Below are 115,343 nucleotides of genomic sequence, written 5' to 3' on the forward strand. Positions count from 1 at the left end.
TTCACCACCTCACCCATGCTTCACATTCTAGCATTTGCCTATGTGAGGCTGCTTTTGAAGGGAGCAAGCGGCGTTTCCTCCCCCGCCTGAAGGCAGGGGTATCCACGCCGCGACACCGATGAACGTACCCAGGCAGACCGTCAGCAGCGGCAGCCACTTGCGCATTCTGATACCTGCTTTCTTCCGTGCGGGTGCCTCAGCCAGTCCGCGGCGCGAACTCCGGCTGGTCAAGCAGACGCAAACCAACTTCCGTCCGCCTGGCATCGGACAACCTGTGCGCGGGCTCCAGAGCGGCCGCTGAGCAGCGGGGATTCGAACCAGTTCGAATCACTGGCCGGCGGTCGCGGACGAACGTTGACTGTGCCGGTCCTGAACCGCCTCCCGGCGGGGCACCGAGAGTACGGAGGCACCTTTGACGACCTTGCGATCGCGGATCATGGCGATACTCGCCGCGCTCGTCCTCAGCGCAACCGGGAGCGTGTTCCTCGCCGGCCCACCAGCGCAGGCCGCGACCGGGACCTGTTCGGGCTCCAAAGTCGGTGGCTTCGACCTGTACGGGGACGTACCCATAAACGGTTCGACGAGGTACGGGTACGTCGAGATCTACTACAGCGGCGGATACAACTGCGCGCGGACCGTGTCGAGCGCGAACACCTGGGGCGTCAGCAAGGTCATGTCAGTCGAGCTGTGGGTCTGTTCATCCGGCACCAGCAACTGCCGCCTGCTGGAGGCGAACGACAGGGACCACGGCACCTACAGGTACTACGCCGGTCCGGTAACTGCCTACGCCAGCGGAAAGTGCATCTGGGTCATCGGCAACATCTACTACCCGCCGACGGACTCCAACGCCGGTAACAACAGGTCGGGATGGTGTGGCTGACGACCGTGGTGTGGGTCGTGCCGGGCAGGATCACTGCCCGGCACGACCGCGTCAGGGCCGTACGGAAAGGGCGGTCGTTGTCCGGGGCGTCAGCCGGCTGTGCAGGAGCGGATCTGTGGTCGGGCGCTGCTGTTGCCGTTGAACATGGTGGTGAAGCCGAAGGTGTTGCCGCTGCCGTTGGACCGCATGGTCATGACGTTGCCGCTGCTGTCCCAGGTGGCGGTGCCGTTCCAGATGGTCGTGGTCCTCTGCGGTGGGGTGATGGCCACGACCACCGTCCAGGTGCTGGCGCCGCTGACCGTCACCGAGGTGTTGTACCGGTCGCCCCAGACGTTGGTGGTCGTCGCTGTCGCGGTGCAGCTGCCGCCGGGAGGTGGCGGGGTGCCACCACCGGGCGGCGGGTTCGTGCCGTCGGGCGCCACCGCGCGGCCGGTGGACGGCGAGATCATGCCGGGGCAGAGATTGCGGCTGGTGAGGTTGGCCATGATCTGCGGGATGGCGTCGCGGGTGTTCTGGATGCCGTCGTGCATGAGGATGACCTGGCCGGCCTGGAGGCGGCTGGCGTTGGACACGATCTGGCTGACGCTGGCGCCGTTCCAGTCCTGGGAGTCCACGTCCCAGATGACCTGTCGCATGCCGAGCGACGAGGCGACGGACTGGAGGGTGGAGTTGGTCTCCCCGTACGGCGGCCGGAACAGCTGCGGCCGGCTGCCGGTGGCCGATTGGATCGCCGAGCTCGTCTGGGAGAGGTCGGACTGCATCTGAGTCTGGCTCATCGAGGTCATGTGGGCGTGGTTCCAGCTGTGGTTGGCGACCCACATGCCGGCGGCCACCTGAGCCTGCGCCGCCGACCGGTTGTTCTGGATGTTCTGCCCGACGTTGAACATCGTGGCCCGTACGCCGTTGTTGCGCAGCACGGTCAGCAGTGCCCCGGTGCTGCCGGTCGGCCCGTCGTCGAAGGTGAGCCCGACGTACCCGTTGCAGGTGGCGGCGCTCGACGGAGTCGCGGTGGCCGCGATGACGACGCCACACATCGCAACGGCGGTGGCGAGGACGGACAGCGCCGCGCGTAGTCGCCTCGACCGCATGACAGCCCCAGCGGAGACAGTGGTCATCTGGTGCCCTTCCGGACATGGGGGAGTGGGGGAGAGGCCAACCGAACCCCGATTGACGTGGTCACATTGACCCCTATGGATCGGAGTATTGCAGCGAGATTTCCGGGACGTCAACGATTTCCGGAACACTTCCGGAAGCGTGGAGGCAAGGGTCCGGACGCACGTCAGGACGCTCAACCTCAGGCTGGGGAGAGCATCCGGATCGCCTCGCGGGTGGCCGTCACGCCCGGAAACCCGCCGGAACTATCGGCAACGGCGCGGCAGTGATCATGCGGAGCCGGCGGGGAGACGCTGTCCGCTCAGCCGCGCTGTGCGTCGGCGAGCATGTCGAGCGACACCTGCCACAGTCGCTCGGCTGCCGCCGGGTCGAGCGCGTGGTCGGCGACGCCCGCAAGCGGCGCCTCGGGGTTGTAGCGCGGCGCCTCGTTGCAGTCCTCGAAGTACCGGCCGCCGATGCCTTCCAGCTGCGGCCAGGCCGCGAGCAGCACTGAGGTGGCCGCCCCCTGCGGCGGGGTCTTGAAGTCGTACGCCGGAAGCTGCGCCAGGTCCTTCTCGGTGAGGTGGCGCCCCAGGTTGGTGGTGACCGCGCCCGGGTTGGCCGCGTTGACCGTGATGCCGTCGCCGGCCCAGCGCCTGTTCGCCTCGACCGCGAACAGCGCGGTGGCGGTCTTCGACTCGCCGTAGGCGAGGAGACGGTCGTAGGGGCGTGCACGGAAGTTGACGTCGTCGAACACCATCGGTGCCTGCACGTGCGCGATGGAGCTGAGCGACACCACGCGGGCTCGGCCGGCCGCTGCGAGTGCCGGGTGCAGCCCGTTGGTGAGCGCGAAGTGGCCGAGGTGGTTGGTCGCGAACTGCAGCTCCCAGCCCTGCGCCGTCCGCGTCTCGGGGGTCGCCGACACCCCGGCGTTGTTGACCAGAATGTGCAGCGGGCCTTCCCAGGCGCTGACGAAGGCGGCGACCGACCCCTGGTCGGAGAGGTCCAGAGGGGCGACCCGGATCAGATGGCTCCCGGTGGTGGCGCGGATGTCCTCCGCTGTCCGCTCGCCGGACTCCACGCTTCGTACCGCCAAGGTCACCGAGGCTCCCGCGGCCGCGAGCGCCCGGGCCGTTTCGACACCGATGCCCGACGATGCGCCGGTGACGACGGCGTGCTGCCCGGTGAGGTCGACGCCGGCGACGACGTCACCAGCGGTGGATCGGGCGTCGAAAGGCGTGGTGACGCGATCTGCATTCATGATCGACTTCCTCGGATTCCTTGTCGTTTCGTTACGGCCCCAGCGCTCGCCGTGGTCCGAAACCCATCGTGCGCGGCACCCTTCGAAGCGCCCAACACAGGCTTCCTGGCATGGCTACAGTCTGTCCCTGTGACCACGCCCGAGCTGCGGCAACTGCGGTATTTCCTGGTCCTCGCCGAGGAGCTGAGCTTCACCCGGGCCGCCGCCCGCCTGATGATCGCTCAGCAGTCGCTGTCCCAGCAGATCACCGCCCTGGAACGCAGCCTCGGGGTGAGGCTGTTCGCCCGTGACACCCGCGGCACCACCCTGACCGACATCGGCGCCCTGTTCGTCCCCGAGGCCCGCGCCGTGACGGACCGTGCCGAGGAGGCGGTCGCCGTCGTGGAACGGGCCCGGCGGGGAGAGGTTGGCAGCCTCAACCTGGCCTTTCTGACCTCCGTCGCCAACCACCTCCTGCCCCCGGTGGTCAGAGCCGTGCGTGAGCAACTCCCCGACCTTCGCCTGACAACGGAGTCCACCACCATCGCGTCCCTGGTCGAGGGTGTCCTCGGCGGGCGCTACGACGCCGCCTTCACCCGGACCCCGCTCGCCCCCGGCCTGCATTCCAGGACCCTGGCCACCGAGCCCGTGTGCGCCGTGCTGCCCGAGGGCCACCCGCTCGCCGAGCGCGCCGAACTGAAGCTCGCCGACCTGGCGAACGAACCGTGGGTGATGACCCCGCGTAGCTCGTGGGAACCCTGGCACCGCGCGTACGACGACCAGTTCCGCGAAGCGGGCTTCGTCCCGGACATCGTCCAGGAGGAGGCAAACGTGCAGAGCCTGCTCGGTCTGGTCGCCGCTGGAATCGGAGTCACCCGGCTCGCCCGCTCGGCACGCAGCCTTCGTCGCACGGGCGTGGTGTTCGTTCCGCTGACCGGCGCCGTCGCGCGCACCGAGATGGTGTGGCTGTCAGGCAACACCTCACCCGCCCTGCACCGGCTCCTGGACGTGGTCACCGAACTCGCGGCAAAGACCGACCTCACCGAGACCGGCTGAGCCGCCTACTCCCAGTCGACACTGCGGTCTGACCGGTCACCCTCAGCGCAGCGCGTCGTCGCGGAGTACTGCGTGCGCGCCGACGGTCTGGTTCACGATCTGCGTCACCCGTACGTCGACCGCGACGCTGGCCAGCGCGACCGCGTCCGGACGGCTGACGCCGTGCAGCCGTTGCATCAGGGTCAGCATCGAATCCAGCGCCATGAAGGTGGCGTCGTCGAGGGTCGCGCCGACGCCGAGTGTCAGCCAGGCGTCCGCGGTCCGGGCCACCGGGCCGGTGACCGGGAAGTCGTCGCGGACGTCCACGGTCAGCGTCACCTCGTCCATCGGGCACTCGATCGCGGTACCGCCGACCTCGCCGTCGCCCTGAGCGGCGTGCCCGTCCCCGACGGAGAACAGCGCCCCGTCGACCGGGATCGGCAGCAGCAGGGTGGTGCCAGCGGTCAGGTCCTTGCAGTCCAGGTTGCCGCCCCACGGCCGGGGCGGGACCGTCGAGTGCCGCCCCGGCTCGGCCGGCGGCATGCCGAGCACCCCCATGAAGGGACGCAGCGTGACCGTGTGGCCGTGCTGGTTGCGGCCGGTCATCGCCACCGGGTCCAGCGTCCAGTCGTGCACCACCCCGTCGTGCTCGACGCCGTACCGCTCGTTGAAGCCGCTGGGCCAGCCACCCGCCACGGTGGTTCCCCAGGTCGCCGGGACGATCGCGTCGATCCGCACCTCGAGGGTCTGGCCGGCGCGGGCGCCGCGGACCGCGACCGGGCCGATCAGCGCGTGCCCGTGGTCGGGCTGGTGCTGCGGGACCCGCGGCCGGTCCCGGTTGCGCCCGCCGGGGTACGGGCCGGCCGACCACCAGCAGTCCAGGGTGCGGTAGGTGACGGTGTCACCGGCGTCGATGGTCAGCACCGGCGGGAGGTCGGGGGAGAAGTGACCGTGCAGGGTCTCGTCGCCGGGTGTGAGGGTGTGTCGCATCCGGGCAGGCTAGTTGCTGCTGCCGGGGCAGGGTAGATGCTCAATGCCCACGAGCGGTCACCCCGGGCGGGTCAGCTGTCGGCGCTGCCCGGGCGGGCGCGGGCGATGACCTCCTCGGGACTCAGCGGTGCTTTGGGATGGTGAGTGAGGCACAGCGGGGTACGGACCTTGGCGAACGAGAACCCCTCCCCAGCCGCGTAGAATTCGCCGCTGCTCAGCAGGCCGATGTCGGGGAGCCGCCCACCCTTGGCCTCGGCCAGTTGACGGGCCGCGTCGATTTGCGCGGGCGCGTTGAGCAGCCCGAAGAACTGCGTCGTCGCGTTGCCGGAGATCTGGTTGTGCAGGCCCTTGGGCGCCTGGGTGGCGAAAACCAGCCCGAGCCCGTACTTGCGGGCCTGCGAGGCGAGCGCGACCGAGCTGGCCGTACAGGCCGTGTTCCCGGTGGACGGGGCGAGCGTCTGTGCCTCGTCCATGACGAAGAGCCCACCCAGTGGCCGATCGCCCGCGGGGTGCCGCTTGATCCAGGCGAAGAGTGCCATCTGCAACTGATTGACGAAGCTCTGCCGTTCCTGGTCGGAGGCGAGACCGATGAAACTGATCACCGACACCCGCGCCCGCCGTCCCGGCGTCGGCGTTAGTAGCAGCCCCGGGTCGGCCGGCGCACCGACCCCACCGAAGAGCGGGTCGGTGACCATCGCCGCCTTCAGCGTCTCGGCCAGGTCCTGAGCGAGCTTGTCGGCGCGGGCCAGCCGGCTGACCCCGTCGGGCAGATCGGCGAGGAACTCGGTGAAGCCGGACAGGCCCACCATGCCACTCCTGGCGTATGCCTGGAGGGCCTCTGTGAGGACAGCCTTGCCCTGCTGGGCCAGCCTGGTCGACCGGTCGACACCGGCCCGCGGCGCGAGTGCCTCCACGGCGGAGCGAATCGCCTGGTCGAACTCGTCCGGCCAGTCCCGCAGCGAGGTGAAGTCGGGAAGCGGCTGGAAGCTCAGCGGACGGCCGGCAGTGACCCGGGGCGTCCACACCACGACCTCGGTGTGGGCGAGGTAGTCCGCGGCCCGTTCGGCGTCGCCGGGCGTCCAGCCGCTCGGCGGGTCCGGCCACGGGTCGCCGAGTCGGGCCAGGTCGTTGTTGGGGTCGAGCACGATGGCGGAGACGCCCTGGCGGGCGCACTCCTCGACGAGCCGGCGGATGAGCACCGTCTTGCCCGAGCCAGAGCCGGCGAATACGACGGCGTGCCGACGTAGCGACTCCAGGTCCACCGTGAAGGGTTCGCCCTCCTCGACGGTCCGTCCGAGCCCGATCGACCGCCCGTCGACAGCCGCAGCGACGACGTCAGGGGTCTGGTCGGCGGCATCGGCCACGAGGTCGGCCGCGTCAGCGCCGGCAGGCACGAGAGCGGCGCCGGGACTGGTCGAGGGTCCACCGGCCACGTCGGCGGGCGGCACGCCTGCCGGGCCGGCTACGGTGTCGCCGGACGTGGGGTCGGGCCCGGGCAGGACCGCCCGGAACAGGTCGGTGCCGCTAGCGGGGCGACGGGCGACCAGCCACTCCTGCAACGCGGCGGACGGCTCGGCCGCCATCACCCGCAGCGCCGCGAAGACCCGCAGGTCCGCTTCCGTCACCCCGCACCGGACGCCGCCCGCCACGTCGAATGCGGTCAACACCTCGGTCGTACGCTTCCCGCTCGGCCACGCCCCGTTGCGCAGCAGCACCAATCGTCGTTGCGGCAGGTCCCGGTCCAACCCAGCCATGGTGCAGGCGGCCTTGACCCGCGCGGTGACGGCGATCGCGTTGGGGTGCGCGATCGCCCGGAAGCACCAGTGCGCCTCATTCTCGGTCGCTTCGTCGAGTACCTCGATCAGCCGTCCGTGCAGGGCGGGCTTGCGTCCAGGCGGCGGGTCGTACTTGTAGGTGGCGCCGGTCGGGGCCTGTTCGGCGATCCAGGCGGCCAGGCCGGCCGCGAGCAGCGGCGGCATCTGCTCGTCCTCGGTCGTCGGGGTGAGGGCGACCCCCACGTCCGCCGCCGCGATCAGCTCAGCGAACCGCACGTCCAACTCGCCCAGCTGCCGTTCGTCCGCTGTCACGTCGCCGGGCAGGCCGAAAGCGGTGGCCGGAGTCGGTGTGACGTCGGCGCCGTCGATGAGTCGGTCGAGTTCCACAACCTCGTCGCGGTCTCGGCACCATGCGACGTGGCGGTCCACCCGCCGCAGCAGAGCGCGAGGAGTCAGCGTGGGCGCGTCGGCGAAGGCAGCGGGGTCGATGGGCCAGGTGGGGTGGGGCGGTACGAAGTGCGGGTCCGCGAATGCGGCCGACATCCGCTTTGCCACGATCGCCCGGCCGATCTCCGGGGTGGGAATCCGGTCCGGAAGGGTCGCCTGGCGGAACCGGTCGCCGACCGGGGTCGGTGCGCTGCGGGTCAGCAGCTCCCAGGTGTCCGGCAGGCAGGAGACGACGAGCAGCGTCCGGCGGGTCACGTCACGGAGCTTGAGCAGGCCGTCGGCGATCGGGCCGATCATCTTGGCCTGGCCGTCCTCGATCCCGGCGTGCTGGTCGAGCAGCGACGTGCTGGTCTGGGCAAAGAGCGTGTCGAGCTGGTCTACGGCGATGACCGTCGGGTCCAGCGTGAGGGCCATCAGCCGGGAGATGTCCTGCACGATCTGCTGCGGGGTGCGTATCGCGGGGCTCAGCCCCCATGCGGCCCTCATGCCCGGCTCGCCCGGTTCGGAGATCAGGTGGCCGTAACCCACGTCCTGCGCCTCGAAGTCGATGGCGCCGTGCAGGACGAGCGCCCGGGCGGTGTCCTGGCAGTCCCGTCCAACCTCACGATCGCGGGTGCGCAGCGCCCGGATGAACGCGTCCAGATGCTCACGGTTCACCTCGCGGGCGCCGGCGACCGCGTCACGGACGTCGACCGGCAGGCCGAGCTGCGCGGTGAGCCGGCGCAGGAAGGTTCGCAGCTGCGTGCCCCAGCCGATCGCGTCGCGACCCATGCCCTCCACCAGTGCCAGGGCGACGCTCTCCCAAAACGTCTTACCGCTCACCAGTTCGACGAGGAAGAAGTAGCCGCCGCCGTGCTGGATGCGTTCCCGGACCGCGCCGAGCAGGTGTGTCTTGCCGGCGCCCGCGCGGCCTTGCATAGCCACGCCGAGAGGCACGGTCGTGTCGTCGGTGCGCGCCCGCGCCACCCCACGGAGGATCTCCGCGACCACCTTCTCGTGCAGCTCGGGCACGTTGTGGCGGCTGGGCCGCCAGACGTCGTCCGGGGTGACAGCCGGGTTGAGGCTCACCGCCTCCAGGGCGGCCCGCTGCTCCTCAGAGATCACGCCGGGCCGATCGCCAGGGCGTGGTTGTCCTCGTTCCCGATCCGTACGGCCGCGGCCCGGTCGCGTGCGGTCAGCGACTTGGTGTTCGCCACCGGGATGATGCGGACATCCTCGCGGCCGACCATCGCCCGCAGCGTCGCGTCCACGGTCGTCCTGTCGGTGTTGGCGAGGCGGTCCCGGACGTCGGCGAGCCCGACCCAGGCGCCCGGAGCATTGGCCAGGTCCCGGTACGCCGCGCGAACCAGCGTCTCCACGTCCCCGGCTGCCGGGGCGGCGGAGTCAGGCATGGTGGCGGCCGGAGTCGCCCCATCGTTCTGCTTGAAGAAGTCGCCGTGGCTGACCCGGAGCCGATCCAGCGAGCGGTGCAGGTTGGACAGGACAGTGAACATGGACCGGGTGGCGGAGCCGCCCTGCTTCGGCGGCGCGCTGGTGTGCAGCTGGCGTACCACGCGCCAGCCCACGTCGGTCAGCTCGTGGGCGAACGGCCGGTGCGTCCGGTCGGTCTCGACCAGGCCCAGCTTGACGAGCTTCTCATTGTCCTTGCCGGTCAGCGCGAAGCCGGCCAGCTCACGTAGCTCGACATTGGTGAGGCGGCGCGCCTCGGCCATCAGCACCACGAGGGCGTTGACCTGGTTCGGCGTCAGACTCGGAACGTCCGCCGGGCTCGTCATGATGTCTCATCTCCATGGGGGTGCGTGCCATCCGCGCGTCGCCGGGCCAGCAGTCGACGGATCCCGTCGACCACCGCCGGCGCGTCGGACAGCACCTGCTCATTGGTGAATCGAAGCACGTCCAGCCCGAGAAGTTGCAGCTGCACGTCCCTCCGCCGGTCGTTGGCGAAAGCTATTGGCCCCCGATGCTCCGGGCCGTCCACCTCGACCGCAAGACCCTCAGCGGGCCAGAAGAGGTCAAGCCGGTACGCCTCGCCGAGCACATGCCATTCGTACGTCTGGTTCCAGCGCCGGCCCCGCGCCCATGCGTGCGGCGCGAGCGCGCGTTCCAGCGCCTGCTCGGCGGCGCTGTCACCGCGCGGCACGCCGGCAATCGGCGGCCAGGCCAGCAGCATCGACTCCCGTTGGGTGGCTGTCTCGGACGTTCGGCCGGTCGGGACGACCAGGTCGGCGAACCGTGCCGGCACCGTCACGCTCACCGAGCGGATCCGGTCCGCATGGCGCAGGGGTGCGCCGGTCAGCCACACCGTGAAGCCGCTGTGCCGCACCAGCCACTCGGCCGCGGCCACGAGCGTCCGTTCGGCGTCCCGACCCAGATCGGGCAGCGCGACGAGAAGTACGCAACCCTCCCGGTCGTACGCCTCGGCGATCACCCGGGCGAGCCCGGCGGCGCGTACCTCCGCCGGGAAGCGGGACCGACCACCGGGCCGGCGTGGAAAGCGCAGCCCGCGCTCGGCGAGATCCGCGAGGAACGGGCCGAAGTGCCGGGAGCGGGCCGCTGCGCGCGCTGCGAGGGCGCGGACCGCCGCCACGGCGAGCATCCCCTCCCCGTCGAGGCGGTCGGCCGTCGGCAACCAGCGGGGAAACATTGCGAGCGCCACGGAATCCAGCTGGTCGAGCAGAGCATCCACCAGGTCGCCGAGCGAACCCACGACCGCTGGTCGGTAGTGCACGATCGCGGGAGCTGCCGGTGGCAGCGGGTCGAGCGCCACCCGGAGCACTTCCGGGTCGACGTCCGGCAGGTGGCTGACCAACCGCGGTGGCGGGGCGTCCCACCAGGCCGGGATCACCGCGGGGGGTTGCAGCGCCTCGGCGGCCTCGCCGTCGGCGCGGACGGGGTGCGCCATGCCGGCACCATACGTCATGGAAGCGCCCGGCCGGGGCTGGCCCTCGTTGGCAGGTCCACCGCCCACCGGGGTCCGGAGGCTTTCGGTTGGAGAAGATCTCTGTCACTATCCATCGACGTATAGAAACTTTTCGTCGTATGCGCTCGTTCCCGATCATCGTCCTGGAGGATCAGTGCCCACTCGGAGACATCTGCTGGTCACCGCCGCTGCCGCGACGGCGTCGCTGGTTGCGGCGGGGCAGGCCGCCCAGGCCGCGCCGGCCGCCGCCCTGCCTCAGGTCAACATGGAGGCGCTCATCAAGGCCGCGCAGATCGACCCGCGCCGCGCCGACACCGCGATCACCGCGGGCAGCAAGGACAGCGTGCTCCAGGTGGAGCGGGCGTTGCAGGCACGGGGCCTGCTGTCCGCCACCTACGTCGACGGCCACTTCGGCACCAGCACCGTCGCGGCGTACGCCGCGTACCAGCGGTCGCTGGGGTATTCGGGGCTCGACGCCACCGGCCTGCCCGGGCTGACCTCGCTGCGCCTGCTCGGCGACCAGCGGTACACGGTGACCCTCCCGCTCTCGCCGGGCAGCAGGGTGTCCTTCCGCGGGGTCACCGTGAACACGCGCACCAGGGCCATGCTGCTGGAGGCGGAACGGCTGCTCGGTAGGCAGTTGGCCATCACGCAGGGCTCGTACAGCTCCGGCAACACGAGTTCCGCCGGCACGCACGACGGCGGCGGCGCGTTGGACCTCTCAGTGAGCGGCCTGACCACCACCTACCGCACCACGGTGGTCGCACAGTTGCGCCGGGTGGGCTTCGCGGCGTGGCTGCGCACGCCGTCGCAGGGCGACTGGCCGTACCACATCCACGCGATCGCGCTGGCGGACACCGACCAGTCGGCTGCCGCGCAGCACCAGGCCGGGGACTACTACCTGGGTCTCAACGGGCTCGCCAACCGGGCCGCCGACGACGGGCCGGTCGTCACGCCCAAGCTGTCCTGGGAGGAGTACCAGCGAACGACCTGAGCAGTGACGGACGGTGGTGGGCCGGATGGCCGCTCAGCGCAGCCGGCGGATGTCGCCGTACGCCCGGTAGAACCCACCTCGGCCCGACTCGCGGACCTCGGTCACCAGGTAGCGGGCACCGGGCTCGCGGATGCCCTTGGGGAACTGCACCGACCAGTCGCGCCGGTAGCCGTCGGACATGACCTGGACCCGCGTCCGCCCCCGATCGGTCAGGCACTGCACCACCACGCCCACCCCGACGTCGCTGGTCACCTCGACCACTGTCGGTTCCACGGTCCGCGGCGCCTGGCGGGGTGCCGTGACGTCCAGCACGTCCGGCACGTCACCGACCTGGGCCGCCCGGATCGCCGGCTCGCTGGCGTCGATGCAGGCCAGGTGGCCGCCGGTGGTGACGACGTAGAGCCGATCGCCGTGGTACTGCATGGAGTACGCCGAGCCGCAGCCGGTGCCGAGCTTCCACAGCCGGGTGCCCGCCCCGTCGAAGCAGTAGATCGAGGACTGGCTGTCGCCGGCGAACACGAACCGGCCGCCCTCGGCGGTGGCACAGGAGAAGACCGGGGCGTCGCACCGGTAGCTGCGTTCGACCCGGCCGTCCTTGGCCAATTGCACCACCTCGCGGGTGCCCGTCCCGGCGAACACGCTGCCGCGCTCCTGCCACCCGAAGAGCACCGAACCGGTCGTGGTGTGCCAGAGCTCGCGGCCGGTACGCCAGTCGTAGCCGGTCACCCCCTGGGAATGGCCGTGGTAGAGCGCGTCGGTGTCGCAGCGCACCATCCATGCCGAACGGCCCCGCCCGCCTCGGCGCCAAAGGAACTCGTCCTCGTGGTCGATGGCGGCGATCCCACCGTCGGCGTCCGAGACGCCCAGGACGCCGTCGTGGATGTCCAGCCAGTAGATGTCGATCTCGGGGGCGATCGCGTACGCCACCCGGGGCGCCTTGCCGGAGAGGTCGTAGACGTTGCCGTCGTCGCAGCCCGCGTAAACCCAGGCGTCGTCGGCGACGATGCACTTCACCGTTACCTTTCACTAAGCATTTGACAGCGCGTGATCGGCAGCCGTCCGTTGCCGGACGACGTTGACCGGTTGGACCGGTCTAGACGCTTCGCGGCCCACTGCCCTGCCTGCGGGCGCAGGTCTTACGGGTCTTACACAGGCTCCACGTCCTGTTTTTGCGTCGCCCGGCAACTCCAGGTCGACGTGCCGCACGAGTGCGGCGAGATTCCGTGCGGCGTTGACGTCCCGGTCGAGGGACAGGTCACACGCGGTGCAGTCGAACGTGCGCTCGGCCAGCGACAGCTTGGGTTTCACTGTCTGGCAGCCAGAGCAGGTCTTGGAACTGGGGTACCACCGGTCAGCGATGTGTAGCGTGGCGCCGTACCAGCCAGCCTTGTAAGCCAGGTGCCGGCGCAGCGTCGCCGGGGCGGCGTCTGTCAGGGACCGGGCCAGCTTGCGGTTGCGGACCATTCCGGCCACATGCAGGTCCTCGACCACGACGGTGTCGAACTGCTGCGCGAGGCGGGTGGTGAGCTGGTGCCAGGAATCGGCACGGACGGCCTGCGCGGTGCCGTGCAGCCGGGCCACCGTCGCCTGCGCCCGGCACCACCGGTTCGACGGGGTTCGTTTCCGCTTGGCCACCGGGTCGTACGGTCCGACCTTGCGTGCGGCGCGGCGCTGCGCCTTGGCGAGCTTCTTCAACGCGGCTGTGAACGGCGCCGGGTTCGGCACCATCTCGCCGGTGGATAGCACCGCCAGGCGCTTGATCCCGACGTCCACCCCGACGACCCGCCCGGAGCGCGGCGCGTGCGTCGGGCGTCCGACGGTGCGCCGCACGGCGACCTGGAACGAGCAGAACCATCGCCCGGCGGCCTCGGTGACCGTCGCGGACAGGATCTTCGCGGTACCGGCCTGTACCCGCCGGGACAGTTTGCGGGTCGACTCGTGGCTGCGGATACGGCCCAGACGGGGCAGCACCACATGCCGGTTGTCCGGGTCGAGACGGATCGCGCCGGTGGTGAACCGTGCCGAGCGGCGGGCGTGCTTACGCTTGGGCCGGGGCCAACCCATCCGGCGGCCCTTACGGGCGCCGGTGCGCGAGGCGTGCCAGTTACCCAACGCCGCGGACAGGTTCGCCAACCCGGTGTTGTACGCCTCCTTCGAGCACTCATGCCACCACGGCGCGACCCACTGCTTGGCCTCGTTCCAGGTGCGTCGCAGGTCCGGCAATGACCAGCCCTGCCACGGCGTCAGGTCCGCCTCGGCCACGTCGTACGAAACCTCGGCGGCGCGTTGCGCCTTCACCGCGCAGGTCCGACGCAGCATGTGGTTGTACGCGAACCGGGCCGCACCGGTGTTGCGGCGCAGACCGCCCACCTGCGCCTCGGTGGGGTCGAGTGCGAACTTGTACGCCTGCACGGCCCACCCGGCCGGCGGTTCGTACCGCTTCACGACTCGTTCCGGCCTGTTGCCGTGGCAACCGCGCGGCGCGCCCGGTTCGCCGCTGCGCGGCGGCCGTACAACCGGGCGCGAAGGCGGGGCAGGATCTCCGTGACGTCGCGGACCAGGTCGTCATCAACCTCGGCGGGGTCGGCGACCAGAAGCCGGCGTTCCTGCGCAGCCAGCGCAGCCTCGACGTGCTCGGCGCCGAACCGGGCGAACCGATCCTGATGCTCCACCACGATGGTCGCCACGGCCGGGTCACGCAACAGGGCGAGGAACTTCTTGCGGTGCCCGTTCACGGACCCGACCTCGGTCACCACCCGGGAAGTAGTCATGCCTTGGCCTGAAGCCCACGCAGTGACCCGCGCCATCTGACGATCCAGGTCGGCCTTCTGATCAGCCGACGACACCCGGGCGTACACCACCACTACCCCTGCCGGGGCCGGGGCAGTGGGCGACTCCACCAGGATCAACCCGCCGACCCGCCGAGCAGGCACGGGTAGCTTGCCCTCCCGGAACCAGCGATACGCCGTCACCGGGTGGACCCCTTCCCGCTTCGCCCACTCTTTCAAGCTCACAGTCGCATACTCTCGCGCACTCTCAAGCCTACTGTTGGCGACCCCATCGGGGAGCCGGACCTGGCTGCGCACCCGGGCGTCGTGGCCGAGGGTGGTGATCACCCCGTGCTCGTTGCCCACCATGCAGTGCTGCTCGTCGACGAAGATGCCAAACGCGGGGGCGCCTGAGTAGTAGCGCCAGAGCACCGGGGCGGTGCGGGCCGTGGAGCGGGTGCTGACAATCTGCCGCCGGGAGACGCTGCGCTTCTGTCGGACGCCCGGGACGGCCGGCGCGTACCCCTTGCGGACCTTCTCCCCGATCTTCTTCGCCGCGGCCGCCCGCGCGCGGGCGTTGTCTGGAAAGACGCTCGCCTTGGCTTGTCCCTGGTCGCCGATCCGGCCGGCCGCGCTCGGGGGCGCCGCTCAGTCGACGACTGGTGGTGCGGTCCTGGCCGCCTTGGCGAGCGCGGCGGCCGCCCCGGCGTACGGGTTGTAGCTGTAGGTGCGCGCCAGGCCGGCGGGGGTTGTGAAGTACTCGGCGGACACCTTCGCCGGGTCGCTGGCCAGCTCCCCGCGGGCGGGGAGGTCGTTGCCGTCGTCCCAGCCCCACGGCGCGTTGGCCGAGTTTGCCGAGCAGCTGAAGGTGCCGGTGCCACAGTCGCCGGAGGTGTCGCCGGCGAAGGTGCCGAGGCCGGCGAAGAGGCTCGCGTTGGCGCGCTGCGCCCACAGGCCGCCGGCGTCGAAGATGTCGATCAGCCGATACCGCACGTCGCGGTCGTTGCCGTTGCTCGGCGTCTCGGCGACGGTGGACGGGTAGTAGATCAGGCCGTCGCCGTTGATGGCGTACTGCGGGTAGGCCTTCAGACCGTGGCCCTGCGCCTCCTGCGCCGTCACCGGGTGCTGGAACGTGTCGTGCGGGGACGCCTGGAACTGCAGGGTGCCGTCGATGCTCTCACGCCCACTGGTCCAGGTGCTGCCGGCCGGCGTGTACGAGTAGAAGTCGCTGTTTGCGACGGTGACCGCGCCGCGCAGGACGCCGTACGTGGAGCTGTCGCGCTCGATCGCGAACAGCACGCCCTCACCGTCGTTCTCGTGCTCGGTCTCGAAGAACGGGTGGTCCGTCCAGTCCCGAGGGTGGAAGAACAGGTAGGTGATGTACCAGTGGGTGCTGGTCTCCACCACGGAGTAGTACGCGTGCGCGGCGAGTGCCGTCCCGGCCTGGCCGGTCCGGTCCCAGTTGTTGCGCCCGTTCAGGTCACCGTCGAAGTCGACCTTGGCGATGTAGTCGGACTGACCGCCCAGGGCGTGGCTGCCGGTGGCGTCGACGTCCTGGTAATGGATGGGCGCCCAGCGAAGGGCCAGCGCGGCCCGGCTGATAGCGGCGCCGGCGGGCACCGGCGCCGCGAGCTGCGCTGCGACCAGCGCCCCCGCGGCGCCGGCCGCCGTCAGCACCCTCGCCACCCAGGTTCGCCGGGTCCTGCTGCTTCGGTCGCGCATGATGTGCTCCTGCGTCCGGTACGGATAGATCGCTATGGATCATCGGGGTACCGGACGCCCGGAGCGTGTCCGTGCGGCGAAGAGAAAATAGATGATATTCGAAAGATTCAGGGCTTGCGGGCCACCGCGCCGTACGCGTCGATCCCCTCGGCGTCGACGTCGTCCGGGCGCCACAGCGGGATCGGCACCAGGCCGGTCTCCACCATCGTCAGCCCGGAGAAGCAACTGGCGAGCTCCTCCGGGCTGCGCAGGATGTACGGGACGCCGCCGTTCTCCGCCAGCCGCTCGGCGCCGGACACCACCGCCGGGCTGGTGTTGGTGCCGTCCCACAGCACCAGGTGGCTGCCGGACGTGGTGGCGTCCATCGTCCGCCCGACGATCGAGCGCACCACGGCCAGGTCGGGCTCGTAGCCCATCACGCCCATGTACATCACGGCGATGGGCTGGTCGAAGTCCAGCGTCTGCGCCGCCTCGGCGAGGATCTTCTCCGGGTCGTGGTAGTCGGCGTGCACGTAGGTGGTGACGCCCTCGGAGGTCGTGCTGGCCAGCAGCGCCCGGGCGTGCACGAGGACCATCGGGTCGTTGTCGACGTAGACGATCCGCGACTCGGGCGCGATCCCCTGGGCGACCGCGTGGGTGTTCTGCATGGTGGGCAGGCCGGTGCCGATGTCCAGGAACTGCCGGATGCCCGCCTCGGCGGCCAGATAGCGTACGGCCCGCACCAGGAACCCGCGGGACTGCTGTGCCATGACGACGATCTCCGGGTAGACCTCGGCCACGGCGTCGCCGGCCGCCCGGTCGGCCTGGAAGTTGTCCTTGCCGCCCATCCAGTAGTTCCAGATCCGCGCCGCGTGCGGCACCTCGGGCTCAAGCTTCGCTGCGAGTTCGGCATCCGGGCCGGCCATGCCAGGCTCCTATCGAAGGTTCGTCGGACTGCGGACCGCCGCTGCGGTACGACCGGAATCGTAGCCGGGCGTCCACTATCGACGGTGAACGGCCGGACCGGACGGAGCAGACGTCACGGTGCGTCGACGACCTCGCGACCGAGGGGCCAGAACGCGGCCGGGACGAGCTTGAAGTTGGCGATGCCGAACGGGATCCCGATGATCGTGACGCAGAGGGCGATGCCGGCGATGACGTGGGACAGGGCGAGCCACCAGCCCGCCAGCACCACCCACAGGATGTTCGCCAGCCCGGAGGCGACACCCGCGCCCGGCTTGGGCACGAGCGTGCGGCCGAACGGCCACAGCGAGTAGACGGCGAGGCGCAGCGACGCGACGCCGAAGGGGATGGTGATGACCAGGACGAAGCAGATCAGCGCGGCGATGCCGTAGCCGACCGCCAGCACGATGCCACCGCCGAAGATGAGCCACAGCACGTTCAGTACGAAGCGAATCACCCTTCCAGCATGAGCGACGCTCGCCACCGGCCAGTTCGCTGAGGAAGGGATGGAGTGGAGTTCGAGAGCGGGGCAAGATCCGGGATGCCGTAGTGCTCGTCGAGGACCTGCATGGCGGCGCCGGCGGCGATCGCGTCCGCGCCGAGGCTCGACAGGGCCACGTCCGTGCTGAGCCAGTCCCTGCGCCGCGCGTCCGCCCGGACGGCCCGCTCGACCGCGGCGAGGTAGGTGTCCGCGTGCCGCAGGAGATCCGCGCCCGCCAGCACCACGTGGGCGAGGTCGAGGGTCTGGAGCAGGTTGACGACGCCGATCGCCAGGACGCGGGCCGCGCGGGGGATGTCTCCCGCGTCGGCGGCCTGGTTGTGGACGATCTCCAGGCAGCCGTGGCGTCCGCAGACGCAGAGCGGCCCGTCCAGATCGACGACCGTGTGGCCGAACTCTCCGGCGTTGGTGTGTGCGCCACGGTGTGCGGCGCCGCCCAGCCAGAAGCCGCCGCCGATGCCCGACTCGACCATGATGAGGGCCGCGTCGCCGAACGTCCCGCCATGACGCCATGCCTCGGCCGTGATCCCCGCGGCGACGTCCTTGTCGAGATGGACCGGCAGGCCCAGGTACGCCTCGGCGAGCTCGCGCAGCGGTACGTCGTGCCAGTGCCGCAGACCGTGCGCGTCACGGACCAGGCCATGCTGGTGGTCCAGGGGGCCGATCATTCCGAGCCCCACGCCGGTCAGTCGGCCGCGCAGGTCGTTGCCGCTGGAGATGGCGTCGACGCCGGACTTCAGGGTGTGCAGAAGCTGCTCGGGAGTGAAGTCGCCGGGTAGCGGGCTGACCGCCGAGTGGTGCACGGTGCCGGCCAGGTCGACCAGGACCAGTCGCAGCGTGCGTCGGGCGACGTGGGCGCCGATGGCGTACCGGCTGTCGGGGACCAGTTCGTAGACCATCGCGGGTTTGCCGACGGAGGCGCGGCGGACACCGGCGGACCGGATCAGGCCGTCGGCGGTCAGGCGGGCGATGACCTTGGAGACGGCCTGCGGGGTCAGGCCGGTGGCGTTGACGACGGTGGACCGCTCGAACGTCCGCGCGGTACGTCCCACCGCCATGACGAGCGCCTGGTTGTAGCCGCGCAGGAACGTCACGTCGGCTGTGGTGCGGGTCATCTCACCACCCTATTACGCAACGCTGTTGCTAAATTCTCCCCGTGCATGGATTGAGCAGAGGCCGACGCCTGGCCGCGGTCGTCGCCCTGGCCCTCGGTGGCGTCGCGGTCGGCCTGACCGAGTTCGTGGCGATGGGCCTGCTGCCCGAGATCGCGCGCGGCCTGCTGCCCGAGCAGTACGCCCAGTCGTCGTCGGGCGCGGTGGCCCGGGCCGGCTGGATGATCACCGCCTACGCGCTCGGTGTGGTCGTCGGCGCGCCCCTGATCGCCGCCCTGAGCGCGCGCGTACCCCGCAAGAGGCTCGTGCTCGGGCTGCTCGTCCTCTTCGTGGTCGGCACCGTCGCGTCCGCGGTCGCCCCGACGTTCGGCCTGGTGCTGGTGGCGCGGTTCGTCGCGGCGCTGCCGCACGGTGCGTACTTCGGTGCGGCCGGCCTGCTCGCGGCGGCCCTGATGGGTCCGGGCAGGGAGGCCCGCGGCTTCGCCACCGTGCTCAGCGGGCTGACCGCGGCCAACGTGGTGGGCGTACCGCTGATCACCCGGCTCGGTCAGGCGGCCGGCTGGCGCACCGCCTACCTGGTCATCGCCGGGGTCTTCCTGCTCACCCTGCTGGCGGTGCTGGCGGTCGTCCCGGAGGTCGCCGCGGCGGCGGGCGGCTCGCCGGGCGCCGAACTGAGGGCGCTGCGGACCTCGCAGGTCTGGCTGGTCGCGGCGACGGGCGCGGTCGGCTTCGCCGGGTTCTTCGCGGTCGACTCCTACATCGCGCCGGTCACCACCGACGTCGCCGGGCTCTCGGCCGCGACGGTGCCGTGGGCGCTGGTGGCGGTGGGGCTCGGCATGACTGTCGGCAACGCCCTGGGAGGCTGGCTCGCGGACCGGGACCTTCGCCGGAGCATGATCATCGGCTTCGTCGCGATGATCGCGAGCATCGCCGTGTTCAGCCTCGTCGCGTCGACCCGCGCCGGCCTGTTCGTGGGCGCGTTCCTGGTCGGCGCGACCAGTCTCTATCTGGGTCCGGTGCTGCAGGCGCGGCTGATCACCGTCGCCCCGGGTGCCCAGCTGATGGGTGCAGCGGTCAACCAGTCGGCCATGAACATCGCGAACAGCCTGGGCGCTGCCCTGGGCAGCGTCGCCATCGCCGCCGGGCTCGGCTATCTCGCACCCGCCCGGGTGGGCCTGGCCCTGGCGGTCCTCGGGCTGGTCCTGGCCGGCGTCAGCCTCGCCGCCGACCGACGCTCGCGCGAACCAGAACCGGTCGCCGTCGCGCACTGACCCGCCGGGCCGGGACGCGGGCACGGCCGGCCGTGGGGGACGGACGCTGGTCAGTGCTCGCGATAGGTGGCCAGGTCGAAGTCGGCGTAGGCGCCGTCGCGGCCGAGGTCCTGCACCCACAGGCCGAGGAACGCTCCGGTGAAGCCCCACGCGGCCGGCTCCCCGTCGATGATCAGCGCGGCGTGCTCGTCGGACAGGATGGTCGCGTCCAGGTCCACCGGAAGCTGGCGCCAACCCGCGCCAAGGTCGTAGTCGAAACGCACGACAGGCCCGTCGAACGTCGCCCGCAGTCCGACGCGGGCTACGTCGTCGGCGTCGACGGTCAGTTCGGGGTACGGGGTGCGCCGTCCGTTGTCGGAGCTGAGCAGCTCCAGGACGACCCGCCCATCGTCGGCGCGGCTGAGGTAGAGGTGGTGCCAGTTCAGGGTGTTGTAGTAGGCGGTGATTCCGGCGAGCTGGCGGTGGTCGACCGGGTCGAACTCGACCACTGTCTCCAGCGAGCAGCGCGTCGCCCCGACGCGCCGCGCGACCAGACTGGGGCTCTGTCGGCCCACCGGCGACTGCCCGCCATGGATCCGCAGGTACGACGGGCGGGAGCGCAGGTCGAGCCAGTCCGCGCTGGCCGGCCGGCGCAACGTCGACCAGCAGCGGCCCAGCTCCGGGTCGTCGAAATGGTCAGTGGCGGGCTCGGGCGGCCACGGGTGCGCCGGGAGGTCCGGTGCCGCGACCTCCTCCGCTGGCACCCCGCCGGGGATCCGGGGCCAGCCCTGCGACGGCCAGTCGACCCGCTGGATCGCGGTCTCCCGGCCGAGCACGCAGTTGCCCAGGGGTGAGTAGGGGCGGCTGGTCAGGTGCGCCAGGTACCAGCCGCCGTCCGGGGTGCGCACCAGACTGCCGTGGCCGGCCTTCTGCAGGCGCAGGTCGGGTCGGCCGACGGAGGTGAGCAGCGGGCCGTCCGGGTCCACCTCGTAGGGTCCGAACAGCTCCCGTGACCGCGCTACGGTGACCTGGTGTTCCCAGCTGGTGCCACCCTCCGCGGTGATCAGCCAGTACCAGCCGTCGTGGCGGTAGAGGTGCGGACCCTCGGTCATCCCGACCGGGGTTCCGGTGAACAGGAGGCGGGGCCGGCCGACGAGAGCGCGTGCCACCCGGTCGTACTGCTGGATCTCGATGCCGCCGAAGCGGTCCCGGCCGGGTCGCCAGTCCGCGCACATGCTCAACAGCCAGGTGGTGCCGTCGTCGTCGTGGAACAGCGCGGCATCGAAACCGCGCCCGTGCAGCTCCACCGGATCCGACCAGGGTCCGGCGATGTCCGGCGCGGTGACCAGGTAGTTCTGTGGATCCCAGTAACCGCTGGCGAAGCTGGCCACGTCGCTGTAGACGAGGTGGAACTCGCCGTCGTGGTAGGTCAGGTCGGGTGCCCACACCCCGTTGGAGTCCCCGCAACCGCGCAGGTCGAGCAGGCGACGGTCGGTGATGATCCCGCCCAGGGTCCGCCAGTGCACGAGGTCACGCGAATGGTGTACGAGCACGCCTGGGTACCACTCGAACGTCGAGGTGGCCAGGTAGTAGTCGTCGCCGACGCGCAGGATCGACGGGTCCGGGTGGAACCCGGCGAGGACAGGGTTGCGGATCGACCGGGCAGCGGTCGCCGTGGCAGCGGTGTCGGTCGACACGAGGGCTCCTCTGGGCAAGCTTTCGGAAACTTCCGGGTCTACGTACCGGTAGCTGTGGAAGCCCTGACTACGCTAGCCGTTCCATTCGCAATTAAACAGAGACCTTGACCAGTGTGGAAACAACTCGTAGCGTCCCGGCCATCGATTGGTAGTACCGGTGAAGCGCCGAAAGTTCCAGAGATGCCGCTCGAACCGACTCCAGCCAGACGAAGGGCCGACCGTGGGCTCCGACACCCGTCGAAACGTCACCATCGCGATGATCGCGCGGTTGGCCGGCGTCTCCGTGCCCACTGTCTCCCGGGTCATCAACGGCCGCTCCGACGTCGCCCCCCGGACCCGGGAACGGGTCGAGGATCTCCTCACCCTGCACGGCTACCGTCGCCGTTCGCCCGTCAAGGAGACCCCTGCCGCCCTGATCGACCTGGTCTTCAACGACCTGGACAGCCCGTGGGCGGTGGAGATCATCCGCGGGGTGGAGGAGGTCGCGCTGAGCAGCGGCGTCGGCACCGTCGTCTCGGCCATCCACTGGCGCATCTCCTCGGCGAAGCAGTGGCTCGACAACATGCGCGCCCGCTCCACGGACGGGATCATCTTCGTGACCTCGATGGTGAATCCGCCGCTGCAGGCCGAGCTGAGCCGGCTCCGACTCCCGGTGGTCATCATCGACCCCGCCGGCGTGGACCCGCAGGCGGCACCCACCATCGGCGCCACCAACTGGGCGGGCAGCCTGAGCGCCAACCAGTACCTGCTCGGCCTGGGTCACCGCCGCATCGGCTACATCGCCGGTCCACCGCACCTGATGTGCAGCCGGGCCCGGTTGGACGGCTATCGCGCCGCCCTCGGCGCCGCCGGCATCGCTGTCGACGACACCCTGATCCGCCCCGGCAACTTCTATCACCAGGCCGGCTACACAGCCGGTACGCAACTGCTGTCCCTGTCCGACCCGCCCACCGCCATCTTCGCCGCCAGCGACCAGATGGCGCTCGGCGTCTACGAGGCGGTCCGCAAACGCGGCCTACGGGTGCCCGACGACATCAGCGTGGTCGGCTTCGACGACCTGCCGGAGGTCCAGTGGTGCTCGCCGCCGTTGACCACGGTCCGTCAACCGCTGGCCAAGATGGGCATGCTGGCCGCGCGTACCGTGCTGCGGCTCGCCGCCGGCGAGACGATCGAGAGCCCACGCGTCGAACTCGCCACCGACCTCATCGAGCGCGACAGCGCCGCAGCGCCCCGGCGCCGCTGACGCGAAGCGGCCGAACGACGGCTCGTGGCGGTCTGACGACGGGTTCCACCGCGCGTTAGCGTGAAAGAGTGGCGGACCGGTTCCATCTCGCGCAGGTGAATGTCGCGCTCCCCGACGACACCGCCGACAAGAATGCCCTGGACTCGTTCTTCGCGTTGTCAGACCTGGTCAATGAAGCGGCCGACTCCGCGCCTGGCTTCATCTGGCGTCCACAAACACCGCTGCCGAACCCGTGTCTGTTGGGTGTGGACGGCCTACTGGTGACGATGAGTGTTTGGCGAACGGTCGACGACCTCAGACACTTCATCTTTCACGGCGTCCACGCCGGTGCTCTGAGGCGGCGGCGGGAGTGGTTCCGGGACCTGCCTGAGGCGCACATGGCTCTGTGGTGGATTCCCGCAGGAAGGAAGCCCGGCCTCGCCGAGGGTGAGGAGCGGCTGCTCCACGTGCGCGAGCACGGGCCCAGCCCTTACGCGTTCCATCTCGGCAAGACATACCCGCCACCGGTTCGGATGCCTGGCTCGTCCCCGCCGCAGGTCACCTGATGAGCTTTCTCTTCTCAGAGGGCAACATCTATGCGATCCTGGCCCAGTAGGCCTCTTCTGGTAGGAGACCCCATGAGCGAGACCGCGTCGAAGCCGCACCCCAAGCAGCCGCAGACCCTTCTCCTTGAGGTGCAGGCCATAGCCGTTCCCCGTGATCGTGGCTACCTCCAGAACAAGAACGGCAACAACAAGATCTAGTCGGACGTGGTGACGTCCGGTGTCACCTGGGCCAAGCTCCGTCCGAACTCTTGAACGCGGCGTCGGTCATCCGTGCTCTGGAGTTCGACCCAGAAGTCTTCGACAAGCTTCTCGACCATTTTCGATTTCAGTTCGCTGGCGATCTTCGCCGCGCGCATGGCGTGGGTGCATGCTTCATCGACGTCCCCGCCGCGCAATTGTGATGTGGCCAGGTAGATGAGGTTCGAACCGACCTGCCTGCCGTTGCTGTTCTCCAGGCTCAGCTTTGCGGCCTGCTCCAGGTTGGTCCGGTCGTTGAGTTGCCGGAACGAGAAGGCCATCTGATTTGCCAGGTAGGCACTGTCAAGGAACTCCATCCAGGCCGGGTCGTGGTTTCTCTCCGTCTCTTGAGCCACCTCCGCGCGGGAGATGGCGGTGGCCGTCCGCCTGCCGTCGCCGAGGCTCGCGTGTGCGCGGGCCTCCATGGCGTGGGCCCTGGTCATCGCGCCGGGGCTATTTGCCTTGATGGCCGAGTAGGCGGCCGCTTCGGCGAGTTTGACCCCCTCAGTGGCATTGCCGGCCGTCACGGCGAGGTGGCTCATGCAGGACAGGACAATGCTGCCGATGCCGAGACCTGTCTCGCCTCCTTCCTTCGCCAGCTCGAGGCCTTGCAGGAAGTATCTTTGGGCCAGCCCGTAGGCACCACCGTCGTAGGTCTTCCAGCCCAGAAGCATGTAGAGATCGGCGGCACCGGCGAAAAGCCCCTCGCTGATCTCATCGCTCTGAGCCTGCCGCTGAAGCAACGGAACGACGTCATTTGTCAGGTAGGTGACCAGGGCCATTCGTGCGTGCTGTCCGCCGAGTTGGAGATCGCCTTTGGTGAAGGACTCCATCATCGTGCGGAGACCCGCGACCTCAGCCTTGCCCACCTTGGCCCCGGTGGCTTGTCGTTCTTGTCGTTCGGTCTGCAGGAGGTGGAGAAGCCAGTCGCGCTGTGGTCCTGCCGAGGCGGCCACCGAGAAGGGCAGGAGGTACAAGAATGAGCGTCTTTCCATATCAGCCTGCCCCAGTTCCGATGCCACATCCAAGGTGTCAGCAAGATCGCGGAGGACCAAGGATCGAGAGCTGATGTCGAGATCCGGTGCGTCCGTGAAGCCGATTTCGGCCAAAGTGACGGCATGGCCCAGCTTCTGGCTCAACGCCTCGGCGATCAACGCGGGTACGACCCCTCGCGGACGTTTTCCCTGCAACCAGTGGGTGACGGCGGACTTGTCGTACTTCAGTGTCCTGCCCTGGAGGGCACCCAACTCGTTCACGCGTCGAGCGAGACCCGCGTTTGAGCAGCCCGCGCGTTCCATAGTGTCGCGGAGTCTGTCGTTGGACGCAGCACTCACTCGTGTCACCCTTCGTCCACGTCCCGTGTCACGCATCGTGGGGCGTCCATCCAGGTTAGCTCAGGCTCGTCGCCGTCGGTACCTGTCTGGCCCGTTCAACCCCTTGTTCAACAGTTGTACGCGCAGTTCGACCTGCGCCTTCCACGTCAGCCGATTCGCTGCGGCCGAAAGACGTTCATCCTGCGCCCCGGTCAGTAAATCGCGGTCCAATCTGTTGGACCAGCGTGTCGGCCCGTTGGTTCCGTTTCCGACCCGGGCACCGAATGTCTCTCCAGTTCAGCGTCGAAGCGCCGGAACCGAACCTCCCGTGCTGTTGTTGTCCACCGGTCTGACTGCGTAGACATCCCGCCTGTACATGCAACCGATAACGCCTGGCCGGGGACCCGAAATGCAACCGGTCGCCGCGTTTCCGCTCTCGCGGAAACGGGCGCTCCATTGAACGCTTAATGCGTTTACTCCCCCGGGAATGGAGCGCAAGTGACAAACAACGACAGCGACCCGGAGCCCACCCCGGGCGAGCACACGGGCACAACGGGCGGCAAAATCGCGGCGGTGACCGCCGCGTCCGTCGTGGTCGTCCTGCTGGCGCAGGGGTGGTCTCTGGAGGAGTGCGTCAGTCTGGCGGAGCTGCTCGTGCTGCTCCGGAGTCTGGCGAAGGACTGACGGCACGTACGGCAAGACTAGGGCTGGTCACGGACGTCGGCGACGATCGTGACCAGCCCTTCCATGATGAGATCGGCCAGGAGGAACCTGGTCCGAACGTCGTCGCCACTGCGGGCAAGGTCATCAACGGCTACCGGAGTGCGGGACGTCAACAGCCTGATCAGTGGTTGCGCCTCTTCGTGGAACCGCCAGCACAGCCCGTTTGCGCGGACGGTCACTGTCTGGCTCTCGTCGTAGACCCGGAACCGGGACGGTACCCAGACGACCTGCGCACCCACGAGGCTCTCAGCAACCGCGTCCCGGTCGACGCTCGGCAGGCTGAAGCGTTGCCGTGCTGGAGCGAGGGCATCCATCTCGGCGAGGAACGCGTTGATCGAGCCGCTGGCTTCGCTCTCACGGGCAACAAGGTCGGCGATCCGCGCCGAGTGCGTTGCCAGGTCGGCCGAAGAGTATCGGGGCAGTGGCTGGCGCATGAACTCGTTGGAGGTGAGATGGTCCGCCAGCCAATGGAGATAGTCGACCGCCGTCCGTTGAGTGATGCCAACCGTGAGGTGGAGCGACGGGCCCTCGATGGTGCTCACCGCGTGCCAGTGGCCACGGGGAACGTGAAGGACGTCGCCTGCCTTGATGTCAAGCGTGGCGACCTCCCCGCACGGAGGACTCAGGTTCGGGTCGACGTCCCTACGCAAGGGGTAGCGGCGTGCCTCGCCGAACAGGGACCACCGCTTGCTGCCACTGACCTGTAGGACGATCACGTCGTGATCGTCCCAGTGGTGATCGAACCCCGGCTCTTGCGTCCAGGAGGCGTAGGCGTTGACTTTCACATATTCACCCAGCGCGTGCTCGAGGTCCTCGGCAAGGCTCCGCACCGGAGGCCAGATCTCGTCGATGGCGTCGACGACCAGCGACGCCCCGCCCCTGACCCGGCACGCGATCTCCCTCACCGACAGGACCGAGTGGTCCGCCCCGGACGGACCCGGAGTGCTGTAGCTGGCCGGCGGGAGATCTTGACCGTTCTGGGCGAGCCGGAACCGTGGGTACTCCCATCGCCGGTCGGACAACAGACGATTCAGTGCGTCCCAGTCCAACAGCGGGACGAATCTGTCGGTTGAGCCGGTGCAGTGGTACGGCTCCTTGCCCAACTTTTCGGTGAGAAACTGATCCAGGGATAGCGGTGCGAACAAGCTCGCAATGTCGATGTCGTGCATCACATGCACCCCCTATTCACATCTCCCGTCATCGTTCCATAGTGGGCGGTCGGCTAGCCAGCCTCATTTCCCGACCCTCAGGCACCTGTGCGCCGCGGCTCTGTTCCGCCGTTGCGGGGAGCTTCCTGCGCTCATCGTCAGTCCCGTGACCGGCCACATCGACCGGGCTACTTCATCGATGGAGGGCTTTGGCGGTGTCGGGAAGATTGAGGCTGTGCGAGCCGTCGACTGGTTTCCCCGAATACCTCCGCACACCTTGAGATCGTCGAATCGACCATGAGACTCTTGACCGTCGATGACATGCCGCGCGCGGGGCTGACACCCGTCCATGGGCAGCCGGGATCCCTTGGATACCCGGGGGACGGTGACACGAGTGGTGGCACACCGGGAGCCGTCCGTCCACGAGTCTGCCCGCCACCGCGCCGCGTCCGCTGATGCGACCGACCCGTCACAGGCTGGGCGACCCGCTGTCGTTCTCCGTGAAGGAGCCCAGCCATGCCGTACCCGAAAATCCGCGGGCCCCGACCCGCCCGATCCCGTCGCGCGGCCCTCGTGGCGAGCATGCTGCTCGCCGCCGGTGCGCTCGCCGGCATCAACCCTCCGACCGCCAGCGCGGCGGCCGACCCGGTCGCCGTGACCGTGAACGCGCGGGCGGGGTTGGCGACCGTGCCCCGAACCGCACTGGGTGTCAACCACGCCATCTGGGACCAGCACCTGGGCGGTGCCGAGACGTCGGACCTGCTGCGCGACGCCGGCGTGCGGATGATGCGCTACCCCGGCGGTTCGTACGCCGACATCTACCACTGGAAGGACCACACCGCGCCCGGCGGGTACGTGGCACCGGGGACCGACTTCGACACGTTCATGGCCGCGGTCCAGCGGGTCGGCGCCGAGCCGATGATCATCGCCAACTACGGCACCGGCACTCCTGCCGAGGCCGCCGACTGGGTGCGGTACGCCAACGTGACCAAGGGCTACGGCGCGAAGTACTGGACGGTCGGCAACGAGAACTACGGCAACGGCCACTATGGGTCGGCCTGGGAGGCGGACGACCACCCGGACAAGAGCGCGGCGCAGTACGCGAGGCTGGTCGTCGAGTACGCCGACGCGATGAAGGCGGTCGACCCGAGCATCAAGGTCGGCGCGGTGTTGACGATGCCGGGCAACTGGCCGGACGGGATCACCGCCGGTGCCGACCCGGGCCCCTGGAACCAGACGGTGCTCTCCCTCGCCGGCCCGAAGATCGACTTCGTCGACGTGCACTGGTACCCGGGTGGCACGGCCGCGGAGTCGCTGGCCCGGACCAGCCACGTCCCCGACGCGGCGTACCTGCTCCGGCAGCAGCTCACCCGGTACGCCGGCCCGAACGCCGCACGCATCGGCATCAGCTTCACCGAGTTGAACGTCGACGCGGGCCGGACCAGCCAGCCGGCGGCGCTGTTCCTGGCGGACGTCTACAGCGGGCTGCTGGAGAACGGTGTCTTCACTGTGCAGTGGTGGAACGTGCACAACGGCATCGGCACGGTGTCGCAGGTGGCGGGCCAGACCGACTACGGCGACTTCGGGATGCTCTCCAGCGGCGCCTGCACCGAGGACGGCCCGGTGTGCGAGCCGCCGCTGAACACACCGTTCGCGCCCTACCACGCGCTGGCCATGATGAACGTCTTCGCCAGGGCCGGCGACCAGTTCGTCCGCGCCGGCACCGACCAGCCGCTGGTCACCGCGCACGCGGTGCGCCGGGGCAACGGTGACCTGGCGGTGCTGCTGGTCAACAAGGACCCGGACTCCGCGCATCCGGTCACCGTCGACTACGCCGGGTTCACCCCGTCCGCCGCCGCGCCGACGGTCTGGACCCTCACCAACGGCGCGGCCGGCATCGCCACCAGCCAGTCCGGCTCCGCGACCAGCCGGACCCTGCCGCCGTACTCGCTGACCACGCTCGTGCTGCGCCCGGCCGGCGGGACCGCCGGGCGGCCCGCGGCGCCGGGCCAGCCCACGGCCAGCGGCGTCACCGACCGGTCCGCGACGATCTCCTGGCCGGCGGCCGCCCCGGGTGGCAGCCCGATCGCCAAGTACGAGGTGTACCGGCAGAACGGAGCGGTCAGCGAGCAGCTCGGCGAGACCACTGCCACCTCGCTCACGGTCGGGAACCTGGTGGCGGGCAGCAGGTACACCGTCAACGTGCTGACCCGCGACACCGCCGGCCGGGTGTCCTGGTCCTCACCGCCGCTCACCTTCGACACCGGCAGCCCGGCCAGCAGCGCGTGCGGCGTGCGCTTCACCACCAGCGGCGACTGGGGCAACGGCTACATCGGCGACGTCGAGATCATCAACAACGGTACGAGCCCGCTCAACGGCTGGACGCTCACCTGGAAGTGGCCGACAGGTTGGCAGCAGGTGAGCAGCGGCTGGAGCGCCAACTGGGAGCAGGTCGGCGCCGTCGTGCGGGTCACGCCCACCGACGACAACCGGCAGATCGCCGCCGGTGGCAGTGTGAGCGCCGGCTTCGTCGGCGCGTACAGCGGCCCGAACGTGCTGCCCACCGCGTTCACCCTCAACGGCGTCGTCTGCACGAGCGGCTGACACCTCCGCCGCGGTCCGGTCGGCCCGTTCTCCAGGTCGGCCGGACGGGCAGCCGGAGCCAACGGGTCAACGCGCGAAGCGCCCGTCCCCACGCGGGGACGGGCGCTTCGCTGTGCGGGATTCGTCAGCCCACGACCGATCGCAGCGGCACGTTGGCGTCACGTAGGGCGCGCACCAGGTCACTCGCGAACGGGTGCTCGTCCACCTGGAGTCCCTGCGGGTTCGGGATCACCACGTACGCCGAACCGCCCTTCTCGGACGCCTGGGCGTCGGAGGTGAAGCGTTCGACGATCGCCCGGGCGCGCGGCAGGTCGGCCGCCGCGACCTCGATGGTGGTCGGCCGCCAGCCGCCGCCCAGGTCCGCCGTGACCGGCGCGGCGGCGGCGCTGGCCCGCGCCGGGTCGATGCCGGCGGAGCGCCGGGGGTCGGGCGTGCTGGTCGCGCCCGCGCCCGCCGGGTAGAGCAGCGCGTTGGCCACCAGGTGCAGGCCATTCTCGTTGTACGCCCGGAAGAGCGGGTTGAACGCGAACAGCACAGCCCGACCGGCGCCGGTCGGCTCGTCGACCAGAGCCGCCGTCCCCTTCAGCGTGTCGCCAGCGACGGTGTAGCCGTTGGCCCAGAAGGTGTCACCCGCCGGGTAGGTCAGCACGTTGGTCCCGGTGGTGCTCGGGTTGAGAATCGGGTCGCTGTTGTTGAACTCGAAGTCCTCCGCCGGCCGGCCCAGCGCGACCGGGCTCGCCGTGTCGACATCGACCCGCAGGTGTGAGCCGATCACCAGGTAGTCGGCCGGTTTGGGCTTCTCGGTGCTGGAGGTGAGCCCGGCCGAGCGCGCCAACCGGGTGCCCTCGTTGCGCAGCCCGATGTACGTGTGGCCCTGCGCGATCCAGTCGCGCAGGTTGGCCTGCCCGGCGGCGGTCAGACCACCGGTCGGGCTGCTGCCGTCCGGCACCAGCAGCACTGTGCGTCCGGTGAACGCCTCGGTGTTGTCGTTGATGTCGGCCGTGGTCACCGGCGTGAGGTCCAGCCCCCACCGCTTGCCGAGCACATACCGGGCCTCGCCGTGCGAGCCCGACGTGGTGGAGATGCCGGTGCCCTGGAAGAGCCCCACGTCGGGCAGTGCGAGTGCGGTGCCGCTGGGTCGTCCACCGGGGGTGAGGGTCACCCCGAACGACTCGGCGAGCTCGTCGACCGTACGGCTCAGCTTGGTCGCTGCGACGGCGACCCTGCTGGTCTTCAGGTCACGTACGAGTGGGACGCCCCGGCCGAGCAGGGCGAACGTGAACTCCGCTGCCGCGGCCGAGTCCAGCGGGTACGTGTACGAGCCCCAGGGCCACGCCACCCCCGTCCGGCCGCCGGAGATCTTCCGGGCCAGCTGCGCCTTCGGCCGGACATTGTCGCCGGTGTAGATGGTGGACACACCCATCAGCAGCGGGTTGCTCCAGGACGACACGTCGTAGAAGTAGGGGAAGGGGACGTACGGGTCCTCGCCCATGATCGCCTGGATCCAGTGCTTCTGCGGCTGGTCCATCGGGATCCAGTACGCGCCCTTGGGCACTGTCACGTTGGTGGCCGTCCGGCCGCCGAAGACCCGCGCGGTCGGCACCCGGGTGGGCTTCTGCACCTCGTACACCTCGACGTCCATGCGGCGCAGCCGCTCGACGAGCTGGCGGACGTCGGCGAGCTGCCGGTCCGGCAGCAGGAAGTACGAGCGGACCTTGATGTCCGGCACCGGGAACTGGACTTCGTTGGTGGGCTGGACCACCTCGTTGGGCTCCAGCGTGCCCGCCCTGCCCTGGGCGAGCGCGTCGGTCCAGATGTCGAAGTAGTCGGTCAGCACCTCGTGCTTGTTCGCGGCAACCCAACCGAGCGTCGCCCACTGGGTGTTGAACTGCTGCTGCACCCGGTCGGCCACCGCCGAGGCGCTGCCCTTCTCGTACGTCATTCCGGCCGCGCCGAAGCCGGTGGTCGGCACGGTGTCGCCGTAGCCCATGAAGAACATGTCGTAGGTGTCGTAGTTGAAGTAGCACTCGGTGGTGACGGTGTCGTCGCAGGCGCCGTTGTAGCCGAAGCCCGCCTTGTTGGCCTCGCCGATCTGGTTGATCCAGTCCACCGCCTCGCCGGCGATCTCGTGGTGGATCGGGTCCGCGTTGGGCGGGAAGAAGTACTGGCGGCCGCCCATCTCGTGGGCGTCGATGAAGACCTGCGGCGGGTACCGGCGCAGCAGTTCGAGCTTGCCGTCGGTCTCCTGCTGGGTGCGGGCGAACCAGTCCCGGTTCATGTCGAAGCCGAACTCGTTCTGCCGCCGGGTCGCGTCGCGGCCGTCCGGGTTCTGGGTGGGGACGATGACGGTGACCAGGTTGTCGTTGCGCTTCTCGACCGCGCAGGACAGGCCGGCCGCCAGCTCGTACAGCGTCTTGAGCGCGGCGTCGGTGCCGCTCTTCTCGCCGCCGTGCACGTTCGCGGTGACCCAGACGATGGCCGGGCTGTCCTTCGCCGTCCGGGCGGCCGTCCTCGCGCTGGTCCGGCGCGGGTCCCGCAGGTCCCGCACGTCGTCGGCGATCTCGCGCAGCGCGGACGGCCGGACGTTGCGCTCGTTGGACACCACCGCGTACGGCAGCGGCTGACCGAGCACGCTGGTGGCCATCACGCCGGTGACGACCCGGTTGGAGGCGCGGTCCACCGCTCCCAGGTAGGTCCGGACCTCGTCGTTGGTGACGACCCGCTCCTGGCCCGCGCCGAGCGGGAAGCCGAGCACGGCCTCCGGGGCGGGCACGGTGCTCAGACGTGCCGTCGGGTCGGTGCTGCACCGGGAGGACTGTGCCGCGCTCGCGGCGGATGTGCCGCTGAGCAGGGGAATCGTGCCGAGCAGGAGGGTGATCGCGGCGGCGCTGGCCAGCCGCCTCGTGGGGACCGTCCAGGACGGACGCATCGATGGGGCCATGTCTCGTGTTTCCCTTCTCGGGAAAAGCCTCGCAGTGGCCGGAGCCTATGAACCGCCGGCACCCGGGTCAAGGTCGGATCGACTTCGGTGACTTCGTGGGATGCCGGCGGCAATGTTGGCTGGCAGGATGACGGTGTGCGGGCTTCTCGCCTGGAAGGAAGGAGGAGATGGTGCTGGCCTCTCAGGAGACGATCACGCTCTCGGTCTTCCCGGATCTTCCGTCCGCCGATGCTCGGCGCTCGCTCGCGTCCTGGCTGCGGTCCGAGGACCGGCTTCGCGAGAAGGTGACCGCGCCACCCGCCGACCCGTCCGACGACGTGTCGGCGGAGGTGACGGACAGCCTGCTGGTGGCCGTCGACAGCAGCGTCGTCGTGATGGTGCTGGTCCAGGCGGTTGCCGGCTGGCTGACCCACCGCCGCGACGACGTGACTGTGCGGCTCGCCGGTCCGGACGGATGGTCGGCCGAGTTGGACGTGCGTCGGGCTCGTGACATGGACGAGGTGACCGCGCTCATCGAAGCCGCGGTACGCGCGCAGGCGGCTCAGGAGGGTTAGCCTGCCCGCCGCCAACCGAATGATCGGTCGGCGACGGGCCGGAGAACTACGGCAGTCGGGGTACGCCTACCAGGTCGTCAGCCCCAGGCCGATCGTCTTGGTCAACGTGGCGTTGTCGTCGTCGCCGTCCAGCGACCAGATCATCGCGCCGGCCAGGCCGGCCCGCCGGATGTAGAGCGTCTTCTGCAGCACGACCGCCGGGTCGTCGTACGTCCAGAACGTCGTACCGTCGAACAGCCACGCGTGCCCGGAGCGCAGGTCGCGGTGCACGGTGTAGCCGTTGCCGGCCAGGGTCTTGAGCTGCTTGTAGTCCTCGTACCCGGCCTCGAAGGTGGCCGGCGCGGGCCCGGTGGCGGGTTTGAACAGGCCGTTGCCGCCGCCGGTGACGCCGGTCCAGCCCCGACCGTAGTACGGGATGCCGAGGACCAGTTTGTCGCGGGGCGCCCCGCGCGTGAGCCAGCCGTCGATGGCCACCTCGGCGGAGAAGTCCGGGTTGTCCGGAGCTCCGGCCGGCACCCGCAGCGCGGACTGCTGGTTGGTGACCGCGTCCCAGCCGCCGTGGAAGTCGTACCCCTGCACGGTGGCGAAGTCCAGGTACTTGAAGATCTTGCGGCCCTCGTAGCCGGCGTCCATGGTGGCGGGGTTGGCCGGCAGGAAGGCGGTCAGCGCGTAGTGTTCGCGGGTCGTGCGCCCGTACGCGTCGAGCTGCCGGCGGAACTCGGCGAGCAGCTTGGTGAAGTTCTCCCGGTCCTCCGGCCGGATGACGTTGCCCGGCTCACCCGCCCAGTTCGGCCACTCCCAGTCGAGGTCGATGCCGTCGAAGACGCCGGCGGCGGCTCCCGGCCCGCCCGCGGCGCCGTCCCCGCCCGGCAGGTTGCCCTTGAGGTAGAGGTCGATGCAGGAGGTGACGAACGCCTTGCGGGAGGCGTCGGTGCGGGCGGCGTTCGAGAAGTACGTCGACCAGCTCCAGCCACCCAGCGAGATCAGCACCTTCAGGTCGCGGTGCTTGGCCTTCAGTTTGGCCAGTTGGCCGAAGTTGCCGTTGAGCGCCTGACCCGGGGCGTCGGCGACGCCGTCGACGCTCTCCTCGGCCGGGACCGGCCGCTGGTAGTCGGCCCAGGCGTCGCCCTCGCCCGGCCCACCGTCGATATAGCAGCGTCCGTCCTCGCTGACGTTGCCGAAGGCGTAGTTGACGTGGGTGAGGCGGCTCGCGGCGCCGGACGTGTCGAGCTTCTTGACCGGGAAGGCCCGGCCGTAGATGCCCCACTGGGTGAAGTAGCCGACCCGGTGGTAGCCGGCCCGGCGATCCGGTATGTCGGCCGCGCTCGCGGCGCTCGGCGGGGCGGCGGTGACCAGCATGGTTGTCAGGGCGAGGACCGCGGTGAGGCGGCGGTGGCGGAATTGTCGCATCGGCACTCCCACGAGGAATGGAGCGGAATTAGTAAAGAGTCCTATCTGATTGATGAAGTTAAGCCGATCACCGTCGAGGGTCAAGAGCCGTCCGGCCACATGGGGGATGGCGGAGTCGTTACCCGGTGGTAACGATGTTGTGTCATGGACTCAGCCCTGACTCTGATCGGCCTGCCCATCGCCCTCGGCATCATCATGCTCGGCCTGGGTCTCGGACTGACCATTGCGGACTTCCGCCGGGTGGCCCAGCACCCGAGGGCTGCTGTCATCGCGCTGGTGTGCCAGGTGCTGGTGCTGCCGGCGCTCTGCTTCGGCCTGGTAGTCGCCTTCGACCTGGCGCCCGAACTGGCGGTCGGGATGATGCTGCTGGCGGCTTCCCCCGGCGGCACCACGGCCAACCTCTACAGCCACCTCTTCGGCGGGCACGTGGCCCTGAACATCACCCTGACCGCCATCAACTCGGTGCTCGCCGTGTTCACCCTGCCGATCCTGGTCAACCTGTCGGCGGCGTACTTCCTGCCCGACGGCAGGAGCATCGGCCTGCAGTTCGACAAGGTGCTGCAGGTCTTCGCCATCGTGCTCGTCCCGGTCGCGATCGGCATGCTGATCCGGGCGCGGATTCCGCACGTGGCCGAGCGGCTGAACCGTCCGGTGCGGATCCTGTCCGTCGTCGTGCTCGTCGCGGTCATCGCCGGCGCGGTGCTCGGCGAACGCGAGAACATCGCCGACTACTTCGTCTCGGTCGGCCTGGCAGTGCTCGCCTTCAACCTGCTGAGCCTCGCCATCGGGTACGGGGTGCCCCGGCTGGCCGGCGTCGACCGAAGTGCCGCGACCGCGGCCGGATTCGAGATCGGCATCCACAACAGCACCCTGGCCATCACGATCGCGCTCAGCCCGGCGCTGCTCGACAGCACCCAGATGGCGATCCCCGGTGCCGTCTACGGCATCGTCATGTTCTTCACCGCGGCGGCCTTCGGCTACCTGGTGACCCGCGTCGGCACCCGGTCCACTGCCACCGTTCAGCCCTGACCGTGGTGTCGCTGGCCCGGCCGCCGGTGCCGCCGGCCGGGCCGTGTTGGTCAGCCGACCTGGTTGTTGTCCTTGAGCGAGCCCCAGCCGTGCCAGCGGTCGATCTCGATCAGGGCGCTGACCCGAGCGCGCTCCCGCCGTGGGTACGCGTTCCCGGTGTAGTGCTCGGACAACCTGTCGATGTCCGCGAGGCCCTCATCCGGCCGCAGTTCGGCGACGTGCCCGATGATGCTGACGTGCGTGTACCAGCCGGCCTCATCCAGCACGGTCAGCGAGACCCGGGGGTCGTTCCGGACGTGCTCCAGCCGGCGGCGGCTCTCGTCCATGTTCACCAGAATCCGGCCGTCCTCCCACAGGTACCAGGTGGCCGCGGACACCGGCTGACCACCGTTGCGAAGCGTGGTCATGACGGCGGGGTTCGGCTTCTGGAGCATGGTGACCGCGGCCTCGGGAAGCGGTGGCTTGGACATGAAGTCTCCTCTTCGCGTCAGGGTTACCCCTGCACGTTACGCACGTGCCAGCCCGATCGCCGGGGGATGAGGATCGCGGCGGGGTAGCGGTCGCCCGACGGGTGCCGGCTGCAACATGATCGGCAAACTCAAATATTGCTCAACTTCTACACGCGCCCCGCCGCCGCGAGTTGCCACCGGCCTACGGTCAAGGTCACTTCGACCGGGACCCGCGACACCCCCTGTCGCACGACTTGGGAGCATCATGGCACCTACTCCGCCCACGGATGCTGAGCTGAACGTTCTGATCCGTGCCCGGCTCGCCGCCCTCGGCATCGACCTCGACCAACTTCCGCCAGGGACCAGCCCCGACCCGGAGACCGGCTCGCCCGGCCGGGACTCCGTGCTCGCCTCGCTGCGCTCCTTCATGCGGGGCACCGTGGCCACGCTCGCCGCGTACCAGTTGCCCGCTCCCGATGGCACCGAGCCGGACACCGCAAAGGCGCTGTCGCAGCAGCACGTGCCGGTCCTCTACCCCTCCAACAGCACTGAATGGCGGAAGGCATGACGTCCGAACCACTCGACCGTACGGTCGACCGCCGCGCGTTTCTGGCCCGCGCCGCCGCTCTGGCCACCGTCTCAGCCGTGGGCGTCAACGTCGGACTGCCCTCGGTTGCGCTGGCGAGCAGCGGCCTGTCCACCAACGCCAAGCCGGGAGCGGGGGGACGGCCGCTGGACCAGCCGAATGCCTACACCAAGCCCCGGCCGGAGGCGCTCGCCGATCCGTCCGAGCTCACCGTCGCGGAGGCAGCCTGGCTCATCCGCGCCGGCAAACTCACCCCCGAGCACCTGGTCGAGGCGTACCTGGATCGCATCTCCCGGTACGACGGCAGCTACCAGGCGTTCAACCAGGTGCTCGCCGATGCGGCCGTCGCGGCCGCGAGAGATGCCGGACGCAGGCCCCGACACGGTGCGCTGCACGGCATCCCACTGGCCATCAAGGACAATTACTACACGGAAGGCGTCCCCACCACCGCGAACTCGTTCCTGTTCAAGGACTTCGTGCCTCCGTACGACGCGACTGCGGTGGCCCGGTTGAAGGCAAGCGGCGCGATCGTGCTCGGCAAGACTCAGATGGGCCCGCTGGCGACCACCCGTGCCACCACGCCGGCTGGTGTGATCACCACGGTGAACGCCTGGACGCCGACCGACCGCGGCGTCGACCCGGGCGGGTCGTCCACCGGCACCGCCACCGCGGTTGCCGGCCGGATGGCCACCTCGGGCATCGGCACGCAGACCGGCGGCTCGATCACCGCCCCGTCCAACGCGCAGAACCTCACCGGCCTCAAGCCGACCATGGGTCGGGTCTCGGCGGCCGGCATCATTCCGCTCACGTACAGCCGCGACCATCCGGGCCCGTTGGCGCGCGATGCCAAGGACGCCGCGATCATGCTGACCGCGATGGCAGGCGAGGATCCCATGGACCCGCGCAGCCAGGGCCTGCCCCACGTACCCAACCTGATCGACGCGGCGAGCCCGGTCTATCAGGGACGCCGCGTCAAGCTGCGCTGGAAGACCCGGATCGGCGTGCTGCCGGGCTTCGCCAACGGCACCTCGCCCGGTGCGCTGGCCCGTACGGCGTACCTGGCACAGCTCGCCGCGATCCCGGGCGTCACCCTGGTGGACGTGCAGCTGCCCGCCGAGTGGAATCAGCTGACCGGCAGCACCTTCAACAACATCCGGTTGCCCGAGCGAGCCGAGCCGTTCATGCCGTACCTGCGCACAGACCTGCGCGGCTTCGGGGTGTCGGTGACCAGTTGGCTGCAAGGAGCGCTGATGGGTGGCAATGAGTTCATCACCGGTCAGCGGGCCAAGCTGCTGCTGATGGACCGGGTTCTCAACGACCTCTTCGACGGCTGCGACGTCGTGGTGCAGACCGACCCGGTGCCCTTCGACATCCTGGGCCTGCCGGAGATCGCCTTCCCGATCGGGTTCACCACCGCGGGGCGACCGGTCGGCACCATCCTGGGCGGCCTCCCGTACGCCGAGGACCGGCTGTTGTCGGTGGTGGCCGCCTACCAGGCGGTGACGGACTGGCATCTGCGGCGGCCGGCCGACCCGCCCACCGCCGCCGCGCGGGGCGCAGCTCCCGCCGAAGCGCTCCGCCTGACAGCCGAGGAGGTCGCCGAGCTCAGCCAGTGACGTGCGAAGGGCGGGCATTCAATGCCCGCCCTTCGTGGCCACGCCAACGCCAAGGACTGTCCATTGCATCCTTGGTGGAAATGTCATGCCTGAACAAAATTGGTCCTGGTCAGATCCGGCACAGTGGTGAGTCTCAAGATTTCCTCAACTGCCATCCTGAGCATTCCGGACCTCGATCGAAACCTGTTGAATCGAGCTATCCGATTGGCGCGGCCGCCCCTACCGGACCCTTTTCCGTCGTGTACGTACTGCGAAGGGGTATCAGGTGAAACGAAGACTGTCCCGGACAACGGTGTCGGTTGCTTGCGCGCTGGCTCTGGTCGGTACGCCGGTGTTGACGTCGGCGACCACCGCTACCGCCTCGAACCGCGTACCGAAGCCGGAGTCGGTGATCGGCTGGGCGCCGTGTGCCGACTACAAGCTCGCCACCTACGAGCAGATCGCCGAGTACTACCGGGCAATCGACAAGGCCAGCGACCGGATGAAGCTGGTCGAGATCGGCAAGACCAGCGAGGGACGGCCGCAGCTGATGGCGATCGTCTCCTCCGAGAAGAACCTCAAGGACGCGAACCTCAAGCGCTACCGGGAAACCTCGGTGCGGCTCTCTCAGGGCGACTCGCTGTCCGAGTCTCAGGCGCGTGACCTGGCGAAGAACGGCAAGGCCATCGCCTGGGTCGACTTCGGCATCCACTCCACCGAGGTGGCCGGCCACCAGACCGCCCCACAGTTCGCGTTCGACCTGGTGACCAGCGAGACGCCCGAGGCGCGAGCGATCCGGGACAACGTCATCACCCTGTTGGTGCCGAACGTGAACCCGGACGGCGGCACGAAGGTCGCCGAGTGGTACAAGAAGAACCTCGGTGGGCCCTACCAGGATGCCAGCTACCCCGAGCTGTACCAGAAGTACGCCGGGCACGACAACAACCGGGACTGGTACATGTTCAACCTGCAGGAGACGCAGAACGTCGGGCGTCAACTGTTCCACGAATGGATTCCGCAGGTCATGCACAACGTGCACCAGACCGCGGTCTTCCCCGCCCGGATCAGCATCCCGCCGTACGAGGACCCGCTGAACCCGAACATCAACCCCCAGGTGGTCCGGGGTGTCAACCTCGTCGGCGACGCGATGGGGCAGCGGCTGGATCGCGAGGGCAAGGTCGGCGCGCTGGCCCGCCAGTCGTACGACATCTGGTGGAACGGCGGCGCGCGGACCGCGCCGTACTACCACAACCAGATCGGCATCCTGACCGAGACCGCGCACGCCTCGGCGACCCCCAGGGTGTACGACCCGGCGACCTTCCCGAAGACCTTCGCGGACGGCACCTCGACGAGCGAACCGTCGGTCTTCTACCCCAGCCCCTGGAAGGGCGGCGAGTGGCACCTGTCGCAGAGCTGCGACTACATCAAGTCGGCCTCCTGGGCGATGCTGCGGGTGGCCAGCGACGACCGCGAGGGCCTGCTCTACGGCGTGGCGCAGATGGCCCGCGACGGTGCCCGCAATGGTGCCGGCACCACCTACGTGATCCCCGCGGATCAGGCGGACTTCCCGACCGCCACCAAGCTGGTGGACAAGCTGCGCTGGAACAACATCCAGGTCGAGCGTGCGGTGAACTCCTTCACCGTCGGCAAGCGCACATACCCCGCCGGGAGCTACCTCGTGCGGGAGGCCCAGCCGTACCGGGCAGCCGTGTTGGACCTGCTGAACCCGCAGGTCTATCCGGACCGCCGGCTCTACCCGGGTGGCCCGCTGGAGCCGCCGTACGACATCACCGGCTACACCCTGTCGTTCCAGATGGGTGTCGCCGTCGACAAGCTCGGCCAGCCGGTGCAGGCCAGCACTGTCCGGGTCGACTCGCCGAAGGTGCCGGCGGGTGTGGTGGCCGGCGCGCCGAAGTACGCGTACGCCCTCGACCCCCGGGTCAACGACAGCTCCGCCGCCGTGAACTCCCTGCTTGCGGCGGGGGACAAGGTCTTCCGCAGCAGCGCTGAGGTGACCACTCGCAGTGGCAAGCTGCCGGCTGGCACGTTCCTGGTGACGCCCCGTCCGGGCACCGAGGCTCGGGTGACGGCGCTCGCCGCCCAGTACGGTCTCAGCATCGCCGCGGTGGACGCGAAGCCGGCCAAGGTGCGGGAGCTCGTCGCGCCTCGGATCGGACTGTACGACGGCTTCAACAACTACGACGAGGGCTGGACCCGGCTGGCCCTGGACCAGTTCGGCTTCGGTTACCAGAAGCTGACGAACGCGTCGGTCCGGGCCGGCGATCTGCGGGCGAAGTTCGACACGATCGTGCTGCCCGACGCCACGTACAACTCGATGCGCAACGGCCGGGCGGCTGGCTCGCTGCCGCCGGAGTACACCGGCGGGATGACCGACGCTGGCGTGGCCAACCTGAAGGCGTTCGTCGAGGCGGGCGGCACGGTGGTCACCCTCAACAAGGCCGCACAGTTGCCGATCAAGGCGTTCGACGTGCCGGTCAAGGACGTCACCGAGGGGGTGCCGGACACCAGCTACAACATTCCGGGCTCGGTGCTGAACCTCAACGTCGACGCCAGTGACCCGGTCGCCGCCGGGTTCGGATCGACCGCGTCGGCGTTCGTCGCCGACGGGCCGGCGTTCGAGGTCGAGGACGGCGCGCAGGGTGTCACGGTGGCGGCCACCTGGCCGAAGACCAATCTGCTGAAGAGCGGCTTCCTCCTCGGTGAGGACGTTATCGGTGGCAAGGCGGCAGTGGTGACGGCGAAGGTGGGCGACGGGCAGGTGGTGATGATCGGCTTCAAGCCGCAGCACCGGGCTCAGTCGCACGGTACGTACCGGCTGCTGTTCAACGCGATGTACCTGGGAGGTCAGCGCTGACCTGACGCCAGTCGTGGTGGCCGAGCGCGCTCTGCGCTCGGCCACCACGCTCGTATGGTGAATGCGTGATGGCGGTCGCGCTGTGCGTGCGGCCTCGGTTCACGGGCTGGGCGTGGTCGAGGGCGTCGCCGCGCCGATCAGTCCGCCGAAGAAGACCATCATCGTGAGGATGACCATGGGGGCGACGAAGACGTACCCGAGGACCAGGCCGGCGATCGCCATGCCGCGCCCGGACTTCGAGTCGTTGCGGGTGTCGTGCAGGCCGACGTGGCCGAGGATGACGGCGAGCAGGCACGGCACCCCGAACAGGCACCACCCGCCGACCACGCCGAGGATCCCCAACACCAGCGACGCCACGGCAACGCCGGAGGTGGGTGGGCCGTGCACGACGATGTGCGTCGGCGGGTAACCGATCGGCGGGTACGGGCCGGGGCTGGCCGGCGGGGCCGATGCCGGCAACGCGGGCCGGTGCGGGTCATAGCCGGGCTGATAGCTCATGGTCACTCCTGTTTGGGCCGGTAGGTCCGGTCATCGCTGGTCGAGTCGGGCGAGCAGCGCGTTCACCTCGGTGTGCAGCCGGCGCAGCTCCGCGGCCGTCGGCGCCAGCTCGTAGCAGTGGTGGTGCGCGGCGGTCGAGAGCGTGGCCCACGCGTACGCCACCCGCCGGGCGGTTTCCGTGCCCGGCCCGAGCCGTCCGCGCAGCATCAGCTGCTTGGCTCGGCCCTGCCGGCAGGCCGCGACGGTCGGCTTGACCCGCCGCCAGTAGGCGTCGATGCCGCCTTCCAGGGCGAGCCGGATCAGGCAGGCGCAGGCCCGAGGCCACCAGCCGCCGGGAACGGCGACGGCCCCCAGCAGGCCGGAGCCGCGCAGCAACTGGTCGGCCGCCGCCAGGCAGCGCTGCGGCGTCGGCGCGGTCACCGCAGCGCCTCGGCCAGGAAGCGGGCGTCCGCGACCAGGCCCGGCAGGTCCGCCAGGTACGCGCCGTGCACGCCTTCCCGGCACGCCTGGTATGCGTCCACCGCTCGCCGTCCGTGCCGACGGCTCAACTGGCCGAGGACGTCACCGCCCCGATCTGCGTCGTCGAACAGCGCCAACGCGACGATGGTGGTCAGCCGCCGCGACGCGGCCTCGATGGCCGACTCGATGTCGGCGTGTGGCACACCCCGGGCGACCCGTACCCGCCAGACCACCCGGTGGCAGGCCGCCTCCACTGCCGAACGGCACAGCTCCGCCACCACCGGCCCGCGCACCTCGGCGGGGATGTCCCCGTTGCGAGACAGCGCGTTCGCGTCGTCCAGGTAGCGGCTCACCGGATCCGAGCCGGGCCGCAGCGTCACCACCGACCGCTCCGCCCGGTGCACCTCCACGATGCGGGCATCACCGAGGCCGAGCCGGGTGACCGCGTCGGGCAGGCGGGTGTCGTGGGTGAAGACCACCACCTGCCGCTGCTCGGCCAGCTCGGCGAGCACCCGCGCGAGGCCGTCCACCTTCGACGGGTCCATGCTCTGCACCGGGTCGTCGACCACGATGAACCGGAACGGGCTCTCCGGGGCGCAGCTGCGCGGCAGGAAGGTGGCCAGCCCGAGCGCCTGCATCTCACCCTGGCTCATCACGCCCAGCGCGGTGCCGTTGTCGGCGCCGTCGACACTGACCGGAAAGACCACCCGACGCCGGGTGTTCGCGCCTTCGAGCGTCATCGCTCCCAGCTCGACGTTGCTCTCCTGCCGCAGCTGCGCCCAGATCCGCTGGGAGTGTCCGGCGAACGGCGCGACCCGCTCGTTGCGGATCTCCGTACCGGCGTCCTTCAGCCAGCCGCGCGCGGCCTTCAACCGGGCCAGGGTGGCCTCCCGCGCCGGCAACCCGCCGGCGGCGGCCACCCACTCGCGGACCTCGGCCGCGGCCGCCCGCCAGCCGGTGTCGCGCTGCCGCAGAAACGCCTCGGCGTACGCGCGGGCCGCGTCCGCCGCCGCCACCACCGCCGGGTACCGCGCGGCCAGGTGGTCGGCCAGGTCGGCCGGCTTCCCGGGTACGCGCCGTAGCGCGGCCACGGCCTCGCGCAGCGCGCCGACCGGCGCCTCCGACCCGTCACCGTCGGGCACCGCGAGGTCATCGATCAGGTGGTGCGTCTGCCGCAGCAGAGTCGTGAGCCGGGTCGTCGCCGTCTGGGCGGCGACACTGCGCTGCCGGAGGTCGGTCAGCGACTGCGCGGCGGCGGTACGCCACCCGCCGTCGAGGGTGCCGGTGGCGCAGACCGGGCACGACCCGTCGCCCTGGTCCTCGTGATGTTCGAGGGCGAGGCGGAGCAGTTCGGCGCTGCGCAGCGCGGCCCGGGACCGGCCGCCGTCGTACCGCAGGGCCTCGACCGCCGCCTCCCGCAGCTGACCCGCCAGCCGGGTCACCTCGTCGACCGGCGGCGGGGCGAGAGCGGCGAGTTTCCGGCAGAGCAGCACCGCCCCGTCGGTGGTCGGCTCGTCCGGCTCGTCGAGGATCGCCGTCACCGCCGCGAGGTCGACCGCTCCCCGGCCGCGCAGCAGCGCGGCGGTTCGCCGGGCCCGGTCGTCGGTGATCCCGGACAGCGCGTCGGCCAGGGCGGAACGCTGTGCGCGTACCTCCTTGATGGTGGTGTCGTGCGGCCGGGCGGCGCGCAGCAGACGCTGGTCGGCGTCGGTGAGCGCGTCCAGGCCGAGGATCGCGAACAGCGCGTCGAAGAGCTGGCTCTGCGTGCCGGCGGCGAGCTTGCCCAGCTCGGCGGCGGTGAGGAACGGCCGGTACAGCTCCAGCGGGCGGGCCAGACCCAACTCGGTGAGGCCGGTGTGCCGGCCCCGGGCGCTGGTGACGCTCACCTCGGCGTCGGCCAGTTCGGCCCCGACCGGCCAGGCGCGGTGCACCCGGGTCGGCGTGGCCACCCCGTCAACCCGCAGCTCCACGCCGATCCAGCACGGATCCGGGTTGTGCAGGTTTCGCCACCCCGTACGCCAGACGCTCGTCTTGTCGGCCCACCGGGCGCTGTCGCCGGTGAGGGCGAGTTCGACGGCCTCGGCGAAGCTGGACTTGCCGGAACCGTTGCGGCCGACGACCAGGGTGAGGCCCGGACCGGGGTCGATCCGGAGGGTCCGTTCCGGGCCGACGCCCCGGAAGCCCGCGACCGTCACCGACTTCAGCCAGATCCGGTCCGCCGGACCGTCGCCGGTGGGGGAGCGGGGGTCGAGTCGGGTAGGAGTGCCGGCGAGGGCGGCGGTCAGGTCTTCCTCGCTGGTCAGCGCGGCGAGGACCAGCTCGGCTGTCTGGGTCGGTACGTCGTCAGCGGCGGCGAGTCGGTCGAAGATGATCTCGATCAGGGGCGTGGTGGGTTGGGGAGGCTCGGTCATGGTCGTCTCCAGGCGTGTGGTGTCCGCGGGCCGACGACTCGCCGGCCCGCCCGGGTGAGCGGTGGAAGTGGGGAGGCCGCTGGCGGCCCGGCTGGGGTGAGCAGCGGAGTCGGGAGTCGGTCGTGGCCGTCGGACGCTGTAGAGCTGATGTCGCAAACGAATCAGTGGTTCAACGCCGGCCGCTCCGGGCACCCCGCGGAGCGGTCAGAGCGTGGCGTTGGCGTGCCAGTCGCGCAGGAACGCGTCGACCAGGGCGTGCGCCCGAGGACGCAGGTCGAAGGACTCCTTCTGCCGCCGGCGGGCCATGTGCGACAGGCCGTCGGCGGCCTCGTTGAGGGCGTGGCCGCTGTGCCCCTTGACGTGCGCGAACGTCAGGTCCGGGCGGCGGGCCACCTGCTCGGCGAGCCGGACCAGGGTGGGCTGGTCCGACCAGCGGCGCTCCCGCAGGCTGTAGCCGGCGGGCATCGCGCCGGTCTCGCCGGCCTGCCAGCGGTGCAGGTAGCGCAGAGCTGTCAGGTTGTCCAGCAGGACCGTCATGCCCACCGGCGCCTCGTCGTACCCGGTCAGCAGGTAGTCGACCGCGCGCAGCTCGTTGATCAGCACCCGGGAGACGCCGGTCGGGTCAAGCTGGCCGGTACCCCGACCGAGCAGGCCGTAGTGGCCATCGCTGACGACGTACCCGAGGCCGCCGACGCGGCCCTTCCAGCTGGCGTCGGTCGCGGCGACCAGCGGCGCGGACGTCGTAGCCCAGCGGACCACCCGACCGCGACCGCGCTGCGGGTCGTCGCCGGACCAGCGGTGGATGCCGTGGTCGCCGGCCAGCCGCTCGGCGGTGTCGAGCAGCTCGCCGGCGGAGGTCAGCTCGTCGTAGTGGGCGGCGGTGAGGGCCAAGCGAACGGCGTCGCCGATGCACTGGCAGTCGTCGCAGCCGGTGGGACGGGTGAAGGCGCGCAGGGTGAGGGCGCGGTCGTGCAGCGGCGGGGGGAGCAGGGCCAGGGTGCGGAGGAACTCATCCGGACGCACGACGCCTCCTGACGTCTCGGGGGGATTCAGAGGACCTTGATGGAGGCGACCTGGAGTAGCGGAACCGTGGTCTCGCCGCCGATCTGGGTGTCGTAGCTGAACGAACCGAGCACCGTGACGTTCGCGCGGAAGATGTCGTCCTCGACAAGGTTGTCGAGGTCCGACTCGGAGCCGCTGAGCATGGTGTTGGTCTCGTAGTCGTACTCGTCCGGCATCTTGCGGTGGGCGACATCGGCGCGGAACGTGTCGGTGCCGGTGGCGGCGTCGAACTGGGTGACCCGGCCGTAGACGACGTAGGTCTTGCCGAGGTACGCGTCCGGGTTCTTGGCGATGAGCTTCCACTGCCGTGCGCTCAACATCTTGTACGACGGCGGCTTCGGCTTGGGCGGCGGGACCGTCTTCGTCGGGCTGGGGCTGGCGCTGGTAGGGGCCGCGCTGGTCGGGGCGGCAGTGGTGGGAGCGGCCGTCGTGGGCGACACGTTGGTGGGACTGATCGCAGGCGAGCTGCTGGCACCGGCGGTCGCTTCCGGTTCGTCGCTGGCGACCAGGCCGATGACAGCGCCGCCGCAGCAGAGGGCGATGGCCAGGGCGATGCCACCGACAGCCCACGCCCGCACGTGGGACCGCTTCTCGCTGATGGCAGAGCCGAGCTCGCCGACGAGCGTGGTGTCGGCAGTCGTGGCGAACGGTGGACCGACGACCGGCGGCACCGGAGGCGGCGGCAGTTCGGTCGGCTGGTCGGGCGGGTTCGGGGTGGTTGGATCAGTCATGACGGGGCTCCTCGTGTGAACAGGTGGGCTGTGAACAGCCGGGGCGGATCGTTCAGACCCGCCCCGGTGCTGCGGGGGATTGGTCAGCCGAGGGAGACGTCGACGCCACCGGAGAACGGCGAGTCGTGCAGCTCGAGCTTGGCGAGCTTGACGTTCTTCGGGATGTCGAAGACGACGACGCCACTGACCTGGTTGCCGGGGTTGACGTCGTTGAGGAACGTCTCGGCGTTCTTGTTGGCGTAGATGGCGGCGCCGCCGTCGGCGGAGTACTCGGTGCCGTCGGCCGCGTACGCCTTCTGGCTGCTGCCGTCGAACATCTGCGCTTCCTTGCCGATGTTCTTCACGTTGACCGTGACCAGGCAGAACTGGCCCTGCGCCTTCTGGCCGAGCATGTCGCTGCCGACCTTGGCGACGCCGCACTTGGCGGACTTCACCGTGAACTCGAACTTGCCGTCGCGGGCCGCCTCGCCCACCTTCGCGGTCTTCGCCGGGGCGTCCTCGCCCTTGCCGCTGCCGCCCGAGCCGGTGGACTCGTCGGCGGCGCCGGAGCCGCAGCCCAGGGCGATGAGGCCGGTGGCGAGCAGGGCGAGAGTGGTGGTCTTGCGCATCGTTGTCCTCCTGATGTGAACGTTGCGGCGTCAATAAGAGCATCGTCCGAGAGCGGTGTCAACAGACAATTTCGTGCTTGACAGATGTGCGAGACTTTCGACGTGCAGGAGAACCCGACCATCACGGCAGCGGAAATCGCCCGGCTCGCCGGCGTCGGTCGCGCCGCGGTCAGCAACTGGCGCAAACGGCACGCCGACTTTCCCGCCCCGGTGGGCGGGACGACGGCGAGCCCCGAGTTCGACCTGATCCAGGTCGAGCAGTGGCTACGCACCCAGGGCAAGCTCCCCGAGCTCGCCACCGCTGACCGGCTCTGGCGACACCTCGCCGCGGCCAGCGACTCCCCGGCCGCCGGGCTCGCGGCCGTCGGCGCGCTGCTGTTGGCCCGCCAGCGCGGCTCCCGACGCGGCCACCCCGACGCCCAGCTCGCGCCGCTGCTGCCCGACGTCGACGCGCTCGCCGACGAGCTGAGCCCGCAGGGCGCGTTCGACGAGCTGTGGCAGCGCTTCTCCGCACCCGGGCCCGGCCGCCCCTTCGCCACCCCTGACGACCTCGCCGACCTGATGATCGGGCTCGCCGGCGTCGGCGGCGGCTCAGTGCTCGACCCGGCCGCCGGCTCCGGCGCCATCCTGCGCGCGGCCGTCCGCGCCGGCAGCACCTCGGTGTACGGGCAGGAACTCGACGAGGACCTGGCCCGGCTCGCCGGCCTGTGGCTCGCACTGCACGACGTACCCGGAGAGGTTTGCCCCGGTGACTCACTGCGCGCCGACGCCTTCGCCGGCCGCGCCGTCGACGCCGTCGTCTGCCACCCACCGTTCGGCGCCACCAACTGGGGCGACGAGGAACTCGGCCACGACCCCCGCTGGATCGTCGGCACCACACCCCGCACCGAACCGGAGCTGGCCTGGGCGCAGCACGCCCTGGCGCACCTGCGCGTGGGTGGGCACGCCGTGCTGCTGATGCCGCCCACGGTGGCCAGCCGGCGCGCCGGCAAACGGATCCGCGGTGAACTGCTGCGCCGAGGCCACCTGCGCGCCGTCATCGCGCTCCCGCCGGGCGTGGCGGCGCCGCACGGCGTACCGCTGCACCTGTGGGTGCTGCGGCGGGCCGCGGCCGACGCGCCGCCACCGGCGCGGGCGCTGCTGATCGACGCCGCCGGCGGCGACCTGGCGGACACCGCGCCGCGTGTGCTGGCCGCGTGGCGGGCCTTCGCGGCCGCCCCGGACGCCGACGTCGAAGAAGCCGGCTTCGCCCGCGCGGTCCCGGTCATCGAGCTTCTCGACGAGGAGGTCGACCTCACCCCCGCGCGCCGGCAACCGGCCGTCGGGGGCGAGGCTTCAGGAGAGCATCTGGTACGCACCAGAGAACGATTGGCCGCCATCGTCGGCGAGCTGCCGGCGCTGCTGCCGCAGGTCACACCCGCCCCCGACGGGCCAGACGGACTCTTCCTCACGGTGGGGGAGTTGGCAAAGACGGGGGCGCTTCAACTGATCGGCCCGGTCCGCGCCGGCACGTCCACACCCGCATCCGGTGGGCCTCCGGTGCTTACTGTGCCGGACGTGCTCGCCGGGGTGGAGGCGTCCGGGCGGGTCGACGACCGGTTCGGGCAGGAGATCTTCCTCGCTGTGGGGGACGTGGTGGTGCCGATGATCGCGCGGCAGCTCATTCCGCGGGTGGTCACCGCCGACGGGGCGCTTTTGGGGCGCAACCTCTACCTGCTGCGGCCCAACCCGGCGGCGCTGGACCCGTGGTTCCTGGCCGGGCAGTTGCGCACGTCGGCCAACGAAAAGCAGGCGTCGAGTCTCTCGGGAACCATGCGGTTCGACATTCGACGGGCGCAGGTGCGGCGGCTATCGCTCGACGAGCAACGGGCGCACGGGGACGCCTTCCGGCGCCTCGACGCCTTCGAGTCAGCGATCCGACAGGCCGCTTCGCTGGGAGCGGAGCTGGCCCAACTCACGGCCGACGGCCTGGCGCGCGGGTCGATACGACCGGACAGCCCGCGGTGAGGTCAGACTGGTCAGCAACCGCAGGAACCGCCATTCGGCCGGTACCTCGTTGAATGTTCAACGTTGTACGGTCATGCGTCCGTCAGGCGCGGGTCCCGACAGTGCGGATCAGCGGTTCGGACGGGTGTCATCGTGAGGGGGACGAATGACGCTGGGCAGAATCGGCGGCTACGAGTTGGTCCGGCCGCTGGGCTCAGGTGGTATGGGCGACGTGTTCTTCGCGGTGTCGCCGACAGCTGAGCGGGTGGCCGTCAAGGTGATCAAGCAGCACCTGATCGAGGCGCCGACGGTGCGCGAGCGGTTCGCCGCCGAGGTCGACAGCCTCAAGCTGGTCTTCGGCTCCCGGGTAGCCCGCTTGGAGGGTGCCGACCCGTACGCGAACCCGGCCTGGCTGGCGGTGGAGTACGTTCCCGGGGCCACGTTGCGCCAGCACGTCGACGCCCGGGGGCCGCTTCCGCTGCCACTGGCGGCGATGGCGGGCGCGATGCTCGCCGAAGGCCTCGCCAAGGTGCACCAGGTCAAGCTGCTGCACCGCGACCTCAAGCCGCAGAACATCATCCTCGGCCCCGACGGTCCCAAGCTGATCGATTTCGGCCTGGCGGTGCTGATCGAGCGGGACGACTACCTGACCGAGCCGGGCGCCCTGGTCGGCACTCCCGCCTACATGTCGCCTGAGCAGGTCAAGGGTGAGCGGGACCTTACGCCGGCGGTCGACGTCTATGCCCTCGCCGCGACGCTGGTCTTCGCCCTGACCGGGCGTGGGCTCTACCCGCCGACGAACTCCTGGAATCTGCTGCTGCGCATCAGCGAGCCGAGCGACCTTCCTGACCTGTCCGGGGTGCCGGCGGAGCTGGTGCAGTTGCTCGGCGCGATGCTCGCCTTTGATCCCACGGCGCGACCCGGTCTGACCGACGTTCGCGCCCGGTTGCTCGCGGTCGCCACTTCCGCCGGCGGCAAAAGCGTCCACGTCCTGCGCCAGGAAGTCGCCGACCTCACCTACGACGGTGCCACGGAGCTGCTGGTCCCTCCGGACCTGGATGATCCGCGACAGGACCCGGAGGGCACGCCGGTCATCGAGGCGGACACCGTACCGGTGCCGAAGACGACACCCACGAAAGTCGACGCCAAGCGGCCCAACGCGCCAGCCGATGTGACGTGGCTCGTCGACAAGATGCGCCGCCAGTACGCCCGCCGCTCGACCCTGTAGGAAGGCACCACCGATGACCACCACCCAGGCCGCGACCTTCGCCCCGGGCTCCCGCATCGTCGTCCGCGACGAGGAGTGGCTGATCCGCAGCGTCAAGACCGGCACCGCGGACGGCACGATGGTGAAGGCGGTCGGCGTCTCCGAGTTCGTGCAGGACGTCGAGGCGACCTTCTTCACCAAGCTTGAGGACATCACGCCCCTGGTACCCGAGGAGACGGACCTCATCCAGGACACCTCGTCGCGGTTCCGGCAGAGCCGCCTCTTCCTGGAGGCCGTGCTGCGGCGTACTCCGCTGCCGCGTACGGAGCGCGGGTTGGCCCTCGCCGACCGCTTCCTGCTCGACCCGCTGACCTACCAGCAGCGTCCCGTCGAGCTGGCCCTGTCCGGGTTGCGGCCGCGGATCCTGCTCGCCGATGTCGTCGGCCTGGGCAAGACCCTGGAGATCGGGCTGATCCTCGCCGAGCTGATCCGCCGGGGCCGAGGGGAGCGCATCCTGGTGGTCTCTCCCCAGCAGGTCCTCGAACAGTTCCAGCGGGAGCTCTGGACCCGGTTCGCGATCCCGCTGGTCCGGCTCGACTCGACCGGCATCCAGCGCATCCAGCAGGAGATCCCCGCAGGGCGTAACCCGTTCACCTACTTCAAACGGGCCATCATCTCGGTCGACACCCTCAAGGACGCCGGCCAGTTCGGCCATCACCTCGACGCCACCACCTGGGACGCGGTCGTCATCGACGAGTCGCACAATCTCATCAACAAGGGCACCCAGCGCAACGAGCTGGCCCGGCGCCTGGCCGCGAAGACCGACGCGCTGCTGTTGGCCAGCGCCACCCCGCACAACGGCGACAAGGAGTCGTTCGCGCAGCTGATCTCGCTGCTCGACCCGGCGGCGATCGCTAACGAGAAGGACTACCAGGCCAGCGACATCGCGCACCTCTACCTGCGCCGCACGAAGATCAGCCCAGAGGTACGCGACCAGATCGGCGACCGCTGGGCCGACCGCGGCCCGTCCGAGGCCTTGCACTGCACAGCGACGCCCATCGAGGAGCAGATCTTCGACGAACTGACCGATGTGTGGCTGGCCGGCAAGTGGACCGATGAGCCAATCACCGGGCAGCACAGGCTGTTCCCGTACACCTTGTTGAAGTCGTTTCTGTCCTCGCACCGTGCGTTGCACGAGACGGTGACCAACCGGCGCAAGAAGGCCACCGGCACCGAGCGGGCGGCTCTGGACCGGCTCGCGGAGCTGACCTCCGCTATGACCGACAGCGACTCCAGCAAGCTCAAGGGCCTGGTCGACGAGCTGAGGAAGATCGGCGTCGGCAAGAACAGCAGCACCCGGGCCGTGGTCTTCTCCGAGCGGGTGCCGACCATCAAGTGGCTCGCCGAGGTGGTCCCCGGGCTGCTCGGCCTCAAGCCGAACGCGATCCGGGTGCTGCACGGCGGGGTGGCCGACAAGGACGAGCAGACGATCCTGCAGGAGTTCGAGCTGGCCGGCAGTGACGTCCGGTTGCTCTTCACCGGCGACGTCGCCTCCGAGGGTGTGAACCTGCACCAGCAGTGCCACCACCTGATCCACTACGACATCCCGTGGAGCCTGATCCGCATCGAGCAGCGCAACGGCCGCATCGACCGGTACGGGCAGAAGCACCAGCCGCAGTTCCGCGCGCTGATCCTCACCTCGGACCGCGACGACGCGAAGGACGACCGGACGGTCGCCGAGAAGCTCCTCAACCGTGAGGAGACCGCGCACCGCAGCCTCGGCAGCGTCGAGGCCGTGACCGGTCAGTTCGACGCGAAAGCTGAGGAGGACCGGCTGGTCCGCGACCTGCTCGCCGGCAAGTCGGTGGACGAGTCGTACGAGGCCGCCCACGCCGAGGTCGACGTGATGGCTGGCCTCTTCGGGGAGGTCGGCACCGCACCGGTCACAGCGGATATCCCGCGCGCTCAGGTGCCCAAACTCTTCGACTCCACCCAGGATTTCGTCGACGCCGCCCTGTACGAGATCTACGAGGACCGCCCCGAGGACCACATCGACCTACGCCGCGAGGACGAGTTGCTGACCTTCCTCGCCCCCGACGACCTGGTGCACCGGCTCACCGACCTGCCCCGCACCTACCTGCGGGCACACCGGGAGGGCGAGGACCTGCGACTCAAGGTCACCTTCGACCGTCCGCTCGCCCAGCGCAAACTCGACCAGGCCCGGCAGAGCAAGACCCCGATGTGGCCGGACATCGCCTTCCTCAGCGACGTGCACCCGATGGTCGACTGGCTGGTCGACAAGGTCCTGATCCGGCTGGGCCGCCAGCAGGCCCCAGTGCTCACCGCCGACGTGACCGCGCCGACGTTCCTGATCCAGGGCGTCTACGCCAACCGCCTCGGCCAACCCACCGTGGTCCAGTGGATGGCCGTCTCCGACCTCCCCGAGTCGCCAACCATCCGGGCCATGGACGAGGTGCTGCGAGAGGCCAACGTCGGCCCGACGATGGTCAACCGCGCGGAGGCCATCGCCATCGACCCACTGAAGGAGCTGCTGCCGGAGGCCGTCCAAGTGGCCCGGCAGTACCTGGAGGGCAAGCGCGACGAGTGGGCCGAGGCGAACGCCGAGCCGCTGCGGAAGCACCGGGAGCAGCTGAGGACCTTCCAGCAGGCCAGCATCCTCGATGAGCTGCCCGCCGCGCATCGGGAGAAGCGCCGCCAACGCGTCGATGCCACCGTCCAGGAGCAGCACGACCTGCTCGACCGCTTGGAAACCGCTGGCGACCCGCTGCTGCGGGTGCTCGCCGTCCTCGTACCGCCGCAGGAGAGTGCCGCATGAGCTTTGAGTCGCTGACCAACCGTGGCGAGTACCTCTCCGCGCACTACCTCGCCGAGATCCTGCCCACCACCCTCAAGGGCGGCCTGCTCAAGCAGTGGGCCGAGGACGAGAAGTCCGGCCGGATCACGCCACGCGCCGGGCTGCGCGGCATGCGCCGGACCTACTTCGACGCCAAGACCGAGCTGACCGACGTCGACTTCTTCGACCCGGAGCGACTGCGCAAGCAGCACCAGGACGTGCTGCGGGCGCTCGGCTTCGACCCGCAGCCGCAGACCATCACCGTCGAGCGCAACTCCCAGGAGTACGAGGTCAGCGTCGCCCACGCCGAGCTGACCACCGCGCACGGCATCGTCGCGCTGGACTGCGGTTGGGCGGTCGACACCGAGGCAGCACAGGACCCGGACGACGCCGGCCGCCTGCTCGACCCGCTCACCCTGTTGAGCACCGAGACCATCGAGACGGGCGCCAAGCTCGCCTCCCTGCTCTTCGCCGCCGACAGCCCGAAGCCCCGCTACGTGCTGATCCTCAGCGGCGGCGTGATCACCCTCGCCGACCGCACCGTCTGGGGCGAGGGCCGCTACCTGGCCGTCAGCCTCGACACCGCGTACGCCCGCAACGACGACAAGGAACTCGAGGTCGTCGCCGCGCTCTTCGGCGCCGACTCGCTGCGCCCACCCGCTGAGGGCGGCACCGAACCCCTCGCCGACCTGGTCGCCGGCTCCCGCCAACACGCCGTCGGTGTCTCCAGCGAACTCCGCGAAGGTCTGAAGGTCTCCGTCGAACTCATCGCCAATGAGGTCCTCGACCAGATCCGGCGGGCCGGCTACCACCCGCAGCAGGTGATGGACCTCGACGAGCTGGCCAAGGAGTTGGGCCGGGAGTCGCTGCGCTACCTCTACCGCATCCTGTTCCTGCTCTACGCCGAGGCCCGCCCCGAACTGGGTGTGCTGCCGGTCAACGACCCCCAGTACGTCGAGGGCTACAGCCTCGCCCGCCTCGGCGACCTCGTCTCCCGCCGCCTCGCCCCCTCCGCCGAGGACGGCACCCACCTGTACGAGTCACTCGACCTGCTCTTCCGCATGGTCAACGAGGGACACCGGCCGCGCGGCGGCGCTGACGTCGAGGACAAGGCCAGCGAGGGGGAGGGGCTGCGCTTCGAGCCGATGCGCTCGGACCTGTTCCTGCCGGAGAAGACCAAGCTCATCGGCCGGCTCATCGCCGAGCCGGGCAGCGACCCCGACGACGAGGACGCCCCGAAGATCGACACGCGGCTGCGCAACAAGGTCCTCTACGAGGTGCTGCGCCGACTGATGCTCACCAAGGGCGGCAAGAAGCGCCGCGGCGGCTTCATCTCGTACGCCCAGCTCGGCATCAACCAGCTCGGCGCGGTCTACGAGGGCCTGATGTCGTACACCGGGTTCGTCGCCACCGAGCAGCTCTACGAGGTCGCCAAGAACGGCGACCCGAAGGACGGCTCGTGGATGATCCCGGCCTCCAAGGTCGACGAGTACGACGATGGTGTCTTCGTCTATAAGGAGGACGCGTACACCGGAGTCCGCAGCCGGGTCAGCTACCAGCCCGGCCAGTTCGTCTACCGGCTCGCCGGCCGCGACCGGCAGACCAGCGCCTCCTACTACACCCCGCAGTCGCTCACCGAGGTCACCGTCCAACTCGCCCTCAAGTACCGGCTCGACCAGGACGACACGATCACCCCGGCCCGTGAGCTGCTGGACTGGACGATCTGCGAACCGGCGCTCGGCTCTGGCGCGTTCCTCAACGAGGCGATCAACCAGGTCGCCGCCGAATACCTGCGCCGCCGCCAGAAGGAACTGGACGTCACCCTCGACCCGGAGGACTACCACCTCGAACTCCAACGGGTGAAGGCGTACATCGCCCTGCACAACAGCTACGGCGTCGACCTCAACCGCACCGCCGTCGAGCTGGCCGAGGTGTCGCTCTGGCTCAACGTCATGCACGCCGGCCTCCAGGCCCCCTGGTTCGGCCTGCACCTGCAACGCGGCAACTCCCTCATCGGCGCCGGCCGCAAGACCTACGGCCCGAAGCAACTCGCCGACAAGTCGTGGCTCACCACCGCGCCGAAGGAACAGCCCTTCCGGGACGGGCCAATCGACGACGGCACCATCCACCACTTCCTGCTCCCCGCCGACGGGTGGGGCGCGGTCGCGGGGGAGAAGGAGGCCCGAGAGCTGGCGCCGGCCGAGACCGCCAGACTAAAAGCGTGGCGTACGGCGATGAGGCGGACGCCGTCCGCCAAGGGGAAGAACTCCCAGGTCCAGCGCTTGCAGGCCCTCGCTCGGCGGGTCGAGTTCCTGTGGGGGCTGGTGCAGCAGCGGCTCGACATCTCCGAGCGGGAGATCCGCCGCGACATTGCGGTGTGGGGTGCTGACGACCTGCCGCCGGTCACGGAAGCCGTGCCTCGGGAGGAGATTCTTGCCGACCTGACCGCGCCTGGCACGCCGTACTGGCGGCTCAAGACGCTGATGGACGTCTGGTGCGCGCTGTGGTTCTGGCCGCTGGATAAGGTCGGGCTGCTGGATGGCTCGGATCCGGCCTACCCAGCCACGCCCGTCCAGGTCTCGCATATCAAGGACGAGCCGGCGTACGAGGAGCCGGCCGTGTACGAGACCGCGGACATCTTCGGCAACGTGCAGCCGCAGCAGATGAAGCTGCCGACCAAGCCGAGTGGCGGTACTCGGCGGATGACGGTGGCCGAACAGCTCCGCCAGCAGGTGCCGCTGTCCAACCTAGACGACTGGCTTACCTTCGCCGAGGCGCTCATCGGCCGGAGCGACCTGGACGAGACCACCGAGCGCTTTTACGGCCGGACGCTCACGAGTTTGAGTGAGATGAGCGATTTCGAGCGGAAGCTCGACGGTGTTATCGGCGTAGACTCGCCATGGACCCTTTCCGATCGGTTCCCATGGCTTCTTGTGGCTGATCAGATTGCCCGTCAGCAGGGCTTCTTCCATTGGGAGTTGAGCTACGCTCAAGCCTTCGCTAAGGGAGGCTTTGACCTTCAGGTCGGAAATCCTCCCTGGGTCCGGCCTGTTTGGGACAGGGAATCCGTACTCGCCGAGCGCGACCCTTGGTTTAAGCTCGTCGGCAACGAGGTGGATTGGAATAGACGACGTTCCGCGGTAATTTCCTCGTCTGATGGTCGCCGCTTTATTCATCAGGAGCATGCTAGTCATATTGGAGTTCTCTCGTACTTGGGTTCGCGAGGAGCATTTCCATTGCTGGCGGGAACTCAGCCTGATTTGTATCGAGCTTTCATGTGTCAGATTTGGCGCCACTCTAACCTTCGCGGAGTATCCGGATTGCTGCACCCCGACAGTCACTTGGAGGGCGGGCGAGAAGGATCCCTTCGTGAAGCGGCTTATCGGCATCTCCGGTTACATGCCAGTTTTGTGAACGGTGGGAACTGGGCGTTCGCCGCCCCTGTTAGTCGCACACTTCAATTTTCCATGAATATCTACGGAGCGCCAGGGGTGATATCCTTTGTTCATGCGAGTCAACTCTACGGCGTGACGCCGCTGATCGGCTCATTTGGACACGATGGAAATGGGAATCTTCCGGGCGTGAAGTTCCTGGGCAAATGGGATTGCCGCCCGCATCGCAGTCGTTTGCTAGTCGTTGACGAGGCAAGACTTTTTGAGTGGAGGGCCTTGCTGGGCTTGGGGGAAGCGCAGCCTGAGGCCGTGCCCTTGCTTTACCCAATATCCTCCGGTGAGCAGAGGGCAATGGATGCCCTAAGCCGGGTTGAGGTTCGTCTCCGCGACGTCGATTTATGGACGAGTGGTGGATTCCATCAGAAGTCTGCTCGGACGGCTGGGATTTTTCGCGAAGAGCTGTCTAACCCTGGGCGCTGGGCCGAGGTTATCGTACAAGGCCCGCATTTCGGAGTTGCCACGCCGATTGCTAAGCAACCGCCGAATATGGGAAATGCTGACAGAGCTACCGACATTGACTCCCTTTCGGCCGACGCCGTGCCTGCGACGAAGTACGTTCGCGCGTGCGATTCCGAGCGTTTCCGTGCAAGTCAAGATGCTTGGGCTGGTCGACCCTACTCGGATTACTATCGGATGGCATGGCGGAGGCAAATAGCCGATAATGGCGAGAGAAGCCTTTTCGCTGCCATACTCCCGCCGGGTCCGACGCACGTCGACTCGGTGCAAAGCCTTGCATCTTATAGGAATGTCGTGACCGCTCTTAATGCCGGTTTCTGGGCGGCCCTGCCTCTCGATTATCTGCTCAGAATCACCGGTCGGAGAGATCTCCGCGAAGCCGACGCGCGCAAAATGCCTTACGCTGATCCGGCTCATCCCTTGGCGCCCGACCTCCTCATTCGGGCACTCCGCTTGAACTGCATTACGAGCGCCTATGCGGAGCTTTGGGGGGAACTTTTTCCGATCGCTTCGCGTGCCAGCTCGTGGGCGGTCAATTGGCCTGGCCTTGACGATCTTCTTGACGGAGTTAAGCCTGATTGGACGATGCATACCCCTTTGCGATCGGAGAGAGGGCGCCGGTCTGCCTTAGTGGAGATCGATGCTCTTGTTGCGGTCTGGTTGTCCATCGATATTGAAGGACTGTTGGCCTCCTACCGGTCCAGGTATGGAGTGCTGGCGAATTACGAATCCGATACCTGGTTCGATCGCAGCGGCAGAAAGCTGGCGGGAAACTTTAATACTTACGGCCATGGTCAGACCAAGGAGCATTTCGAACAGTTTCTGATTTACTTCGACGATGTCGAGCGGAACTCGGCACCGGATGGGTACGCCGCGCCGTTCTACAAGGCGGATCGGGAGAACGAGTATCGGCAGGCGCATGCCGTGTTCAGTAAGCGGCTTCAGGATGCGATCGACGCGGGCTGGCAGCCGTCGTAGCCCACTACCCCTCTTCCGCCCCAAAGGAGAGCAGATGGCCCCGAGTAATCACCAGAAGCACCAGGCTGGACGGCGCCTAGCGGTGGCTGAGGCCCTGTTGCATGGCCTTTCGGGGAGCCTACACAGTCCGCAGACCTTCGTGACGATCAGCGGAAGGACGGCGATCTACCCGGTGAGCGTGGAGGCGTGGCGGAATCGGTGGTCGTTATTCGAGGATGTGGCCCAGCCCGTGAGCGGAGAAACGGCCTCTTGTCTGCCGCGTGTCGGGAGCGCGTCCGGCGCGTCCGCCGGCTGCGCTCCCGTCTGATGTGCGGCTCAGCGCACAGACTTAGAGGTCCTAACAAAATGATCTAGAGTCTTCCGTCCCTTGTAGATGGTGATCTACGGTGTTCGGCCGTGAGGCGTGGTGAGCAGCCTCCGTGGGTCGTGCCGGACGGGCTGTGGCAGCGCATCGAGCCGTTGCTGCCCAAGCCTGAGCGCAACCCGCGGTATCCAGGGCGTAAGCGGATCCCGGACCGCAAGGTCCTGTGCGGGATCCTGTTCGTGCTGCACACCGGCATCCAGTGGGAGTTCCTGCCCCAGGAACTGGGGTTCGGATCCGGGATGACCTGCTGGCGGCGCTTGCAGGAGTGGAACCGGGCCGGGGTGTGGCAGCGACTGCACGAGCTGCTGCTGGCCGAGCTGCAGGCCGCCGGGAAGTTGGACTGGTCCCGCGCGGTCATCGACTCCTCGCACGTGCGGGCGGCCAGACGTGGCCCAAAAGCGGCCCGAGCCCGGTCGACCGCGCCCGCCCAGGCTCGAAGCACCACGTCCTGACCGAGGGCGCCGGCATCCCCCTGGCCGTGTCGCTGACCGGCGGCAACCGCCACGATGTCACCCAACTGCTCCCGCTGATCGACAAGATCCCACCGGTACGCGGTCGGCGCGGCCGCCCACGCCAGCGCCCCGACGCGTTGTTCGCCGACCGCGCGTACGACCACGACAAGTACCGCAAGGCAGTACGCGGCAAGGGCATCCGCCCACGGATCGCCCGCCGCGGCCAGCCCCACGGCTCCCGACTGGGCACCATCAGATGGGTCGTCGAGCGCACGATCGCCTGGTACCACGGCATGAAGCGCCTACGCATCCGCTGGGAACGCCGCGACGACATCCACGAAGCCTTCCTCACCCTCGCCACCTGCATCATCACGTACCGGCATGTCGTCCGACTTTGTTAGGACCTCTTAGTGACCCGGACGAAGCTGGCCCAGGCGGCGGGGGAGAAGGTGAGGGCCGGTCCCGCTGGGTCCTTGCTGTCACGTACGGCGACAAGGCCGGGCAGGTTGTCCGCGACCTCCACACACGCACCGCCGTTGTCGCCACTGCGGGTGCTCTTGCGCCACAGGGCGCCGGCCAGTTCAGCCATGATGGACCTCTCCAACGATCTTGTTGATCAGTTGCTTCGATTGTTGCTCATCGAGAGCCAGAGACGTAAGGCTCGCCCACACCTTCTCGTAAGCGGCGATCTCCTCGGGCCGGTCGAGGTACAGGGCACCGGTCAGCGACTCGCTGTAGACGACGGATGGCTCCGGGACGACTCGGTTTGTCAGTGGGAAGTCGAGCATCATGAAGGTGCCGGCGAGCGCGCCGTAGTGCGCCCCAACAGATAGCGGCAGGATCCGGATGGAGATGTTCGGTAGGCCTGCGAGGTCGTTCAGATGTCGGAGCTGCTCGGCCATCACCGCCCGGCTGCCGATCTGCTTGATTAGCAACGCCTCGGCGAGCACCGAGCTGAGCTGAGGTGCCTTCGGCAACCGTCGTCGTAGGAGGCCCTGCCGCTGAAGCCGGATGCTAATGAGCTGGTCCAATTCGTCTTCGCTCATGTCGGCGCGGTTCTGAAAGACACCCCTGGCATACGCCTCTGTCTGCAAGAGGCCGGGGATCAGCGACTCGTCATACCCCCGGAGCCTCGATGCGGCGGATTCCAGACCGACGTACAGCTCGAACCAGTCGGGGACGGCGTCACCGTACGAGTGCCACCAGCCCTTGGCCTTGGTCTCGGCGGCCAGGGCGGTGAGCGCGCCGACTAGGTCGGGCGTCGCCCCGTACAGCTCGCACATGGCCTTGACGTCGAGGGCGCGGACCGGGCCGATGCCGGTCTCGATGCGCCACATCTTCTGCCGGCTGCACTGCATCGCCTCGGCCGCGCCGTCCAGCGTCATCCGCGCCTCTGTGCGTAGCTCGCGCAGCGCCCGCCCGAGCTGCCGTCGCGGCACTGTCGATCCCATGTCGTCGGCCATCGGCTCCCGCCCTCTCCACGTTGCATCTTGTTACATCCGGTCGCCATCGGTGAAACGCACGAACGTTCCCCAAGAATCAATCCGATTGGGTGTTGTAGCGCAATGCGATCACGCGTCTGACCATACAAGACACTCCCGATAGTAGCCATGAACGCGCAATTCCCACGCCTGGCTAATCGGCGCACTGTCCGGGGGTGGAATGGTGTGGAGCGAGGTTCAGAGTTCGTGGCGAACAGGGCCAGGCCGTAGCTGAGCATGATGCCAAAGATGACCAGTCCGCCCTCACCCAGGGCATGTCCCTGCTTGGGCGGACACCGATGGAGACCGCCACCGCCAGTTGCGCGGTGAGGACGAGGCAGATGACGATGCTCAACACCCGGCATCCGACCCCGTTGAACGACCACCAGGTCACGGTTCCGAACACCGCCGGGACGGCCATCAGCAGGCTGAGCCCGATCAGCGGCGTAGCGAGCTTCCGCCGCAGCAGGCTGGTGCCTGCCGAGGGTGATGTCTGTCGGCTCAACTGTCGATGACCCTCAGGAAGACCGTGCCGCCGCCGGCGTCGACAGACGTTGCCGTTGTACTGCGACGTCTGTACGTCCTCGGCGAACTGCCCGCTGACCTGTCAGGTGCCGCCAGTCCGCAGGAACGGGCGCAGTTCGGCGCTCAGCGGCGCGTCCCAGTTGGGCGTTGCGGGCTGCCATTCGTACCGTTTGATGGTTGTGGCCAGCGTGTCGGGTCGCAGCACGACCAGCGCCTCGCTGGGGCAGGCTTGGGCAGCCGCTCGCCGATGTAAAAATATCGACAGTTATCCATTCCGAGATGGATGAGGATGGCGGCATGCCTCGATGCCGTGCCCGGTGCAAGGACAACACTCTCTGCAAGAACCCGGTGGGCGTGCCAGGCGCACGGTGCGGCCGACACGTGGGAATGCCGGAGGCGGGGCCGCGACATCCAAAGCAGAGATCGACAAGACGACGGTCACGGGCATCGACCAGCCCAGGTAGGCGGGGCGCTGGCAGGAGCGCTTCACGCGCGGGGAGTGGACGGGGTGGGGAAGCCCAGGAACGCCGCCGACAAGAGCGTGTCGAGAGCGCTGCCGAATTCTGCGTCGGGGTTCTCACCGACGGGTGGGCTGATGTTGTGTCCGACCGCGTGACGGAATACGTGGCCGAGGAGACCTGGAAAAGGCTCTTCAGGCGGCGCCGCCGCAGGAGGTGCAAGCTGTTGGCGCAGACGGCGGGCGCAGTGCTGGCCGGCAAGCAGATGCTGCACGATCTGGTAGGAGCCATAGGGGCCTGGCTGGCCAGGCTCCTTGGCGGTGACAGGGTCGTGCAGTCCTTCGCCCGTCAACTCGCGTCGAACATCCCACTGCCCCCCGACGCCAAGATGGTGGCTACAGCGCGGGGGCTGCAGGTGGCCGGAGTGCTGTTGTGTCTGTTCAACGGTGATGACATCAGGAGATGCCAGTGCTTTATTGATCTTGCTCTTGAGGAAACGAAGGCTCAGGTTAAGAAGATCCTCCTCGCCGCGATGGAGGACTGGGCCGCTCTGGCGCAATTCCCGGCCTCACCCTTGGTGGCCGAGCGAGGCATGTATGGGAGCGCCGGAAGGCCTTGATTGGCGCACCCGGGTGGGGGCGGCTAGCTTGGGTGGACCGTGGCGGGCGGAGCCATCACGAAGCCCTCGACGTACGTCTGGCGGGCAGCCTGTAGGAATTCCAGCCGCTCCTTGCGCGCACGGTCCCAGCCGGCCTCAAGCCCAGGCGGCCAACGATGGCCGCGGTACCGCTTGTCGATGATTTCTGAGAGCGAGCCGACCGCGTCGAGCAGAGCCTGAGCGCGCTGCGCCAGTGAATCAGGTCCGGCTACCTGGACGACGGCGTTGGCGGCGACGAGTTGGTTCCATTCGGCCGTGTACTGCCGGTGCTGGTCTGTTGGCTGCTCACCCTCGGGATGCAGGTTCAGTAGGTCGCTGAGCTCTCGGGCTTGATCAAGGAAGCTGTCCACTCGGGTCAAAAGCACGACGTAGGCCCCGCTACGCGCGTCAGCGAGCTGGCTGATCCGGGCCCGCTCGGCGTCCGCGAGCTCATTGCCGCGAGCCTTTTCGGCTTGAGCACGTTGGGTGTGGGTGCTGAGGTAACCGACGGCGAACGTGGCACCGCCGCCAACGAGCGCGCCCAGTAAGCCGAAGAGGCCCGTCGTGAACTCAGTGGTCACGCAAGGCAGTAAAACATGGAAGATCGCGACTGTCTCCCCCGGAGGCTTGGCAGAGACATCTACGGTGGCATCCATCTCGGCGACCGTCCCGCGGGGCACTGACGCACCGTACTGAGCTGATATCTTCTCGTGTTGTGCCGGCCGAACGCGAGCTGTCCTCGGTGGAGGATCCGCTGACCGAGACACGTCGCGCGTTGGAGGCCGTCCGGGGGTAACCGTTGCGCTATCAGATCCACTTCGAAAAGGAACTGACCACCGAGGCGCTACGCCGATTCCTGGCCGAGGACTACGGCATCTCACCGGACGCGGTCTATGTCGGGCGAATCGAGGATCGGGCGGTCGATGATCCTCGGCCGGTCGCCATGCTCAATCCTCCAGACGAGGACGAGGGATTCGGCTGGGTCCTGACCGGTGACACGGAGCTAGCCGATGCCACCGGTCAGGGGGAGCGAGAGTTGGCGGCCACCCTGGCCCGGACCTTCGGAGTGCGGGCCCTGGTCAACGATGGCAGCATCCACCCCGACCGGTGGCTGCTGGTCAGCACCGACGGCAGCAGCGGTAGGGTCATCACTGACGAGGATGCTGCGGCGGACGGGGACCTGCGGGTCGTGCACGCTCTCGAACCGATCAGCGGAGAGCCGCAGCTCGCTGTCGTACCGCCACCGGACTGGGCCCGCGACTGGTGACCGACTAGCTGCGATGACTCATTTAAGCGGCCCTTCACAGCTGCTGTTCGATGAGTCGGTTTCGGGACCCGTGCGACGGCCCGCTGGCATGCGGACGGCTTGGGCGCCGGGGAACGGGATCAGCAGGACCACTTGGGATCACGCCTGCCATCGACGACAGGGCAAACAGCCCTTGCTGGCTGTCAGATGATGGCTGCGGCCACTTCGGGCAATAGGACGGTCAGATCGATCAATTCGACGCGACCGGCGGGGCCGGCGGTGAAGTCGCGGATTGGAACGTCCAGCGGCCCGAACCGTTCCTCGAAGCCCTGCCGCAGTCTGGGCGACGACCTGTTGAGTCCCCACTCCGCCGTGCCCCTCGCGCCTCTCAGGAAGTGGATTGCCGGCGGTCCGGCGACGTACAGCTGCGGTCGGCGGCCTGACGTATCGAGTGCCAGGTGGACCAAGTCGGCGAAGACGCCGCGCTTGCGCATGGCGTCCGCGCCCTTCCATACCGATACTTTGAACTCGGCGATCCGCCTATCGGTTTCCAGATCATAAGGCCGGCTCAGGTCATTGCCGGCCGCCAGCGACGGCCGGCGGACGACCCGTTCGCCGTCCTCTAAAATCTTTGGCAACACCAGGGTGATCGCCGCAGCGTGGATCACGTCGCTGAGACGGCCGGCGTGCTGGCGTACCAGGAGCGCGGCGCGCAGCAGTTCTGAGCCCATGCCGGCCTCCTCGGCGAGCGAGGACACCGCTCGACGGTCGACTCCGTTGAGTCGCGCTTCCAGGTCGGAGATTCGGCCGGTCAGGTCGGCGGAGCCGAGAAAGGCGAGTAACGTCGCGAAGGCCGCTGCGAGGCCTGGTCGGACCTCGGACGAGACCGACGACAGGTTCGTCCGGGCATGGACATCGCCCTTCGTGCGAAGGCTGGTCGGAAGTTTCAACGCTTGAAGGTGCCGCAGGGCAGTATGTGAGGTGAAGGCGCTTCGGTGCAGACCCGTGACGGCGCCGAACACCTGCTTCACCGGCCAGCGGGCCCCGTCGATCTCGACCCAGTGCTCGTGCAGGTCCTCGCGGACCAGGTCTGCCAGCGCGACCCGGACCGCCTCGGCATTGACCGAGTAGGTCCGGCCGTCGTGCCGGAAGGTGTGAGTCGTCACCCGCGATACCGGCGAATCAGGTCGAGGAAGTTCCGCAGCTTGGCCACGTCGGTCGGCTTGACCGGGTCGGGGTTGAAGTGCATGACGTTGTTGCGGACCCGGCGCAGCCGGTCGAGACGCTTGATGAAGACCTGCCGGTCGAGCGGCCACCCCAACTGCGTCCAGCAGTCCGGATTGTCAAGCACCGCCTGGTACTGCCCGACGGACATCGCGTCGAACGATTTGAATGACAATCCCGCCGACAGGCACGCCTGTTTGACGGCCTCCTCGTCGAAAGTGTTCTGCAGGAGCTGTCGCAACTCCTGATCAATCTCACCGATGAGGAAGAACGGAGTCGCCGTGTCGTCGTACTTGCGCACCACGTCTGCGGCGGTGAGGATTCCGGTGATTTTGCGTTGGTCGTCTCGAACGAATATGAATCCGTCCTGCTGGAGTGTTCCCAGCACGTCGAGCAACCGTACGTCGTAGTCGAAGACCCGGGCAGCCGCGCGCCGATCGATCGCGTCACTGAAGGTGGCATGCCCGTCGCGGTGCTTGGCGGCCGCGATCGACTCCCAGCTCACCGCACCGTGCAGCGTGTACGGGTTGGCGAGCACCGCGATCTGGGAGAAGTCGTCGACCTGCATTGCGGTGATCGCCTCCTCGAAAGAGGCCGTCGGGGATACCCAGGTCAGTGACATATCGTCGGGAAGGAGGTTGCCCAGCGTCAACCCGACGTCAACGCTCTCCTCGTCACTGGCGGAGGATGGCGGCTCGCTGTTGTCGACGCCGGGCTCGACCGCGACCGTGGGTTGGTCGCCCTCGGGCACCATGATCCGGATCGTCTTGTCCAAGCTGACGGTGCGGAAGTCGGGAACGGTGGTCAGCCCGTGGTTGGCCAGGTCGGCGTCGATCTGCACACTCGCGGTGCGGTCGCGGTCCTCAATGCCCCAGTGCTTAATGAACTCGCGGACGGTCAATGTGCGTGGCTGACCCGCTTCGGCGTCCGTCCGTGCCTCCTCGAGCAGCGTGAAACGGCGCCGTACCGCCTCCGCCTCCTCGTGCGGACGCGCGTGATCCGCCCCGACCTCCTCAGCGACATCCTTGAGTAGCTGCACCCGCAGTTGGTGTAGCGTCTGCCCGCTTGGCTGGACCCGCCACACCGCCCATCCGGGCACCGCGACGAGACCTGACTCCTCAGCAGCGGCGCGGGAGGGAGTGGCGAATTCACGGCCGTCAGGAAGGCGAAGCTGTCCGCGGGATGTCACGGTTGCCCGGTACGGGGTCTCGCCAATCCGTTGTTGAAAGGTCAGCTCGGCGCCCGAACTGAGTAGCCCCGCGTCGAGCAGGTCCGAGATCCGGACGCGACGCCCGTTGATAAGAAGCTCTCGACGGCTTTGCCGGTACGAGTCGTTCGACATGTTGTCGCTTTCATCGTTAGGGGTGGGTGAGTCAGGGGTGGCGTGACGGGAGTCGTGGTCCTCGGGATCCTCCGAGGTGTCTGCGTACGACACCAAGATTGGCTCCACGTCAAGGGCGCTACTTGCGAACGTGAGGGCTCGTTCGCTCGCCGAGATCTTGGTGAGTTCGCGGGCACACCACTTCCACCCGAGGAGGGAAAGCTCGTTGGCGGCGCGGCCCAGCACGGTTTCCTCGAAGCCATTCACCAGGTGTACTGCCACCCGGTCGGCATGTTCTTGAACGCGGGGCGCCAGGAACATCAACTTCGCTTTGCGGCCGGAGGCTCGATCAGAGCGGTCATAGCCGGGTGGGGCCGCAGTAAGGTCCCCCTCACGCCATGCGTTGACCATTTCAGCGACGGCCGGGTAATCGGTCACCGCCAACTCACCGTCGCCGTCGAAGCGCCGCTGACTGGTGGTCGCCCCGAAACCGTAGTGGCCGTTCGTCTGCGACGTAGCCCCAGCCGCGAGGATGCTCGTGTTCACTCTTCTGCGGCTGATAGCAGCCGACAATGGCGACTTCGACCGGGCTGTCGTCGGGCACCGCGAGCCGCCGTAGCTGGCCTCTCGTATCCATCGGTCGCGCCGGACGAGCTGCATACCGCCACGCTTCGCTTCCTGCGGTGTCGCCGGTCGCAACGGCTCTGGGCAGTCACAAATCCGCCGGACCCTCAGACTGCGCCAAGGCTCAGGATGGATCCACCGATCCCCGTGCTGGGCGCAGATGACGCCACAGTGACGGCAGATGTGCTCGTCGCCGGTATTCGGGTCCGTCACGGAGGAGTCGCCAATCCCTCGGCCTCAAGTCGTCGCAGCGTAGGTGATGATCGAGGGCGCGGGTGTCGCGAATCTGACGCACATGTGCTCCAGGCTGTTAGGCAGCTCAAGCCGGTAAGGGGTGCAGTAGCATGCGGCGGTGACCCGCTCATGAGGCCTACCCTCGCCGCCGACACCCTGCGTCGGACCCTCACCCAATACCTGACCACCACCTTCGGCTTGACCGAGGACGGCGTACGTCAGGGTTTGGAGGGTTTTCTCTCCCACCCGGAGCAGGGCATTTTCCGCGGCCCGTACCTGCGGATTCGCACTCCGTTCCGCCCGGCGGAGGGCGACTGGCGGGCGCACCTGGATTGGGCGCCGGCTGGCTTCGCCCCTTACCTGCACCAGGCGAACGCATTCGCCCGGTTGTCGACGAAGGGCAGGGCGGCCGAGCCGACCCTGATCACCACCGGCACCGGCTCGGGTAAGACGGAATCGTTCCTGATCCCGGTGCTCGACCACTGCCGGCGGCAGAAGCAGCAGGGCAGGGCTGGCGTCAAGGCGATCCTGCTCTACCCGATGAACGCCCTCGCGACGGACCAGACGCAGCGGATCAACGAGTTGCTCTCCGACCCGGCGCTCAGCCAGGTCACGGCTGGTCTCTACATCGGCGACGTGGCGGCAATCGAGTACGCGCACGTGTTCACCAAGCGGTCGGAGATGCGCCGCACCCCGCCGGACATCCTGATCACCAACTACAAGATGTTGGACCTGTTGCTCCAGCGTGCCGACGACCTGCCGCTGTGGGAGGGCGCCGAGCCGGCGTACGTGGTGCTGGACGAGTTCCACACCTACGACGGCGCGCAGGGCACCGACGTGGCGATGCTGCTGCGCCGTCTCGCCGCCGCGCTCGATCTCGACGAGCCGGACCGGCCGTTGGGGCCGATCTGCCCGGTGGCGACCTCCGCGACGCTCGGTGAGGGCGGCGGCCGGGATGGTCGTACCGCGATCCGTGAGGTCGCCGAGCAGGTCTTCGGCGTCGTCTTCGATGCCGGCTCGCTGGTGGGGGAGGACCGGTACGAGGCCGGCGAGTTCATTGCCAGCCAGGACTTCAACCTGCCGCTACCCACCCCGGAACAGCTCGCCGCGGTGGACGACCGCGACCCCGAGGAGATGATGGCCGAGGTCGCCGAGCTGGTCCTCGGCGAGCGCTGCCTCAATGACCCGGCACGCCTCGGTGACCTGCTCCGTCAGCATCCGTTGACGAAGGCGGTGCTCGACTCGCTCCAGGCGCGGCCGTGCACCCTCGACGAGATCATCGACGTGCTGCCTCGGAAGAACGCCACCGGCTGGGGCAGCGTGATGAAGACCCCGCCCGAGATCACGGCGAAGGCTCTTGCCCGGTTCGTCGGCCTGCTCTCCGTCGCGCAGAACCCGGAGGCTCCCGGCCGTCCGCTCTTGAACATCGAAACCCACCTGTGGGTACGCGCCGTCTCCCGACTGCTGCGCGGCACCTCCCACCAGGCCGCCTTCGGCTGGTACGGCGAAGCGCCGCGCGAGCTGGACCCGTATGCCACCGACGCCGACGTGGTCGTGGCCGACAACCGCTACCCACGGTTACCGGCCATCTACTGCCGGCACTGCGGCCGCTCCGGCTGGATGGCGTTGTCGCCAGAGAAGGACCCGCAGGAGCTGGAGACCGACCCGGACAAGATCTACCGGGCCAGCGTCGGTCGGGACAAGCGTCGGATCCGCGCGCTGATCGCCGCCACCGAGGATGAGGTACGCCAGCGCTCCCGTGGCCTGCTGGTCCTGGAGTACGGCCGTCGGGTGCGCCCCTTCGACGAGCAGCGCGACCGGGAGCCCACCGACGACGCGATCGTCGTGCTCGGCGACGTGCTCGACATCGACGGCGCCGAGAAGGACCGCTGCCCGTCCTGCGAGCTGGACCACGGCATCCGCTTCCTCGGCGCCGGCCTGGCCACCCTCGCCTCGGTGGCGATCACGCAGCTCTTCACCGGTGGCGAGCTTGACGAGGCCGAGAAGAAGACGCTGCTCTTCAACGACTCGGTGCAGGATGCCGCGCACCGGGCCGGTTTCGTCGCGAACCGGTCCTACTCGTTCTCGCTGCGCTCGCTCCTCGCCGGCCGTTTGAGAGCCGGGGAGTCGATCGGGCTCGACGACCTCTTCGTCAGGATGATCGAGGAGGCGGCGAAGCCGGAGATCCTCTCCACCGTGGTGCCGCCAGACCTACACGATCAGCCCGGTGTCGACAGCCTGCTCGCTGGTGAGCACAGCGGCAGCCGGGAGACGTGGGAGCTGATCAGTGAGCGGCTCGTCTTCGCCACCGTGATGGAGACCGGGCTGCGCTCCCGGCAGGGCCGCACCCTGGAATTGACCCGCAGCGTCGCCGTTGAGGTTGCCCTCGACGATCCGGCGCGAGCCGCCGCGATCTGCCGGGACGTCCACCTCACCGGCCCCGGTCACCTGGCCGGAATGGCGCCGGACGACGCCCGCTACCTCGCCTTCCTCCGCGGTCTGCTGGAACGGCTGCGGACCCGGGGTGCGGTGTTCCACGAGTGGCTGGTGCCGTACCTGAAGCGCGGCGGCACCCGGTGGCAGATCTGGGGCGGCCGTCCCGCCGGTATGCCCGCGTTCCCGAAGGGGTTGTCAGCGCCCGCGTTCCTGCTCGCGACGCCGAAGTCCCGCTCGGAGTTCGACGTGATCACCGCGCGCGGCAACTGGTATCAGGACTGGACGTCGCGCTGCCTTGGCCTCGACTCCGGTGACGCCGCCGGCTTCCTCAGCCAGCTGCTGCCAGCCCTCGCCGCAGAAGGCGTGGTCGCCGTTGGCGACACCGAGGACGGCAACAAGGTATACGGGCTGATGCCCGGCCACCTGCGGGTGACCCGACTCGACGACGCCTCCGCAGTGTCTGCCGGGGTCGGCTGCGACACCTGCCACTGGCAGCAGACCGAGCGCCCCGACCGGGTGGCCGACTGGATTGGCCAGCCGTGCCGGCAGTACCGCTGCCGCGGTCAGCTCCAGGCCGTCCACGACGACACCGCTCCCGACGACTACTACCGGCGGCTCTACCTGGACAGCCCGGTGTTCCGGGTGGTCACCGGCGAACACACCGGCATGCTCACCCGTGCCCAGCGGGAGACGGTGGAGAAGCAGTTCCGCGACGGCGAGCGCTACACCGACCCCAATGTGCTCTCCTGCACGCCGACACTGGAGATGGGCATCGACATCGGCGCCCTCTCCGCCGTGGTGCTCGCCTCGCTCCCGCACGGCCCGGCCAACTACGTTCAGCGGGCGGGCCGCGCCGGCCGCAAGAGCGGCAACGCGCTCGTGCTGACTTTGGTCGGGCGATCCGAGCGGGATCGCTACTACCTCACCGATCCCCGCGACATGATCGCCGGCCAGATCGTCCCGCCCGGCTGTTTCCTCTCCGCCGTGGAGATCCTGCGCCGCCAGTACCTCGCCCACCTGATCGACCTGGCCGCCCGCGGCCGTCTGGTCGGAGTGCTGCCGATGCCACGGCGGGCGCACGTACTGTTCGGCCCGACGGGTTGGCTGACGGGCCTCGCCGAGGCCGCGCGTCGCGACGGCGGTCGGCTGGTGGAGGACTTCCTGGCCCTCTTCGGCGACAAGGTTCTGCGGGCCGCCGCCGACCAGCTGCGGGAGTTCGCGGTGGACGGCATCGTCCAGCGGGTCAAGGAAGCCGACGAGGTCTGGGAACTCCGGTTGGCCGACCTGCGTCGACGGATGCAGGAGCTTGCCACCGCCCGGGGCACGTTGGTGCCCAGCGACCCGGACCACGCCCGCGAGATCAAGATGTTGAAGGCCGAGGAGGGCGCGGTCCGCCGCCGCCTGCGAGAGGTCAGCGCGGCTGCCGCCCACGGCACCCTGGTCGAGTTCGGTCTGCTGCCCAACTATGCGCTCATCGACAGCCGGACCGACCTGGAAGCCACCCTGACCTGGGAGGACAAAACCGACGGCGACCGTCGGTTCCACAGCGAACTCCGGGAGTACGCGCGCCCCGCCCGGCAGGCATTGGTCGAGATCGCACCCGGCAACAGCTACTACGTGCGGGGCTACAAACACGAGATCTCCGGGCTGGACGTCGGTCCGGCGGACCGGCCGGCGTACGAGCAGTGGCGGATCTGCGCGCAGTGCGGTTACGTCCGCACCCACCTCGCCAAGGAGGACACCAGCGCCTGCCCGCGATGCGCCGACCCGGGCATCGCCGATCACGGGCGACTGTTCCAGGTCCTCCAACCGACCCGGGTGCTCAGCCGCGACAAGCGCGACGACGCCCGCATCCGCGACGACAGCGACGATCGGGACCGTCGGTTCTACGCCACCACCATCGCCGTCGACGTGGATCCGGCCAAGGTCGATTCGTCCTGGCGGCACGCTCATGACACGTTTGGTGTCGACTACAGCCGGCACGCGATGATCCGGCACTTCAACCTCGGCGCCCAGCGCTACGACCGGGCGGCTGAACTTTTCGCTGGCGAGGAGGTGCGGATCAACCGGTTCCACACCTGCACCTCCTGCGGCGGGACAACGGTTGACGGTGCCCCCGCGGTGAGCCAACAACTCGCTGCCGAGGCCTCCGGGTCGACCGTCGTGAAGGGCGCCGAGCACCACCGGCCCTGGTGCCCCTACCGGCGCTCGCCTGCCGCTGCGGACGCCCACGTCGATCTGATCCTCGCCCACGAGCTGGAAACCGAGGCGTTGCGCATCTTGATCCCGGCCGCGACGGCCGTGGTGCAGGAGCGCATCGCGTCGTTCGCCGCCGCTATCCGCCTCGGCATCGCCGCGCAGTACGGGGGCGACCCGGCTCACCTTCAAGCCGTGTCGGCCACCATGCCGGACGGGCAGAGTGACGGAACCCGCAACTTCGTGGTCGTCTACGACACTCAGCCGCAGGGCACCGGCTATCTGCACCGCCTCGCCAAACCGGAGGAGTTCCGCGCCGTTCTGGAACTCGCGCGGCAGCGGATCGCCGACTGCGTCTGTCGAAACGAAGGCAAAGCGGTGTGTCACCGCTGTCTCCTGCGTCACGCGCGTAACGAGCACTTCGCCCTGATGAGCCGCGACGAGGCGTTGGGCATGCTGGACAAGCTCCTCGACACCTGGGACGTCCAGGAGGGCACCCGCACGGACGAGATCTCGCTGATCCACCAGGTGGAGAGCGAGCTGGAGATGCGCTTCCTCACCAAGCTGCTGGCGCTTGGCGAGACGCCCAACTCAGGCCTGCGGATCGACCGGCGCACCGATCATGACGGTGCCCGCGTCGCCGACCTGCGGTTCGTCCGGGACAACGGCCAGAGCGTCACCCACTGGCAGATGAAACTGCAGAACACCGTTCGAGGCACCCGGCCCGACGTTCACTTCAAGCGCCTCGACGCCCCCTCACCGGAGGTGGCGGTTTATCTGGACGGGTTCAAGTACCACGCCTCATCCCAGTACAACCGGCTCGCCGATGACGCCGAGAAGCGGGCCCGACTGCGCGCCCACGGCTACCTGGTCTTCGCCGCCACCTGGGACGACGTCAAGACCTGGGGGAGCGCGGAGGGGCGGTGGATGCCGTACGGCGGACTGAGCAAGCAGACCGCCAGGGAGAAGTTCCGTGGCCTGCTTCCTGGCGCGGATCCCGCAGAGCTTGAGGAGACGATCTGGGTCAATCCGATCGAACAGCTCATGCGCTACCTCGCCGATCCTGATCTCGACCGTTGGCAGCGGCGGGCGGAGGCCGCTCTGTGGGGCATGCTCAAGCAGGCCCGGGACAACAGCACCACCGACTCCGTAGGCGTCGCGGAAAGGTTGACCGCCGCTCTGCGTGGAAAACCTCTGCCCCCGTCGACCGCGCGGCACATCATGGTCGCCCGATCTCAGGACAACGCAGGCTGTCCAGTGACGATCGTCCTCGACGCGCGCAGCAAGCCGATGCCGACGATGTCAGCTCTCGCCGTCATCGACGATCTGCCTGCCGCAGTCGCAGATGAGGGCCACAAGGACCGCTGGGCCGCGTGGCTTGCCTGGGGCAACGTCATCCAGTTCCTTGGCAATGGTGGCGGCGATGCGGGTCAGCTCGCCGTGTCCACACTTGATGCGTTCGAGCCGGCCTCGATGGCGGTCACCGAGGGCACCGGGCTCGTGCTCGCTCAACGCGCGTTGCCGCTTGACGAGGAGACGGCAACGTGGCTTGGCGTCTCGGCGCAGCCGGCCGCCGCCGAGCCCGAGGCACTCGACACGGAGTCGCCGTGGCGGGACGTCCTGCGCTACCTCGACCCGGCCGAGAACACCCTGGATCAGCTGGTCCAGCAACTCGCGCGGCAGGACCTGCCCGCACCGGTCGTCGGCTACGAGCTGGGCGACCAGGGCTGGCAAGCTGAGCTGGCCTGGCCCGACCGGCGGATCGCGATCGTGCTCACCGGTCCGTCCGACGACCCGGAGACGGAAGACCGCGACCGGGCATACGCGGAAGCGGGCTGGCATGCCCGTACCGCTCGGGAGTGGTCGGTTGACGAGTTGGCCGCAGAGATCAAGGCAACGAGCGGGGGAGAACGTCGATGAGCACCGGAGCAACAACCCTGCGGATGCTGGACCGCGCCGACAAGGAGGTCATGAAGCTCACCCGCGCCGACATCGGAGCGGTCTACGAGTTCATGCACAAGTTCCGGCACAACCCGGAGAACCCGGGGCTCAACCTGAAGGCGCTCAACAGCGACTCCCGGCTGATGTCCGCCCGGGTCAACAAGGACTATCGCGCGTTGTTGCTGCACATCGCCGAGCGCGACTATCTGCTCGTCGCGGTCAAGCACCGCGGTGAGGTGTACGACGACCTCACCCGGTACGCGTACCGCATCAACCGGATCACCGGCGGCATCGAGGTCATCGACATGGCGCCCGTTGGTGACAGCATCATCGGTCGGGTGGTGCCGCCGGATATGGAACCGGAGCCCGCGCAGAAACCGCTCTTCGACACGTACACCGACTCCCAGCTGCTGGATCTCGGCGTATCCGAGCCGCTGCTACCACAGATCCGGGAACTGACAGCCGAGGCCGAGCTGCTGGAACTGCTGGACAGGGCGCCGCAGCTCACCACCGACGTGCTCTTCGCGCTCTTCGACGGCACCCCTTACGACGACGTGCTGCAACAGGTCACGGACCCGGTCCGCGCCGACGAGCCGGTCGACCCCGAGGACTTCGAGGCGGCAGTGGAACGGCCCGCCACGCAGGTGACCTCCGACGACGAGGCGTTGCAGGCGATGCTCGGTGAAGCCTTCGAGCGGTGGCAGATCTTCCTGCACCCCACTCAGCGCAAGCTGGTCGAGCGCCGCTACAACGGCCCGGCACGGGTCGGTGGTGGCCCGGGCACCGGCAAGACGATCGTCGCCCTGCACCGCGTGGCGCACCTCGCCCGGCAGTTGCCAGACGGAGCGGACAAGCCGATCCTGCTCACCACCTTCAACCGGAATCTGGCGGCCGACCTGCGGACCCGGCTCATGGCGTTGGGCGGGCAGGAGCTGGTGTCGCGCGTCGACATTGTCAACATCGACCGGTTGGCCAGCAGGGTGGTGGCAGAAGCCAAGGCAGGTGGCAGCCGCCGGGTGGTGGACGACAATCGAGTCCTTGAGCTGTGGGACGAGTTCCTCATCGAGACCGGCGAGACTGCCTGGGAGGCTGAGTTCCTTGCCGCTGAGTGGACCCAGGTGATCCTCGGTCAGGTGCTCAACTCGCGGACGGACTACTTCAAGGCCCGCCGCCCCAACCGCGGCCGCAGTCTCTCGCGGATCGAGCGGGACCAGATCTGGCAACTGACCGAGCGCTTCACCACGTGGCTGGAGAACCGCGGCGTCTGGACCTGGCGCCAGGTGGCACAACGGGCTGCCCGCATTGAGATGGACCGCACGGCCCAGAACACCGGCGTGGCCGGCGAGTCGTCCGGCGGGTTCTACCGGCCGCGCTACCGCCACGTGGTGGTCGACGAGGCGCAGGACCTCAGCGCCGCCCACTGGAAGATGCTGCGGGCCATGGTCGCGCCGGGCCCGGACGACATGTTCCTCACCGGCGACACCCACCAGCGCATCTACGACAACCACGTCACGTTGAGCAGCCTCGGCGTCAACATTCGCGGTCGGTCGTCCCGGCTCACCCTGAGCTACCGCACGACACGGCAGATCCTCGCCGACGCCCTGCAGATCATGACCGGGGAGGTGTACGACGACCTCGACGGCGGTGAGGAGAACCTGGCTGGCTACCGGTCGTTGCTGCGCGGCGGCCGACCGGTTTTCCGAGGTGCCGGGACGTGGGCGCAGGAGCGGGACCTGATCGTCGAGCAGTTGCGCGACTGGGGCAACGCGACAGATGGCTCGATCGCCATCTGCGTACCGACGAAGGACCTCGCTGCGGACGTCATCAGCCGGCTGGAGTCGGACGGCTTGGCGGTGGTGGAGATCGGCCCGGATGGCCCGAAGCGCCCCGACGGCGTGCACATCGGCACGATGCACCGGTTCAAGGGCCTCGAGTACCAACGCATGATCATCGCTGGGGTCAGTGACGGCCTGGTGCCTCGGCAAATGATCAGCAGGTACCGCGACACCGACCCGAAGCGCTACCAGCGTGAACGTCAGCGCGACCGGTCGCTGCTCTTCGTCGCCGCCACCCGCTCGCGCGACGAGCTTGCGGTGTTCTGGCACGGCACGCCCAGCCCGTTCCTGACCGGGCGGCTCGTGCAGCGACAGCTAGCCTGATTGCCGCTCCTGCTCAGGCGGGGCGGCGTGCGATGCGGGGGAGGTTGTAGGTGCAGGCGGGGGATCGTGTCGGTGATCGGTACGAATTGACGTACCCGGTCGGTCGCGGAGGAATGGGTCAGGTCTGGGCCGGCTTCGACGAGCGGCTCGACCGGCCGGTGGCGATCAAGTTTCTCCGGCAGTTGGAGGTGCCGGAGGACGAGCGTGAGACGGCGGGCAAGCGCTTCCGGCGGGAGGCGAGAGCGACCGCCAGGCTCGACCATCCCGGTGTGCCGGCCGTGCACGACCTGGGTGTGCACGGTGAAGACCTCTTCCTCGTCATGCAGCTCGTGCCGGGGATCGTCCTCGCCGACCACATCGCCGAGCAGGAACAACTGCCTGTCGGCGAGGCGGCCTCCATCGCAGTGCAGGTCTGTTCGGTGCTCATGGCCGCCCACGCAGCGTCCCTCGTGCACCGTGACCTGAAACCCCAGAACCTCATGATCACCCCGTCCGGAGTAGTCAAGGTGCTCGACTTCGGGGTTGCCGCGCTGCTCGGGCCTGCCGAGGCGTCACGCCTCACCGCGAGCGGTCGAACGCTCGGCACCCCCGCCTACATCGCACCCGAGCAAGCCCAGGGTGGTCCGGTAGGGCCGGCGGCCGATCTCTACGCCTTGGGCTGCATCTTTTTTGAGATGCTCGGCGGGAACCCTCCCTATGAGGCGGCGAACGCCCCAGACCTGATGCGCCGTCATATCGATTCGCCAATTCCTATCATCACTGAGTATCGATCGGACGTGCCCGACGACCTGGCGCACCTCATCTACTGCCTTTTAGCAAAGGATCCAGGGGAACGGCCAGCGTCGGCTGGCGAGGTTCGTCAGCTCGTTGCGCCTTTCCTCGACGGCGGCGATTTTCCAGGGTTGGTGGCAGCCCGAACGGACAACAGACTCTCCAGCGCCGCACCGCTCATCGATCCCGTCCCGGTTCCGCCGCAGAGATCCCCGCAGAACCTGGTGGAGCTGCGGGCGCAGGCAAGGGAACTCGCCGAGAACGAGCGTTTCGTGCAGGCCGCCGAGGTGTTGGAGCGTGCCCTCCGCTTGGTGCCGCGAGGTGGTGAGCGGCTCGCCACCGAGATCGTTGCGCTACGAGTAGATCTCGCGAACCTCTTGATGCTCGCGGGCGACTTCCGGCAGGCCCGTCACGGGTTCGAGGCATTGGCCCGAGACCTGGATCAGTCTGACGGGCCGCAGGATCTTGTCGAGGAGTGCCAAAATCAGGCGGTCGCCTGCCAGCTTGAGATGGGCGAGGCCACCGACGCCATCGGTCCGCTCTCAATCCGCTGACTCACCCGGCACAGTCTCTGCCCCTGGGCATGGCGCACACTCCCTCGTTTCACCACGGAACACTGCATCAGCCGCTCCTGCAACTCACACGGATTGCAGCAAAGAAAGTCGATGCACACCGGCGAAATCGCTGCCTGAAACGTTGCGTCTTCCTGTTGCCCATCGCAAGCTGATCCCAGCAACGGCGGCCGGTCGGCTCCCCCGAACGGCCGCCGTGCTTCCCCGAACAACCCTCGCTGAGCAGCCGCGATGCCGTACCGCTGAGTAAAGCTGCGGTGTCAGGGCGGGGTGGGTCTGCCCGCACGGGATGAGCGGGCAGACCCGCCCTGGCCACGAGCAGGAAGGCGGACGGACATGAACGCTCGCAACCAGCGACCAACCCCAGTTGGCGGTGGCGCTACCTACCGCTCCGCCGCGTACACCAGCCTGCTGCCGTGGCAGGTCCGCGAGCGCCGCTTCTCAGCGACCGGGCTCGGGCGTCGCGGTCTGAACCCCGACGACGTCTACGCCTTCCTCGACCGGGTCGCCGTCGACATGGCCGCCGTCTACGCCGCTCTCGCCGAGAGCCGCCTCGAGACTGTCCGGATCAAAAACGCGCTGCGCCGCTGGCAGACCGACCAGGCCCGTGCCCGCAACGAGCGGGACAACACGAGATGAGCCAGCGGTACGTCATCCACCTGCCCGTGGTTGCCAGCGACCTGTCTGCCGCACAACGCCTGGCCCGGGTCATCGGGCGGTGGATGCTGGTGCTGCCGATGGCTGACCCGGGGGAGACCACCGTCTCCGAAGAGGACCAGCAGTTCCTCCGGCACCGGGTCTTCTGCGACCTGCGGCTACCTGGCGGCCGGCGCTGCCTCCTCCGGGACGGCCACGACGGCCCCTGCGCCCGCCGGCTGCGTAGATGACCGTCCCCGAGAGGGCCGGCAGTTCCTCCGCCACCAGTAGTCGGTGCCTGGTGCTCCGCGGCCGTCACGATGGCGACTGCTCGCGCCGCCTGCACCGCTGACACCACCAGATGATCCGTCATCTCAACTGGCCGTTGAGCCGAGTGCAGTCGTGATCATCAGGCCGCTAACGTGCGCAGCACGGGAGGTGACGGGGATGGCCGCTCGGCGTTGGGACGCCTGGTTCGAGGAGGAGCACCTTGTCCTCCGGCGATGGCGGTTGCTGCCGTGGCCGAGGACCTACGTCAGGCGGATACCGCTGGCCGCGATCCTCGATATCGGGTCACTCACCGCGGCCGACCACGCGAAGCGACGCGCGCAACTCACCGTTCAGGACACGTCGGCACCACACCTGACCGAGGTCATCCCGGTCCGGTTCACGTCGGAGCAGTGGGCATTCGCCGGCTGGTTCATGGGGGAACGGCAAGCGGTCCCGATCGAGCCGCCGCAACCCGGCGCGGGGATGTCCTCGGGAGGGGCGACCTCGCCCCACCCGACTGTCGACGTGCCGGCACAGTCGCGGCGACGAGTTCAGCCGCCGGCCGCTCTGCAAGCCCATCTCTCGGCCAAGCCGGCCTCGTTCACGCCGTCGTCCAAACCAGCTACCCCGTCGACAACTCCGGTGATGCGGGCCGGCGATGGCAAGCGGCCGGTGTGGCTGTGGTCCCAGAACGGGAAGATCCAAGCCTCCCTCGTGCCGGTAGCCAACGCCTCGCAACACCGGCTGGGCCCCGCCGATGTCGCCCATCTCCTGCTCGCTGACCCATCCAGGGCTATGCCGGCCATCCGTGCGTTGACCGGCCTAGCCGACAGCCAGCAAGCTCTGGCTCACCTACGGAGCTGGCAGCGGTCAGACCCGGTCGTCGTCAACCTGAGTGCCTCCGACCTCGCGGGGCGGCGGGTCACGGAGGCGCTGCAAAAACCGGGCCGGAGCAACCCGGACGGCAGCGTGCGGACCGTGTCCGGCGGCCTTCCGAGCCTCAACAAGCGCCGCCGGTGAGCCTGAGCCAGGGAGACGCCGGCCGCGCATGGATAGCGGAGCCGGTCCTCGGAAGCGATGCCGGCGTCTCCGTCCTTCCTCAGGCGGTCACCAGCCGACGCCGATGCCGTCGAGCAGGTTTATGAGTTCGTCGTCGCGGGTTACCTCGTAACCACGCTCGCGCAGCTCCGCGACCAGTTCAGCCTCGCGGTCGAGCGGAACCTTCAGGTACTCACCGTCGTGAACCGTGAGCACGACTTCGCCGTACCGGTCCTGCAGGTCCTGCGGCAGCACGTCGAGCGCCCGCGTCGTGACCATTTTGGGCCAGTCCCCGTCAACGATCGCACCGAGCTCCGTGATGTCGAAGGGCTTGTCGTCGGCGTAGTCGTCCTTCGGCTCGCAGTAGTCAGGGCCGGCCGGGTTCCACAGGTGGGTCATCTGCACCTGTCGGGCCTCGCCCCAGGTACGCGCCGAGGCAAGCGCCCTGATCTCCGCGGCCTCCCCGGCGGCGGTAGGGGCGTCGATGAAGGCGAGGCAGTCGTGATTGGTGGCGTGGCCGTAAACCAGGTGCTGGTGGTGCGTTGTCATGGCGCACATCCTGCCTCAGGCGTACGACAACCAAGATCGTCTTACGGCCGGGGCCCTCTCCACCGGTCGGTTGACCGCTAGGCTGGCCCTCCCTGGTCTCCCCACCTGGAGAAACGCCCATGTCCGACAGCGTCTTCGCGCAGTTCACCGCGGACGACGACCAGCTCGAAGTTGGGCTGATCGTGCAGCCGGCGATCAACGCCGCCCTGGTGCACAACCGGGTACCGCTGGTCCGCCACCTCACGCTCGTCAACCGTGGCGCGGTGCCGCTGACCGACGTGACGCTGACGCTGGAGCTGCTTGGCCCCGACGGCGCGTTGACCGAGCCGTGGACGCGTACGTTGGCTGCGCCGTTGCGGCCCGGGGCGAGCACGAGCTGGGACGACTTCCGGGACTTCACGCCCGATCGTGTGCTGCTGTACCGCACCGACGAGGCGTTCCCGGTCGACTACACCCTCCGGGTGCAGGCGCAGGAGCAGACACTGCGGCTGGTTGCGCCGTCACGGGTGTTGGCGCACAACGAGTGGTTCAACAGCGCTGCCCTGTACGACAGCCTGGCGGCCTTCGTGCAGCCGAACACTCGGGCCGTGGAGGCGGTCCTGCGGGCTGCCGCCCAGCTCCTGCTCGCGCGAACCGGCTCGGGTTCTCTGCAGGGTTATCAGGAGGGTTCCGAGCGGGCGGCGCTGATCGCCGGCGCCGTGTACGAGGCGCTGCGTCAACTCGAGATCACCTACCAGACCCTGCCGGCGTCCTTCGAGAACACCGGCCAGAAGGTGCGAACGACAGCGGCGGTTCTAGACGGGCGGCTCGGCAACTGCCTCGACCTGTCCGTCGCGTACGCCGCGTGTCTGGAGGCGGCGGGGCTGCACCCGCTCATCTTCATCAGCGCAGGGCACGCCTTCGGCGGCTTCCTGCTGGAGGAGGAACGGCTGGGCTCGGCGGCGGTGACCGAGACCAACCTGCTGATCTCGATGGTGGACTCGGGCCGGGCCGTGCCGGTCGAGCTGACCCGCATCGGGCCGGGCGCGCAGTCGGCGACCTTCACCGAGGCGGTACGCGTCGGGCTCGGCCACTTCCGCGGCGACGGCGAGCGCATGCAGGGCGTCGTCGACGTCCACCTGGCCCATCGCTCGGGGATCCGCCCGCTGCCGTCGGCCGACGAACTGGTCACCACGCCGCTGGTCACGGAAGCGACCGCCGACGCAGGAGTGTCCCTCGACCTTCCGCCCGGCGTCGCCGCCGCGAAGCTGCGCCAGTTTGCCGACGAGGGCGAGGAGGTGCCGCAGCAGTCCGACGGGTCGCCGGCGCGCGTCCAGCAGTGGAAGAAGTCGCTGCTCGACCTGAGCCTGCGTAACCCCCTGCTCAACCTGCCCAAGCGTGGCCGTGGCCTGGACCTGCACGTGCCGGCGGGTGCGCTGGCCCTGCTCGACGACCTCATCCACGATGGCCGTCAGGTGCAGGTCATCCCGCAGGACGACATCAGCCACGTCCACGAGTTGGCCGGGGCGCGCCGGGCGCAGGACCTCGACGCCGAGATTCTTACCCGGGAGCTGCGTACCGACCGGCGGGTCTACGGCGCGGTCACCGACGCCCGCTACAAGACCGCGATGCGTGCGCTGCAGCGCGAGGCGCGCACGATGGAGCAGGAGACCGGCAGCAACTACCTCTACCTGACCATCGGCACCCTGGTCCACACGAAGACGACCGGGGGAGAGGCGTTCGCGCCGCTGTTCCTCCTCCCGGTGCGCATCGAGGGTGGCAGCGGCCGTCGCCCGTACGCGATGGTCATCGACGGCACCGAGGTCGCCAGCCCGAACCACTGCCTGATCGAGTGGTTGCGGGTCAAGCACAGCGTCCGCATTCCGGAGCTGGAGCGGCCGGTCCTCGACGAACACGGCATCGACATCGCCAAGACCCTGGCCGCGATCAACACCGGCCTGCTCGACAACCGGCTCAACTACCGCATCGACGAGACCGCCAGCCTTCGACTGCTGCAGTTCTCCACCTTCCAGATGTGGCGGGACCTCACCGACCACTGGCCCCGGTTCATGGAGAACCCGGTCGTCCGGCATCTGGTCGAGTCCTCCGGCGCCACGTTCGACGATCCCGCCCGCCCGGAGCACGACGTCGAGATCGCTGTCGACGAGGCCGACCTGCACCTGCCCATCCCCGCCGACGGGTCGCAGATGCAGGCCATCGTGCGCGCCGAGCGGGGCCACTCCTTCGTCCTAGAGGGACCGCCGGGCACCGGTAAGTCCCAGACGATCACCAACATGATCGCCCGGGCGGTCAGCGCGGGCCGGTCGGTGCTGTTCGTCGCCGAGAAGCAGGCCGCGCTGGAGGTGGTGAAGCGCCGCCTCAAGCAGATCGGCCTCGGGCCGTTCGCGCTCGACCTGCACGGGCGCAAGCAGTCCCTCAACGCGATCCGCCAGCAGCTGCGCGACGCGCTCGACCAGTACGACCAGGGCGGCGACGGCACGTGGACGGCCGTCGAGACGGCCTACCGGACGCGGCTCGCCCCGCTGACCGAGTACCCGGCTCAGGTGCACACCACCAACCCCGTCGGGATGTCGCTCTGGTCGGCCTACGAGCAGACCCTGGCGTACGGGGACGGCCCGGTCGCCCCGATTCCGGTGGCCTATCTGCATGCACCCGCCCAGGCACGCGCGCAGGTCGAGACGACCCTGCGGGAGTTCCCGGCGGCCGCACGATCGGCCCGACTCCGGGCCGCGCACCCGTGGGCGCTCAGCGGCTGCCGCACCCTCGACGGGCTGCACGGCGCCGCAGTCACCGAGATCGCCGGTGAACTCGAACGCCTCCGTGCCGACCTCGCCGCCCACCCGCACCTGGTCGAGTTGCTGCGGACGCTGCCCGCCCCGGAAACCGTGAGCGAGCTGCAGGCGGGCGCCTGGCTCGCCGTACGCGGACTGCTGCCGGACCGGCAGACCACCCTGCACGCCAGCGACCGACGGTGGGACGAGGCGGTGGCCCGGCTCCAGGCGGACCTGGCGGCCTTCCGGCAGGGCTTCGCCGGTGAGCTGGCCACCTTCCGGCCGGACGTGTTCGCTCGACCGGAGCTGACCGCCTGGCACGGTGAGGCCCAGGAGGCGGCGAAGAAGCTGCTCGGCAAGCGTAAGCGTCGGCAGGCCATCGTGGATCGGCTGGCGGTGCACCTGGTTGCCGGTGCGACGCTCGACGTCGAGCGGGTGGAGGTTGCCACCGGTCGGCTGGTGGCCGCCCAGGCGCAGGCGGCGGCCCTCTACCAGCATTTTGCGGCGGTGGGCGGGCTGCGGCTGTCGCAGTGGCAGCCCACCGACCCCAACGCGCAGGAGCGGCTGACCGAAGCGATCGAGGCGACCAGGGTCGGCCGGACGCTCCTGGCCCGGCACCCGCAGGCCTGGGAGCTGTTTCACGGCGGGTTCACCGATGTGGACGCGGTGCTCCTCGACCGGTTCGCCTCGCGGTGGCGGGCCTGGCGCGGGGTGTTGCGCTCCGGCGGGTCGGAGCTGACCCTGTGGGCCGCCGGTTCGCACTGGGTCGACGCCTGGCAGCGCGACGGCGTGGCCTGGCTGCACGAGTTGCAGAGCGAGGAACTGTTCCCGCTGCGCCGATGGGCGACCGTCCTGGCCCACGCCGACGTGCTCGCCTCGGCCGGTCTCACCGACTATCGGGACCAGTTGCTGCACGCCGAGGTGCCCGGGCACCTCGCCGAGGAGGTCTACCGGCGGGGCGTCGCGGCGGCGTCGCTCGCCGAGCGGGTACGCGCCGGCGGCCTGCAGTACTTCGACCCGGAGCTGCACGACGACGAGATCAGCCAGTTCGAGGCGGCCGCCGGTGAGCTGCGGTCCGCCCTGCCAGCGCAGCTGCCGTCAGTGCTGGTCCGCCGTCGCCCCTTCAGCCCGACCGACCGGCGCGGCCGCTTCGCCGACTTCGCCGCGGAGCTACGCCGCAAGCGGGGTGGAAGGTCCTTCCGGGAGCTGTTCGAGCTGTACCCGGACGCCGTGCTGGCGCTGACCCCGTGCGTGCTGGTCAGCCCCGCTTCGGCGGCGAATTTCCTGGCACCGGGGAGTCAGCGCTTCGACCTGGTCATCTTCGACGAGGCGTCGCAGATCCGCGTGGCCGAGGCGATCGGCGCGATGGGTCGCGGCACCGCCGTCGTGGTGGTCGGCGACTCCCGGCAGATGCCGCCGAGCAGCATCATGCAGGCCAGCCACACGGCCGACGAGGCCGACGAGGGCAACGGCCCGGTGCCGGAGGACCTGGAAAGCATTCTCAGCGAGGCCGTCGAATCGGGACTGCCGCAACGATGGCTCTCCTGGCACTACCGCAGCCACGACGAGTCACTCATCGCCTTCTCCAACCGCTACTACTACGACAACAAGCTCTCCAGCCTCCCGTCGCCCGGTGCCACCAGCTCTGCCGGCGTCAGCTGGCGGCGCGTCGACGGCCAGTACGACCGGGGCGGCTCCCGCACCAACGAGGTCGAGGCGCGCGCGATCCTCGCGGACATCACCCGAAGGCTGCACGACCCGGCGAACGCCACCCAGTCCATCGGCGTGGTCACCTTCAACATCCAGCAGCGGGACCTCATCCTCAACCTGCTGGAGGAGAGCAGCGATCCGATCATCCGCGAGCACCTCTCCGGAGCGGTCCCGGAGCCGATCTTCGTCAAGAACCTGGAGAACGTGCAGGGCGACGAGCGGGACATCGTCCTGTTCTCCCTGGCCTTCTCCACCAACCCGGAGACCGGCCAGCTTCCGCTGAACTTCGGTCCACTCAGCCAGGCCGGCGGCGAGCGGCGGCTCAACGTGGCCATCACCCGGGCCCGCCGCCAGGTCGTCCTGTACTCCTCCTTCGACCCGTCGGATATCGACCTGTCCCGCACCTCCGCGCTGGGCACCCAGCACCTGCGGGCGTACTGCGAAATGGCCGCCGCCGGTGCAGATCGCCTGGGCGACCTGGCTACCGACCGAGCCGAGCGACGCAGCCGGATCCGCGACGAGGTGGCCGCGGCGCTGCGCGAACGCGGCCACGAGGTCCGGACCTCACACGGCCTTTCCGACTTCACAGTGGATCTCGCCGTACGCAGGCCGGGGGCGCCACGGTGGCAGGTGGCCGTCATGCTCGACGGCCCCGACTGGAGCGCCCGCCCGACGGTGGCCGACCGGGACTCCGCGCCAACGCTCCTCCGGTCGATCATGGGCTGGCCGGAGGTCGTGCGGTTCTGGCTGCCGGCGTGGATCCACGACCGGTCGGCCCTGCTCGACCGGGTCGACGAAGCGGTCACCCGAGCCGAGGTCCCCGCCACCGCCGAACCGACGACGGCGGAGTCCGTCGCGCCGCACGGCGACGTCGAACTGCCGCAGCCGCGCTCCGCGGCGGACGTCGAGCTCTCACCGTCGGACCCCACGCCGGACGCCGAGGTTCCGCAGCCGCTCATCAGGGCGGATGATGACTTCCGCGCCGGCGCGTCGCCGGCACCGGTCACCGCTCTCGCCGCTCCGAGCGTGCCGACCATAGTGCCGGCCACGACAGCGACGGGCACCATCACGATGGGTCCGTTCGTTCCGTACGTCCCGACTGCGCTCGGCGACCAGGCCGACCTGGATCTGCTCGCAACCGACCAGCGGGTGCGCGGTCTGATGCGCAACGCGCTCCGCGAGATCATCGAGGCCGAGGGGCCCATCGAGCAGCACCGGCTCGCCCGCCTTGCCCTCGCCCGGTTCGGCTTCCTCCGAACCAGGGAGGACCGCCGCAACGCCGTGCTGGCGCTGGTCGGCTCCCGCCGGCTGTACACGCACCCGACCGTGAGCCGGTACGCCTGGCCCGATGGGACTGACCCGCAGACGTACCGCGCGTACCGGGTCACCCAGGCGAGCAACGATCGGGCGTTCGAGGAGGTGCCGCCCGAGGAGGTGGCCAATGCCTTCGTGCACGTGCTGCAGGACGTACCGAGCATGGACGAGGAGCGGCTGCTGCGCGCCGGCCTGGAGCGGCTCGGCTACCGTCGGCGCACCGACAAGATCGACAAGCTGCTCCGGTACGGGCTGCACGTCGCCGTGACCAGCGGTCGCCTTCGCTTCGACCAGGAGGGACGCCTGACCCTCGGGTGACGAGCTTCGCCAGGGTGGGGGGTCGCCCGAATGTCGAGGATGTCGCCGTAGCGCGCCTTGGTTATTCGCCCGATGGGGATGAGGCGGGGTCACCCCCCGTCCCGGGAAGCTGTCGAGGTAGCAGTTCGCTCGGCGCCCGAGAGGTGAAGTGTGCCATCGCGGCGCATTGAGGTCAGGGGTTCGTAACTGGCGGTTCGACGGCGATCGGGCCGGAGAGGAGAATCAGGTGGAATACGAGGATTTCATCAACGCAGTGGCCACGCGGGCGAAGGTGTCGACCGATCAGGCGGCGACACTCACCGGCGCCACGTTGCAGACGTTGGCGGATCGGATCAGCGCCGGCCAGGCAGAGGACCTTGCCTACCAGCTTCCCGATGGGCTTGACGATCACTTGCGCAAACCGCCCCCGCACAGAAGGCAGGAACATGCCCAGTCGTTCGGGCTCGATGAGTTCGTGCGGCGGGTGGCGGATCGTCCGGCCGTCGACCGTTCGCTCGCCGCTGCCGGGGTCGGCGCGGTGCTCACCACGCTCCGTGAGGCTGTTTCCCGTGACGAGTTCGAGGACGCGATGGCCCAGCTTCCGAAGGAGTTCCGGCAGGTGATGGAACCGGTGGGTGCCGGTCGCGGGCAGCGCCGCGGGTAGCACGGACGGACGCCGCGCCGCACTCCGACTGGTCCGGAAGGAGAACTGGTGAACTACGCCGAGTTTCTCGAAGCGGTGGGGAAGCGGGCGCGAATGCCGGCGACGGAGGCGGCGGACGTCGTCGGAGCCACGCTGACGACCTTGGCGGAAGGGGTCAGTGGCGGCCAGGCGCGGCACCTGGCCACGCAGCTTCCCGAGGAGTTGCGGGGGTACCTGCACAAGGACGTGGACTTCGCCGAACGGATCGACCTCGTGGAGTTCCTCAATGAGGTGGGGGCCCGCGCGGGAACGGATGGCGACCGGACCGCTGAGGTTGCCCGCGCCGTGTTGACGACCCTGCGCGAGGCGGTGAGCGCGGAAGACCTTGAGAACCTGGAATCCGAGCTGCCGAAGGACTTCCAGCGGCTCTTCCGTCCGGTGGACCGCACCGTCGGGGCCTGAACCGAGGCACATCCTGGCCCGATCCGGGTACGGTGCGCGGGTGGAGGTTGGATTCGCCGCGCCCGTCTCCGGCTCGTGGGCCACACCGGAGAACATGATCCATGTCGCCCGCCGTGCCGAGCAGCTCGGATACCGCTCGCTGTGGACGTTCCAGCGGCTTCTGGTCCCCGCCGACCTCGGGTGGAGCGAGACGTACCACAGCGTCCAGGACCCGCTGACCACGCTGGCGTTCCTGGCGGCCCACACCACGCGGATCCGGCTCGGCGTCGCGGTGCTCAACATGCCGTTCATTCCTCCGGTGCTGCTGGCCAAGCAGACCGCGACCCTCGACATCCTCGCCGGCGGACGACTCGACGTGGGACTGGGCCTCGGCTGGGCGGATGAGGAGTACCAGGCGACGGGGGTGAGCAAGCATCGGCGGGGCCAGCGCGCCGAGGAGTTCCTCGCCGTTCTTCGTACCCTGTGGCAGGACGACGTCGCCGAGCATCGCGGCGAGTTCTACCAGGTCCCGTCGACGCGCCTGGAGCCGAAACCCGTGCAGCGGCCACATCCGCCGATTCTGCTCGGCGGCCAGGCGCCCGCCGCGCTACGTCGGGCCGGCCGCCTCGCCGACGGCTGGGTCAGCGGCAGCCAGGCGGACCTGACCGGCATCGGCGAGGCGGTCGCGACCGTCAGGGCCGCCGCCGCGCAGGCCGGCCGAGATCCCGGCGCACTGCGCTTCGTCTGCCGCGGCGCGGTCCGCGTACGCCCGACGGGCCCGCCCGATCGCGAGCCGCTCACCGGCACGCTCGAGCAGATCCGGTCGGATTTCGGCAGGCTTGCCGAAGCCGGCATCACCGAATTGTTCGTCGACCTCAACTTCGACCCGGAGATCGGCTCACCCCGCGCCGACGCACAGGCGTCGCTGCGCCGGGCCGACGAGGTGCTCGACGCCCTCGCTCCAACCCGCTGACTCCCACTGACCGGCGCTCACCCGGCCGGGTCGGCCGCCGCGTCCGCCGCGGACCACGCCGACCAGCCGGTCACCGCTATCGCGATCACCGGTCCGGCTGGTGGCTGCTGGACGTACTGCGGGTACTTGTCGGCCAGGGCCGCGCGGGCCGCGGCCTCCTCCGTGCGGTCCTCCACCAGCCGGCCGTGCCCGTCCAGCCGGACCCACCACAGCCGCGACCAGTCCTCGTCGTACTCGTCGACCAGCAGGCAGGTGTGCCCCGTCGCCTGGATGTTCTCCAGCCGGCGTAGCCGCCGGTGGCGCTTGGGCTTCTCGTCGACCGCGTGGTAGACGACCTCGTCGAGCAGCACGAAGCACACCGGCACCAGGTGGGGACGCCCATCCGCTGCGACGGTGGCCAGCCGGGCCACCCTGGCCGACCGGACCCGATGCCGGATCTCGTCGGCGGGCACAGGCCCGACGGTAACAGCCGACCCCGGGCGTGATGACTCGTTGTGGTTGCCGGGGTCGTCGAGCCGGTGGGTGTGCCGGCGGCGCACGCGGGTACGCCGTGGCGATCGGACCCGGGGAGGCGTGATGGCGAGCGAGGCGCCCGACTACTTCCAGCCCGAGGCTGGGATGCTGTTGACGCACCTGCTGATCGTGCGGGATGTGGACCGTTCCCGGGACTTCTATCAGCGGGTGCTGGGGGCGACGGTGGTGCGGGAACGCCAGCCGGCGATCCTGCGGTTCCACAACAGCTACATCGTGATCAACAACGAGGGTGGTCCGACCGACGACAAGCCGGATGTGCAGGCGCAGGCGCCGCCGGATTCGCGGACGCTCAGCAGCGCCATGAACATTCGGGTCACCGACGTCCGGGCGGTCTACGAGCAGTGGCGGTCACGGGGTGGGGAGTTCCTGACCGAGCCGAAGGACCATGGCGTCGAGATCCGGTGCTACCTGCGTGATCCGGACGGCTACCTGATCGAGCTCGGCCAGGGCACCGGGATCCTCGCCGAGATGGGCCGGGCAGCCACTGCCTGAGCCTGACGACAGGGGCCGCCGGCACCCCTGGTCGCGGAACCAACCATCGTGATCAGGCCCCTGGTGATCAGGGCGAGACCCGTACCTCTACCGAGCTGATGAACCACCGAAAGTCGGACGTGCTGTCAATGGACACGTCGTTTGTGCCGCTGATGTCGAACGAACGCGTCCCGACGCACACGACGACGGACTGACCCGCCGGCACCGGTCCCGCGCTGAACAGCTGCGCGAAGTAGTGGGCACCACGGGTCAACTTCTCCTGCAGGAAGCTCTCGTCATCGTCGGTCGTCTCGTCGAAGGCCGACATCTCGGCGTACGAGGGCTCGGCCACGTTGGGATGCAGGACGTCGAGCATCAGGAAGTTCCGCTGGCCCGTACTGGAGTTCGACCATCCCCATTCGTCCTCTGTTTCCAGGCGGTGCGTCGCCTCGACACACTGTGCGTCGATGAGGACCTCGACCAGGCCGGTGGTGGGCGGCACGAAGCCGAACGCTATCGAGCTGAACGCGTCGCCGGACGCGTAGTCGAAGTCGCCGGCGTCGCTGTTGTCCATTGTGATCGAGATGCCGACGTCGCCGACCGACGGGTTGAGCGTGTGGATGCGATCAACCACGAAGTTGTCGTTGTGCACAGGGGTGAACCCGAAGTTGAACCCGAAGAACGGCGGCCGGAACACTTCCCACCGGTGCGGGTCCTGGCTGTCGTCAGGTTCGAAGACTCCCCAGGGGAGCGCGCGATCGTGGAACGGAGACAGGCTCAACCACTTGTCGAGGTTGCTCGAGAGGTGGAATCCGGTGCTGATGTTGTCGTCGACCGTGAAGACGTCGGTTAGTGCATTGTGGTAGTCCGTCGCTATCGCGGCAATGGCTTCGCGCCTGACGTCTCGACTTCGCAGGAATGCCTCGGCCTTATGTTTCCGGGCTTTGTTGAGTTTCCCGTAGGGCGACCTCAACCCTTCCGGCGGCTGGAGCAGGTCACGGAACGTCAACCGTTCCTGCTGCATCAGTTGCCTCAAGTCCGCCCAGGTGTCGTCTCCCAGCAGGCGCTGCAGCCGCTGGCTTGCCTGAGCCGACAGCTTCGCGGCTTTGCTGCTGCGCTTTTTGGTGATCGTCTCGGCGCGCCGCTCACGCTCCTGTGCTGCCCCATCCGCCGATCGCTGGGCTTCCACCGGGAACTGGCCAAAATTGCGAATTGTTTTACAGGTACTGGCCACCTGAACCACCCCACTAAAATCTTGTCTACATGCTGCTTCACATCCCTCTGGCTGGCCATACGGGTGCTGCTATGTTTGCAACGCCGCATGTGCCGCCAATTAGCATTAATCGGGCTATTGTCGCCGCCGCGCTCGGCGAGCCGTTTAGCAGAACCAGTGCGGCGATCGACGTGTCCGGCCGACGCGTCCACCGCACCTGGGCGAACATGTTGGCCATGGTGTTACCCAGACGCTTGGCGCGGTTCAACCGGGTCGTCACCAACCGCGTGACCGGTCCCCTGGCCGGGCGGCTGCCCGGCTTCGGCGTCATCATCCACCGCGGCCGCCGCTCCGGTCGGGTGTACCGGACGCCGATCAATATCTTCCGGACGTCCGGCGGTTACGTCGCCGCGCTGACCTACGGGTTCACCGACTGGGCGAGAAACGTACTGGCGCTTCCTACTGGTGCCGGCCAGCACCCATGCGTGCGCGACCCGGCTCAACGTGGATCCATGGGGTTCGGGTGGGGTGTCACGGGCCGGCGGCCAACAGCCGGCTGATCTCTCCGGCCGCCGGATGCTCCGGAGCGATGGTCAGGAAGCGTCGCAGGGTGCGCGCCGCCTCGGCGGACCGGCTGTCGCGCTGCGCCAGCCCGAGCACGAGCAGGCCGTCCGGGGAGTCTGGGGAGCGGGTCAGCACCTCCCGCGCCGACTGCTCCGCGCCGACGTTGTCGCCGGCCCGCAGCAGCGCGAAGGCGAGCCGCAGCCGGATCGCATCGTCGGGGCGGTCCCGCAGGGCCTCCCGGTACATCCGCGCTGCCGCGTCGTAGCGGGCCTGCCCCTCGAGGTCGCGGGCCAGCTGCACGGCGACCGTCACGGGATCGGCCGGTTCCGGGTCCTGGCCCGGCCGGTCCAGGCGACTGGCGGCCACCGTGACCGACGCGACGAGGCTCACCATTCCCACCGACACCGCGCGCCACGCCCGGCGCGCGGCCCGACCGGTGGGCGCCGCCCGCACCGCCGTGGCCCGCGGGGACGGGGTCGGGCGGGAACGCAGCGTGCGCAGGGCCGCGTAGCCGCCGGCCAGCAAGGTCAACGCGGGTACGGCCCAGAGCAGCAGCTCCGCCCGGCGGGTCGGCGGGTCGGTCAGCACCTCCGGGCCGTAGCGCTGGACGAACCAGCGGCGGATCTCGTCGCGGTCCCGCCCCTGGGCCAACTGGTCCGCCACCACCTGCCGCATGGCCGCCGCGATCGGCGACCGGGAGTCCGCCACCGACTCACCCTGGCAGGCCGGGCAGCGTAGACCCACTGCCACGGCGCGTACGGGGTCCTCCCGACCGGTGCCGCCGGTCGACCGGACCAGCCCCGCGCCCGCTGCGGCGATCAGCGCCGTGAGGACGAGTGCCCCAACGGCCGCGCGCCACCTCATCGGGCCAGCAACGGCGCCACCCGCTGCTCAAGCCACTGCCGGGTGACCACACCCGGCTGCCGGTCGACGATCCGGCCGTCCCGGTCCACCACGAACGTCTCCGGCACTGCCCGGACGCCCCAGTCGACCGCCCGGGTGCCCTCCGGGTCTGGCAGCACGGTCAACTTCCGTGCGCCGGTCTCGTCAAGTAGCGCCCGGACCGCCTCGGCGCCGTCCCGGACGTTCAGCCCCACCAGCCGCAGCCCACGGGGCGACCACTGCCGTTCCGTCTCGACCAGTAGCGGCAGCTCGTCCCGGCACGGGCCGCACCAGGAGGCGAACACGTTGACCAGCAGCACGTGGCCACGGGCTTCGGTCAGGTCGAACCGGCCACCATCCAGGGTGGCGCCCGTGAGCGCCGGGGCCGGCGCGGGGGTGACGCCGTTGGCGGCGCCGGCGTCGAGCGGCGCCGACGGTGACCGCAGGCCGAGGGCGGCCACGGTGCCAACGGCGACGATGAGCACCAGCGCCAGCGCCGGGCCAGGTCGCAGCAGGCGGCGGGCGGTCATCACCGGGCCCCGGCGGCGACCGGGTCAGGCGACGCCGCGACGACGTGCGGGCGTCGCGGACGGGCGGTGCGGATCGCCGCCAGGAGTCCCCCCGCGGCCGTCAGCGTGCCGCCGGCCCAGAGCAGCCCGACGAGCGGGTTCACCGCGAGCCGTACGGTCGCGCTGCCGCTGTCCGGGGCGACCGCGATCAGGGTGACGTACGTGTCTCGCAGCAGTCCGGTCTGGATCGCCGGCACCGTGACAGCGGTGTCCCGGGCGGGGTTGTAGCGTAGGGCGGGCCGGATCGTTTGTTCCCCGCCGCCCGCCTCGGTGAGCCGAAGCCGCGCCCGTACGGTCATACCCCCGCTGGCGCCGCTGCGGTCCACGCCGACCAGGCGTACGGACACGTCGCCCACCCGCAGCGTCTCCCCAGTGTGGATGGTTCGCTCCGTGTCGCGGCCGTACGCGGAGGATCCTGCGACACCCACCGCAACCAGGGCGATCCCGGCGTGCGCGACCAGTCCGGCAGCCCTGCCCGGTCTCCGGTTCCGGCCGGAGCGCGGACGCCGGTCGGCCAGCTCTGCGGCCACGCCGGTGAGCACGAACGCCGCCGCTCCGAACGCGGTGAGCGCGGGCAGGCCGGGCCGGCTGAGCAGCCCCACCACGGCGACGGTGGCGAGCGCCACGGCGCCGGGTAGGGCGAGTCGCCGCAGCGCCTGCGTCCGGTCGCGGACCCGCAGGGCCGGCGTCACGCCCATCATCAGCAGTACCGCGATCGCCAGCGGTACCGCCGTCCGCTGGTAGTAGCCGGGTCCGACCGAGGTGCGCACCCCGCCGAGCGGTTCGGAGAGCAGCGGGAAGATCGTGCCGATCAGCACCACCGCCGTGATCGTCACCAGAAGCACGCCGTTGACCAGCACGGCCGTCGTTCGGGACAGCAGCGGTGTGCTCCTGCCGGCCGCGGGTTCGGGGTCGCGCCATCCGGTCAGGACCGTCGACACGACGACCGTCAGCAGCACGAAGCCGAGCAGCATCGGCCCCAACGGTGAGTCGGTGAAGGCGTGCACGCTGGCCACCGCGCCGGACCGGGTAAGGAACGTTCCGAGCAGCACCAGCACGAAGCTCGCGGATGCCAGGGCCAGGTTCCAGCCGGCCCGGCCGGCGGCGCGGCCCAGGGTGGCGTGCAGGAAGGCGGTGGCGGTCAGCCAGGGCAGCAGCGACGCGTTCTCCACCGGGTCCCACGCCCAGTAGCCGCCCCAGCCCAGCACCGCGTACGACCACCAGGCCCCGAGCCCGATGCCGGCGGTCAGCGCCGCCCACGCCGCCAGGGCCCAGGGTCGGGCGGCCCGTACCCAGTTCCGCCCCTGCTGGCCGGCCAGTGGTGCGGCGATCGCGAAGGCGAACGGCACGACCAGGCCGATGTAGCCGGCGTAGAGCAGGGGAGGGTGCACGCCCATCGCCGGGTGCTGCTGCAGCAGCGGGTTCGGCCCCGGGCCGTCGGCGGGTACCGGGTTCACCTCGCGGAACGGGTTCGCGGCGAAGGTGGACAGCGCGAAGAAGAACATGGTCACCGTGCTGACGACCACCATCGCGTAGGCGTGCAGCAGGGGCGGGTGCCGGCGGTGGGCCAGCAGTGCCGCGTACCCGGCGAGGATCAGCAGCCAGAGCAGCAGCGACCCGTCCAGGGCGGACCAGAGGCTCGTCAGCGTGTAGTACAACGGCACCTGGCGTCCGCCGTTCTCCGCCACGAAGCGGACGCTGAAGTCGTGCCGGAGCAGGGCCGCCTCCAGCAGCGCGCAGGCGACGGCGGCGGTTGCCAGGGTCGCGGCGGTCCCGAGGCGGGCCGCTCGGGTGGGCGTGGTGAACAGGGCCGCCCGCAGCCAGAGCAGGGCGGTCAGGGTGGCGCAGAGCACACCGACAGTGAGGCTGGCGGTGCCGAGGTCAGCGAGCATCGACCGACCCTGGCGGGGCGGTGGACGGGCGGTATTCGTTGCCGTGCCGGACCACGACGTGGTCGGAGCGGAACACCCGGTCCGGCGACAGGGTGCCCTCCACGATCGCCCCCTCGCCCTCCCGGAACGTCTCCGGTGGGACGCCGCGCTGCTCGACGGTGATCTCGTGACCGTTCTCGACGAGGCGGAACACCACGAGGTCGCCGGTGCGCCGCAGCGACCCGGGCACCACGTCGCCGCCGAGGCGTACCCGTTGCGAGGTCGCGTCCGGATCGCCGAGCACCTCGCCCGGAGTGCGGTAATAGGTCAGGGTCTCCCGGAGCGCGCTGGTGACCAGCAGCGCGCCGGCGGCGAGGAGCACGGCGACGACGGCGGTCCGGCCCCTGCGGCGACGGATCATCCGACACGGACCGGGACGCGGTCGGGGGGCGTGTCGGGGGTCAGCCGGCGTTCCAGCCGGACCACCCTGTACAGCAGGACGCAGAGCGCGGCGAGCGTCGCGGCGGCGACGGCGAGCAGCAGGGCGACGCCCATCCTGGGGTCGATGGGCGGGCGCTGCGGGGCGAGCACGGTCGCCTGCTGGTGCAGCGACCGCCACCAGACGACGGAGAAGTGCACCACCGGGACGAGCAGGAAGCTGCCCATCCCGACGGCCGCGGCGGGCCGCGCCACCCGGTGGTCGCCGCCGTCTCGCGCGCCGGTCCGCTCTGCCAACGAGCGGCGCAGGGCCAGGTAGCCGGCGTACGCGAGCAGCAGCAGGACGGTGCTGACCAGCCGGGGGTCCCACGCCCACCAGGCACCCCAGACCAGCTTTCCCCACAGTGACCCGGTGGCGATCGCGACGGCGGTCAGGGCCGCGCCGATCTCGGCGCCCGCCCGCGCGAACCGGTCCCAGCGAAGGTCGCCCCCGATCAGGTACGCGCCGCTGGCGGTCAGCACGACGGCGAACGCGGTGTAGGCAACCCAGGCGGCGGGGACGTGGAGGTACATCAGTCGCTGCGCCTGGCCCTGCACCTCGTCGGGGGGTGCCATCCACCCGCCGGCCACCGTCGCCGCCGCGGTGAGCCCGCCGGCGAGCCAGGCCATGGTCCGGCGGCCGGCGGCCGCTCTGCCGGTGTCCGCGACAAGGTCCACGGTGGAAGCTCGCATGATCTCCCTGTCCGCGCCCCCGGGGCGCTTGCGGATCGAGTTGCGGTATCACCATAAATCGGTCCAGTCGCACTTGTCGGGTTATCAGCCGCAAACAGGGATGAACGGGGTTCGGAAGGGCCTAGTGTCGCTCTCGGTGGACACGACAGCAGGGATGACCATGAGCGCCGCCCGACCCGCCGGGCGGCGCCGGCAGCCGCGCCCGCTGCCGGTGTTGACGGCCCTGTGCGGCCTGGCCCTGCTCGCCGGATGCGGGGGTGACCCGCCGTCCGTCCTCAACCCCGCCGGCACGGGCGCCGCCCGGGTCGCCAACCTGTGGTGGCTGCTCTTCTGGATCTCGCTGGCGGTGGTCGCCGAGGTCATGGCGCTGCTGATCTGGGCGCTGGTGTTCCGGCGGGGCAACGTCCGGGTGCGCCACGGGCAGCCGCTGCGCTTCGTCGCGATCGCCGGAGCCGGGCTGCCGTTCGTCATTCTCGTTGCCGTCTACGGGGTGGGGCTGCGGGACCTCGCCGCGCTCGCCGTCGATCCGGACCCCGACGCGCCGACGGTGGAGGTGACCGGCCACAAGTGGTGGTGGGAGGTGCGCTATCCGGGGGCGTCCGGGGCGACCGCGAACGAGATCCACATTCCGGTGGGGGAGCGGGTGAAGGTCCGGCTGCGCACGGACGACGTGCTGCACAGCTTCTGGGTGCCGCAGCTCATGCCGAAGACGGACCTGATCGCCGGTGAGACCCGCGAGACCTGGTTGCGGGCGGAGCGGGCCGGCCGCTACCGCGGCCAGTGCGCCGAGTACTGCGGCACCCAGCACGCCCACATGGCCTTCCTGGTCGTGGCGGAACCCCGCACCGACTTCGACGCGTGGCTGACCCGCCTGAACGCCCCGGCCCGTCAGCCGCGCACCGAGGCCGAGCGCCGCGGCCAGCAGGCGTTCGTGCAGGGCACCTGCGCCGCCTGCCACGCGGTACGGGGCACCGGCGCCCAGGGCCAGGTGGGGCCCGACCTGTCGAACGTGGGCTCCCGATGGAGCCTCGGCGCCGGGGCGGTACCGAATGACGCCGGACACCTCGGCGGCTGGATCGTCAACTCCCAGACGGTCAAGCCCGGCAACGCGATGCCCCCACAGCCGGTCGGCGCGGCCGTGCTGCCCGACCTGATCACGTACCTGCGGTCGCTGGATTAGGTCGGGGAGGGGGAACCATGGCCACGACCAGCGCGCCGCCCGGCGTCAGCCGGGTGGATCTGGCCCGGCTGACGGAACACTGGGCGGAGCCGCGTTCGCTACGCGGCTGGTTCAGCACGGTCGACCACAAGAGGATCGGCCGGCGCTACCTGGTCACCGCCGGGTTCTTCTTCGTCCTCGCCGGACTCAGCGCGCTGGCCATGCGCACCCAGCTCGCCCGACCCGAGGCGGGACTGCTGTCGCCCGAGGAGTACAACCAGCTCTTCACCATGCACGGCACGGCGATGATCTTCCTGTTCGCCACACCGATGCTCTTCGGCTTCGGGAACTACCTCGTACCCCTGATGATCGGCGCACGGGACATGGCGTTCCCGAGACTGAACGCCTTCGGCTACTGGGTCTTCCTGTTCGCCGGCCTGTTCATGTGGGCGAGCCTGCCCTTCGGTGCCGCCCCCAACAACGGCTGGTTCGCGTACGCGCCGCTGAGCTCCGAGCAGCACAACCCCGGCCTGCACATGGACGTCTACGCCCTCGGTCTGCTCTTCCTCGGCATATCCACGACCGCCGCCTCGATCAACTTCATCGTCACCGCGCTCAAGCTGCGCGCACCGGGAATGTCGCTCAATCGGGTACCGCTGTTCGTCTGGGCGATCGTCGCTACCGCGTTCATGGTGATCTTCGCGCTGCCGGCGCTGAACCTCGACAACGCGTTGCTGTTCCTCGACCGCCGGTTCGACACCCACTTCTTCGACCCGTCGGCCGGCGGAAACGTCCTGCTCTGGCAGCACCTGTTCTGGATCTTCGGACACCCCGACGTGTACATCATCGTCATGCCGGGGCTGGGCATCGTTTCGGCGGTGCTACCCGCTTTCACCCGGCGGGGCGTGGTCGGCTACCCGCTGATCGTGCTGTCCATCGTGGCGATCGCGATCATCTCGTTCGGGGTCTGGGTGCACCACATGTTCGCCACCGGGCTGCCGCAACTGTCCTACAGCTTCTTCAGCGCGGCCAGCACGATCATCACCATTCCGTCCGGGCTGCAGATCTTCGCCTGGCTGGCCACCATGCTGCTCGGCCGGCTGGTCATCCGGGTGCCGCTACTGTTCGTCGTCGGCTTCATCGTGACCTTCGTGCTCGGCGGTGTCACCGGCACGATGTTCGCCCTGACCGCGTTCGACCAGCAGGTCACCGACACCTACTTCGTGGTGGCGCATTTCCACTACGTGCTGATCGGCGGCGCGGTCTTCCCGATGCTCGCCGGCATCTACTACTGGCTGCCCAAGATCACCGGGCGGATGTACCACGAAGGGCTGGGGCGCTGGGCGTTCTGGCTGGTCTTCGCGGGCATGCACGTCACCTTCTTCCCCATGCACCTCTACGGTCTGTTCGGGATGCCCCGCCGGGTCTACACCTACGCCAGCGAGCCGGGCTGGGGCGGATGGAACCTGGTCAGCACCATCGGCTCCTACGTGCTCGCTCTCGGACTGCTGCTCGTGCTCGTCGGCGTGGTGCACGCCGTGCGCCGGGGTCGGCCCGCCCCGCCGGACCCCTGGGGCGCCGACACCCTGGAATGGGCCACCACGTCGCCGCCCGAGCCGTACAACTTCCCTGTCCTGCCTCGGGTGCACAGCCTGCACCCGGTGTGGGACGAACGGACCGCCGAGTCGACCGGCGAGGGGGCGACTGCGGACCGCATCCTCAGCGAGGGACGCAACACGCTGCTCACCAGCGAACTGGACGCCCGCGTCGAACGCCCGGTGCCGATGCCGGAGTCAACGCTCAAGCCCCTCGTGCTCGCCGCCGCGTTGCTGGTCCTCTTCGCCGCTCTGCTCGTCGCCTGGTACCCGGTGGCGGCCGTCGCCGCGGTGGTGGTGGCCGCGACGATCGCGGTCTGGCTCTGGCCCGCTGGACCGAGCCGGACGAGCGGGGTGGCGACACCATGACGGATCGGGGCGGGATCATGGCGGCCACCGGCGCCGAGGCGCTGAGCACTGAGCTGCCAGCCGGTCGATCGACCGGCTGGTGGGGCATGGTGATGTTCGTGGCCACCGAGGCCACCCTCTTCGCCTGCCTGCTCGGCAGCTACTTCTACCTCCGCTTCCAGTACGGCCCCCAGTGGCCGCCGGGCGCCATCGGGGCCCCGGAACTGCTCAAGCCGTTGATCATGACTGCCGTGCTGCTGCCCAGCAGTCTGCCGATGGTGTGGGCCGAACGCGGCAGCCGGCACGGGCGGCGGTGGCAGCTGCGGTGCGGCCTGGGCGCCACCATGCTGCTCGGGCTGACCTTCCTGGCCCTGCAGGCCACCGAGTACGCCGAGAAGCTCCGGCACTTCACCCTGACCACCGACGTGTACGGGTCGCTGTTCTACCTGATCACCGGTTTCCACGGGCTGCACGTCCTGGTCGGCCTGACCATGATCGGCTGGCTGCTCGCCGCCGCCCTGAGCGGCGGCACCATCGACGCCCACCGGCGCGAGCGGGTCCGCAACACCGCCATCTACTGGCACTTCGTCGACGCGGTGTGGGCCGCCATCCTGTTCACCATCTACCTCTCCCCACGACTATGACCACCACACCACCCGGGCCACGGGCCCGTCTGACCGGCGGGGTGCTGCTCTGGTACGGCGTCCTCGGCGGTGGCGTCGCGTGGGCCGTACACGTGCTCGCCGCCTGGGGCCTCGACGAACTCGCCTGCGCCGCCGGCTCCGACCGCGTCCTCGCCATGCCGCTCGGGCGGGTCGTCGGGCTCGCGGTGATCGTCCCGGCCCTGGTCACCGCGGGCTCGCTGGCGGTCGCCGCCCTGGCGTGGCGACGCACCGCCCGCGCGCAGGCCACGGGCAGCCAGGACCGGGCGTACGGCCGGTCCCGGATGCTCGCCGTGGTGGGCGTCTGGGCCAACCTGCTGTTCCTGACGATCATCGTGCTCGGCGGGGTCGCCGTGCTGGTGCTGCCGCCATGTCAGCTCTGAGCGTCCAGCAGGCACACGGGCCCGGCCAGAGCCCGCTGGCCGAGAGCCTGCTGGCGATGCTCGTCGTCGTCACGGTCTGCCTGCTGGCAGCCGGCTACGGGCGGGGCGTCCAGGAGCTGTGGTCGCGCCGTGGCGCGGGGCACGTGGTCCCCCGCTGGCGGGTGGCCGCGTTCGGCGCCGCACTGCTGGTGGTGCTCGGCACTGAGCACGGGCCGGCACACGAGATGGCGGAGTCCTCCTTGGCCGGGCACATGGCTCAGCACATGCTGCTCCTGCTGGGGGCCGGGCCGTTGCTCGCGGCCGGCGCGGCGGGGCTGCCGCTGAGCATGGCCGTGCCGCTCCCGCTGCGCCGGCTGCTCGCCCGCTGCCGGGTGGCGCCGCCGATACGCCGGCTGCGCCACCCGGGCACGTACGCCCTGCTGGCCGGTGGCGGGCAGACCGTCGTGCTCTGGTTCTGGCACCTGCCCGGGCCGTACGCGGCCGCGGTCGACCGTCCCGCCGTGCACGCCACCGAGCATCTGTGCTTCCTGGCCACGGCCTGGCTGTTCTGGGCGCCGGTGCTCGGCTCGCCACGGCACCGCGCCCCCGCCCCGGTGACGGTGCTGCTGCTGGCCGGCACCATGCTGCCCGCCTCGGCCCTCGGCGCCGTGCTCACCTTCGCCCCGCAACCGATCTATCCGCGGCGGGTGTTCGGCGCCGACCCGTTGGCCGACCAGCAACTCGCCGGCCTGTTGATGTGGGCGCCGATGGACCTGGCCGTGCTGGTCGTGGCGCTGACCGTGTTCCTGGGCTGGCTGCTGCGGATGGACCGCGACCGGCCCGACGGCCTGCGCGGGGGGCCACCACCCGGAGGGACCCGCCCGATGGCGAGCACAGCTGAAGCGGAAGGGGTGGTGCCATGATGCTGCCCCACCGGCTCTGGGCACTCGGTGCGGCCCTCATGATCCTGCCGATGGTCGCGGTTACCGCCTGCGCCTCGACGGCCCCACCGCCACCACCGGAGTCGCGCAACGGACGGCCCGACCGCGGCGCGGAGCTGATCGCCCAGTACGGCTGCGGTTCGTGCCACACCATCCCCGGCATCAACCGCGCCGACGGCCTGGTCGGCCCGCCCCTGACTCGGTTCGGCGCCCGCTCCTACATCGCCGGTCAACTGCCCAACAACGCCGACAACCTCCGGCGCTGGATCGCCGATCCCCAGGCCGTGGAGCCCGGGACCGCCATGCCGAACCTCGGTATCAGTGCCATTGACGCCCAGGACATCGCCGCCTACCTCTACACACTGGACTGACCGATGCGGCACTCACGAGCCGCGGCCCGGCGGCTCACCCTGCATCCCCGCCGGATGCTCGCGGTCGGACCCGTGCTGGTGCTCGCCGCCGGTCCGGTGGCGCTCGCCCCCGAGCCGACCCCCGGGGCCGCAACCCCGGCCGCGTCCGCGCCGTCGTCCAACCCGGCGGACCGGGGCACCGAGCTCTACCTGCAGCAGTGCGCGAGTTGCCACGGTGAGCAGGGGCGCGGCACGCAGCGGGGCCCGTCGCTGATCGGCGTCGGCCCCGCCTCGGTCGACTTCCAGCTCTCCACCGGCCGGATGCCGCTGTCGCGGGAGGAGCAGCAGGCCCGGCGCGCGGAACCGGTGTTCTCGGCCGACGACATCCGCGCACTGGTGGGCCACGTCGCCAGCTTCGGCGGGGGTGGTCCGCAGATACCCCGGGTCGCCCCGGGCAACCTGACCTCCGGTCAGGAGATCTTCGCCGCCAACTGCGCACCCTGCCACGGGGCCACCGGCGCGGGCACCGCGCTGACCGACGGCTGGACCGCCCCGCCGCTGTACGACGCCACAGCGACGCAGGTCGCCGAGGCGGTCCGGGTCGGCCCCGGGCTGATGCCGGTCTTTCCCAGCCAGGTGCTCGACGACCAGCAGGTCAACGACCTCACCGCGTACGTGCAGCGGCTCCGCGGCGAGCGGCTGGACCGGGGCGGCAACCCCCTCGGTCGGCTCGGCCCGCTGGCCGAGGGACTGGTCACCTGGGTGGCCGTCCTGGGTCTGCTGGTGGCAGCCGCTCGGTGGCTGGGCAGGAGGGCCGGGGAATGAGCGCGCGGCGTCCCTCGGCGAGCGAGCGGGCGGCCAGTCGCCGGATCGTCGTCGCGTTTCTGGTCAGCGCCGCCGGGGCGGTGGGCTTCGCGGTGACGTACACGGTGGGTGGCGACACCCGCTGGGAGGGGGTCTGTCTCGCGGTGGCCTTCGCCGGGCTGGCCGTGGGCCTCGCCATCTGGGGCCGGCGGCTCGTGCCGGTCGACGGGTACGTCGAGGAGCACGAGGGCTTCGCGCCGCCTCCGACCGAGCAGGCGATGACCGCCGCGGTGCTCGCGGCGCCGGACAGCCCGGTGCGGCGGCGAGGCCTGCTCGCCGCGCTCGGGCTCGCGCTGAGCGCGCTCGGCGCCGCCGCGCTGTTCCCGCTGCGCTCCCTGCTGCCCTCCGGTCGGGCCCACCCGCTCAAGGCACGCAGAGACACCCCATGGGGACCCGGCGTGCGGCTGGTCACCGCGGACGGACGGCCACTGCGGCTGCAGGACGTGCCCGCCGGCACCGCGCTCGGGATCTTTCCCGAGGGCCACCTCGACACCGGGGACGGCCCCGCTTTCGCGGTCCGCCTTGCTCCGGAACGCTTCGCCCGCCCGCCCTCCGCCGGTCACCTGAACGGGCTGGTCGTCTACTCGCTGCTCTGCACGCACGCAGGGTGCCCGGTCCGGATCTACCTCAAGGGCACCGGGAAGGTGCTCTGTCCCTGCCATCAGTCCTCCTTCGACCTGCTGGCAGATGCCCGGCCGGTGGCGGGTCCGGCGGCCCGGGCGCTGCCAGGGCTGCCGATCGAGGTCGGACCGGACGGCTTCCTCCGCGCGACCGGTGAATTCACAGCGCCGCCCGGCGCGGGCTTCTGGAGCTCACCATGATCACCGACCGGCTGGCCCGGGCCCTGGACGACCGGCTACGGCTCTCGCCGATCACCCGCCGGGCGCTGGTGAAGGTCTTTCCCGACCACTGGTCGTTCATGCTCGGCGAGATCGCGCTCTACTCGTTCATCGCGCTGATCCTCACCGGCGTCTACCTGACCTTCTTCTTCGACGCCAGCTCCGCCGACCGCGTCTACCGCGGTGCGTACGCCCCGCTGGACGGCGCCACCACCTCCGCGGCGTACGCCTCGACGGTGCGGCTCAGCTGGGACGTCCGGGCCGGCCTGCTGATCCGGCAGACCCACCACTGGGCCGCGCTGGTCTTCGTCGCGGCCATCGTGCTGCACCTGGCGCGGATCTTCTTCACCGGGGCGTTCCGCAAACCCCGTGAGCTCAACTGGCTGATCGGCGTGACCATGCTGACCCTCGCCCTGGCCAACGGCTTCACCGGCTACTCCCTGCCCGACGACCTGCTCTCCGGGCTGGGCCTGCGGATCATCACCTCGGTGGTGGAGTCGATCCCCCTGGTCGGGGCGTGGCTGGTTTCCCTGGCCCTGGGCGGGGAGTTCCCCTCCGACGAGATGATCCCCAGGATGTTCGTCGCCCACGTGCTGCTGGTGCCGGCTGTCCTCGTCGCCCTCGTGTCGCTGCACATGGGCATCCTGGTCCGGCAGAAGCACAGCCAGTTCCCCGGTCCGGGGCGGACCGAGCACAACGTCGTCGGCTCCCGGCTGTGGCCGAGCTACACCCTGCGCACGCTCGCCCTGTTCGCCTGGGTGCTGGCGGTACTGTTCGCCCTCGGCGGCCTGATCCAGATCAACCCGGTCTGGCTCTACGGGCCCTTCGAACCGGCCCAGTCCACCGCGCCTGCCCAGCCCGACTGGTACGTCGCCTGGGGTGATGGGGCGCTGCGGCTGTTCCCGCCGCTGGAGTTCCGCGTCGCCGGGCATCTGGTGCCCGCGCCGTTCTTCCCCGGCGTGGTGCTCGGCGGGTTGACCTTCCTCGTCCTCTACGCGTGGCCGTTCGTCGAACGGCTGCTGACCGGCGATCGCCGGCAGCACCACCTGCTCGACCGGCCCCGCGACCATCCCGTCCGGATGGGCATCGGTGTTGCCGCGCTGACCTTCTACGCGGTACTCACGGTGGCGGCCGGCGACGACATCATCGCCCGCCTGCTGCGGGTGCCGATCTACGACCTGCTGTCGGTGTTCCAGGTGCTGGTGCTCGTCCTGCCGATCCTGGCCGGGGCGCTCGCCTTCCTGACCGCGCGGGCGCTGCACCGCGGCGGCGCAGCCGGCGTCGGCGAACTCACCCGCGCGGACCTGCGGCGCGCCGCCCACCGCTCGCCTCACCCGCCCGAGGGCGAGGGTGAACCGGAAACACCCGCCCTGGACAGGCCGGGGGAGCGAATCGAGCTGTGGCCGGAGGGCGACCTGTGGCATTGGCGTTACCGCGACGAGGCCCGGCACCTCGTCATCGGCGGGAACCGGGCCCTGCGCTCGGAGGAGGAAGCGATCTCGGCCTCCCGGCTCGCGTACCCGGGGGTCGACCGGGTGGTGGTGCCCGGACCGCCGCCGGCGCCACCGCCCGGGCCGATCCGCGCCGCCCTGCGCCGTTGGGGCCGGGCGGCGGCCATCGGGTCGCTGCTGCTCGCAGCCCTCGTCGAGAAACGGCGGGAACGCCGGGAGCGGGAACGGCTGGACGGCCCGACGCCGCCGGAGCCGGCGGAAGAGGCGACGACCGGGAATGGGCGGACATGACACACCTGGTGGGGCGCGTGGTGGATGGTCCCCAGACCGCTCCGGCGGCCACGTGGACCGCCTCAGCCGGATCAGACCTGCGTGATGACGTTCTTGCCGTACGAGGAGAGGGTCTTCTCCTTGTCGTCGTGCATGAGGTAGAGGGCGAAGTTGTGCACCCCGATCTCCTTGAGCTCCTGCAGCCGGTCGACGTGGGCTGACTCGGGGCCGACGAGGCAGAACCGGTCGACGATCTCATCGGGCACGAAGTCGGTGGACGGATTGCCGGCGCGGCCGTGGTGTGCGTAGTCGTAGCCTGCGCGCCCCCTGATGTAGTCGGTGAGCGCCTTCGGCACGACCCCGGAGTCGCCGTAGCGGGCGACCAGGTCGGCCACGTGGTTGCCGACCATGCCGCCGAACCAGCGCAGCTGATCCCGTTGGTGCGCCAGGTTTGTGCCCACGTAGGCGGGTGCGGCCACGCACACCGTGATCGAGTCGGGATCTCGACCTGCCGCGGTGGCCGCATCGCGTACCGAGCCGATCGTCCAGCGGGCGATGTCGGGGTCGGCCGTCTGCAGGATGAAGCCGTCGGCCTGCTCACCGACCAGCCGCAGCGCTTTCGGGCCGTAGGCGGCCATCCAGATCTCCAGCCGGCCGTCGCGCACCCAGGGGATGCGCACCGCCGTGCCGTGGTGCTCGACCTCGTTGCCCTCGGCCAGCTCCTTGATGACGTGCATCGCTTCCTTCAGCGTGGCCAGGCTCGCCGGCGGCTGGCCGATGACCCGCCGGGCCGAGTCGCCGCGGCCGATCCCGCACACCGTGCGGTTGCCGAACATGTCGTTGAGCGTGGCGAAGAGCGACGCGGTGACCGACCAGTCGCGGGTGCTCGGGTTGGTCACCATCGGCCCGACGATCAGGTGCTTGGTTGCGGCGAGGACCTGCGAGTAGATGACGAACGGCTCCTGCCACAGCACGCAGGAGTCGAACGTCCACCCGTAGCGGAACCCGTTGTCCTCGGCGGCGGTGAGGCCGGCCACGACGTCGCGCGCCGGCGGGTCGGTCTGGAGTACGACACCGAAGTCCACGGCTCCTCCTTTTCAGACCAGGTACTGACTGAGGTCGCGCTTGAGGAACCTGCCGTGCCCGGCCGCGCCGTGAAAGGCGTTGTCATCGACGACGACTCGACCACGGGACAGCACGGTGCAGACCTTCCCGGTCAGCTCCATGCCCTCGTACGCGGAGTAGTCCACGTTCATGTGGTGGGTGCTGGCCGAGATGGTCTGCTGGGCCGTCGGGTCGTACACCGTGATGTCCGCGTCGGCGCCCGGCGCGATGACGCCCTTGCGCGGGTAGAGCCCGAACATCCTGGCGGGCGTGGTCGAGCTGATCTCCACCCAGCGCGGCAGGGTGATCTCGCCTTTCACGACGCCCTGATAGAGCAGGTCCATCCGGTGCTCGACGCCGGGCATCCCGTTCGGGATCTTGGAGAAGTCTCCCCGGCCCAGCTCCTTCTGGTCCTTGAAGCAGAAGGGGCAGTGGTCGGTGGACACCAGCGACAGGTCGTTGGTGCGCAGGCCCCGCCACAACTCCGCCTGGTGCTCCTTGGGGCGCAGTGGGGGAGAGGCGACGTACTTCGCGCCCTCGAAGTCGGGCCTGGCCAGATCCTCCAGCGACAGGAACAGGTACTGCGGGCAGGTCTCGGCGAACACGTTCTGCCCGGTGTCACGCGCCTGGGTGACCGCGTCCAGGGCGTGCGCGGCGGAGAGGTGCACGATGTACAGCGGCGAGCCGGTGACCTTGGCCAGCGCGATCGCCCGCGAGGTCGCCTCGCCCTCCAGTTCGGGCGGCCGGGTCAGGCCGTGCTGCACCGGGTCCGTCTGACCGTTGGCCAGCGCCTCGAGGACGAGCTGGTCGATGGCGATGCCGTTCTCCGCGTGCATCATGATCATCGACCCGGTGTCCCGGGCCTTCTGCATCGCCCGCAGGATCTCCCCGTCGGTGGCGTAGAAGACCCCCGGATAGGCCATGAACATCTTGAACGTGTTGACGCCCGCGTCGATGCAGGCGTCCATCTCCTTCAGAGACGTGTCGTTGACGTCTGAGACGATCATGTGGAACCCGTAGTCGATCGCGCAGTTGCCGTCGGCCTTGCTGTGCCACTTGTCCAGCGCGGACAGCACGGACGTGCCCTTGCCCTGTACGGCGAAGTCGATGATGGTCGTCGTGCCGCCCCAGGCTGCCGCAATCGTTCCGGTCTCGAAGTTGTCCGCCGAGAACGTGCCACCGAACGGCATCTCCATGTGGGTGTGGCCGTCGATGCCGCCCGGCACCACGTACTTTCCGCTGGCGTCGATCACGCGCTCAGCACCGGACGCCCACTGCTCGGCCAGACCCGAGTCGGGCGCGGCGAGCGCCGCTATCCGCTCGCCCTCGACCAGCACGTCCGCCGGGTACGCCCCGGTGGCGTTGACGATCGTTCCGTTGCGGATGACGATGCTCACGGCGTCACCAGCGATTCGTACGTGTCGGGACGGCGGTCGCGGTAGAAGGCCCACAGGTCACGGACCTCGGCCAGCTTGTCCATGTCCAGGTCGCGGACGACAACCTCCGCCTCGCTGTCCGACGCCGCGTCGCCGACCAGTTGCCCGCGCGGGTCCACGAAGTACGACTGGCCGTAGAAGTCGTTGTCACCCAACGGTTCCACGCCGACCCGGTTGATCGCGCCGACGTAGTACTCGTTGGCGACCGCGGCCGCGGGCTGCTCCAGCCGCCACAGGTACTCCGACAGGCCACGGCTGGTCGCCGACGGGTTGAAAACGATCTTCGCACCGGCCAGGCCGAGCGCACGCCAGCCCTCGGGGAAGTGCCGCTCGTAGCAGATGTAGACGCCGATGCGCCCCACGGCGGTGTCGAACACCGGATAGCCGAGGTTCCCCGGCCGGAAGTAGAACTTCTCCCAGAACCCCTTCACCTGCGGAATGTGGTTCTTCCGGTGCTTGCCGAGGTAGGTGCCGTCGGCGTCGATCACCGCGGCGGTGTTGTAGTAGACACCGGGCTGCTCCTGCTCGTACATCGGCACGATCAGCACCACGCCGTGCTGCTCGGCGACCTCGCGCATCAGCGCGGTCGTCGGCCCGTCCGGGATGGCCTCGGTGTACGAGTAGTAGTCCGCGTCCTGGATCTGGCAGAAGTACGGGCCGTAGAACAACTCCTGCAGGCAGACCACCTGTGCGCCCTGCGAGGCGGCGCTGCGGATGGCCTCGACCGCGTTGGCGATCATCGACTCCTTGTCGCCGGTCCACTTCTGCTGCACCAGCCCGGCTCGGATGATGTTGCTCATTGCTCCCCCTTCGCGTGCGCGGTGCGCGGCATCGACAGCGCCAGGTAGACGAGGAACCCGGCGACCAGACCGACCACCCAGCTGTAGTCGTAGAGCGGCTTGAGGAACGGGATGAGCCCGTCGGACGGGAACGGCCCCTTGCCGGGTGCGGAATAGGCGCCGCCCACCGCGAGGACCGCGCCGACGACTGTGGCGACGATGGCGGCCCAGTTCCACCCGCCGGAGAACCAGTACCTGCCCTCGGGGCGGTAGAGGGCCGGCAGTTGGAGCCTGGTGCGGTGGCGGATCCAGTACCCGGCGATGAGGACGCCGGCGACCGCGCCGAGCAGGCCGCCGTAGAACCCGAGCCAGACGAAGATGTAGATGTTGGGGTCCTGCACCAGGCGCCACGGCTGGATCAGGATGCCGAGCACGCCGGTGATCAGGCCCCCGGTCCGGAAGCTCACCAGTCGGGGCGCGGCGTTGGAGAAGTCGTACGCCGGGCTGACCGTGTTCGCCGCGACGTTCACCGACAGCGTGGCGACCACGACGGTGAACAGGCCGAGCGCGACGACAAGCGGGTTCTCGAACTTGGCCGCGAGCTGGATGGGGTCCCAGATCGCCTCACCGTAGATCACGGCCGTGCCCGAGGTGATCATGATCGACAGGATGGCGAAGAACGACATAGTGGTCGGCAGGCCGAGGACCTGGCCGTACGCCTGCTGGCGCTGACTGCCGCCGAACCGGGTGAAGTCGGGGATGTTCAGCGACAGCGTCGCCCAGAAGGCGATCATCCCCATCAGGGACGGCGCGAACAGCTTCCAGAAGTCGGCGCCCCAGCCCAGCTTCGACGGCTCGGACAGGATCGGGCCGAGCCCGCCGGCCTCGACCAGCACCCAGATCAGCAGGGCGACGGCGACCACGATGACGAACGGTGCGGCCCAGTTCTCGAAGCGCCGCAGGGTGTCCATGCCCCGCCAGATGATCGCCATCTCGATCGCCCAGAACACGAAGAACGAGGCCCACAGCGTCCACGGGTAGTCCATCACCGTCGCCGCGTCGACCCACCAGGAGCCGAGCAGCTTGCCGGCGATCGCGTAGATCGCCTCGCCGCCGATCCAGGTCTGGATGCCGAACCAGCCGCACGCGATGAAGGCGCGCAGCAGGGCCGGGAAGTTCGCGCCGCGGACTCCGTAGAACGCGCGGGCGAAGACCGGGAACGGGATCCCGTACTTCGTGCCCGCGTGGCTGTTCAACAGCATCGGGATCAGAACGAGCAGATTGCCCAGCGTGATGGTGAGGAACGCCTGCACCCAGTTCATGCCGAGCTGGATGAGCCCGGCGGCGAGCAGGTAGGTGGGGATGTTGTGCGCCATGCCGATCCACAGCGCCGCGAAGTTGTACGTCGTCCAGGTGCGTTTCTCGATGGGCACCGGAGCGAGCTCATCGTTGAAGTACGGGCTGCCGGCGATCGTGGAGAAATCACGCAGCTCGACTCGGCCATCCGGATGGGTGATCTGTGTGCCCGGCTCGACCGCGGTGGTCTCGGCGGGGGGCAGGGGTTCAACGGCCATCGGTCACCTCCCTGTCACGCTGCCGCAACAGCGGCCGTCCGACCGGCGCGTGCTGCGGGTGGGGGCGGATCAGCACGATCTTTATCTCGGAATGGTGGGTGTCCCGCACCCGCCACGGGCAGCGGCAAAGTGTCCACGCTTGCCGTGATCGGGGCACACTCTGTCCACGGGCACGCCCGCACGCAGCTGTCAATCGCCGCGGTGGATGGATTCGGGCCTTCTGGCGGGCCTCTGACCCGTCACGCGTCGTCGAGTTCGTGCACCAGCAGCGCCACGTACAACGACAACATCGACTCCGGGTCCTCCAGCGACACCCCCAGCACCTGCGCGATCCGCGACAACTGCTGGTAGTAGGCCGTACGGGACAGGTGCGCGGCGCCGGCCGCCGCCGACTTGTTCCCGCCCTGCTCGCAGAAGCAGCGCAGCAGCTCCATCAGCCGGCTGCCCTGGCTGTCGTCGCGCGCCAGCAGGGGCCCGAGCTCCCGGTGAGCGAACGCCCGGACACGCTCGTCCTCGCGCAGCAGGTGCAGCAGGCCACGCAGTCGCACGTCGTCCAGCCGGTGGTAGACCTTGGCGCCGGGGGAGCGGAGCGCGGCACCTGCGACGTGGGCGGCCTCGCCAAGACTGCGCCGCACATCGGACACCTGCGACACCGTCGTGCCGACGGCCACCACCACGGCACTGGCCGCCGAGCGGTGAACCTCTCTGGCCAACCGCCGTAGGATCGCATCGACCTCCGCCTGCGCCGGCAACGACAACAACGCGCGCACGCTGGTGTCGTCCACGACGCCCACCAACGCCGGCACACTCACCCGCCGCGCGGCCAATGCGGTGGCCTCGGCGAGGTCCCGCAACACCTCCTGCGTGGCCAGTGCGGGGGCGCGCGGCGTGATGCTCCCCGGTCGGATCGCCACCCCGACCAGTTTCCGCCGCTCCAACGCAACGCCCAACGCGGCCGCCCGGGTGGTCAGATCAGCAGGAGGCAGGGCCTGGCCGAGCAGTTGCGCGAGCAACATCCGGTGCGTCTGCCGCTCCAGGCTCTCCCGATCCCGCGCCACCAGCCGGTGCACCGCCAGTGCCGACGCGGCCCGCTCCGCGACCACCACGTGACGGTGCGGGGGAGGGGCCGGCGAGAGCAGAACCAGCCGTCCCCAGTCGGCGCCCTGCGCGCCGACCGCGGTGATCAGCCAGCCGGCTTCCTCGTCGTAGGCGGTCCGTTGGGACACCGCCACGGACCGGGACCGCTGCCCCCAGTCGGTCAGCAGCTCGATCGGATCCTGCCCGGCCGCGTCGTACGCGAGCACGTCGTGCCCCAGCGTCTCCAGGACCACCGGCAGCCCGGAGATCCTCGCGACCTCGCGCAACACCTCGGCTGGCTCCGCCCCGGCGACCGTGAGCGCGGTGAACGTCTCGTGCACCTGCTCAGCCGCCCGCAGCTCGGCGAGCTGCGCGTCCACGATCAACGCCACGACCGCCTCCGTGACGGACACGAACTGGGTCTCCCGCGCCAGCGTGATCAGTGGAAGTCGGTGTCGTTCCGCGGCCGCCACCAGCGCGTCCGGCACGTGGTCGCTCCAGCGCCGGACCAACTCCACCACCAGCCCCGCCGCGCCGACAGCGGCCAGGTCATCCACGTACGCAGTCAGTGCCGTTTCCTCTTCCGGCAGCGCGATGCCGGTGGTCAGCACGAGCTCGCCGCCGCGCAGCAGATGGGCGATGTCGGCGACCTCCGCCGCATGAACCCAGCGCACGGGCCGCTGCATGCCATCGGACCCCGCGACGACGCGTGGCCGGCCGCGCCGGATCACGGGCAGCGCCACCGCTTCTGCGACCGTCGGATACATGCCGCCTCCCCTGCGGGGTTGCACACAACGTAGCGCCATCGATGCCGACCCGTACAGGTTGTCGGTGGCGGTGAGCACCGAAGTCTCGGGACACTCGGCTGAGGTACGAGATACGGAGGACGCGATGGCGCATCGGGAGTTGCTGCATCGACACCGGTCCGTGCTGCCGAAGTGGCTGGCCCTCTACTACGAGGAGCCGATTGAGATCGCCAGCGCGCACGGTCGCCGGGTGACCGATCGTGAGGGCCGCACGTACCTCGACTTCTTCGGCGGCATCCTCACCAACTCGATCGGCTACGACGTGGCCGAGATCAGCGACGCGGTCCGATCGCAGGTCGACACCGGCGTGCTGCACTCCTCGACGCTGTACCTGATCGAGTCGCAGGTCGAGCTCGCCGAGAAGATCGCGCACCTGTCCGGGATCCCGGACGCGAAGGTGTTCTTCACGAACTCGGGCACGGAGGCCAACGAGACCGCGTTGATGCTCGCCACGCAGCACCGCCGCAGCGGGCAGGTGCTCGCGCTGCGCAACTCGTACCACGGGCGCGCGTTCGCCACCGTCGCGATCACCGGTATCCGCGGCTGGTCGGCCAGCGAGCTCAGCCCGATCAAGGTGAGCTGGGTGCACGGTGGCTACCGGTACCGCAGCCCCTTCAAGGACCTGTCGGACGCCGACTACGTCAAGGCGTGCGTCGCCGACCTGCGCGAGGTGATCGAGACCGCGACCGCCGGGGACGTGGCGTGCATGATCGTCGAGCCGATCCAGGGTGTGGGCGGTTTCGCCTCCCCGCCCGACGGCCTGTTCCGCGAGTTCAAGAAGGTGCTCGACGAGTACGGCATCCTGCTCGTCTCCGACGAGGTCCAGACCGGTTGGGGCCGTACCGGCGAGCATTTCTGGGGCATCCAGGCGCACGACGTCGTGCCGGACGCGATGACCTTCGCCAAGGGACTCGGCAATGGTCTGGCGATCGGCGGTGTCGTCGCGCGCGCGGAACTCATGGACTGCCTGCAGGCCAACTCGATCTCCACCTTCGGTGGCAACCCGATCTCCACCGCGGGTGCCCTCGCCACCCTCAACTACCTGCTCGACCACGACCTGCAGGCGAACGCCGCGAAGCTGGGAAACCGCCTGATCCATGGCCTTCGCTCGGTCGCCGCGACGCATCCGGTGGTCGGCGACGTACGCGGCAAGGGTCTGATGCTCGCCCTCGAGTTCGTCGGCCCGGCCGGCGAACCGAATCCCGCGGCCGCGGCGGCCCTGCTGGAGGAGGCGCGCAGTCGCGGACTGCTGGTCGGCAAGGGCGGCCTGCACGGCAACGTGATCCGGCTGGCGCCGCCGATGACGCTCACCGAGGACGAGGCCGACGAGGCGCTGAGCATTCTCACTAAGGCGATTGAGGCGGTGCCGGCATGAGGATCACGCACCGGATCGGCGGCAAGGCATGGACCGGCATCGCCCAGCGCACGGGTGACGTGTACGACCCCGCGACGGGTCAGGTCGGCGGGCAGGTCGATTTCGCCAGCGCCTCGGACGTCGACGAGGCGGTCACCGCCGCCGGCGAAGCCTTCTCCGGGTGGCGCAACGCCTCCCTGGCCCGACGGACGAACGTGATGTTCGCGTTCCGCGAACTGCTCAACGCCCGCAAGTCCGACCTCGCCGAGATCATCACCGCCGAGCACGGCAAGGTGCTCTCCGACGCGGCGGGCGAGATACAGCGTGCGCTGGAGGCGGTGGAGTTCGCCTGCGGCATCCCGCAGTTGCTCAAGGGCGGGTTCAGCGAGAACGCCTCGACCAAGGTGGACGTGTACTCGATCCAGCAGCCGCTCGGCGTGGTCGGGGTGATCTCCCCGTTCAACTTCCCGGCGATGGTGCCGCTGTGGTTCGTGCCCAACGCCATCGCCTGCGGCAACACAGTGGTGCTCAAGCCGAGCGAGAAGGACCCCTCCGCGGCGAACTTCCTGGCGGAGCTCTTCGCCGAGGCCGGGCTACCCGATGGCGTGTTCAACGTCGTGCACGGCGACAAGGAGGCTGTCGACCGGATCCTCGAGCATCCTCAGGTCAAGGCCGTCTCGTTCGTCGGGTCGACGCCTATCGCCCGGTACGTCTACGAAACCGCGACGCGCAACGGCAAGCGGGTGCAGGCGCTCGGCGGCGCGAAGAACCACATGGTCGTGCTGCCCGACGCCGACCTCGACCTCGCCGCGGACGCCGCCGTCTCGGCCGGATTCGGCTCGGCCGGTGAGCGCTGCATGGCGATCTCCGTCGTGGTGGCGGTGGATCCGGTCGGCGATGACCTGGTCGGCAAGATCAGCGAACGGATCGTCGGACTGCAGGTCGGCGACGGCCGCCGCCCGGGCTGCGAGATGGGACCTCTGGTCACCGGGGCGCACCGCGACAGGGTGCGGTCATATCTGGACGCCGGCCGGTCCGCGGGCGCGAAGCTGGTGGTCGACGGACGCGGTCAATCGATCGACGGTGACGACGCCGGCTTCTGGCTGGGGCCGACACTCTTCGACCACGTCGACGTGGACATGTCCATCTACACCGACGAGATCTTCGGCCCGGTGCTCTCGGTGGTGCGGGTGCCCAGCTACGACGCGGCGGTCGACGTGGTGAACGCCAACCCGTACGGCAACGGCACCGCCATCTTCACAAACGACGGCGGCGCCGCGCGGCGGTACCAGAATGAGATCGAGATCGGCATGGTCGGTGTCAACGTGGCGATCCCGGTTCCGGTCTCGTACTACTCGTTCGGGGGTTGGAAGGACTCACTGTTCGGTGACACGCACGCGTACGGGCCGCACGGCGTGCACTTCTTCACCAGGGCCAAGGTGGTCACCAGCAGGTGGCTCGATCCGTCCCACGGCGGCGTGAACCTCGGCTTCCCGCAGAACAGCTGAGCGGCTCGTCGGCAGAGCACGTCGACCAGACAACTCCACCGGGGCGGGCCTCCCACCGCGGAGAGGTTTCTGTCAGCTCACCTTCGGGGTGGCGCGGGAGATGATCGCGGCGAAGTCGACGCCGCTCGGCAGCGTGCCGTACGCCTGGCCGTGGTCGCCGCCGAGCCGGGAGGCGCAGAACGCGTCGGCGACGGCGGGGTTGCCGTGCCGCACCAGCAGCGAGCCCTGCAGCACCAGGGCCAGCCGCTCGACGACACGCCGCGCCCGCAGTTCGAGGTCGTCGAGGTTGGACAGGTCGGCCCGCACCTGGCGGACTGCGGCGTCGAGCCGTGCGTCGGTGCCGGCAGCGGCGCCCACCTCGGCCTGGAACGCCTCCATGACCTGGGGTTCCTTGACGAGAACACGCAGGACGTCCAGGGCGGCGACGTTGCCGGAGCCCTCCCAGATCGAGTTCAGCGGCGACTCGCGGAACAGCCGCGGCATGCCCGACTCCTCGACGTAGCCGTTGCCGCCCAGGCATTCGAGGGCCTCTGCGGCGTGTGCCGGCCAGCGCTTGCAGACCCAGTACTTGCCGACCGCGAGGGCGAGCCGTTTGAACGCGGTCTCGCTGGCGTCGCCGCGCGCGGATCGGTCGGTCGCTCCGGCGAGGCGCATCATGAGGACGGTGGCCGCCTCGGACTCGACCGCGAGGTCGGCGAGCACGTTGCGCATCAGGGGCTGGTCGATGAGGTACCGGCCGAAGGTCTGCCGGTGGGTGGCGTGGTGGGCGGCGGTGATCACGCCTTGGCGCATCCCGGCCGCCGCGCCGATCACGCAGTCGAGGCGGGTCAGGTTGACCATGTCGATGATCGTGCGCACGCCACGGCCCTCGTCTCCGACGCGCCAGGCGACCGCCTGCTCGTATTCCACCTCCGCCGAGGCGTTGGACCGGTTGCCGAGCTTGTCCTTCAGGCGCATCAACCGCATCGGGTTGCGGGTGCCGTCGGGAAGGACACGCGGGACGAGAAAGCAGGTGAGTCCGTCCGGTGCCTGGGCGAGGGTGAGGAAGATGTCGCACATCGGCGCCGACGTGAACCACTTGTGCCCGACGAGCCGGTAGGTTCCGTCCGGCTCAGGACGGGCGGTGGTGGTGTTGGCGCGCACGTCCGAGCCGCCCTGCTTCTCCGTCATCGACATGCCCGCCAGCAGCCCCTGCTTGGCCAGCGGCGCACGCAGCCCGAAGTCGTACGTCGTGGCGGTGAGCAGCGGCTCGTACCGCGCGGCCAGCTCCGGGTTGTGCCGCAGCGCCGGCACTGCCGCGTAGGTCATCGAGATCGGGCAGCCGTGGCCGGCGTCGGGCCGCCACGTGTAGAACTTGGCGGCGCGGGCCACGTGTGCGCCCGGTCGGGCGTCCGCCCACGGTGCGGCGTGCAGGCCGTGCGTGACCGCGGTGCGCATCAGCTCGTGCCAGGCGGGATGGAACTCCACCTCGTCGATCCGATGGCCGTAGCGGTCGTGGGTGCGCAGGACCGGCGGATGCTCGTTGGCCAGCCGCCCGTACTCGATGGCCTGCTCGCCGCCGCCCAGGCGGCCGAGCTCGTGCAGCTCGGCGGTGGCCCATCCGGCGCCCTCCCGCTCGAGCCCGTCGAGCAGTGCCGGGTCGTCCGCCGCGTCGTAGCCGGCGAGCGGGGGAACCTGGTTGAAGACCTCGTGTGTCGTCACGGCGATACTCCCAGCGCGCGGTGGATGAAGGCGATCAGGGCGGGGATGGTCTCCGGGCCGGCGACCCCGGCGGCCAGCGGACCGACCATGGCCTCGGCCAGGGCGCCGACCAGCGCGGTCGCGGTCAGCTCCGGATCTTGCGGGGGTAGTTCACCGCTCGCCACACCGGCCGCGACGTACCCGGCGATCAGTTCGGCGTACGCGCGGCGGAAGACGAGCCGCTCGGCGTCGACCGCGGGGTCGACCGGCTCGGCGAGCAGGGCGTACGCCAACCGTGGGGACTGCAGGGCGCGGCCGGAGAACGTCTCGACGACGGCGGCCATCTGCTCGGCGGCGGAGGTCTCCAGCGCTGCGGCGCGCGCGACCGCGTCCACCTCGCGCTGGGAGGCGGTGCGGAACACCTCGGCGAACAGGTCGGCCTTGGTCGGGAAGTGGCGGTAGACGGTGCCGGTTGCCACGCCGGCCCGCTCGGCGACGGCGGCGACCGAGCAGCCGGCGTACCCGTGCTCGGCCATGATTCCCAGTGCCGCGACGATGATCCGTTCCCGGGAGGCGCTCAGCCGAGCCTTCACCCGCTCAGTGCTTCGGTACGCCACGCAAGGATTGAACCATCATTCAATCCTTGACGACAAGGTGTCGCTGGGAACCCAGCCCGAGGCGGCCACGTCGTAGGGGGCATGACGCGTAGCAGCGCCCACGCACCCCAGCCAACGGCCGCCACCGGCGTCCCCCACATCATGAGCCCAGCTCGCGTCCTGGGGCTGGCCCTGGTCGCCGGCCTGGCGCTGGTCACCGGCTGTACGGCCGAGCCGGTCCCGGTGCCGCCACCTGACCGGCACGTGCCGGCTGGCGGGTTCCGGCTCGTCGCGTTCGACTCCTGCCCGGAGGCGCTGCGGCAGCTGAAGACGGCGGCCAAGGCGTACGTCGGGCCCTGGGGGCTCGGGCCGAACGGGGACATGCGTACCTTCGGCGGCGTCGACCAGGCCGCCGGGCCCGCCACTGCGGGGCGGGCGGATGCGGCGCCCAAGAGCTACTCGGGCACCAACACCCACGAGGCCGGGGCCGATGAACCGGACCTGGTCAAGACCGACGGCAAGCGGATCGTCACCGTGCAGCACGGCAAGCTGTACGTGGTCGACCCGGCCACCCGCCGGCTGACCGGGAAGCTGGAACTGGCACCGGGTGCCGATGGGTTCCGCGGAACCGAGGACGGCCTGCTGCTGCACGGGGACCGGGCTCTGGTGCTGCTTCGCGCCGGGGTGGCGAAACCGGCCGTCGGCGGTGGAGGC

The 115,343-nt window shown here is 69.5% G+C and carries 92 protein-coding genes and 1 pseudogene (2 of these 93 running past the window's edge); 45 read left to right on the plus strand and 48 right to left on the minus strand.

Going from position 1 to position 115,343, the window contains the following annotated elements:
• Positions 1–17, minus strand: partial view of an RNA-guided endonuclease InsQ/TnpB family protein gene (locus tag GA0070607_RS24860; RefSeq protein WP_089020333.1) — the 5' portion only. Its footprint begins 1,096 nt before the window's first position; only the first 17 of its 1,113 coding nucleotides appear in the window; the start codon lies at positions 15–17; its stop codon lies beyond the left edge, outside the window.
• A gap of 419 nt (positions 18–436) precedes the next feature.
• Here GA0070607_RS24860 and GA0070607_RS24865 point away from each other — a divergent pair, with 419 nt between their 5' ends.
• Positions 437–880 (plus strand): hypothetical protein, encoded by a 444-nt coding sequence (locus GA0070607_RS24865; protein ID WP_089020334.1) that lies wholly within the window; start codon positions 437–439, stop codon positions 878–880.
• Positions 881–969: 89 nt separating this feature from the next.
• Here GA0070607_RS24865 and GA0070607_RS24870 read toward each other — a convergent pair whose 3' ends face one another.
• The gene (locus GA0070607_RS24870) at positions 970–1,995 is read right to left on the minus strand and encodes a polysaccharide deacetylase family protein (RefSeq protein ID WP_089020335.1); all 1,026 of its coding nucleotides are present in this window, start codon (positions 1,993–1,995) and stop codon (positions 970–972) included.
• 299 nt (positions 1,996–2,294) lie between these two features.
• Complete coding sequence (locus GA0070607_RS24875; RefSeq protein WP_089020336.1) at positions 2,295–3,233, minus strand: SDR family NAD(P)-dependent oxidoreductase; 939 nt, start codon at positions 3,231–3,233, stop codon at positions 2,295–2,297.
• A gap of 129 nt (positions 3,234–3,362) precedes the next feature.
• Here GA0070607_RS24875 and GA0070607_RS24880 point away from each other — a divergent pair, with 129 nt between their 5' ends.
• Positions 3,363–4,268, plus strand: a complete 906-nt coding sequence (locus GA0070607_RS24880; RefSeq protein ID WP_089020337.1) for a LysR family transcriptional regulator — start codon at positions 3,363–3,365, stop codon at positions 4,266–4,268.
• Between the two features lie 42 nt (positions 4,269–4,310).
• Here the strand turns inward: GA0070607_RS24880 and GA0070607_RS24885 are convergent, their stop codons facing one another.
• From GA0070607_RS24885 to GA0070607_RS24900, 4 genes are all read right to left on the minus strand, one after another.
• Entirely contained in the window at positions 4,311–5,237 is a 927-nt protein-coding gene (locus GA0070607_RS24885; RefSeq protein ID WP_089020338.1) for an acetamidase/formamidase family protein, read from the minus strand.
• Positions 5,238–5,308: 71 nt separating this feature from the next.
• On the minus strand, positions 5,309–8,563 hold the full coding sequence (locus GA0070607_RS24890) for a helicase HerA domain-containing protein (protein WP_231930308.1): 3,255 nt from the start codon (positions 8,561–8,563) through the stop codon (positions 5,309–5,311).
• Positions 8,560–9,234: a hypothetical protein gene (locus GA0070607_RS24895; protein ID WP_089020339.1), complete on the minus strand. Its 675-nt coding sequence runs from the start codon at positions 9,232–9,234 to the stop codon at positions 8,560–8,562. The genes GA0070607_RS24890 and GA0070607_RS24895 overlap by 4 nt, the downstream gene beginning before the upstream one ends.
• Entirely contained in the window at positions 9,231–10,361 is a 1,131-nt protein-coding gene (locus GA0070607_RS24900) for an endonuclease domain-containing protein (RefSeq protein WP_157743251.1), read from the minus strand. Before GA0070607_RS24900 ends, GA0070607_RS24895 begins: the two co-directional genes overlap by 4 nt.
• 172 nt (positions 10,362–10,533) lie before the next feature.
• Here GA0070607_RS24900 and GA0070607_RS24905 point away from each other — a divergent pair, with 172 nt between their 5' ends.
• On the plus strand, positions 10,534–11,373 hold the full coding sequence (locus GA0070607_RS24905) for a peptidoglycan-binding domain-containing protein (RefSeq protein WP_197701159.1): 840 nt from the start codon (positions 10,534–10,536) through the stop codon (positions 11,371–11,373).
• 33 nt (positions 11,374–11,406) lie between these two features.
• Here GA0070607_RS24905 and GA0070607_RS24910 read toward each other — a convergent pair whose 3' ends face one another.
• The 8 genes and pseudogenes from GA0070607_RS24910 to GA0070607_RS24945 all read right to left on the minus strand — a co-directional run bounded on the left by GA0070607_RS24910 (position 11,407) and on the right by GA0070607_RS24945 (position 18,419).
• On the minus strand, positions 11,407–12,387 hold the full coding sequence (locus GA0070607_RS24910; protein ID WP_231930310.1) for an outer membrane protein assembly factor BamB family protein: 981 nt from the start codon (positions 12,385–12,387) through the stop codon (positions 11,407–11,409).
• 12 nt (positions 12,388–12,399) lie between these two features.
• Entirely contained in the window at positions 12,400–13,818 is a 1,419-nt protein-coding gene (gene tnpB / locus GA0070607_RS24915; protein WP_089020341.1) for an IS607 family element RNA-guided endonuclease TnpB, read from the minus strand.
• Positions 13,815–14,387, minus strand: a complete 573-nt coding sequence (locus GA0070607_RS24920) for an IS607 family transposase (protein ID WP_089022088.1) — start codon at positions 14,385–14,387, stop codon at positions 13,815–13,817. Before GA0070607_RS24920 ends, tnpB begins: the two co-directional genes overlap by 4 nt.
• A gap of 276 nt (positions 14,388–14,663) precedes the next feature.
• A pseudogene (locus GA0070607_RS33870) lies at positions 14,664–14,762 on the minus strand (hypothetical protein); the annotation flags it as partial.
• A gap of 27 nt (positions 14,763–14,789) precedes the next feature.
• On the minus strand, positions 14,790–15,863 hold the full coding sequence (locus GA0070607_RS24930; RefSeq protein WP_089020342.1) for a hypothetical protein: 1,074 nt from the start codon (positions 15,861–15,863) through the stop codon (positions 14,790–14,792).
• Between the two features lie 107 nt (positions 15,864–15,970).
• Positions 15,971–16,768, minus strand: a complete 798-nt coding sequence (locus GA0070607_RS24935; protein WP_089020343.1) for an SAM-dependent methyltransferase — start codon at positions 16,766–16,768, stop codon at positions 15,971–15,973.
• Positions 16,769–16,881: 113 nt separating this feature from the next.
• Positions 16,882–17,262 (minus strand): YccF domain-containing protein, encoded by a 381-nt coding sequence (locus GA0070607_RS24940; RefSeq protein WP_197701160.1) that lies wholly within the window; start codon positions 17,260–17,262, stop codon positions 16,882–16,884.
• On the minus strand, positions 17,259–18,419 hold the full coding sequence (locus GA0070607_RS24945) for an ROK family transcriptional regulator (RefSeq protein ID WP_089020345.1): 1,161 nt from the start codon (positions 18,417–18,419) through the stop codon (positions 17,259–17,261). Before GA0070607_RS24945 ends, GA0070607_RS24940 begins: the two co-directional genes overlap by 4 nt.
• A 41-nt stretch (positions 18,420–18,460) precedes the next feature.
• Between GA0070607_RS24945 and GA0070607_RS24950 the strand changes: the two genes are divergently transcribed.
• Positions 18,461–19,687: an MFS transporter gene (locus GA0070607_RS24950; RefSeq protein WP_089020346.1), complete on the plus strand. Its 1,227-nt coding sequence runs from the start codon at positions 18,461–18,463 to the stop codon at positions 19,685–19,687.
• Between the two features lie 50 nt (positions 19,688–19,737).
• Here GA0070607_RS24950 and GA0070607_RS24955 read toward each other — a convergent pair whose 3' ends face one another.
• The gene (locus GA0070607_RS24955) at positions 19,738–21,363 is read right to left on the minus strand and encodes a glycoside hydrolase family 43 protein (protein ID WP_089020347.1); all 1,626 of its coding nucleotides are present in this window, start codon (positions 21,361–21,363) and stop codon (positions 19,738–19,740) included.
• Between the two features lie 256 nt (positions 21,364–21,619).
• On the opposite strand from GA0070607_RS24955, the gene GA0070607_RS24960 reads away from it, so the two are divergent.
• From GA0070607_RS24960 to GA0070607_RS33875, 3 genes are all read left to right on the plus strand, one after another.
• A complete protein-coding gene (locus tag GA0070607_RS24960) occupies positions 21,620–22,606 on the plus strand; it encodes a LacI family DNA-binding transcriptional regulator (protein WP_408630921.1) in 987 nt (328 codons plus the stop codon).
• Between the two features lie 68 nt (positions 22,607–22,674).
• Positions 22,675–23,151, plus strand: a complete 477-nt coding sequence (locus GA0070607_RS24965) for a DUF3291 domain-containing protein (RefSeq protein ID WP_089020349.1) — start codon at positions 22,675–22,677, stop codon at positions 23,149–23,151.
• 72 nt (positions 23,152–23,223) lie between these two features.
• The gene (locus GA0070607_RS33875; protein WP_269458398.1) at positions 23,224–23,349 is read left to right on the plus strand and encodes a hypothetical protein; all 126 of its coding nucleotides are present in this window, start codon (positions 23,224–23,226) and stop codon (positions 23,347–23,349) included.
• Here the strand turns inward: GA0070607_RS33875 and GA0070607_RS24970 are convergent.
• Positions 23,346–24,644 (minus strand): hypothetical protein, encoded by a 1,299-nt coding sequence (locus GA0070607_RS24970; RefSeq protein WP_089020350.1) that lies wholly within the window; start codon positions 24,642–24,644, stop codon positions 23,346–23,348. The two genes, GA0070607_RS33875 and GA0070607_RS24970, sit on opposite strands and share 4 nt — an antisense overlap.
• 555 nt (positions 24,645–25,199) lie before the next feature.
• On the opposite strand from GA0070607_RS24970, the gene GA0070607_RS24975 reads away from it, so the two are divergent.
• Positions 25,200–25,385 carry a hypothetical protein gene (locus tag GA0070607_RS24975; protein WP_089020351.1) on the plus strand — a complete coding sequence of 62 codons (186 nt, stop codon included), beginning with the start codon at positions 25,200–25,202 and terminating at the stop codon, positions 25,383–25,385.
• Between the two features lie 17 nt (positions 25,386–25,402).
• Here the strand turns inward: GA0070607_RS24975 and GA0070607_RS24980 are convergent, their stop codons facing one another.
• Positions 25,403–26,593, minus strand: a complete 1,191-nt coding sequence (locus tag GA0070607_RS24980) for a cupin domain-containing protein (RefSeq protein ID WP_157743252.1) — start codon at positions 26,591–26,593, stop codon at positions 25,403–25,405.
• A gap of 495 nt (positions 26,594–27,088) precedes the next feature.
• On the opposite strand from GA0070607_RS24980, the gene GA0070607_RS24985 reads away from it, so the two are divergent.
• A complete protein-coding gene (locus tag GA0070607_RS24985; RefSeq protein WP_089020353.1) occupies positions 27,089–29,176 on the plus strand; it encodes a cellulose binding domain-containing protein in 2,088 nt (695 codons plus the stop codon).
• 124 nt (positions 29,177–29,300) lie between these two features.
• On the opposite strand, the gene GA0070607_RS24990 is transcribed toward GA0070607_RS24985, so the two are convergent.
• Positions 29,301–32,117 carry a M14 family zinc carboxypeptidase gene (locus tag GA0070607_RS24990; protein WP_089020354.1) on the minus strand — a complete coding sequence of 939 codons (2,817 nt, stop codon included), beginning with the start codon at positions 32,115–32,117 and terminating at the stop codon, positions 29,301–29,303.
• A gap of 167 nt (positions 32,118–32,284) precedes the next feature.
• On the opposite strand from GA0070607_RS24990, the gene GA0070607_RS24995 reads away from it, so the two are divergent.
• Positions 32,285–32,671: an effector-associated constant component EACC1 gene (locus GA0070607_RS24995; RefSeq protein WP_089020355.1), complete on the plus strand. Its 387-nt coding sequence runs from the start codon at positions 32,285–32,287 to the stop codon at positions 32,669–32,671.
• Between the two features lie 66 nt (positions 32,672–32,737).
• Here GA0070607_RS24995 and GA0070607_RS25000 read toward each other — a convergent pair whose 3' ends face one another.
• Positions 32,738–34,081, minus strand: coding sequence for a glycoside hydrolase family 18 protein (locus GA0070607_RS25000; protein WP_089022089.1), 1,344 nt, complete (start codon positions 34,079–34,081; stop codon positions 32,738–32,740).
• 144 nt (positions 34,082–34,225) lie between these two features.
• Here GA0070607_RS25000 and GA0070607_RS25005 point away from each other — a divergent pair, with 144 nt between their 5' ends.
• On the plus strand, positions 34,226–35,110 hold the full coding sequence (locus GA0070607_RS25005; protein ID WP_089020356.1) for a bile acid:sodium symporter family protein: 885 nt from the start codon (positions 34,226–34,228) through the stop codon (positions 35,108–35,110).
• Between the two features lie 50 nt (positions 35,111–35,160).
• Here GA0070607_RS25005 and GA0070607_RS25010 read toward each other — a convergent pair whose 3' ends face one another.
• The gene (locus tag GA0070607_RS25010) at positions 35,161–35,580 is read right to left on the minus strand and encodes a PPOX class F420-dependent oxidoreductase (protein WP_089020357.1); all 420 of its coding nucleotides are present in this window, start codon (positions 35,578–35,580) and stop codon (positions 35,161–35,163) included.
• 244 nt (positions 35,581–35,824) lie between these two features.
• On the opposite strand from GA0070607_RS25010, the gene GA0070607_RS25015 reads away from it, so the two are divergent.
• The 3 genes from GA0070607_RS25015 (at position 35,825) to GA0070607_RS25025 (ending at position 40,615) form a co-directional block, all read left to right on the plus strand.
• Positions 35,825–36,127 carry a hypothetical protein gene (locus GA0070607_RS25015; protein ID WP_089020358.1) on the plus strand — a complete coding sequence of 101 codons (303 nt, stop codon included), beginning with the start codon at positions 35,825–35,827 and terminating at the stop codon, positions 36,125–36,127.
• Positions 36,124–37,761 (plus strand): amidase, encoded by a 1,638-nt coding sequence (locus GA0070607_RS25020; RefSeq protein WP_197701161.1) that lies wholly within the window; start codon positions 36,124–36,126, stop codon positions 37,759–37,761. The genes GA0070607_RS25015 and GA0070607_RS25020 overlap by 4 nt, the downstream gene beginning before the upstream one ends.
• Before the next feature lie 265 nt (positions 37,762–38,026).
• A complete protein-coding gene (locus GA0070607_RS25025; RefSeq protein WP_157743253.1) occupies positions 38,027–40,615 on the plus strand; it encodes a M14 family metallopeptidase in 2,589 nt (862 codons plus the stop codon).
• Between the two features lie 99 nt (positions 40,616–40,714).
• Here GA0070607_RS25025 and GA0070607_RS25030 read toward each other — a convergent pair whose 3' ends face one another.
• From GA0070607_RS25030 to GA0070607_RS25055, 6 genes are all read right to left on the minus strand, one after another.
• Positions 40,715–41,113 (minus strand): DUF4190 domain-containing protein, encoded by a 399-nt coding sequence (locus GA0070607_RS25030; RefSeq protein ID WP_089020361.1) that lies wholly within the window; start codon positions 41,111–41,113, stop codon positions 40,715–40,717.
• A gap of 30 nt (positions 41,114–41,143) precedes the next feature.
• A complete protein-coding gene (locus GA0070607_RS25035; protein ID WP_231930319.1) occupies positions 41,144–41,533 on the minus strand; it encodes a hypothetical protein in 390 nt (129 codons plus the stop codon).
• Positions 41,530–43,983, minus strand: a complete 2,454-nt coding sequence (locus GA0070607_RS25040; RefSeq protein ID WP_089020362.1) for an AAA family ATPase — start codon at positions 43,981–43,983, stop codon at positions 41,530–41,532. The genes GA0070607_RS25035 and GA0070607_RS25040 overlap by 4 nt, the downstream gene beginning before the upstream one ends.
• Positions 43,984–44,187: 204 nt before the next feature.
• Positions 44,188–45,006: a ribonuclease HI gene (locus tag GA0070607_RS25045; RefSeq protein WP_089020363.1), complete on the minus strand. Its 819-nt coding sequence runs from the start codon at positions 45,004–45,006 to the stop codon at positions 44,188–44,190.
• A gap of 26 nt (positions 45,007–45,032) precedes the next feature.
• Complete coding sequence (locus GA0070607_RS25050; RefSeq protein ID WP_089020364.1) at positions 45,033–45,776, minus strand: hypothetical protein; 744 nt, start codon at positions 45,774–45,776, stop codon at positions 45,033–45,035.
• Positions 45,777–45,859: 83 nt separating this feature from the next.
• On the minus strand, positions 45,860–46,384 hold the full coding sequence (locus GA0070607_RS25055) for a DUF4352 domain-containing protein (protein ID WP_089020365.1): 525 nt from the start codon (positions 46,382–46,384) through the stop codon (positions 45,860–45,862).
• Between the two features lie 84 nt (positions 46,385–46,468).
• Here GA0070607_RS25055 and GA0070607_RS25060 point away from each other — a divergent pair, with 84 nt between their 5' ends.
• The 5 genes from GA0070607_RS25060 to GA0070607_RS25080 all read left to right on the plus strand — a co-directional run bounded on the left by GA0070607_RS25060 (position 46,469) and on the right by GA0070607_RS25080 (position 58,534).
• Positions 46,469–48,391, plus strand: a complete 1,923-nt coding sequence (locus GA0070607_RS25060; RefSeq protein ID WP_231930321.1) for an N-6 DNA methylase — start codon at positions 46,469–46,471, stop codon at positions 48,389–48,391.
• Positions 48,392–48,536: 145 nt separating this feature from the next.
• On the plus strand, positions 48,537–49,598 hold the full coding sequence (locus GA0070607_RS25065) for a serine/threonine-protein kinase (RefSeq protein ID WP_089020366.1): 1,062 nt from the start codon (positions 48,537–48,539) through the stop codon (positions 49,596–49,598).
• Between the two features lie 13 nt (positions 49,599–49,611).
• Complete coding sequence (locus GA0070607_RS25070) at positions 49,612–52,413, plus strand: helicase-related protein (RefSeq protein WP_089020367.1); 2,802 nt, start codon at positions 49,612–49,614, stop codon at positions 52,411–52,413.
• Positions 52,410–57,317: a restriction endonuclease gene (locus tag GA0070607_RS25075; protein WP_089020368.1), complete on the plus strand. Its 4,908-nt coding sequence runs from the start codon at positions 52,410–52,412 to the stop codon at positions 57,315–57,317. The genes GA0070607_RS25070 and GA0070607_RS25075 overlap by 4 nt, the downstream gene beginning before the upstream one ends.
• A gap of 396 nt (positions 57,318–57,713) precedes the next feature.
• Positions 57,714–58,534 (plus strand): IS5 family transposase gene (locus tag GA0070607_RS25080; RefSeq protein WP_157743254.1). Its coding sequence is split into 2 segments (ribosomal slippage): positions 57,714–58,074 and positions 58,074–58,534, totalling 822 coding nucleotides; the frame shifts between segments, so codons are not numbered across the junction.
• On the opposite strand, the gene GA0070607_RS25085 is transcribed toward GA0070607_RS25080, so the two are convergent.
• The 3 genes from GA0070607_RS25085 to GA0070607_RS33880 form a co-directional block, all read right to left on the minus strand.
• Positions 58,531–58,722 (minus strand): DUF397 domain-containing protein, encoded by a 192-nt coding sequence (locus GA0070607_RS25085; RefSeq protein WP_089020369.1) that lies wholly within the window; start codon positions 58,720–58,722, stop codon positions 58,531–58,533. The two genes, GA0070607_RS25080 and GA0070607_RS25085, sit on opposite strands and share 4 nt — an antisense overlap.
• Positions 58,715–59,596 carry a helix-turn-helix domain-containing protein gene (locus GA0070607_RS25090; protein ID WP_089020370.1) on the minus strand — a complete coding sequence of 294 codons (882 nt, stop codon included), beginning with the start codon at positions 59,594–59,596 and terminating at the stop codon, positions 58,715–58,717. The genes GA0070607_RS25085 and GA0070607_RS25090 overlap by 8 nt, the downstream gene beginning before the upstream one ends.
• Before the next feature lie 625 nt (positions 59,597–60,221).
• Positions 60,222–60,344, minus strand: coding sequence for a hypothetical protein (locus tag GA0070607_RS33880; protein WP_269458399.1), 123 nt, complete (start codon positions 60,342–60,344; stop codon positions 60,222–60,224).
• A 395-nt stretch (positions 60,345–60,739) separates the two neighbouring features.
• Between GA0070607_RS33880 and GA0070607_RS25100 the strand changes: the two genes are divergently transcribed.
• Positions 60,740–61,216, plus strand: a complete 477-nt coding sequence (locus GA0070607_RS25100) for a hypothetical protein (protein ID WP_089020372.1) — start codon at positions 60,740–60,742, stop codon at positions 61,214–61,216.
• 23 nt (positions 61,217–61,239) lie between these two features.
• Here the strand turns inward: GA0070607_RS25100 and GA0070607_RS25105 are convergent, their stop codons facing one another.
• Positions 61,240–61,815 carry a hypothetical protein gene (locus GA0070607_RS25105; protein WP_157743255.1) on the minus strand — a complete coding sequence of 192 codons (576 nt, stop codon included), beginning with the start codon at positions 61,813–61,815 and terminating at the stop codon, positions 61,240–61,242.
• Positions 61,816–62,033: 218 nt separating this feature from the next.
• On the opposite strand from GA0070607_RS25105, the gene GA0070607_RS25110 reads away from it, so the two are divergent.
• On the plus strand, positions 62,034–62,501 hold the full coding sequence (locus GA0070607_RS25110; protein WP_089020374.1) for a hypothetical protein: 468 nt from the start codon (positions 62,034–62,036) through the stop codon (positions 62,499–62,501).
• Between the two features lie 182 nt (positions 62,502–62,683).
• Here GA0070607_RS25110 and GA0070607_RS25115 read toward each other — a convergent pair whose 3' ends face one another.
• Positions 62,684–63,646 (minus strand): hypothetical protein, encoded by a 963-nt coding sequence (locus GA0070607_RS25115; protein WP_089020375.1) that lies wholly within the window; start codon positions 63,644–63,646, stop codon positions 62,684–62,686.
• A complete protein-coding gene (locus GA0070607_RS25120; protein WP_089020376.1) occupies positions 63,643–65,571 on the minus strand; it encodes a restriction system modified-DNA reader domain-containing protein in 1,929 nt (642 codons plus the stop codon). Before GA0070607_RS25120 ends, GA0070607_RS25115 begins: the two co-directional genes overlap by 4 nt.
• 441 nt (positions 65,572–66,012) lie before the next feature.
• On the opposite strand from GA0070607_RS25120, the gene GA0070607_RS25125 reads away from it, so the two are divergent.
• The 6 genes from GA0070607_RS25125 (at position 66,013) to GA0070607_RS33600 (ending at position 77,884) form a co-directional block, all read left to right on the plus strand.
• Positions 66,013–72,435, plus strand: coding sequence for a DEAD/DEAH box helicase (locus GA0070607_RS25125; RefSeq protein ID WP_089020377.1), 6,423 nt, complete (start codon positions 66,013–66,015; stop codon positions 72,433–72,435).
• Positions 72,432–74,615, plus strand: coding sequence for a UvrD-helicase domain-containing protein (locus GA0070607_RS25130; protein ID WP_089020378.1), 2,184 nt, complete (start codon positions 72,432–72,434; stop codon positions 74,613–74,615). Before GA0070607_RS25125 ends, GA0070607_RS25130 begins: the two co-directional genes overlap by 4 nt.
• Before the next feature lie 113 nt (positions 74,616–74,728).
• Positions 74,729–75,940, plus strand: coding sequence for a serine/threonine-protein kinase (locus GA0070607_RS25135; protein WP_231930324.1), 1,212 nt, complete (start codon positions 74,729–74,731; stop codon positions 75,938–75,940).
• Between the two features lie 354 nt (positions 75,941–76,294).
• The gene (locus tag GA0070607_RS25140; protein ID WP_089020380.1) at positions 76,295–76,597 is read left to right on the plus strand and encodes a DivIVA domain-containing protein; all 303 of its coding nucleotides are present in this window, start codon (positions 76,295–76,297) and stop codon (positions 76,595–76,597) included.
• Positions 76,594–76,845, plus strand: a complete 252-nt coding sequence (locus GA0070607_RS25145; protein WP_089020381.1) for a hypothetical protein — start codon at positions 76,594–76,596, stop codon at positions 76,843–76,845. Before GA0070607_RS25140 ends, GA0070607_RS25145 begins: the two co-directional genes overlap by 4 nt.
• A gap of 196 nt (positions 76,846–77,041) precedes the next feature.
• Positions 77,042–77,884, plus strand: a complete 843-nt coding sequence (locus GA0070607_RS33600) for a hypothetical protein (protein WP_231930325.1) — start codon at positions 77,042–77,044, stop codon at positions 77,882–77,884.
• Positions 77,885–77,971: 87 nt separating this feature from the next.
• Here GA0070607_RS33600 and GA0070607_RS25155 read toward each other — a convergent pair whose 3' ends face one another.
• Entirely contained in the window at positions 77,972–78,451 is a 480-nt protein-coding gene (locus GA0070607_RS25155) for a hypothetical protein (protein ID WP_089020382.1), read from the minus strand.
• Between the two features lie 119 nt (positions 78,452–78,570).
• Between GA0070607_RS25155 and GA0070607_RS25160 the strand changes: the two genes are divergently transcribed.
• The 4 genes from GA0070607_RS25160 to GA0070607_RS25175 all read left to right on the plus strand — a co-directional run bounded on the left by GA0070607_RS25160 (position 78,571) and on the right by GA0070607_RS25175 (position 86,600).
• Complete coding sequence (locus GA0070607_RS25160) at positions 78,571–84,564, plus strand: DUF4011 domain-containing protein (protein WP_089020383.1); 5,994 nt, start codon at positions 78,571–78,573, stop codon at positions 84,562–84,564.
• 226 nt (positions 84,565–84,790) lie between these two features.
• Positions 84,791–85,207: a DUF2267 domain-containing protein gene (locus GA0070607_RS25165; protein WP_157743256.1), complete on the plus strand. Its 417-nt coding sequence runs from the start codon at positions 84,791–84,793 to the stop codon at positions 85,205–85,207.
• A 48-nt stretch (positions 85,208–85,255) separates the two neighbouring features.
• On the plus strand, positions 85,256–85,648 hold the full coding sequence (locus GA0070607_RS25170) for a DUF2267 domain-containing protein (RefSeq protein ID WP_089020385.1): 393 nt from the start codon (positions 85,256–85,258) through the stop codon (positions 85,646–85,648).
• Between the two features lie 40 nt (positions 85,649–85,688).
• Positions 85,689–86,600, plus strand: coding sequence for a TIGR03619 family F420-dependent LLM class oxidoreductase (locus tag GA0070607_RS25175; protein ID WP_089020386.1), 912 nt, complete (start codon positions 85,689–85,691; stop codon positions 86,598–86,600).
• 17 nt (positions 86,601–86,617) lie between these two features.
• On the opposite strand, the gene GA0070607_RS25180 is transcribed toward GA0070607_RS25175, so the two are convergent.
• A complete protein-coding gene (locus GA0070607_RS25180; protein WP_089020387.1) occupies positions 86,618–87,052 on the minus strand; it encodes a TIGR03668 family PPOX class F420-dependent oxidoreductase in 435 nt (144 codons plus the stop codon).
• Positions 87,053–87,176: 124 nt separating this feature from the next.
• Here GA0070607_RS25180 and GA0070607_RS25185 point away from each other — a divergent pair, with 124 nt between their 5' ends.
• The gene (locus GA0070607_RS25185; protein WP_089020388.1) at positions 87,177–87,626 is read left to right on the plus strand and encodes a VOC family protein; all 450 of its coding nucleotides are present in this window, start codon (positions 87,177–87,179) and stop codon (positions 87,624–87,626) included.
• 67 nt (positions 87,627–87,693) lie between these two features.
• On the opposite strand, the gene GA0070607_RS25190 is transcribed toward GA0070607_RS25185, so the two are convergent.
• A complete protein-coding gene (locus GA0070607_RS25190; RefSeq protein WP_157743257.1) occupies positions 87,694–88,848 on the minus strand; it encodes a hypothetical protein in 1,155 nt (384 codons plus the stop codon).
• 20 nt (positions 88,849–88,868) lie between these two features.
• Between GA0070607_RS25190 and GA0070607_RS33060 the strand changes: the two genes are divergently transcribed.
• The gene (locus GA0070607_RS33060) at positions 88,869–89,378 is read left to right on the plus strand and encodes a PNPOx family protein (RefSeq protein WP_197701162.1); all 510 of its coding nucleotides are present in this window, start codon (positions 88,869–88,871) and stop codon (positions 89,376–89,378) included.
• On the opposite strand, the gene GA0070607_RS25200 is transcribed toward GA0070607_RS33060, so the two are convergent.
• From GA0070607_RS25200 to ccsA, 5 genes are read right to left on the minus strand one after another with little or no spacing between them, the layout of a single operon-like run.
• Positions 89,350–90,246, minus strand: coding sequence for a cytochrome c-type biogenesis protein CcmH (locus GA0070607_RS25200; protein ID WP_089020390.1), 897 nt, complete (start codon positions 90,244–90,246; stop codon positions 89,350–89,352). The genes GA0070607_RS33060 and GA0070607_RS25200 overlap by 29 nt on opposite strands.
• Positions 90,243–90,794, minus strand: a complete 552-nt coding sequence (locus GA0070607_RS25205; protein WP_089020391.1) for a TlpA family protein disulfide reductase — start codon at positions 90,792–90,794, stop codon at positions 90,243–90,245. Before GA0070607_RS25205 ends, GA0070607_RS25200 begins: the two co-directional genes overlap by 4 nt.
• Positions 90,794–92,725 carry a heme lyase CcmF/NrfE family subunit gene (locus GA0070607_RS25210; RefSeq protein ID WP_089020392.1) on the minus strand — a complete coding sequence of 644 codons (1,932 nt, stop codon included), beginning with the start codon at positions 92,723–92,725 and terminating at the stop codon, positions 90,794–90,796. The genes GA0070607_RS25205 and GA0070607_RS25210 overlap by 1 nt, the downstream gene beginning before the upstream one ends.
• Positions 92,715–93,125 (minus strand): cytochrome c maturation protein CcmE, encoded by a 411-nt coding sequence (locus GA0070607_RS25215; RefSeq protein WP_089020393.1) that lies wholly within the window; start codon positions 93,123–93,125, stop codon positions 92,715–92,717. The genes GA0070607_RS25210 and GA0070607_RS25215 overlap by 11 nt, the downstream gene beginning before the upstream one ends.
• On the minus strand, positions 93,122–93,874 hold the full coding sequence (gene ccsA / locus GA0070607_RS25220; protein WP_197701163.1) for a cytochrome c biogenesis protein CcsA: 753 nt from the start codon (positions 93,872–93,874) through the stop codon (positions 93,122–93,124). The genes GA0070607_RS25215 and ccsA overlap by 4 nt, the downstream gene beginning before the upstream one ends.
• Positions 93,875–94,010: 136 nt before the next feature.
• Between ccsA and coxB the strand changes: the two genes are divergently transcribed.
• From coxB to qcrB, 9 genes are read left to right on the plus strand one after another with little or no spacing between them, the layout of a single operon-like run.
• On the plus strand, positions 94,011–95,054 hold the full coding sequence (coxB, locus tag GA0070607_RS25225) for a cytochrome c oxidase subunit II (protein ID WP_172899101.1): 1,044 nt from the start codon (positions 94,011–94,013) through the stop codon (positions 95,052–95,054).
• Between the two features lie 17 nt (positions 95,055–95,071).
• On the plus strand, positions 95,072–96,997 hold the full coding sequence (gene ctaD, locus GA0070607_RS25230) for a cytochrome c oxidase subunit I (protein ID WP_089020396.1): 1,926 nt from the start codon (positions 95,072–95,074) through the stop codon (positions 96,995–96,997).
• Entirely contained in the window at positions 96,994–97,620 is a 627-nt protein-coding gene (locus GA0070607_RS25235) for a cytochrome c oxidase subunit 3 (RefSeq protein WP_197701164.1), read from the plus strand. Before ctaD ends, GA0070607_RS25235 begins: the two co-directional genes overlap by 4 nt.
• Complete coding sequence (locus GA0070607_RS25240) at positions 97,617–98,021, plus strand: hypothetical protein (protein WP_089020397.1); 405 nt, start codon at positions 97,617–97,619, stop codon at positions 98,019–98,021. Before GA0070607_RS25235 ends, GA0070607_RS25240 begins: the two co-directional genes overlap by 4 nt.
• The gene (locus tag GA0070607_RS25245) at positions 98,009–98,923 is read left to right on the plus strand and encodes a cytochrome c oxidase assembly protein (RefSeq protein WP_089020398.1); all 915 of its coding nucleotides are present in this window, start codon (positions 98,009–98,011) and stop codon (positions 98,921–98,923) included. The genes GA0070607_RS25240 and GA0070607_RS25245 overlap by 13 nt, the downstream gene beginning before the upstream one ends.
• Positions 98,920–99,312, plus strand: a complete 393-nt coding sequence (locus GA0070607_RS25250) for a c-type cytochrome (protein WP_197701165.1) — start codon at positions 98,920–98,922, stop codon at positions 99,310–99,312. Before GA0070607_RS25245 ends, GA0070607_RS25250 begins: the two co-directional genes overlap by 4 nt.
• A gap of 3 nt (positions 99,313–99,315) precedes the next feature.
• Positions 99,316–100,116 (plus strand): cytochrome bc1 complex diheme cytochrome c subunit, encoded by an 801-nt coding sequence (qcrC, locus tag GA0070607_RS25255; RefSeq protein ID WP_089020399.1) that lies wholly within the window; start codon positions 99,316–99,318, stop codon positions 100,114–100,116.
• Positions 100,113–100,976, plus strand: a complete 864-nt coding sequence (locus tag GA0070607_RS25260) for a QcrA and Rieske domain-containing protein (protein ID WP_089020400.1) — start codon at positions 100,113–100,115, stop codon at positions 100,974–100,976. Before qcrC ends, GA0070607_RS25260 begins: the two co-directional genes overlap by 4 nt.
• Positions 100,973–102,736: a cytochrome bc1 complex cytochrome b subunit gene (gene qcrB / locus GA0070607_RS25265; RefSeq protein WP_089020401.1), complete on the plus strand. Its 1,764-nt coding sequence runs from the start codon at positions 100,973–100,975 to the stop codon at positions 102,734–102,736. The genes GA0070607_RS25260 and qcrB overlap by 4 nt, the downstream gene beginning before the upstream one ends.
• Before the next feature lie 71 nt (positions 102,737–102,807).
• On the opposite strand, the gene GA0070607_RS25270 is transcribed toward qcrB, so the two are convergent.
• The 5 genes from GA0070607_RS25270 to GA0070607_RS25290 form a co-directional block, all read right to left on the minus strand.
• Positions 102,808–103,800, minus strand: coding sequence for a TIGR03842 family LLM class F420-dependent oxidoreductase (locus GA0070607_RS25270; RefSeq protein WP_089020402.1), 993 nt, complete (start codon positions 103,798–103,800; stop codon positions 102,808–102,810).
• Between the two features lie 12 nt (positions 103,801–103,812).
• Positions 103,813–105,216: a dihydropyrimidinase gene (gene hydA / locus GA0070607_RS25275; protein ID WP_089020403.1), complete on the minus strand. Its 1,404-nt coding sequence runs from the start codon at positions 105,214–105,216 to the stop codon at positions 103,813–103,815.
• Complete coding sequence (locus GA0070607_RS25280) at positions 105,213–106,055, minus strand: nitrilase-related carbon-nitrogen hydrolase (protein ID WP_089020404.1); 843 nt, start codon at positions 106,053–106,055, stop codon at positions 105,213–105,215. The genes hydA and GA0070607_RS25280 overlap by 4 nt, the downstream gene beginning before the upstream one ends.
• Positions 106,052–107,608, minus strand: coding sequence for an NCS1 family nucleobase:cation symporter-1 (locus GA0070607_RS25285; RefSeq protein ID WP_089020405.1), 1,557 nt, complete (start codon positions 107,606–107,608; stop codon positions 106,052–106,054). Before GA0070607_RS25285 ends, GA0070607_RS25280 begins: the two co-directional genes overlap by 4 nt.
• A gap of 239 nt (positions 107,609–107,847) precedes the next feature.
• Positions 107,848–109,491 (minus strand): PucR family transcriptional regulator, encoded by a 1,644-nt coding sequence (locus tag GA0070607_RS25290; protein ID WP_408630922.1) that lies wholly within the window; start codon positions 109,489–109,491, stop codon positions 107,848–107,850.
• Positions 109,492–109,576: 85 nt separating this feature from the next.
• Between GA0070607_RS25290 and GA0070607_RS25295 the strand changes: the two genes are divergently transcribed.
• Together GA0070607_RS25295 and GA0070607_RS25300 are read left to right on the plus strand one after the other, a co-directional pair.
• Positions 109,577–110,866 carry an aspartate aminotransferase family protein gene (locus tag GA0070607_RS25295; RefSeq protein WP_089020407.1) on the plus strand — a complete coding sequence of 430 codons (1,290 nt, stop codon included), beginning with the start codon at positions 109,577–109,579 and terminating at the stop codon, positions 110,864–110,866.
• Complete coding sequence (locus GA0070607_RS25300; protein ID WP_089020408.1) at positions 110,863–112,353, plus strand: CoA-acylating methylmalonate-semialdehyde dehydrogenase; 1,491 nt, start codon at positions 110,863–110,865, stop codon at positions 112,351–112,353. Before GA0070607_RS25295 ends, GA0070607_RS25300 begins: the two co-directional genes overlap by 4 nt.
• Positions 112,354–112,425: 72 nt before the next feature.
• Here the strand turns inward: GA0070607_RS25300 and GA0070607_RS25305 are convergent, their stop codons facing one another.
• Both GA0070607_RS25305 and GA0070607_RS25310 read right to left on the minus strand, forming a co-directional pair.
• Positions 112,426–114,054: an isovaleryl-CoA dehydrogenase gene (locus GA0070607_RS25305; RefSeq protein ID WP_089020409.1), complete on the minus strand. Its 1,629-nt coding sequence runs from the start codon at positions 114,052–114,054 to the stop codon at positions 112,426–112,428.
• Positions 114,051–114,650, minus strand: a complete 600-nt coding sequence (locus GA0070607_RS25310; RefSeq protein ID WP_089020410.1) for a TetR/AcrR family transcriptional regulator — start codon at positions 114,648–114,650, stop codon at positions 114,051–114,053. The genes GA0070607_RS25305 and GA0070607_RS25310 overlap by 4 nt, the downstream gene beginning before the upstream one ends.
• Positions 114,651–114,791: 141 nt before the next feature.
• Between GA0070607_RS25310 and GA0070607_RS25315 the strand changes: the two genes are divergently transcribed.
• Positions 114,792–115,343, plus strand: partial view of a beta-propeller domain-containing protein gene (locus GA0070607_RS25315; protein ID WP_231930334.1) — the 5' end (the start) only. It continues 1,392 nt past the right edge of the window; 552 of the gene's 1,944 nt are visible here — the first part of the coding sequence; the start codon lies at positions 114,792–114,794; its stop codon lies off the right edge, out of view.

This window comes from Micromonospora coriariae, from assembly GCF_900091455.1.
Taxonomy (GTDB): Bacteria; Actinomycetota; Actinomycetes; order Mycobacteriales; family Micromonosporaceae; genus Micromonospora; species Micromonospora coriariae.

What these genes read in the sequence shown, in the direction of transcription:
- GA0070607_RS24865 (WP_089020334.1), top strand. Translation starts at nt 437, where the DNA reads ATGGCGATACTCGCCGCGCTCGTCCTCAGCGCAACCGGGAGCGTGTTC.
- GA0070607_RS24870 (WP_089020335.1), bottom strand. Translation starts at nt 1,995, where the DNA reads ATGACCACTGTCTCCGCTGGGGCTGTCATGCGGTCGAGGCGACTACGC.
- GA0070607_RS24875 (WP_089020336.1), bottom strand. Translation starts at nt 3,233, where the DNA reads ATGAATGCAGATCGCGTCACCACGCCTTTCGACGCCCGATCCACCGCT.
- GA0070607_RS24885 (WP_089020338.1), bottom strand. Translation starts at nt 5,237, where the DNA reads ATGCGACACACCCTCACACCCGGCGACGAGACCCTGCACGGTCACTTC.
- GA0070607_RS24895 (WP_089020339.1), bottom strand. Translation starts at nt 9,234, where the DNA reads ATGACGAGCCCGGCGGACGTTCCGAGTCTGACGCCGAACCAGGTCAAC.
- GA0070607_RS24900 (WP_157743251.1), bottom strand. Translation starts at nt 10,361, where the DNA reads ATGGCGCACCCCGTCCGCGCCGACGGCGAGGCCGCCGAGGCGCTGCAA.
- GA0070607_RS24930 (WP_089020342.1), bottom strand. Translation starts at nt 15,863, where the DNA reads ATGCGCGACCGAAGCAGCAGGACCCGGCGAACCTGGGTGGCGAGGGTG.
- GA0070607_RS24935 (WP_089020343.1), bottom strand. Translation starts at nt 16,768, where the DNA reads ATGGCCGGCCCGGATGCCGAACTCGCAGCGAAGCTTGAGCCCGAGGTG.
- GA0070607_RS24945 (WP_089020345.1), bottom strand. Translation starts at nt 18,419, where the DNA reads ATGACCCGCACCACAGCCGACGTGACGTTCCTGCGCGGCTACAACCAG.
- GA0070607_RS24960 (WP_408630921.1), top strand. Translation starts at nt 21,620, where the DNA reads ATGATCGCGCGGTTGGCCGGCGTCTCCGTGCCCACTGTCTCCCGGGTC.
- GA0070607_RS33875 (WP_269458398.1), top strand. Translation starts at nt 23,224, where the DNA reads ATGAGCGAGACCGCGTCGAAGCCGCACCCCAAGCAGCCGCAGACCCTT.
- GA0070607_RS24980 (WP_157743252.1), bottom strand. Translation starts at nt 26,593, where the DNA reads ATGCACGACATCGACATTGCGAGCTTGTTCGCACCGCTATCCCTGGAT.
- GA0070607_RS24985 (WP_089020353.1), top strand. Translation starts at nt 27,089, where the DNA reads ATGCCGTACCCGAAAATCCGCGGGCCCCGACCCGCCCGATCCCGTCGC.
- GA0070607_RS24990 (WP_089020354.1), bottom strand. Translation starts at nt 32,117, where the DNA reads ATGGCCCCATCGATGCGTCCGTCCTGGACGGTCCCCACGAGGCGGCTG.
- GA0070607_RS24995 (WP_089020355.1), top strand. Translation starts at nt 32,285, where the DNA reads ATGGTGCTGGCCTCTCAGGAGACGATCACGCTCTCGGTCTTCCCGGAT.
- GA0070607_RS25000 (WP_089022089.1), bottom strand. Translation starts at nt 34,081, where the DNA reads ATGCGACAATTCCGCCACCGCCGCCTCACCGCGGTCCTCGCCCTGACA.
- GA0070607_RS25005 (WP_089020356.1), top strand. Translation starts at nt 34,226, where the DNA reads ATGGACTCAGCCCTGACTCTGATCGGCCTGCCCATCGCCCTCGGCATC.
- GA0070607_RS25010 (WP_089020357.1), bottom strand. Translation starts at nt 35,580, where the DNA reads ATGTCCAAGCCACCGCTTCCCGAGGCCGCGGTCACCATGCTCCAGAAG.
- GA0070607_RS25015 (WP_089020358.1), top strand. Translation starts at nt 35,825, where the DNA reads ATGGCACCTACTCCGCCCACGGATGCTGAGCTGAACGTTCTGATCCGT.
- GA0070607_RS25020 (WP_197701161.1), top strand. Translation starts at nt 36,124, where the DNA reads ATGACGTCCGAACCACTCGACCGTACGGTCGACCGCCGCGCGTTTCTG.
- GA0070607_RS25030 (WP_089020361.1), bottom strand. Translation starts at nt 41,113, where the DNA reads ATGAGCTATCAGCCCGGCTATGACCCGCACCGGCCCGCGTTGCCGGCA.
- GA0070607_RS25040 (WP_089020362.1), bottom strand. Translation starts at nt 43,983, where the DNA reads ATGACCGAGCCTCCCCAACCCACCACGCCCCTGATCGAGATCATCTTC.
- GA0070607_RS25050 (WP_089020364.1), bottom strand. Translation starts at nt 45,776, where the DNA reads ATGACTGATCCAACCACCCCGAACCCGCCCGACCAGCCGACCGAACTG.
- GA0070607_RS25055 (WP_089020365.1), bottom strand. Translation starts at nt 46,384, where the DNA reads ATGCGCAAGACCACCACTCTCGCCCTGCTCGCCACCGGCCTCATCGCC.
- GA0070607_RS25060 (WP_231930321.1), top strand. Translation starts at nt 46,469, where the DNA reads ATGTGCGAGACTTTCGACGTGCAGGAGAACCCGACCATCACGGCAGCG.
- GA0070607_RS25065 (WP_089020366.1), top strand. Translation starts at nt 48,537, where the DNA reads ATGACGCTGGGCAGAATCGGCGGCTACGAGTTGGTCCGGCCGCTGGGC.
- GA0070607_RS25070 (WP_089020367.1), top strand. Translation starts at nt 49,612, where the DNA reads ATGACCACCACCCAGGCCGCGACCTTCGCCCCGGGCTCCCGCATCGTC.
- GA0070607_RS25075 (WP_089020368.1), top strand. Translation starts at nt 52,410, where the DNA reads ATGAGCTTTGAGTCGCTGACCAACCGTGGCGAGTACCTCTCCGCGCAC.
- GA0070607_RS25085 (WP_089020369.1), bottom strand. Translation starts at nt 58,722, where the DNA reads ATGGCTGAACTGGCCGGCGCCCTGTGGCGCAAGAGCACCCGCAGTGGC.
- GA0070607_RS25090 (WP_089020370.1), bottom strand. Translation starts at nt 59,596, where the DNA reads ATGGCCGACGACATGGGATCGACAGTGCCGCGACGGCAGCTCGGGCGG.
- GA0070607_RS25125 (WP_089020377.1), top strand. Translation starts at nt 66,013, where the DNA reads ATGAGGCCTACCCTCGCCGCCGACACCCTGCGTCGGACCCTCACCCAA.
- GA0070607_RS25130 (WP_089020378.1), top strand. Translation starts at nt 72,432, where the DNA reads ATGAGCACCGGAGCAACAACCCTGCGGATGCTGGACCGCGCCGACAAG.
- GA0070607_RS25135 (WP_231930324.1), top strand. Translation starts at nt 74,729, where the DNA reads ATGGGTCAGGTCTGGGCCGGCTTCGACGAGCGGCTCGACCGGCCGGTG.
- GA0070607_RS25140 (WP_089020380.1), top strand. Translation starts at nt 76,295, where the DNA reads ATGAACGCTCGCAACCAGCGACCAACCCCAGTTGGCGGTGGCGCTACC.
- GA0070607_RS25145 (WP_089020381.1), top strand. Translation starts at nt 76,594, where the DNA reads ATGAGCCAGCGGTACGTCATCCACCTGCCCGTGGTTGCCAGCGACCTG.
- GA0070607_RS33600 (WP_231930325.1), top strand. Translation starts at nt 77,042, where the DNA reads ATGGCCGCTCGGCGTTGGGACGCCTGGTTCGAGGAGGAGCACCTTGTC.
- GA0070607_RS25155 (WP_089020382.1), bottom strand. Translation starts at nt 78,451, where the DNA reads ATGACAACGCACCACCAGCACCTGGTTTACGGCCACGCCACCAATCAC.
- GA0070607_RS25160 (WP_089020383.1), top strand. Translation starts at nt 78,571, where the DNA reads ATGTCCGACAGCGTCTTCGCGCAGTTCACCGCGGACGACGACCAGCTC.
- GA0070607_RS25185 (WP_089020388.1), top strand. Translation starts at nt 87,177, where the DNA reads ATGGCGAGCGAGGCGCCCGACTACTTCCAGCCCGAGGCTGGGATGCTG.
- GA0070607_RS33060 (WP_197701162.1), top strand. Translation starts at nt 88,869, where the DNA reads ATGCTGCTTCACATCCCTCTGGCTGGCCATACGGGTGCTGCTATGTTT.
- GA0070607_RS25200 (WP_089020390.1), bottom strand. Translation starts at nt 90,246, where the DNA reads ATGAGGTGGCGCGCGGCCGTTGGGGCACTCGTCCTCACGGCGCTGATC.
- GA0070607_RS25205 (WP_089020391.1), bottom strand. Translation starts at nt 90,794, where the DNA reads ATGACCGCCCGCCGCCTGCTGCGACCTGGCCCGGCGCTGGCGCTGGTG.
- GA0070607_RS25210 (WP_089020392.1), bottom strand. Translation starts at nt 92,725, where the DNA reads ATGCTCGCTGACCTCGGCACCGCCAGCCTCACTGTCGGTGTGCTCTGC.
- GA0070607_RS25215 (WP_089020393.1), bottom strand. Translation starts at nt 93,125, where the DNA reads ATGATCCGTCGCCGCAGGGGCCGGACCGCCGTCGTCGCCGTGCTCCTC.
- ccsA (WP_197701163.1), bottom strand. Translation starts at nt 93,874, where the DNA reads ATGCGAGCTTCCACCGTGGACCTTGTCGCGGACACCGGCAGAGCGGCC.
- ctaD (WP_089020396.1), top strand. Translation starts at nt 95,072, where the DNA reads ATGGCCACGACCAGCGCGCCGCCCGGCGTCAGCCGGGTGGATCTGGCC.
- GA0070607_RS25235 (WP_197701164.1), top strand. Translation starts at nt 96,994, where the DNA reads ATGACGGATCGGGGCGGGATCATGGCGGCCACCGGCGCCGAGGCGCTG.
- GA0070607_RS25240 (WP_089020397.1), top strand. Translation starts at nt 97,617, where the DNA reads ATGACCACCACACCACCCGGGCCACGGGCCCGTCTGACCGGCGGGGTG.
- GA0070607_RS25245 (WP_089020398.1), top strand. Translation starts at nt 98,009, where the DNA reads ATGTCAGCTCTGAGCGTCCAGCAGGCACACGGGCCCGGCCAGAGCCCG.
- GA0070607_RS25250 (WP_197701165.1), top strand. Translation starts at nt 98,920, where the DNA reads ATGATGCTGCCCCACCGGCTCTGGGCACTCGGTGCGGCCCTCATGATC.
- qcrC (WP_089020399.1), top strand. Translation starts at nt 99,316, where the DNA reads ATGCGGCACTCACGAGCCGCGGCCCGGCGGCTCACCCTGCATCCCCGC.
- GA0070607_RS25260 (WP_089020400.1), top strand. Translation starts at nt 100,113, where the DNA reads ATGAGCGCGCGGCGTCCCTCGGCGAGCGAGCGGGCGGCCAGTCGCCGG.
- qcrB (WP_089020401.1), top strand. Translation starts at nt 100,973, where the DNA reads ATGATCACCGACCGGCTGGCCCGGGCCCTGGACGACCGGCTACGGCTC.
- GA0070607_RS25280 (WP_089020404.1), bottom strand. Translation starts at nt 106,055, where the DNA reads ATGAGCAACATCATCCGAGCCGGGCTGGTGCAGCAGAAGTGGACCGGC.
- GA0070607_RS25285 (WP_089020405.1), bottom strand. Translation starts at nt 107,608, where the DNA reads ATGGCCGTTGAACCCCTGCCCCCCGCCGAGACCACCGCGGTCGAGCCG.
- GA0070607_RS25290 (WP_408630922.1), bottom strand. Translation starts at nt 109,491, where the DNA reads ATGGCGCTACGTTGTGTGCAACCCCGCAGGGGAGGCGGCATGTATCCG.
- GA0070607_RS25295 (WP_089020407.1), top strand. Translation starts at nt 109,577, where the DNA reads ATGGCGCATCGGGAGTTGCTGCATCGACACCGGTCCGTGCTGCCGAAG.
- GA0070607_RS25300 (WP_089020408.1), top strand. Translation starts at nt 110,863, where the DNA reads ATGAGGATCACGCACCGGATCGGCGGCAAGGCATGGACCGGCATCGCC.